This window comes from Bartonella sp. AA56HLJMS (genome assembly GCF_042197145.1).
In the GTDB taxonomy this organism is placed as follows: Bacteria; Pseudomonadota; Alphaproteobacteria; order Rhizobiales; family Rhizobiaceae; genus Bartonella.
This window is the reverse complement of sequence record NZ_JBHIRL010000001.1, coordinates 115343-230685: the sequence shown is the minus strand read 5'-3', so window position 1 is coordinate 230685 and position 115343 is coordinate 115343. Positions and strand designations below refer to the sequence as shown.

Genomic DNA, 115343 nt, shown 5'->3' with positions numbered 1-115343 from the left:
GTCGTCGTGCTGGTTGGCATTTCGGATGCTGATAAAAATGTAACTTGTTGAGATTTCTCGATGTGATAGGGATTTTGAATAAAATGTGCACCCCATCTGGTCTCATAAGAGGAAACAATAAAGGGGGCATATTTTGTACGGACATTTCCCAAAACCCATTCAACATAATTATAAAGGCGTAAACTGCGTGGTTTTTTCCCTTCATTCGTAAGGATAAGACGTGAAAAGCGAATAGGTTTTTCGGGATCAAGTGTATGAGTCAGTTCTAATGCGATTTCTGAATGTGTTGATTTAAAAGTTGAGAATCCAAACCCATGACACGCCTCATAGACAATATTTTCGTCACATTCAACAGTAGAAACGGGTGAGAAACGTTTTAAAGACTGGCGATCAACCAGATAAAGAGCTTCTCCTGGTCGGTTAGACGTTGGATCATTCGCCCAAGGAGTTAGTTGATAATCGCGGCTATTGTTAGCCCAAGTAAAAATTGCACCTTCAGCAGAGACATGAAAACCAAATCTGTGATTAGCAATAACATTAATCCACGGATGCGGTGTGGTGGTACGTCCACGAAGACGTATTACATAATGATTATGCTGATTAAAACCACCATAACCATTCCAATATCTGAGATCTTCTCCATTTGGGAGAAAAGAGGAGGGTTTTTGTTGGCTAATAAGACCAATGGAAGAAAAAAGATTCTGTTCAGTTTGTGTTGTAAATTGCTTTCCTTCGTTATATCTCGGCAAGTCTAATTGATCATAAGATTCTTGATAATTTTTACGAATTGTGAGATTAAAATCATTCTTATCAAGTCGTTTAAGTTGTTCAGATAAAGAACCATTTTGGGCATCAAGAACGATACGCGCTGATGCAAGAAGCGTTTTAAAACTCTGTTCACTCATTTGATCGCGTCGAAGCATGAAAATATGTTGGCGTTCATCTGCTTTTTGCGTATGGTGATAATAAGATTCACAGACCCACTCAAGAGCGCGTTGTGTACTTTGTATATAGGAAAATGTTTGTTCATTAAGAATGACCAGATCAACAATGAGTCCACGCATATACCAATATTCGTGTGCTTTAAGGAGCTCGCGCAGTACAGTTATATTTCCCTCGTTATTTAACCTAAGAAGACAGAGTGGATTGTCTCCTGAGATAGACATGGGCCAAAGATCAGACTGTTTTCCTAGCGTTTTTGCTAATATTTCAGAAGGAAGACGCCACGTTCGTTCTGGATAAATAAGCGGTGTTGCATATTTTTGATAGACAATAGCTTCTTTAAGCTGAGTTCCACTCTGATACAATGCGACTTGTGAGCGCGTCCATGCCATTGAAAGTTCTTTTTGAAACATATCAGGTTGTCGATAATGTTTAATATGATTATTTAACGCTTCTTTTGTATGTGCAGCAAAAGTCCAAAAAATAAGTTCTGCTTTTTCATGAGCTGGAATTTTTATACGGCATCGCAATGACATAACAGGGTCAAGAACACAACCTTGACTGTTACTGAAACGAGCATTTTGATCAAATGCAGCAGGACGATGAATGGATCGCCCCCGACCAATAAACAGAGAGCGATCTGTTTCAGCTTCTGTCTCTTGGAGAATATCTGTTGTACTAGAAACAAAATGAGCAACATAGATTTCAGGGTCACTAGGCGAGCGTTTGCGCCTTTTGGCAAAAATTGTTTTACCTTCTTCAGTAATTTCTGTCTCTATAAACATACGGGAAAAAACAGGATGAACTTGGTCTGTATCCATCGTGGCAAGTGCTAATTCACCATAAGAAGTCACTTCAATGAGTCGGTCTTTATTTGTCATATTCATCAGTTGAATACGTCTCCCTTCACCACATCCTTCAGATGTAATAAGACATTCAAGTGTTGATTTAATACCATCAACCATTTTTGTATATTCAGCCTTTTCATCTGTAAAAATGCTGACAGCGTCTTCTTCAATAACACGTGTTGGCTCACCAGTAACAGACCACCACCGTCCACTATGCGTATCACGTAAGAAGAATAAAGTACCTTGTTGATCTTCTGTTGCATCAGGAATAAAGCGCGTAATCGCATAATCGTGCCAACGACTGTAACCAGAACCGTTCGCTGTTAACATGGTAGAATAAAAGCCATTAGACAAAAGTAAAGTTGCTCGTGGTTTGAGTAACGGGTTTGTAATAATGCGCAAAGGGGCTGCGTCAAATGCTTGAGACTTATTGCGCATACGATTAACAGCTTTGGTATGAATAATAGGAATGAGATGAGGCGCTCTTTCCTGTAAGAGCAATTGTGTTGCTTCAATAACGGGATCACGGTGAAAACGATCACGCATTCGCCCTTGAAAAATAACATTGTTAAGAGCAAGGATAGACATGCCATGATGGTGCGCATAATAATTGCGTACAACGGCGTATTTTTCCCCTGTTTTCACGCGTGAAGGGGTAAAATCAACAGAGTCATAATAACCATATGTTCCCAAAGCTCCAAGATCACGAAGTCGTTTTAAATTAGCGACAGCGCAAGCAGGAGCATATTGTGCCGCTAGAAGGCTGGCATAGGGAGCAATGACAGCATTGCGTGAAAGACCACGTTGGAGTCCGAGGTTTGGAACACCAAAATGAGCGTATTGGTAATTCATTAAATGATCGCGAGCATTAAATGCGGCTTCTGAAATACCCCATGGTAATTCCCGTTTATGGGCATATTGTATTTGACATCGAATAATTAATCGATTTGTTTGATCTAGGAGAGATCCTAACGGTTCATGCATCACAAGAGAGGGCATAAGGTATTCAAACATGGAACCAGACCATGATAGGAGTGCACCTTTCCAACCTATTGGTACAAGAAGTCGACCAAGATGAAACCAATGTTTAAGTTTTATATCTCCCTTTGCGATAGCAAAAAAGCTTGCAAGACGTGCTTCTGAAGCGAGTAGATCATAACAATTTTCATCGAGTTTGTTTTCTTGCACACGATATCCAATGGATAAAAGGTGCCGTTTAGGCTGTTCTAAAAAGTCAAATTTCATATCAAAGGCTATTTGCCATGCCGCTATAGCCAACCGGTTTAGTTTTTTACATAATTTTTCAGTATCATAATTATCAATAGCATCATGATGATGAGCGTTACAGGTGTCGATAAGGCATTTAGCCCAAGAAAGCGCACGAGCAGATTCTATCGTTTGAATTTTGTGGTCAAGTTCACCGACTAAGTGCACAATATCATGGGCTGCAAGTGAAAGATCTATGATGTGAGAAGGAATCGTATTTTCTTGTTCTATAAAAGTGAAGATAGAATCATGAAAACGAGTGATGTTTTCTTCGATTTTTTGGCGTAAAGAGCGTAAACTGGGTTGATGATCTGGAATTTCTCTGACAGTTTCTTCAAGAATAGCAAGAACATCCGATAAGCCTTCTCGATCACTTTGAAAAAAAACATGAGGTTTTTCAGCCCATTCACTTAAGGCAGAAGAGAGTGTTACCAAATGACCGGCAAGATTTCCTGAATCAACGGTTGATACATAAGTAGGCAAAAGAGGCCTGAGTGTATCCGTTTCATACCAATTATAGAGATGACCGCGGAACTTTTCCATTTTTGCAAGAGAGCGTAATGTACATTCAATACGGGTAATGGTCTCTTCAAAACCAATCCAACCAAAATCACGTGCAGCAATAATAGAAAGGAGATAAACCCCAATATTCGTAGGCGATGTACGTTGAGCAACAAGAGGTTCAGGATCTTCTTGAAAATTATCGGGAGGCAAATAGTTGTTTTGTGCATTGACAAAGGTTGCATAATAAAGCCATGTCCGCCGTGCAATAGAACGGAGTTTTTTTTTATCTTTTGAAGAAAGATCAAGGCTATCTTGAAAGGTTGAAGGTTGACTCACAATCCAAGCAATGAAGGGTGAAAAAAACCATGATATCCCAAAAGGTAAAGCAACCAAGCTTGCAAAACTATTAGAAAAAAGAGGGAGTGCTATAGTAAGAATACCAATAAGCGATGCTGGTGCCATTGTAAAAACATAGAAACGCAAACTATTGGGTATTGATTTTGTTGCGGCAGAAGTTTTCCATTCAAGAAGATGCTGTTTTGAAATCGTCATACGATAGAGTGTACGAATAATCGCATCGGTCATAAAATACGCCGAATGAGCAAGAAACGTCGTTTTAAGAAATATATCAGCGCTTGTAAGAGCAATTTTGTTCCAAATTAATTGAAAATGTCCACGCAAAGAATGATCTATATTGGATGAGACAAGCGTTTTTAATACACATAGAATGGGTGAAATGAAGGAGCTAAACAACAAGAATAGTTGCCAGACGATTGCACTCTTTAAAGACAAAAAAGCCCATCCTGCAAATGCTGCGATTAACCACATAAGTGGAGTGAGAGAACGACGTAAATTATCCTGCATTTTCCAACGCGTCACGGAACTTATTTGACGGTGGGGAAAAAGATAAGGCAAAAGCTGCCAATCACCGCGGACCCAACGATGATAACGCATAACATCAATATTGTAAGCGGTTGGATAGTCTTCAATGACTTCTATGCTACTTACCAGAGCAGTACGAGCATAACCTCCTTCTAAGAGATCATGACTAAGAATAGTATTTTCTTTAATTTTTCCATCAAGTGCTTGTTCAAATGCATCAATATTATAAAGACCTTTACCGATAAAGGTGCCTTCTCCTAAAAGATCTTGATAAGTATCAGAAACAGCAAAAACATAAGGATCAATGCCACGGTTGATAGAAAAAACCCGTTGGAGAATTGATGTTTTTTTTCCTGTTGTAAGAGAAGGAATAATGCGTGGTTGTAAAATGCTATAGCCCTTTACAACCTTTCCACTTTGTGGATCAAAAACGGGATAATTGAGTGGATGGTTAAGCTTTCCAACAAGTTTCGCGACGCTCTCTGGAGTAAGACGTGTATCACAATCTAGCGTCATAACAAAACGGCAATCCATAGGAAGATGTGGATTGGGAGGATAAAAGCTTGTATTTTTATCGCCTCTTAAAAGCCGATTGAGTTCATGAAGTTTTCCCCGCTTTCGTTCCCATCCCATCCAACATTTTTCGCTTGTATTATAAAGGCGTCGGCGATGTAAAAGGAAAAAAAGAGGAAGTTCATCACGATGATAACGATTATTGAGTTTATCAATACTCTTTTGCGCATAGTGTAATAAATCAAGATCATCTTGCGTTTCTCTCAATGGAGCATCCACCCAATCTGTAATGAGTGCAAAATGAATGGCTCCTTTAGGATTAGAAAGATAGTGCACTTCAAGATTGCGCACTTGTTCATCAATATCATCGTGTGATGTCATTAAAGTAGGCACAACAACCATTGTCCGTGCATGTTCGGGAATACCTTCTTTATATTCATAACCAATGAGCTGTCTTGATGGGACAAACCACGAAACAACAGTATTAAATAAAGCAAAAGCAGCATCGATAGCAGGAAAAAGCGCCAATACAGTAAAGCAAAAAGATATCCATTGTGTCATGCCAGATATTTGTAAAAGGGCGTAAATTACCAGCAAAAGAGCAAGCGTCAGAAAAGAGACAGGAACGGCGATGACTCTCAATTTTGAGCAACAGGAAGCGCGTGTCCATTTTATGAGAAAGGGCGGAATATACCCACAAGCCTTTTCAAATATGCCACGACCATCATCAACAAGGTACCACCCCACACAAGAATGATGAGGCATATCTTTAGAAGTGGAATTTGCCATTTCTACAACTTTATGTGCAACTTCCAGTTCACTAAGAGGCGAAAAGCGAGAAACTTTTTCAATGACTTGTCGATAAATATTGCGTGAGTGAGCATCAATTTCAGAAAAATCACTATTTTTACGCAAAATAGAATCAACACAACTCACTGTTTCAAACCATGCTGTCCAATCAACATCATCTATAGCTTTAAGAGCACGTATAATATTTCCCATGGTCACACCATCTGCTGCTTGTCGGGTATGTTCATCAGCTGTTGCAATCTCTAAGCTACTACCTTGGCTTTTCAATTGCTTTTCAAGCCAAGTTAATGCTACGGTTGAATCGACAGATGCACTGCGCAGGCGATAGAATAAATGTGCTGAAAAAGTTGGATCAACAGTAAATGGTTTATACTGCGTAAAAAGAGAGTGTGGATTTGTTTTATTTTCTACAAGAGAAATTTTATCAGCTACTTGACTAGCAAGATGGCGCATATGTCGCGCTTTTTCGATACGTACTGAAAGACGACGGACATTTTCAATGAGCAGCATTTGCATAACTGAAGGAAGAGTCCACAATTCACCAATTGTGAGCGCACAAACTTCTTGAAATCCGTTGGTCATAGCAGTGAGTGTTTCTTGTGAAAAGCTGCTATCGGTATGCGCAATATAAAGCCAAGTTAAAGCAAAAATTCGTGGTATGCCGGCTTTGTGTGTAGAAAGAGGAAGTTGCTTTATGAAGGACTTGGGTAGATTACGACGTAGCTTTTGTATGGTTTTATCAATGGTGTAATGATTATCAATGAGCCATTGAGCAGATGGTGCGATGGTTTCATCATTTCGGGCAGCAAAATCACTGGTATGAAAGGCATGAAGAATAAGTTTAGCATTTTCATTCAATCTCTTGCGAAAATCTCCTACTCCTTCATATTCAGGGAGTAAAATTTCTTTACCAGAAGCTATATCATGCCCTAAGTTATAAAGATCTTCCTGTACCTTATAGATTGCACGAAGAGGAAAATCCGTATTAATAAAATGATCTTTTTTCTCTTTTTGAGAAAAAAGTATTTTATGAAGGGTATTATGCACGCCATGTCCCATTGTTATTTAATTACATCGTTTTTTATTTAAATTGTAAGCATTTTATCTGAATAGTGAACCGTTGTTAGACAAAAAACAAACTTTTTGTTTTTATTTGCAAGCATTTATAATTTTTGTTTCAATAATTTAAAAATAAGCAGACAATTTTTTTTAGAAAATAAAAAGGTCACTCCTAATGAGTGACCTTAATAATAACACCAACTTTAATGATTGATGATTAATCTTGTTCTTGTTTTTTCAAAGCTGCACCCAGAATATCACCAAGAGAAGCACCTGAATCTGTAGAACCATATTGTGCAACAGCTTCTTTTTCCTCTGCAATTTCTAAAGCTTTAATCGATACTGAAATTTTACGTGTTTTTTTATCAAATGCTGTGATGCGAGCATCAACCTTTTGCCCAATTGCGAAACGCTCAGGACGTTGCTCATCACGATCACGCGCAAGATCAGCACGCCGAATGGTTGTCTCAAGGTTGTGGTCAATCAATTTCACACCAATGTCATTGTCGTTAACAGCAATCACTTCGCATGTTACAACTGCACCTTTTCGCAATTCGCCAGAAGCAGCTGCTTCTCCAACTTTATCACTGGAAAGCTGCTTAATTCCAAGAGAAATGCGCTCTTTTTCAATGTCAACATCAAGGACCACAGCTTTAACGATATCGCCTTTATTGTAAGTATCAATAACTTGTTCACCAGGACGGTTCCAATCAAGATCAGACAAATGAACCATACCGTCAACATCGCCTTCAAGCCCAATAAACAGACCAAATTCTGTTTTATTTTTAACCTCTCCTTCAATTTGCGAATTGACAGGAAATTTATTAGCAAAAGCTTCCCATGGATTTTCAAATGTTTGTTTTAAGCCAAGAGAAATACGCCGTTTAGAAGGATCAATCTCAAGAACAACCACTTCTACTTCTTGTGATGTAGACAGAATTTTTCCAGGATGAACATTTTTCTTTGTCCAGCTCATTTCAGAAACATGGATCAGCCCTTCGATTCCTGGTTCAATTTCAACAAAACCACCGTAATCAGTAATGTTGGTAACAGCACCCGTAATTTTTTTACCAATCGGATACCGGACACTGATGCTTTCCCAAGGATCACTTTCAAGCTGTTTCATTCCAAGAGAAATACGGTGCGTATCTTGATTAATGCGAATAATCTGAACTTTAATCGTTTGGCCAATTGTGAGCACTTCAGATGGGTGATTAACACGCCGCCATGCCATATCTGTAACGTGCAAGAGACCATCAATCCCACCAAGATCAACAAAGGCACCATAATCTGTAATATTTTTCACCACACCTTCAACGATTTGGTTTTCTTCAAGATTTTGTACGATTTCTGAACGTTGCTCAGCGCGACTTTCTTCTAAAACAGTGCGGCGTGAGACCACAATATTGCCACGACGACGATCCATCTTCAAAATTTCAAAGGACTGTGAATTATGCATGAGGGGTGAAACATCACGAATGGGACGAATATCAACTTGACTGCGAGGCAAGAAAGCAACGGCACCATCAAGATCAACTGTAAAACCACCTTTTACTTGGCTAAAGATCACTCCATCAACGCGTGCACCAGCATTGAATTTTTCCTCCAAACGGACCCAACTTTCTTCGCGCCGTGCTTTTTCACGCGATAAAACAGCTTCACCCATCGCATTTTCAATGCGTTCAATGTAAACCTCAACTTCATCGCCAACTTGCAAAGAACCATCTTTTGCTTTAGCTCCAAATTCTTTGAGAGGAATACGTCCTTCGACTTTAAGACCAGCATCAATAATGGCCATGTCTTTTTCGATTGCAATAACACGACCTTTAACAACAGATCCTTCATTAAGATCATTAGTTTGAAAAGATTCTGTTAAAAGGGTTTCAAAATCCGCTGTTGTGGGATTGTATTGTGACATAAGAACTCCTAATATATACCTTGTATTATAAGGTATGAGCGCTAGGTTAGTGTTAACATAAGCAACTCCCTAGCCTTTTCCCTTGAATAAGGGAAAAAAGTTAGCGCTAGGCTGGAAGTTACCTTAACGAATTTATCCAATTATATGCATTTTTATGATTGGATCAACAAAACTGCATGCAATTTCAAATGTTGCTTCTATACTCAATTCTGACGTATCAAGCAAGTGGGCGTTTTTTGCTGGTTTTAGTGGACTTTGTTTGCGCGTTATATCGCGACTGTCGCGCTGTTCAAGTTGAGCTAGGATTTCATGATAATTTGCTTGAACACCTTTTTTTAAAATCTCTTGGTAGCGGCGTTTGGCGCGTGTTTGAACATTGGCTAGAATATAAAACTTGATATCGGCATCAGGACAAACAATCGTTCCGATATCACGCCCATCAAGCACACAGCCGGGTAAAACTTTAGCAAAGTTGCGTTGTTTTTCGACAAGAATTTTGCGTACAGCAGGGTTAATTGCTATTTTTGAAGCCGCTTCACCAAGTTCATGAGAAGAAAGAAGAGAAGGATTTAAGGTATTAAAATCAAGTTCTTTAGCATAAATAATAGCATTTTTTTCATCATTAAGAGCTAAATTTTGTTGTAAAAGCGTATGAGCAACACTACGATAAGTAAGACCAGTATCGAGATGACGAAGGCGATAATGTGCAGCAATTTTGCGTGCTAAGGTTCCTTTGCCTGAGGCTGCAGGTCCATCAATGGCAATAACAAAAGGCTTCAAGCGATTTTCCCCCCAAGTTTTTTTATAAAAGGAATAAACTCTGGAAAGCTCGTAGCGATCATTCGTTTATCATCAATGGTAACAGGTTTTTCTGACACAAGCCCAAAAATGAGAAAACACATAGCAATTCGATGATCAAGATGTGTGGCAACATACCCCCCCCCCAAACCTTTGGCAGAACCTTTTCCATAAACAATAAGAAAATCTTGACCTTCTTCACAGTCTACACAATTAATTTTTAATCCTTGCGCAACAGCAGACAATCGATCTGATTCTTTTACACGCAATTCTTCAATTCCTAGCATAACTGTTTTGCCTTCTGCAAAGGCTGCTGCTACTGCCAAAGCAGGATATTCATCTATCATCGATGGAGCACGTTCTTTGGGCACCGTAACGCCTCTAAGGACCGATGATTTTATCCGTAGATCAGCAACATTCTCTCCACCTGTTTGACGTCGGTTCAAAAATTCAATTTGAGCACCCATTTCCCACAATGTTTCGATAAGTCCTATTCGAGAGTTATTTATCAAAACATTTTCAATGGTGATATCAGAGTCTTCTACAAGAAGGGCTGCGATAATTGGAAAAGCAGCAGAAGAAGGATCACTCGGAATATGAATCGTTTGTCCAGTAAGATGGGGTTGACCATTAAGATGAATCAAACGCGCACCTTTGTTATCTTTTTCTATTTCAAGTTGCGCACCGAATGCTTTTAACATTTTTTCCGTATGATCTCGTGTCAGAACTGGTTCAATAACAGTTGTAGTGCCGGCGGTATTGAGTCCAGCAAGCAGGATTGCTGATTTAATTTGGGAGGAAGCTATTGGAACACGGTAACGAATCGGATTAGCCATTTTCGGACCATAAAGCGTTAAAGGAAGGTAATCGTCGCGCGTTGCCTCAATTTCAACCCCCATGAGACGCAGTGGATCAAGGATACGCCCCATTGGACGTTTAGAGAGAGAAGCATCACCAATAAAGGTTGTTTTCATATGATACGGACCAACCATTCCCATAACCAAACGAGCACCTGTTCCAGCGTTTCCAAAGTCTAAAGGTTTTTGTGCAGCTAAAAGGCAACCATTCCCTGTTCCTCGTATGATCCAGAAGTCTCCTTTTTTAATAATACAGGCACCCATAGCTTGCATAGCAGCAGCTGTATTGAGTACATCAGCGCTTTCAAGTAATCCATGAATATATGTCTCACCACTTGCTAATCCTCCCAATATAAGAGAGCGATGAGAGATTGATTTATCTCCTGGTATTTGAATTTTTCCAGAGAGACTACTCGATTTATAGGTGGTTATAGGGATTGCTTTTTGCATGGAAATTCTATTTAATTCTATCTAACTTTTATGAAATTGTGCATCCTTTAGCACATGCTTTAAAAGACGTCATGAAAAAATCACTGTGGAACAGTGTATTTATCTTTGACAAAGGTATTATTTTTCGATTAAGCACCATAAAATTTATCTTTTAATGGAATAATAGTTAATCAAAGAGGCACGGTTTATGGCAAAACAAGAACTTGGAACTAAACGTGTTGATCCAGAAACAGGAAAAAAATTTTACGATCTAAATCGCGATCCTATTGTGTCGCCCTATACAGGAATTTCTTATCCGCGTTCTTACTTTGAAGTTGCAGCAGCTGAAGCAAATAATGAAGAAGAAGTTGATACTGAGGAGCTTGATACAGCACTTGAAAAATCTGCTTTTATGCTTCTTGAAGATGATGATGTGGATTCTAAAGATGACGATCTTCCTGATTTAGAAGATAGTGATGTAGATCTTGGTGATGATGATGATACATTTTTGTCTCATGATGGTGACGATGAAGATGATGACGTTACTGATATTCTCGGAGGCGGTGTTTCTAATGATGACGATGCTTAAAAGAAGTAAAAGAGGACATCTTTTCTATTGAATGTAAATTCTTCTTGATCTTCAATTTTGATCGTTCTAGAAAAGTTGGAATTGTATACTGTCTTTTTGGGACAATTTGTTTTTATAGGGGCTATAGCTCAGCTGGGAGAGCGCTTGCATGGCATGCAAGAGGTCAGCGGTTCGATCCCGCTTAGCTCCACCAAAAGGACCAACTGTTCTATCAAGGGAATCAATCATAATAAAAGATGTGTGCATCAATTTAAAAGGTTTATGTGCTATTTAATTATCATTTCAATAGCGCCTGTTCCTTGCATTTTAATGATATTATAATACATTTTTAATCATTTGTTGGATTATAAAATTTACTGTCGCAACCATGAAAGTAGATAATTTTTTTATGCTTTGCACAGAAATAGAAAATGATCTGTTTAACCTGCGCCTTGTCTTAAAGGACAAAATCTGAATTTCCTTTACCACAATATTTCCACAAATATCATAATATGTTGGTTACTGGTATCTTTTTAAAAGATATGAAGTACTTAAACAAAGATTAGAGAATAAAATATTAAAATATACTTCTCAATTATTGCGAATCAGAACTTTTTTCGAGTATTTTTAGCCTGATCAGATGTTCTGCCAATTAAAAAATACCCACCTTGAGTAGCGTATACCTGCTCAATACTAAGGTATATTAACGCTTAAATAATATATTGAATCAATTATTTTTTTTCCTTGCACGTCACAAACAAGGTCGAGGTGTGAGAGCAAAGTGGTGCCATCATTATATGTGCTAATTCCCAATGTTACCGATAATTCTTACATTTGAAAATGTATGTTCATAAAAAAATATTTTTAGTCTTTTCTTTCACAGTTTTTATCCACATACCCATTGTGCTTATTATCTGCAAGCCAATGGTTTTATTGATTCAACCTCAAGAGATCTGAAACGATAAAACCCTACGCCATTCGAGATTCTTACTTTAATATGAATAACGATATATTATCTTTATAAATCAATATGCTTAAACCATTTAAGAAAAAGAATAAAAATGCTTCTCATAAATATTCTCAAATGCAAAAGCTATCACAACATTGGAGACTGACTTGTTACTTCATAGGCGTTACAAATCTTTCTCTGAATATTCCCTACCCTGAATATTCATTGTGTGTAAAGTTGCATATACCTTATCATCCTATAAACGGGAGTGTTTTTACAATACAATAAGATAACTTTTTTCAATTAAGATGGACTGGATGGACGAATATGTTTTATTTCATACAATACTAAATACACCTAGTTCTTTTGAAGACTGTAGCGCCCTCTTTATACAAAATAACGTTTTTTCGTTTAATGCATTTCTCGTTTTTTTATATTGAATATTTTACCCTTTTTATGATGCCCGAATTGCATTTGTTTTAATTGCTATTTTATACGCTTAACAAAGAAAATATTCATATAATAATCAGCCAGTAATACGCATAATGAAAATAAAAAATGATATTATATTTTAAAATTTTTCTTCAATAAGCGCTGGCACTTAGCCTAATGCGAAATGCCAGCGCTAAATAGAAGATAGTTTCTATTATAAATTTTTTTAACAAAGGAGGTAAAAATGTCGAGAGTATCTTCAAATATATTGTGTATTGCAAAAACTTTCTGTTGCTTGAGTTTATTCTAAAAAATAACAATTTATTTCATTGAACGATCGGAAAAACGGCACTATTTTATCATATCATGCGGAATTTTGCTTTCGAATAATTCTATCCCATCAATTCCCTGATTAAGATTTTCAAAAATCTTCCCTAATGCCATCCACATCTTTTTAATTGCTGTTCATAGAGCCTCGATATCCTTGCCATGCGCTGTGCTGTCTGTGAAAGCGCAGCACTGACATGCCCACCACTACGTGCATAAGCACCATGCCCCATATGATAATTTAAATAAAGGCTATATGCATCATCAAACCTCACCCCATTGCGTTGAACACTTTGGCGATGATACCAAGCAACAAAATCAGCAGCATCTGCGAAATTCGTACGCCATGCAAAAGACTTTCCTGTAGAGCGAAGATACATTGCCCATGTACTATCAAGCGCTTGAGCATAACCATAAGCTGTCGACCGACGCTTCCATGGAATAAAACCAAGTAGTTTTTTGCGTGGAGGACGTGCATTGTGACGAAAGCTCGATTCCATCTTAATGGTTGCAAGAATAATAGGCATAGGAATTCCATAGCGCATTTCCGCTCTTTGAGACACCTTACCCCAATTGTCAAAAAAACCATTTTTTTGTGCTAAAATAGCACAAGCATTATTTGTGTGGATGGGAGTGGTTGTTGCGCATCCCTCTAGCAAAAACACCAGTGCCCCTAAAAACAAAAGGTGTCGCATATTCCTATTCCTCTCGTTTAAGAAATAAAACAAGATAGAGATACTAAAAAATGATTACCAATCAATAAAGAACATGATCTAACTTGTAATATTTAAGAAGCTTGCTTTGCTTTATTCCTCATCAGCAAAACGCAATGTTTGCGACTGAGCCAATGTTGTCATTTTTGTTGGTTCAGAGTAATTTTCTTTTAATTCGACAGTTTCAATGCGATTTGCCCGTTTCATGATTTTGGAAGACGATATCAAAATTCCCTCTATATCTTCACTTGCTTTATGAAAGTGCTTCTGTAGTGCGCGAACACGCGTATCCATTCGTCCAAAATCTTCCATCAATTTTGCTACTTCTGATTGAATTAAATGCGCTTGTTCACGCATCCGCGCATCTTTCATAATGGTTTGTACCACTTGGACAGAGAGCATCAACAAAGATGGTGAAACAATAATCACATGGGCTCTATTGGATTTTTGTACCAATGCCTCAAAATCCTCATAAATTGTTGCGAAAATCGATTCAGATGGCACAAAAAGGAAAGCAGTGTCATGGGTTTCTCCAGGAATCAAATATTTTTGTGCAATATCACGAATATGAACTTCCATATCGGTACGAAATTGGCGTTCTGCCTCTTGACGCTCTTGCGCTGATTCTGCCTTACGCATAGCATTCCAAGCTTCCAGAGGAAATTTAGCATCAACAACAAGAGAAGGAGCTTTATTGGGCATATGAATGAGACAATCTGGGCGCTTTCCATTGGAAAGAACAGCCTGAAAAGCATAAGCGTTTGTTGGTAAGGCATCGGCAATAATTGCTTCCATCCGCCCTTGACCGAAAGTACCACGCGTCTGCTTATTACTTAAAATGGACTGCAACTGAACAACTTGTCCCGTAAGCGATTGAATATTATTTTGTGCTGCATCAATCACTGCTAAACGCTCTTGCAAACGATTCAAATTTTCATAAGTGGATTTGGTTTGTACCTGAAGTGTTTGGCCTAAGCTTGTTGTCATCCCATTGAGTTGCTCACTGAGTGATTTATTCAATTCAGCCTGCCGTTGACCAAAAATTTCCGCCATCGTTTGCATTCGTCCTTGCATTTCAGCTTGTGTTTTCAGCAAGGTAGCCATCTGCATTTGTGCCTCACGTGCGCGTTCAGCAATTTCATTTTCCAAAAATGCTTTTTTTCGATAAGAATGTATCAACATAAAAAATGCCAAACAGACAAGTATAAATAAAAGCAAAAGCATTAGTTTAGAAAAAAAATCACCAACAAGTATGGAAAAAAACGAATCAAACATAAATTGTAATATAACGCTCTTATTGTAAAAAAACGCAAGAATCCGTTATTCAATATTGACCAATAACAAACCATTGATTAATCTCTACTTATGCCAATGAGATCTTTAGTTACTTTACCTGATCCGATTTTACGGGAAGTGTCCAAACCTGTTGAGCAGGTCGATTCAGCTCTCCAAAAACTTGCGGATGACATGTTGGAAACCATGTATAATGCTAAAGGCGTTGGTCTTGCTGCTATTCAAATTGGTATACCGCTACGTATGTTGGTTATAGATGTCTCTGGAAATTCTGAAGATGAGCAGAAAAAACCACTTGTTATTATCAACCCTGAAATTTTATGGCTTTCAGATGAGCGTAATATTTACAAAGAAGGCTGTCTTTCTATTCCTGATTATTTTGCAGAGGTTGAACGTCCTAAACGCCTTCGTGTTCGCTATCAGAACCGTGAAGGAAAACAAACAGAAATTGAAGCAGACGATCTCTTAGCAACTTGCTTACAGCATGAAATTGATCATTTAGATGGGCGCCTTTTTATTGATTACATTTCAAAGATCAAACGCGATATGGTGATACGAAAATTTAAAAAACGTGCAAAAGAAAAAAACATGCAGGAAGCAGTTTTGTAATGGCTTTACGATTAAGTTTTATGGGAACACCAGATTTTGCTGTTCCTATTTTACATGCTTTATTGGATGCAGGTCATGATGTTGTTGCTGTTTATAGTCAACCCCCTCGTCCAGCAGGACGTCGAGGGCTGAAATTAATCCCCTCCGCTGTTCACACCGTAGCAAAAGAAAAATCCATTCCTGTCTTCACGCCTCAAACACTCAAAACAATCGAACAACAGGAGCAATTTGCAGCACTTTCTGTTGATGCTGCTATTGTGGTGGCTTATGGACTCCTTTTACCCAAAGCTATTCTCGAAACGCCACGTTTTGGTTGTTTTAATGCCCACGCTTCACTCTTACCACGTTGGCGTGGTGCTGCGCCTATTCAACGAGCAATTATGGCTGGTGATAAAGAAACAGGTATCATGATCATGAAAATGGATGAAGGACTTGATACGGGGCCTATCGCTCTTTCTCGCTCCATCCCCATTACTGATAACACCACCACTGCTGAGCTTTCAAACAGACTTTCACATATTGGCGCAGAACTTATGGTAGAGACTTTATCCACTCTTGAAAAAGGACAACTTAAACTGACCCCACAATCAGAAGAAGGCATCACCTATGCCGCCAAAATTAGAAAAGAAGAGACCCGCATTGATTGGACAAAACCTGCAGAGTTTATTCATAGGCATATTCGCGCGCTCTCTCCCTCTCCTAGTTGCTGGTGCAATATGAATATCGGTGGACGAGAAGAACGTGTAAAAATTCTTGATAGTCGTTTAACAACAGGTCCTTCTCTTGAAATTGGACGGATAGAACCAGATTCTTTGATTATCCATTGTGGGCAAGGACGGATAGAAATAACCTCTCTCCAAAGATCTGGCGGTAAAATTCTTGAGTGCGCAACCTTTTTGCGAGGTGCTCATATTTCTGCTGTTTTTTAAGATGCCACGTTTTAAACTCACTCTTGAATATGATGGTTCAAATTATGCTGGTTGGCAGCGTCAAGCAAAACTTCACACGATACAAGGAGCTCTTGAACAAGCAATTTTTTGCTTTAGTGGACAACAATTGACCATAACAACAGCAGGAAGAACCGATGCGGGCGTACATGCTACGGGACAAGTTGCGCATGTTGATTTTGAAAAAAACTGGCTCTCCCATACTGTGCGTGACGCGCTCAATGCTCTTTTACGTAAACAGGGAGAGGCGATTTCAATCTTAAATGTAGAAAATGTCCCTGATGACTTTGATGCACGATTTTCCGCTGTAAAACGCCATTATCTTTTTAAAATACTTAATCGTCGCTCTCCACCAGCTTTAAATGCCAAACGCGTGTGGTGGATACCAAAACCTCTTCATGCTGAAGCCATGCATGAAGCTGCGCAAAAGCTTGTAGGACAACATGATTTTACAACTTTCCGTTCAGCACATTGCCAAGCCAAAAGCCCTATTCGCACCCTTGAACGTCTCGATATTCAAAGAGAAGGTGAAGAAATTTTCCTTTATGCACAAGCTCGTTCTTTTCTTCATCATCAAATCCGTTCATTCGCAGGAAGCCTCATGGAAGTGGGTATTGGACGTTGGACAGCTCAAGATCTCGAAACAGCTCTTCATGCTAAAGATCGTAAACGTTGTGGTGTTGTTGCCCCCCCCTCAGGACTTTATTTAACCAAAGTAGAGTATTAATGATCCTTCAAGAGTGAGCATCTGAAAAGTCGTTAAGGCAATTTATAAAAAGAACGAATTTCTTCAAAAGCTTCTGCTGCTGTATTAACAAATTTCACAAAATTAATATCAGTAGGAGAAATTGTGCCTTGTGCAGACAGATACTCAAAATTGACAGTATTGCTCCAAAATTCTTTGCCAAACAATAAAATCGGTACCTGTTTCATACGCCCCGTCTGTACTAAAGTTAATGTCTCAAACAGTTCATCCAGAGTCCCAAATCCTCCTGGAAAAATGGCTAGGGCTTTCGCTCGTACTAAAAAATGCATTTTGCGCATCCCCAAATAATGAAAATTGAAACATAAATGCGGCGACACATACGAATTAGGCTCTTGCTCATGTGGTAAAATAATATTCAAGCCAATCGTTGGGGCACCAACATCACAAGCACCACGATTTCCCGCCTCCATGATTCCTGGTCCGCCCCCCGTAACAACCACAAATTCACGATATTGTGTCGTAGCAGAATAGAGTGAGCACAAACGCGCAAACTCTCTTGCTTCATCGTAATAATGTGACATAGCATGCAAATTTTTCTTTTGTATTTCATTTTTTGCAGCCCACGCTGCTTGCCCAGGTTCAGGAATACGCGCACCACCAAACAAAACAACTGTTGATTGAATATCATATTCTTTAAGGGTTATTTCCGGCTTTAAAAATTCAAGACTAATACGTTGTGAACGCAGCTCTGGACGCATCATAAAATCTTGATCGATATAGGCTAAACGATAAGTAGACGAACGCACCTGTGCTGAATTAGAGACTTTATGGATCTGTTGTAGAGCATCCTTCGTATGGAGAAGTGGCGTCCAGTTTTCTTGCTCCCTTTTTCTTTTTTCTTTACAGCTTTTTTTCATGCACCTGTCCTACTTCCTCATCGTTTTATTGACTGAACACATTTCTTCGCGTAGTTCATAGAGAATAAATCTTGAAGCTTTCAACTTGTTTAACGGAACTCTCGTCATGACCCATATCACACAACTTGAAATTATTATCGAACAAGCTTTTGACGATCGCGATTCTATCGATACTACCACAAAAGGCGAAATACGTGAGAGTGTTGAACATGCATTGAACCTTCTTGATAAAGGTGAAATCCGTGTTGCAGAACGACAAAAAAATGGACAATGGCATGTTCATCAATGGTTGAAAAAAGCGGTTTTACTCTCTTTTCGGCTTAATCCTATGCAAATTATTACTGGTGGAATCAATGGGACACATTGGTGGGATAAAGTTCCTTCAAAATTCTCTGGTTGGCAAGAGGCAGATTTTAAAAGTGCTGATTTCCGTTCCGTTCCTGGAGCCATTGTACGTCATTCTGCTTACATTGCACCCAATGTTATATTGATGCCATCCTTTGTCAATCTTGGTGCTTTTATCGATGAGGGCACAATGGTTGATACATGGACCACCGTTGGTTCTTGTGCACAAATTGGTAAACATGTCCATCTTTCTGGCGGTGTTGGTATTGGAGGTGTTTTAGAACCACTGCAAGCAAATCCAACAATCATTGAAGATCATTGCTTTATCGGTGCTCGCTCTGAAATTGTTGAAGGCTGTATTATCCGTGAAGGTGCTGTTTTGGGAATGGGAGTCTTTATTGGAAAATCAACAAAGATTATTGACCGTACAACAGGTGAAATTTTTATTGGTGAAGTACCAGCCTATTCAGTGGTTGTACCAGGTTCTCTCCCCGGAAAACCTTTACCAAATGGTGAAGCAGGCCCAAACCTTTATTGTGCTGTTATTGTAAAACGCGTTGATCAAAAAACACGAGAAAAAACATCTATTAATGATCTTTTACGTTCTTAGACACAAGATTAATTCATAATAATATTTCATCGTTTTTTAACTTGAATAATAACCTCGAATACAAGGATTCTCTCATTTCAAATCCTTTCATAGTGAATCAATCACTATCATTTCCTTGCTCGTTACAAACACAGTTGGTATGTGGGTAAGAAACACTTCAAGAAAAGAGTGAAATACCTTTAATGAATTCTCTCAAGTGATAAGGACTGTCATAATATTTTGAGCTGAAAAAGAGTATGATAGGTGCGCTTTGCACCTTTCTGACGCGTAAAAGCGGTAATGCCAAATGGATTTTATATCATTCACAGTGTATTTTACGTTATATTTTTCATAGCCCCCGTTGTGAAATGGAGTTTGATGTATTGAGTGATGATTTACGAAAACGAGCACGCCAATATGCAACATAAATGTATTTTGTTTAAAGCATTCTGTTTTACGTGAGAAAGTGATACCATTATGCAATACACAAGAACATGAAGCACGACGCAATTCTATTTAAAAGTGTTCTTTAAACACCTGAACCAATCGACAAAAGCAAAAGCGCAATCAATGAGAGAAAATACCCCTTTTTTCATTATTTGTTCATTTTGAGCGCTTGAATAAATGCCGATTGTGGAATTTCTACTTTTCCAAATTGGCGCATCCGCTTTTTGCCTTCTTTTTGCTTTTCCAAAAGTTTGCGCTTACGCGTAACATCACCCCCGTAACATTTCGCTGTTACATCTTTACGCAAAGCACGAATCGTTTCGCGCGCTATAACTTTACCACCAATAGCCGCTTGAACTGGAATCTGAAACATATGCTGAGGAATAAGATCTTTCAGTTTTTCGCACATTGAACGCCCGCGCTTTTCTGCAATCGTGCGGTGAACAAGCATCGATAATGCATCAATAGGCTCTCCATTCACCAAAATAGACATTTTAACTAAATCACCTTCTGCATAATCTGTCATTTGATAATCAAAAGAAGCATAACCCTTTGAAATCGATTTTAGCCGATCATAAAAATCAAAAACAACTTCATTCAGTGGTAAATCATACGTTACCATAGCACGGGTTCCAACATAGGATAACCCAACCTGTACCCCGCGCCGCTCTTGGCATAGCTCTAAAATTGACCCAAGATAATTATCAGGAGTCATGATTGTCGCTCGAATCCATGGTTCTTCTATGGAAGAAATTTTAACCACATCAGGCATATCCGCTGGATTATGTAACTCTTTAACAGAACCATCATTCATATTCATGCGATAAACAACTGAAGGTGCTGTCGCAATTAAATCCAAATTAAACTCACGCTCTAATCGCTCTTGAATAATTTCAAGATGCAGAAGTCCTAAAAAGCCACAGCGAAAACCAAACCCCAAAGCCGCAGATGTTTCCATTTCAAAAGAAAAACTCGCATCATTTAAGCGTAATTTGCCCATGGCTGCACGCAAATCATCAAAATCAGCAGCATCAATTGGAAAAAGCCCACAAAAAACAACCGGTTGCGCAGGCTTAAAACCAGGTAAAGCATTTTCACAAGGACGGCGCTCTTCAGTAATCGTATCCCCAACCCGTGTATCTGCTACCTCTTTGATAGAAGCAGTGATAAAACCAATCTCGCCTGGTCCTAACTCATCAACCTGTACCATTTTAGGTGTAAAAACCCCAACGCGCTCAACTGGATATTTTGCACCTGTACCCATCATACGAATGGTTTGGCCTTTTTTTAAAATACCATCTATCACCCGTACCAAAACAATAACACCAAGATATGCGTCATACCAGCTATCAACCAACATTGCTTTCAAGGGATTTGCAACATCGCCTGTATGTGGAGGTGGTAATTGTGCAACAATTGCCTCCAGAACATCAGGAACACCCAAACCTGTTTTTGCTGATATTTCTACTGCTTGAGATGTATCAATGCCTATAACATCTTCAATTTGTTCTTTAACACGCTCAGGTTCTGCTGCTGGAAGATCAACTTTATTGAGAACAACAACCAACTCATGGGAATTATCAATGGCTTGATAAACATTTGCTAACGTCTGCGCCTCTACGCCTTGGCTTGCATCCACCACCAACAGAGAACCTTCACAAGCTGCCAGTGAACGCGAAACCTCATAAGCAAAATCCACATGACCTGGTGTATCCATAAGATTTAAAATATAGGTTTCACCATTCTTTGCCTTATAGTGTAAACGTACCGTCTGTGCTTTAATAGTAATTCCACGTTCACGCTCAATATCCATGGAATCGAGTACTTGTTCTTTCATCTCACGTGTATCAAGCCCACCTGTTATTTGAATCAAACGATCAGCTAAAGTGGATTTGCCGTGATCAATATGCGCCACTATGGAAAAATTACGAATATAATTACGATCTATTGTCATATAAGGCGATTTAGCAAAGAATAATACAAAACGCAAAGACCAATTATGCTCCAGCTCCTTACAAAAGAATATAAACCTAAAAAGCCTCTCAAAACACAACTTTTTATAGCCTAAAAAATGAGGCTTTTATTTGCTAAATTAAATCCAAGGCTGCTAAAATGATCTTTTCGCATCTTATTTGATAACTCATATGCTGTAGTAAGCTGGCACCATCACACACTTTGCCAATCTTCAATATTGCGACGATCCTTTACATTTGAAAAATTTTATAAGAGATATGCTTTTCTTTTACAGTTTTTACCCACATGTCCCCACCCACTCACTTGTGACGTGTAAGAAAGTGATTTGGATTGATTTAACATGAAAATGATTTGACGTGAAAAAATTTTACGGTATTCAGGGTCATAATTGAATGTGAGTAATGCTGTATTATAATTATAAATCAATGTATTATCATATTTATATGATGGGCGTGTATATCACTTAGGCTTGCAATAAAATTCGCAAGAAATGCTTTTTTATTTGTACGCAATAATCTGCTTTTTTAGCAGTCTTATATACAATAATATGAATATCGAGGGTGTTTCTTCTCAATTTTTAAAACTTTAGAAATGTGCTCTATTGAGTGATGTTTTATATACTTTTTATACAACTCCTTCCTTCTTCTATTAAAGATAAAACACACCAATCCTCTTCGATTCATTGGATAACGCATTGATTTATAATGATCGTTTATTGTTTTGCAATTTAAATGAAAACTCTGAATATCGCGAGCCTCTCTCATTTTAAATCTTCTCATTAAATCTTCTCATAATGAATCAATAAATTTTTTGCTTCCCCATTATAAAACAGAGCTAGTGTATGGATAAAAACGTTTAAGAAATGAGTCAAAATGCCTCTCTCTTTCAAATGACAAAGGCTATCGTAATATTGAGAACAGATAAAGAAAATGCTAGTGCCTTTTATTTTAAGTAAAATGATGATGTTCTGTGGTTTTTCTATACTTCATGCAGACCGTCAATGAATATGATGTATATTGAGAAAACTATCTTTAAAAAAACGCTTTAATGTACAACGTTATGGGCGGTACTGTGGGCGTTCTATTTTGCGTGAGAAGCGTAACTCTATTAAAGGACAAAAGAAACAACGTGCGACAGTGCGTAATTTTCATTATTCAAAAACACTACCGTAGATGTTTTTGAAAGTTGTTAAAGCCGAATTTAAAAATGATCGTAAAGATGAGCGTTAATTTTTAACTTTATATCACCTCATGTTTTGGCTCAATGAAGATTGTCTGCCCAGTTTAGAAATTAGACAAACAGATAGAAGTATACTATTTCTCCAATTTGGTATGCAAAAACTGGAATAATTTATAGAACTTCTTAATCATCTTAATATTAAAAAAGCTCCAAAAAGGAAAACTCTACAAGCAAAAATCTCATGCAATAAAATCATAATAAAAAAATGTATAGCTAATCAATTTTTTTAATTGCTTTATTTTTTTTACGCCATTGTGAAGGTTGTAATTCAGCCACAATGATCCCAATCAGAATAAGCAAACCGCCCAATAAAGCTAAGGGAGATAAATGTTCTCCAGCCAAACGCCCAACAATACCAGCCCATACCGGTTCACCTGCGTAAATGAGTGTCGCACGCGTAGGGGAAATAGACTTTTGTGCCCAATTCATAGCTAATTGAATGATGGCACTCATTAATGCCAATCCTATACCAATATTAAACCAAACCCACGAAAATTCAGGAATGCTTTCTCCCATCAAAGGCATACAAGCAAATGAAAAAAAACCACTAAAAAATAACTGAATAATGGTTACACGCCGACTATCAACCTTGTTCGCAAAAATTCCGATGAGTATGACTTCTCCAGCAATCGCTAAAGCGCCTAACAAAGTTAAAATTTCGCCTTTTGAAAAATCAAAATTTCCCGGCTTTTGTCCTGAAATAAATACAAGCCCAATAAAAGCGAAAATAATGCCAATCCAACAAGCTAAACGGGGAGGTTTTTTAAAAACAATCCATTGCAAGATTGGAACCATCGGTACATAAAGCGCTGTGATAAAAGCTGACTGACTACTAATAATTGTTTGAAGTCCAGCTGCTTGAAAAGCATAACCAAAAAACATGGCTAAACCTATTGCCATCCCAGCGAAAACTTCATAAACAGTTATACCTTTTATAGAGCGCCAAAAAATTACCCCACATATAAGAGATGCAACAATAAAACGAAATCCAACAAAAAACAGAGGACCACTATAGCGTACCGCAATGTGAATGACTAAAAATGTAATGCCCCACAATATTGTCGCAGTAAATATTGCCAATTCTGGCTTACTTAATAAAGGATATTTAAACTGTTTTAGATTCACCATGAAAAACTTTCTCTTCCAATTTTCCCCACAATTTATGAAACAATAAGCGTTCCAACTCCCTGTTCGGTAAACAGCTCTAGTAAAACAGAATGAGGAGTTTTACCATTTAAAATGACAACACCTTCCACACCATTTTGAAGGGCTTTTATGCAAGTCTCTACTTTTGGAATCATGCCTCCTGAAATTGTCCCATTTTTAATAAATTTCTCAGCTTCAGAAACTGTCAATTCTTTTAAAAGTTTACCTTGTTTATCCAAAACACCAGGAACATCAGTGAGAAATAAAAGGCGTTTAGCCTCTAATGCACCAGCAATAGCTCCAGCAAAAATATCAGCATTGATATTATAAGTTTTACCATCGCGTCCTGGAGCTACAGGAGCAAGAACTGGTATCATTTCAGAAGATGCTAAAAGATCTAGCAATGTGCGGTCAACTTCAACAGGCTCACCAACAAACCCCAAATCTAAAACACGTTCAATATGCGAATCAGGATCAATGACAGTTTTATAAGCCTTTTCGGCAAAAACCATATTGCCATCCTTGCCGCATAATCCTATTGCCCATTCACCCTCAGCATTGATGAGAGCAACAATTTCTTTATTTATGGAACCCGCTAAAACCATTTCAACCACTTCAACGATCCGCTCATCGGTTACCCGTAGTCCGTTTTCAAATCGTGATTCAATCCCCATTTTCATTAAAATTTCAGCAATTTGAGGCCCACCACCATGAACAACAACAGGATTGATCCCCGATTGCTTTAATAGAGCAATATCACGCGCAAATGCTCGCCCCAAAGCAGGATCACCCATAGCATGGCCGCCATATTTTACCACGACCGTTTCATTTTCATATTTTTGCATATAAGGTAAAGCAGACGATAAAAATGCTGCTTGTTTTTCCAAAACATCTACATCACCGTTTTTAGCATCATCCATCAATAGAGCCTCCTCATCACTTTTTACCATCTCTTAATGAAATTTAGGAAAAGTGAAAACAATAAAACCAAACTTTACTCTATCCACCCCCTCCCCTGAAAATCGTCAATTTTCCTCTAAATTACGAAAAAGGAATAGCAAAATGAAATACAAAAAACTTCCTTTAAAAATTGACAGCGAAAAATTAAACAAAATAGACGTAAAAAAATGTCATTATTTTATGATCTTATATATAAAATTGAAAAGCAAAATTTTGAAGCTAAGCCGTACATTCAACTCATTAGTTTATCCCTATGGATACTTAACAATGAATAGGAATATATACAACCATTGATTTTGTAAGATAAAAATAAAGTTTCTTATAATAATAAAATTAACATATTCCCAAGATAAGAAATCACTCAACTGCTTTATAGCTTATCCCAATAAACTATAACTTTGGTTTTAAAAATTTGACTTTTTCTCAATCATTAAACATGAGGAAATGTCAATTGAACGCTCCTCATGGAGAATCATAATAAGTTGATTTATAATCATAATTTATCTTTTTATATCGTAAAATCGAAAAAAGGCTTTGCAAAATTATCATATATTGTGACTTTATTTCGATAACTCTTCAGAAGCATCTTCGTAAAAGCATTTAATTGTTTAGATTACTCTCTTCGTAAGGTTTTATAAAACTTCTCGTTTTTCATGATCGGTCATTAAGTTTTTCTTTCTGCATAGCGATACATGCTTGAATTATTCAATGTTTTGTAGAATTTTTAATTCTTTTAATTATGTTATTTTATGAAAAAAGATTCATTTCGTAAATTTCTCTTTCCATATCACCAATCAATTTCAACAATATATCGTGCTGTTTTCTAAGCATATTGTGCTATTTTTTATTGTATTTATTTTTTCTTTTTAAAGGTAACTTCCTCTATCTTCCCACCAACTTTTTATTATGCCAATAAATTCAATTAAGTGAATTCCATCGAATCTGTTTCCCCACAAGAGAGATATATCGAAAAGTGTTTTGTTATGTCTTCTTTAGCATTCAACACACATTATCTCATTCCACAATTTCTTTGGAACAAAATAAACTTGATTATAGCGTTTTTATTATCTGGAAAAACTATTTATGACATCAGAAATACAAAACTAAATCCGCATCTAAAAAGACATGATTACTGCTAAAAGCTAAGATGAGGCATGTAAAAGCTATTCCGAACAAAATAACCCTTATTTTAAAGGAAGCAGTGATTAAAACTATGAAAAATGCCAAAAATAAAATCGGTTATAAGAAGTTGATACTTTATTTGAAAAAGATGGATTGCCTAACAGCTTATTTAGCGTTTCTTGGCAAGCCGCTACCTATTTTATAGTTTTATTATAGAGCCTTTAAAAAGAAATTTTGAGTGAAAAAATAAACACCAAAAATACTGAATGCATAAAGGCAGTTATCATGACACTGGCAATATTTATTATCAATCACTCAATTGCGTTCTTATATGGATAAGCCCTTTTTAAAATGTCATAGACACTCAAAAATAAGACTTATCCATAAAACTCATGAAATATAAAAACTATCAGCAGCAGGAGTTTATCCTAAATTAGCTGTCTCTCTCTTTTCTTTTCAAGAAAAAATGCTTTTCAAAGATAATGAGACAATAGAAAGCTTAATGAAAATAACTTTCCCACAGTTCTCTCTAATTATTCTGAGAACATTCACATAATTTTAACCAGAAATATTTTCAAAAAATTCTTTCATACGTGAAAAAAAACCATGTGATTGCGGTGAATTTTCATGATTTGAGAGTTTCTCAAATTTTTGCAACAATTCACGTTGTTCCTGCGTTAATTTCTGCGGTGTCTCAATCGTGATATGGATGTAAAGATCACCCCTTGCTTGCTGACGGCGCAACATGGGCATACCTTTGCCTCTAAGGCGGAATTGACGTCCATTTTGTGTCCCTTCTGGAATCTTAACGCGTGCTTTAACACCATCAAGGTCGGAAACTTCAAACTCTCCTCCTAAAGCAGCTGTTACCATTGAAATAGGAACGCGACAGTGAAGATCTGCTCCTTCTCGCTGAAAAAACTCATGCGGTTTAATGGAAAGGAAAATATAAAGATCACCATTGGGGCCACCACGAATACCAGCATCACCCTCACCAGAAAGGCGAATACGCGTTCCATCTTCAATACCAGCTGGAACATTTACGCTTAATGAACGTTTTTTCTCTATACGCCGTGTCCCCTGACATTTGGGGCATGGATCCGTAATAGTTTCACCACGTCCATGACATGTAGGACATGTCCGCTCAATAGAAAAGAACCCCTGTGCAGCACGCACACGACCAGATCCATGACATGTTCCACAAACTTGCGGCTTAGAGCCTTTTCTTGCTCCTGATCCTTCACAAACATCACACGGAACGGAACTGGGAATATTAATTTCTGCAGTTTTTCCTGAAAATGCCTCTTCTAAAGTCACTTCCATATTATAACTCAAATCTGCGCCACGTTCGCGACTATCACCACGCTTACGGTGTGTCCCTCCCATAATCTCACCAAAAAAGTCTTCGAAAATATCCGCAAATCCACCACCAGCAGCAAAACCACCAAAGGGATTTGCTCCCCCTTGACCACCGCTATTTTCAAAGGCCGCATGGCCAAATCGATCATAAGCAGCACGCTTCTGGGGATCTTTAAGAACTTCATAGGCTTCCCCAATTTCTTTGAATTTTCGCTCTGCCTCTTTATCCCCCGCGTTGCGATCAGGATGATATTGCATTGCCAACTTACGAAAAGCAGATTTCAACTTTTTATCATCACATTCGCGAGTCACGCCAAGAATTTCATAATAGTCAACCTTCATCATGTATTCCTGATAATTTTTCTGTCATCCATCTTTATGGATAATATTGCTTTTAATTTATATTTTTAGCAACAAAGTTGCAACTTATCTCAAATAATAAAGCCCAGCCTTATATTTCAAAGGCCGGGTTTATCAATTAATCAACACATATGCTGACACTATTTCTTCTTATCATTAACTTCTTCAAAATCAGCATCAACAACATCATCATTCTTTGCCTCTGTTTCAGTGTCAGCGCTCGCTGCTTGTGAGGCTTCGTACATAGCCTGTCCAAGCTTCATACTGACTTCTGCTAATTTTTGCATCTTTGTTGTTACTTCTTCCGTATCACTGCCTTCAAGCGCAGATTTCAAATCAGATATTGCTGTTTCAATCTGTCCCTTTTCTTCAGCTGATACTTTATCGCCATATTCATTGAGCGACTTTTCAGTTGAATGAATAAGAGCCTCCGCTTGATTTCTAGCTTCAACACCTTCACGGCGTTTTTTATCCTCAGCCGCGTGCTCTTCTGCATCCTTTACCATTTTTTCAATATCAGCATCACTTAAACCACCTGATGCCTGAATACGAATTTGATGCTCTTTACCTGTTCCCTTATCTTTGGCCGAAACATTAACAATACCATTCGCATCAATATCAAAAGTAACTTCAATTTGAGGTATACCACGTGGGGCTGGAGGAATACCAACAAGATCAAATTGAGCCAATAACTTATTATCACTTGCCATTTCCCGTTCACCTTGGAAAACACGAATCGTCACAGCACTCTGGTTATCATCAGCTGTCGAAAAAACTTGCGATTTTTTCGTCGGGATAGTGGTATTGCGCTCAATAAGGCGTGTGAAAACCCCACCCAAGGTTTCAATACCCAAAGATAAAGGTGTTACATCTAGCAACAATACATCTTTGACATCGCCTTGCAATACACCTCCTTGGATGGCAGCACCCATTGCGACCACTTCATCAGGATTAACGCCTTTGTGGGGATCCTTGCCAAAAAAGCTCTGCACAACTTGCTGAATCTTGGGCATACGTGTCATACCACCCACTAAAACAACTTCGTCAATTTCACCAGCCTTTAATCCAGCATCTTTCAACGCAGCTTTACAAGGTTCAATGGTACGCTGCACTAAATCATCAACCAGAGATTCAAATTTTGCCCGAGTCAATTTCATTGTTAAGTGCTTGGGACCGGATTGATCTGCCGTGATAAATGGTAAATTGATTTCTGTTTGCTGTGACGAAGAAAGCTCAATTTTTGCTTTTTCTGCCGCTTCTTTTAAGCGCTGTAAAGCGAGTTTATCATTTTTCAGATCAATTCCTTGTTCTTTTTTGAATTCATCGGCAAAATAACCGACCAAGCGCATGTCAAAGTCTTCACCCCCTAAAAACGTATCCCCATTGGTTGACTTAACTTCAAAAACGCCATCTCCAATTTCAAGGACTGAAATATCAAATGTACCACCACCAAGATCGTAAACTGCTATTGTTTTTCCGTCCTTTTTGTCCAAACCATAAGCTAAAGCAGCAGCAGTTGGCTCATTAATAATCCGTAAAACTTCAAGTCCAGCAATTTTACCTGCGTCTTTCGTGGCTTGACGTTGCGCATCATTAAAATAAGCAGGAACCGTAATAACGGCTTGTTCAACTTTTTCACCAAGATAAGATTCTGCTGTTTCCTTCATCTTTTGCAAAATCATAGCTGAAATTTGTGACGGAGAATATTTCTTTCCCGCCTCTTCAACCCATGCATCACCATTGTCACCTTTAACAATTTTATAAGGAACAAGCGCTTTATCTTTTTCAACCATAGGGTCATCAAAACGGCGCCCTATCAAACGTTTAACTGCAAAAACTGTCCCTTCAGGATTTGTCACCGCCTGCCGTTTAGCAGGCTGCCCAACAAGCCGCTCCCCCCCATCAGTAAAGGCAACAACGGAAGGTGTTGTTCGCGCTCCTTCTGAGTTTTCAATAACTTTTGCGTTTTTGCCATCCATAACAGCCACACAAGAGTTCGTTGTCCCCAAATCAATACCAATTACTTTTGCCATATTATAATCTCCATTCAGCAAGCTACCTCAACCTTCATAAAGCATCTTTTTAAGATAGCTCCTCATAACACCTAAAGCCCGTATATTGCTTCAAGCAATATAAATAATGATAAACTGCAAGTCGCAACAAGCCTTGCTGCCTCGTATATAAGAACAGGCTTTTATTGCTACAAGAGAATAATGAGAGAAACATCTCTAAAATAAAAAATTTATTTTAAAATAGGCACTCTAATGACCCATAAATACCATATTTATGAGAGACTTGAGAGGATAATATATTTTTCTTGCAATTCTCAAAAAATATATCTTTCTATAAAAATTAAAAAATAAAAGAATGATTGCACTCTCGCTCTTGATCTTCTCATCATTGATAAAATCATACTCACGTAAAAGCTTTTTAAAAGGCGAATAATTTATATCACAAATATTATAAATTTTCCTTGGACTAAAATAGTCATCATATCTAATGCTCATATCAGTAAAGGTATTATCTATCTATCTCCTTTCAAAAATTCTCCTTCTAACGGTCTCATTGTTTGCGGCTATTTGAAATCTGTGCTTTAAATTCACCTAAAGCGTTTTTTCTTAACTGTATAATTTTGAACTTTGAAAATATATAAAAATACCTCTGTATAAACGCTTTAAAATGCCAAGAGCTGTCATAATATTAAAAATTGGTAAAGTGGTTGATGATTGTTCTGTATTATATCTTCATTAAGTAAAACAGTAGTGCATCATAGATTTTATACCATTTGCAAATACTATTTATGAGATGAACACGGAAGCGTTAAGAGGTGTGTTGTCATTGTAAATCTTACTGTCTTCTTTTAAATTTCAAGAATTCTACGATTTTTATATTAAAATCAATTTCATTTTAGCATTTCTTTCTTTTATTTTAAATAAAAGCTCTGCTAAAATAAAAATATTCAAAGTGTGAATCTTATGAAGGAGGGTAAATCAATGATGACATCTATTATTAAGAAAATAACAAATCTCATCTTTAAGAATATAATACATACACAATATCCATACAAAAAGGTTATCATAAATATCGTGTGTGCTCTTCTCTTTGCTGGTATAACCCTGCCAGCAGGTGCTCAGCAATATAAACTTGGCGACATAGAAATTCTCAATCCTTGGACACGCGAAACACCTAGAGGTATAAGAGTTGGTAGCGGTTATCTCTACATTATCAATCACAGTAATACCCCAGACCGTTTGGTTTCTATTTCCACAAACGGAGTAAAAACAACAGAGATACACTCTATGGCTGTCGTTAATGATATTATGAAAATGGAAAAAATGCACAATGGCATTGAAATTCCGGGAAATGGCGAAATCACGCTTAAGCCTGGCGGTGATCATATTATGTTCATGGGGCTTTCACAACCATTTAAGTTAGGTGATAAAATTAGCGCAAAATTAACATTTGAGAAAGCAGGAACCATTGATGTTGATTTCTCTGTAAACGCTATGAAAGTACCATCACCTTCTAAATCCTCTACTGTTCACTAAGCTCCTTTTATTATAAATACACACTTTATAAAATGAAGAAGCGTGAAATTTTTTACGCTTCTTTATTTTTTGTTTTATGCCATCAGTAAAAAATTATCCCCTTTGATGAATTAACTATGGTCAATTTCAGGAATACGTAAAACTTGTCCAGGATAAATTTTATCGGGAGATTTTAGCATTGGCTTATTGGCTTCAAAAATAAATGTGTTTTTATTACCTTGCCCTTTTCCATAAACCTCTTCAGCAATTTTCCAAAGATTATCACCAGATTTAACCTCATAAAAGCGAGAAGTTTTTCTAGGCGTTGTATCTATAACCTTTAATTGATCAACATCTACAGAAGAGATACCTTGTGAATTGCCAACAACCAGCAGTGCTTTTTCAAGTGTTTCCCTATCTGGAACTTCACCGCTTAAAATAGCTTTACCGTCTTCAACTTGAATATTGACTTTTTCTGTACCGAGTTGAAAATGATCAAATGCTTTCTTAAAATCCTTTTCTTTTGGTTCATGGTCCCCAATACCTAACTTTTCCCCTACAGTTTTAATAAAATTAAAAAATCCCATTACGACCTCCTTTCGTGTAGCAGAAACAAATTTTTGTGCATATATTGCCACATTCTTTTCTTTGCTCTTAAAACACATAGGCAGATTTTCTAAACTTCAACAATCAAAACTACATCTGTTCAATTATGAGACAAATACAATAATAAACTTTGTAATAAACCTTGATAAAAAAAGCCTTTATGAAAATTTTCTCTCAAATGAAGGGATCTTAATAGACGTAGAAACATTATAAATTATGAAAGCAAAACAAGATTTTACAGTAATGACAAAAGGTTTTTTACTTTGCTACAATTTGTATCATATTTGTTTTGCAAAAAAAATATGAACTCCCATATAAATAAGTGTGGGTAATTTGCTACCACAGCAATAGAAAGGTCTAAGAAACCATGAAAGATACACCAACAATCACACAAACGATTGTACTTGTTGATGATGATCGCAATATTTTGACATCTTTATCTTTTGCGCTTGAGACAGAAGGATATCGGGTTGAAAGCTATACAGATGGAGCATCTGCACTCAAGGGTCTCACACTTCACCCTCCACACTTAGCTATTTTTGATATTAAAATGCCCCGAATGGATGGGATGGAACTTTTGCGTCGTTTGCGTCAAAAATCTGATCTTCCAGTTATTTTTCTTACCTCTAAAGATGATGAAATTGATGAATTATTTGGTCTCAAAATGGGAGCTGATGATTTTATTACTAAACCTTTCTCCCAACGTCTTCTTATTGAACGCGTGAAAGCTATTTTACGCCGTTCTAATGCACGTAACCAACCGCTTTCTACAGGAACTTCTTCCACCTCTTCTCTCAAACGTGGAGATCTTGTGATGGATCAAGAACGCCACACCTGTACATGGAAAGATAAACCTGTTATTTTAACCGTTACAGAATTTTTGATTCTGCAAACCTTAGCACAAAGACCAGGAGTTGTAAAAAGTCGTGATGCTTTAATGGATGCTGCTTATAGTGATCAAGTCTACGTAGATGATCGCACCATTGATAGTCACATTAAACGTCTGCGTAAAAAGTTTAAACAAGTGGATGATGATTTTGCAATGATTGAAACACTTTATGGTGTAGGTTATCGTTTCCACGAGGTATAAAACTACTTTGTCGCAAAAATTTGAATGGCAATCAAATCGATGACAGACAATTCTCAACTGGAAACTTTACAAAAAACAACCGTTAATGGTACATCCTCAACGCCATTTCTTATGTTCGCTCGTTTGCATCTTCGAACACAACGTCTCTTTAGACAATTGCTTTTTTCCAGCCTCACACGTCGCATTGTTATATTAAACATTGCTGCTCTTGCCGTTTTAGTTACAGGCATTTTATACCTTAACCAATTTCGCGATGGTTTAATTGAAGCAAAAATCAAAAGTTTATGTACCCAAGGAAAAATTATTGCTGGGGCTATTGCTGCTTCTGCAACAGTAGATACAAATTCTATCCTCATTGACCCTCAAAAACTCTTAGAGTTACAGACTGGTGAAAGCGTTACACCCGCTCCTCAATCAACCGATTCTTGGGATTTTCCTATTAACCCTGAGCAAGTTGCCCCTCTTTTACGGCGTCTTATTACACCTAAAACGACAAGAGCACGTATCTATGATCGTGATGCTACTCTCCTTCTTGATTCGCGCGTTCTTTATTCTAGTGGAGAAGTTTTTAGTTATGATTTACCCCCACTTAAAACAGAACAAAACATGTGGGATCGCCTTACTTCATGGTATTCAAGCGCATTTTATGGCAAAGGTATTGCTCTTGACAGAGAACAAACAAAAACCAGTGGTATTGCTTATCCAGAAGTGTACCGCGCATTAAACGGATCTCTTGCTACGGCTAAAAGACGCAACAGACAAGGGCAATTAATTGTTTCTGTTGCCGTTCCTGTTCAACGCTATCGCGCAGTGGTTGGAGCTCTTCTTCTTTCAACCACTGGTTCCGATATTGATAACATTGTAAAAGGCGAAAGACTGGTTATCTTTAAAGTTTTTGCCGTTGTAGGTAGCGTACTTTTGGTTCTTTCTCTCTTTTTGGCCCATACGATTGCCCATCCATTAAGTAAATTATCTGCCTCGGCTAATCGAGTGCGTAATGGCAATAATCAGCGTGTAGAAATTCCTGATTTTTCAATGCGTGAAGATGAAATTGGTCACCTTTCAACTTCTATTCGTGATATGACCAATGCCCTTTATATGCGTATTGAAGCCATTGAACGTTTTGCTGCTGATGTAAGCCACGAATTAAAAAATCCTCTCACCTCCCTACGCAGTGCTGTTGAAACGCTCCCTCTGGCTAAAAATGAAGAAGCACAAGAAAAATTGCTGGAAATTATTCAACATGATGTGCGCCGCCTTGATCGGTTGATTACAGATATTTCTGATGCATCGCGACTCGATGCAGAGCTTGCACGAGAAACCGCAGAGATTGTTGATATGACACCGCTTTTGGAAAGTCTTGTTCATGCTGTTCAGGAAGTGTATCGTAATACGCAAACTATTGATATAAGCCTTAATATTGTCCCACGTCCTCATGGAAAAGCTTATCTTGTATTGGGACATGAACTTCGTTTAGGACAAGTGATTTCAAATCTTCTTGAAAATGCGCGTTCTTTTATTCCTCGGAATCGTGGCAAAATTTGCATTACTATGAAAAGTCATGCTTCAACCCTTATTTTAACCATTGAAGATAATGGCCCAGGTATTCGTTCAGAAAACATTGAACGCATTTTTGAACGTTTTTACACAGATCGACCAAATGAAGATGCTTTTGGACAAAACTCTGGACTTGGCCTTTCTATTAGTCGGCAAATCATCGAGGCTCATAATGGGACAATTACAGCCGAAAATATTATTGATCCTACACTTGGGAAGTGTAAAACTGGTGCACGTTTTACTATTATGCTTCCGCTTGCTAAATAAATCTTTTATCCAAAGTAAAAGACATGAAAACAAAATGTGAAATACTCCACGCAAATTGCCTTCAACTAGGCGGCAAGGGGCTGTTAATTATAGGTCCATCCGGATCAGGAAAATCAACCATCACCCTTTCTTTGCTTGACCGCGCTGAGTGGTCAAAACGTGAAGCGAAGCTTATCAGTGATGATTATACAATGTTGCGTGCGGAAAATGGAAAGCTTCACGGATACACTCCTGATAATTTAGAGGGCGGCATCGAGATTCGTGGCGTTGGTCTTTATATGATAGAATTTAAAAAGCACACAACTATCGATTGTGTTATTTTTCTCGGTCCGGAATATGAACGTTTTTCCACAAATAAAACTTTTCAATTTGAAAATTTGCACATTCCTCTTTTAAAACTTCCCTCTCTTCGTGAAGCCGATTGTACAGCCATTTGTCAAGCTATTGAAGCATTTTTGTTTAGAAAAATATGGCAAAAATCTGTCTAATTTTTTTCTAAAGATAAAAAAATCACAATTTTTGCCTTTTTTTTGCAAATTTTTCTTGGCAGCAAGATAAAGCCTTGTACAATGTCTTTCCCACCAACTATGGTTGGGTCTTATTAGTTAACAGGAGTTTGCGTAAATGATTGGACTCGTGCTTGTAACGCACGGTGAGCTGGCTGTCGAATTTTTACATGCCGTGGAACATGTTGTTGGAGTACAAGAAAAGTTCGCAACAATATGCGTTTATCCCGATGACGATATAGATCAGCGCCGAGGTGATATTATAGCCGCAGTAACCGATACAGATACGGATCATGGCGTCATCATATTAACAGATGTGTTCGGTGGAACACCATCAAATATAGCTATTCCTGCTATTGAAAAAGGACGCGTTGAAATGATTGCGGGTGTTAATTTGCCCATGCTTATTAAACTGATTTCTATTCGCAAATGTCCTGATATTTCATTATCAGACGCGTTAAGAATAGCACAAGAAGCAGGGCGTAAATATATTAATGTACCAAGTATGATTTTATAGCGGATAATAAAATACCAATGTTTTCCAAAGATACCCTCCCATGTATAAGTCGTCATTTCAATATCTGTAATAAACGTGGGTTACATGCACGTGCTTCTGCAAAATTTGTACAAACTGTTGACAATTTTAATGTTACTGTTGAAGTTGAAAAGGACGGGAAAATTGTTGGCGGATCATCAATTATGGGACTTATGATGCTAGCGGCTTCATCCGGTTGCAACCTCACCATTCGTGTTTCAGGACCAGAAGCAACAGATGCTCTTAATGCTCTTGAAAAGCTCATCAATAACAACTTTGGAGAGGAAAGCTAGTGCTTTTTCATCATAAACAAAGATGATAATTCTTAGAAAATAGGAACTTTCCATCATTATTTTGAATTTTAATTTCTCTTCCCGCTTTTATACCAATATTCATATCCATTATAGATTGGCATAATTATCATAAATGTAAAAGCTTATAGTAATTTTGTTATGCTCGATTTTTTTCTTCCTTTCCTAACATTATTTGACCAATTTGAATAGTTTTGCGTATTATGGCTATTCCCCGACTTAATCATATAATTAAATTTTTACAGAAAAGAGAACTCTTTACCTTGTATTAAAGTATGCTTTATTTTAGGCTAAAGATAAATGTCAAAATAATTTCGCACATCAAAAATCTATCAACTTTTCTTATTTTCTGCTAACTTTGTAGCCTTTATAATACACAAGTAATCTTCCATTGCACATCATTGTGATACAGATCCTGAAAACGCAATTCTTATCAATATCATAACCATTTTCTTAAAACAAATAAGCTGTGTATATTCATAATTATGGTAAGCATTTTTTAAACATTATTTTTCTATACTATTGCCTTATGTTCTTTGGTAGACAGCTCACTCTCGTTATCTATCATTGTGCTTGGAGTGGCATCTTTTCATTGTAAAGAGGTAATATTGTGGGTCGTCTATTTAGTGCCCTTCAAATTCCTCAACAAACAACACAACAACTTGTGTCGTTGCAAAGTGGCTTACCAAATACGCAGTGGATTAATTCGCAAAATTTTCATGTCACCTTATCTTTTTTTGGCAAAGTTGAAAGTTCTACCGCAGATATACTTATGCACGCCTTTGACACAATAAAGCTCTCTCCTTTTATACTACAAATAGATGGTTTTGATATTTTTGGTTCAGAAAATACTGCCCCCTCTCTTGTTATTCGCATTAAACCTTGTAAAGCTCTCAATCTTCTACACGAAAAGATGCAATCTATCCGTAGCCATTTAGGTCTAACACCTGATGAAAGAGAATTTACTCCACATATTACTATTGCGCGACTGCTTGATACTAAACCTGAAGACCTTGTTCCTTATCTGTTCTTTCGAAGGAATTTTTCATTTCCTCCTTTTGAGGTTGATCATTTTGTTTTATTTTCATCGCCATTTCCCTCAAGCGATGCCGTGTATGTTGTAAAAGGAAATTGGCCACTTCAAAAATAAAAGGGTGTTTGTCACACCCTTTAAAAACTCTTTGAGAAAAGACCCTATATATATGAAACTGCAGGAAATACTGCATTTTACGATAGAGGTTTGTTATTGATGTGTTTTAAGCCGAATCATCTTCAACAGAAGTTTCTTTTGCTCCTCCTTTGGCTACACCCACTATAGCTGGACGTAACACCCTTTCCCCGATAATATAACCTGCCTGAACCACTTGTTGAACAGTATTATCTGGAACATCAGCATTGGGAATTTCAAACATCGCTTGATGAAAGTGAGGATCAAATTTTTGCCCCTCTGGATGAATTTTTTGCACCCCATGACGTTCTAATGCTGCCATCATGGCACGTTCAGTCATTTCAACGCCTTCTGCCAATGATTTCAAACCAGCATCACTCTCCCGTGCACCTTCTGGAATAGCTTCCAAAGCACGATTGAGATTGTCAGAAACCGATAACATATCCCGTGCAAAATTAGCAATGGAATAAGCTCTTGCATCCGCCACATCTCGCATAGTACGGCGTCGAAGATTTTCCATATCTGCAACAAGACGTAAAAGCTGATCTTTCAGTTCTTTATTTTCATCCTGCAAAGACGCTAAAAGATCACTAACCTCATTGCTTTCTGTTTCAACGACTTCGTGTTCCTCTGTTTTATGTGTTTTTAAAAATTCATCGGCTGCCTGTTTAAGTGTATTACGATCAGCTGGATTTTTTAAATCACAATTTTCAAATGAAGCGTCAGTAAATTTGTTTTTTTCATCAGACATAAAAATTTTATTCCTTCATAAGATTCGTTATTCTCGATATCGAAATTCTACAGACAAAAATCAAGGGGTATCGATGTATATAATACAATGAGCTTTTATAGTACAAATACTTACTTGCATCGTTTTAACGCAATAACTGTGACACAAGTTGAGCTGTATAATCAACCATGGGCACGATCCTTGCATAATTAAGCCGTGTAGGACCAATAACACCTAAAGCACCAATGACTCTTTGTTGTGAATCACGATAAGGTGCTACAACTAAAGAAGAACCAGAAAGTGAAAATAACTTATTTTCTGAACCAATAAAAATTCTAACCCCAGAACCTTCATCCGTTAAATCGAGAAGTTGTGCCATACTTTCACGCGTTTCAAGATCATCAAACAAATGGCGTAATCGTTCTAAATCTTCTTCTGCTTTCACATCTTCAAGTAAATTGCTACGCCCGCGAACAATGAGGTGTATTTTATGATCAGCACCTTCTCCTCCCCAAAGAGCTAATCCCGTTTCAACAAGATGATGCGATAAATCATCAAGTGCAGCCCGTGTTTCTGCGCATAAGCGGGCAATTTCCCCTTTAGCTTCACTCAATGTAAGCCCTTGGATATGGGCATTGAGAAAATTCGTTGCTTCCGTCAATTGTGCATGAGTAACCCCTTCCGGTAAATGAACAATACGATTTTCAACTTCACCTTGTTGAGTCACCAAAACGGCAAGAGCATGCTCCCTATCAAGGCGCACAAATTCAATATGTTTCAATGTTCCTTCTTGTTTTGTTGCTAAAACAAGCCCTGCCCCACGTGAAAGATCTGAAAGAACTCGGCTTGCTTGAACAAGAAAATGTTCAACCGATTGTGCATGACCAGCCTCTTTGACTTGCATTTCAATATTTTCTCGCTCTTCGTTTGGCAAATCACCCGCTTCCATAAATGCATCAACAAAAAAGCGTAAACCTGATTGTGTTGGCATTCGACCCGCAGAAACATGTGGTGCATAAATCAAACCGAGATGTTCAAGATCACTCATCACATTGCGAATCGTCGCAGGCGATAATGTCTGTTGTAAAAGCCGCGAAAGATTACGTGATCCTACAGGTTCACCATCATTAAGATAAGCTTCAACAATATGGCGAAAAATATCACGCGAACGTTCATCAAGATATTTTAGTTCATTATCAATAGTTTTGTGCTTCATCACAACTGTTTCACTACTTTTAAAATCCTCATCTCTTATATAAGTTTTGCCAAGGTTTGGTCAAATAGTCTAAAGTAGTATAAAAACATATTATCCTATTGAGCTGTAAAATGCTACCTTTCAGAGTGATGCTTGATAAATTACGCAGGAAATATTTTTGTTAGAGTGTGTGAGAAATATTTAAGATTAAGAATTGATCTGTAAAGTGGTCTGCTGTAGGGACTTGTCAAGAGAATCTAGATTGATTAAAAATCGCTGTAAATAGAAAATTTCACCCTTTAGAGCAAGCAGAATGTGTGTATATGAGCATTTAAACCGTTTTTTAGCACAAAAATAATTCCCCTTTCATTTTTGGAGAAATCTATATGAGAAGCATAGCAGATAAAAAACTTGTCATTGCTACACATAACACTGGAAAATTGCATGAAATCACTACTTTAATTACGCCTTTCGGTTTAATAATACAATCGGCAAAAGAACTAGGCTTGCCAGAACCAAAAGAAACGGGAAAAACATTTGAAGAAAATGCTTATATTAAAGCTTTTTCAGCAGCAAAAAAAACAGGACTTCCTGCCCTCTCTGATGATTCAGGCTTAGAGGTAGATGCATTGGAGGGTGCGCCAGGCGTTTATACCGCTGATTGGGCAATTCAAGCCGATGGTACACGTAATTTTCCAAAAGCTATGAAAAAAATAGAAGATGAACTCCAAAAAGTCGGAGCACGAGAAAAAAGCCAACGGAAATGCCGTTTTATATCCGTCATTTGCATTGCATGGCCTGATACTCATGCAGATTACTTCCGCGGATGCGTTGAAGGAACGTTCATTTGGCCTCCACGAGGAGACAAAGGCTTTGGTTTTGATCCTATTTTTTTACCAGATGGATGTGAAAATACCTTTGGAGAAATGTCAACAGAACAAAAACACAACTGGAAACGTAATGATCTTCCCCCTCTTTCACATCGCGCACGTGCTTTCAAACTTTTGGCAGAAAACCTTTTAGCATTCTCATGAATGAACCTTTCGGCATTTACATTCATTGGCCCTTTTGTGCAGCTAAATGTCCTTATTGTGACTTTAATTCGCATGTTCGCATCCATGGTGTTGATCAACCACGTTTTGTCACCGCCTTTAAGCGCGAAATAGAAACGCAATACCACAAAATAGGCCCACGCCATATTACAAGTATTTTTATTGGTGGAGGAACCCCCTCTCTTATGGAGCCACAAACTGTCGATGCCCTATTGCAAGCACTTGCAAAAAAATGGGTAGTCGATGATAAAGTTGAAATTACATTAGAAGCTAATCCATCCAGTGTGGAAGCAGAGCGCTTTCGTGGATACCGTGCGGCAGGTGTTAATCGCTTATCTCTAGGAATACAAGCGCTCAATGATAAAGCATTGCGCAAACTTGGCCGACTCCATAATGTGGAACAAGCTCTTTGTGCCATTGCTTTAGCACGACAAATTTTTCCACGTTTATCCTTTGATCTCATTTATGCCCGCCCCGAACAAACCCTCGAAGAATGGAAATCTGAAATTTCCCAAGCAATTGATTTGGCAGCAGACCATCTTTCTCTTTATCAATTGACGATCGAAGAAGGAACCGCCTTTAAACGCCTTCATGATGCAGGAAAACTTATCCTTCCCCCATCAGAGCTAGCAGCAGATCTGTATCATCTTACTCAAGAAATAACGGCACTACATGGACTTCCTGCCTATGAAATCTCAAACCATGCAATGCCCGGTGCCGAATCAGCACACAATCTTCTTTATTGGCGTTATCACCAATATGCAGGCTTTGGTCCAGGAGCACATGGACGTTTCATTGAGCATACACCGAATCATTCCTCTTTCTGTTCAAAAACATTGTCATCACACCTTGAAAACCGCGAACGTTATGTCACAATAAATGAAAAGCATCCCGAACAGTGGCTTAATTTGGTAGAAACAACAGGACATGGCTGTATTGAAACGGAACATTTAACCACTGAACAACAGGCAAATGAAATGCTCCTTATGGGATTACGCCTTTGCGAAGGCTTAGAACTTATACGCTATGAAACCTTAAGTCCCAAACGCATCCCTATGGAAAAACTGATCGAGTTACAACACCAAGAATTGATAGAAATGGTGGATAACCAACGCTTAAAAGCAACAACCAAAGGACGTATTGTTCTTGATCACATCATCAGCCAACTCGCAAACTAAAGTTTTTATAACAACATACTTATTTTAATCATAATTATCATTTTTCACAGCAAAGGTGAGATTAGAATATCGTGAGATTCTCTCATTTCAAAACTATTTATAGCAAGCTAGTTACCGCCATTTGCTTACACCTTAAAAAGGGAGAAGCATGTGGATAAAAACTATAAAAAAGGAGTAAAAAGGCCTCTGATGAACACTCTTAAATGCTAAAAGCTATTGCAATATTTTGAGCTAGAAAATGTATGGTGCTCTAACTTTATTTTTCATAAACATAAAGATGAGGAGGCATTATAGATTTTATATTACAACATTCATAAGCACCGTAGTAGCACAAATGTGATAAACATTGAGAAAATTTCTTTAAAACAAGTATGTGAATGCATAATACGATAATGTATTGTTCTTTATGAAATCGTGGCACCATTTAAAGAACCAGAGAAATAAGCATGAAACCATGCATCAATTTCTGATTATTTAAAAAGATATTACTCTAGATAATTTTGAAAACCGTAAAGCTGAATAAAAGAGAAAGTAAAAAAGAACGCTGATTTTCACCTTTATACCTTTATATTTCCCCTCAATCAGGTTGTGGTTGTATGTCTGTTTCAGAGATTACAAAAAATAGATATACACAATGCTTTTATCCTATTCTGTCATATAAAAGCTGTTATCGCAAAAAATACTGAACCAATATTTATTTGAGATACGCGGCTGTATGATCGGTATTAATTTATAGGTAACAGCAACATCATGAGCTTTACTAAACAAATAATGCGCTCAAATGGCAAATATACTAAATATGAATCGGTATTGCTTTGTTAGCGAGCGAAACGATGTTAATCTCATATGATCTTACTTGTATGCGTATATGCTTATAAGTGTCTGTACCCGTCCTTTAAGGTTATTTAATTAAAAAATTGAGAATAATACTAGGACAATCTTTGGTTAAAGAAATCAACGTGCTGCTACAAAAAAATTCTGTGTATCTTTATCATAACCAAGATTAAAGCTGATTAAATACGCTCACCTTCTATCTCGTAATGATTTGCAACGGAAGTTCTTGGGGACAAAAAAAGCAAGGTAAAATATATGAAATAAAACAAACTTAAAGCGCTTTTCCTATAGTCTTTATTCTAAGAAAGTCTATAGGAACAAGAAGTACCTTTTATGCGAGTGCAGAAAACATATCAAAACATGAGCTGTGAATGAGCGCATTTATGTTGTACGAACTTTTTACAATAGTAGCATGTTTTTGTGTGTCTTTATGGCATCAACCTGTCATCACACAATGATGATATAATATTCATTGTTTTCCATATATGATTGCGTGTGACTTCCTTTCTACACTTTAAAGAACGAATATTTTCAATCCAATATGGTCTAAACAGTTCTGCTTCTTCAAGCAGATCTCTTTTGGCTTTTCAATTATGTAATTCACTTAACTAAAGACTCTACAGGCAAGAATCCCAACTTAAGAATATTCATTACTTACTCTAAGACTACTTAATATATTAAGTTTTACGAGTCTCGTATCACCACACCATAAATGGCAATATCTTATGGCACAACAAGATAAAGGTATTTTTGAACCAGCAACCTTTTCTTTATGCAAAAAATTCAATAATAAAACGCTCATAAATAGTAGTAAGTGTTTCTATTGCATCAAGGGCTACACACTCATCTACCATATGCATCGTTTGCCCCGGTAAACCAAATTCGACCACTGGGCAATAATCCTTAATAAATCGTGCATCTGAAGTACCACCAGAAGTGGAACATTCTGGTATATTCCCTGTTACACTTTTAATAGCATTGGATAAAGTTTGAATGAGTTTATCATTTTTGGTCAAAAAAACATCTCCTAAACTTGGAATCCATTCAAGCTGATAAGAGGGATATTGGTCACCATTGTTTTTTGATTGCACCAAAGCAAGACGCTTTTCAATTTCCTTCATCAGTGTTTCTTTTGTCCAAAGATCATTGTAGCGTATATTAAAATGAACTGTTGTCTGCGCTGGGATAACATTGACCGCTAAATTACCGGTATCGATGCTTGTTAGCTCTAAATTACTGGGTTGAAAATTTTCTGTCCCTTTATCTAAGACGATTTGTGTCAATGCTTGAATAAGCTTACTTGCCAAAGGCAAGGGATTGGCAGCCCTCTCTGGAAAAGCAACATGACCTTGACGACCCTTCACGGTAATGACACCAGAAATCGATCCGCGGCGTCCAATTTTGATAATATCACCAACAGTCTTTACGCTTGTTGGTTCTCCCACAAGAGCCACAGTCCATTTTTCGCCTTTTTTTTCTGCCCATTTGAGAAGTTTTACCGTACCATTAACAGCAGGCCCCTCTTCGTCACCAGTAATTAAAAGGCTTACCCTTCCTTTAATGGGTCGTTTCTCAAGAACTCGCGCTAGAGCCGCAATAAAACAAGCGATACCACCCTTCATATCAACAGCACCCCGCCCATATAATTTCCCCTGATCTATAACAGCTTCAAAAGGTGGGTAAGTCCAATCTTCCAATGCACCTGGCGGTACGACGTCCGTATGACCCGCAAACATAAGATGGGGTCCTTCACTTCCCATTTTTGCATAAAGATTTTCAACATTATCTGTATTTTTATCCGTAAAAACAGGGCGATCGACGTGAAATCCCATTTTTTTTAAAAATTGTTCCAAAGTTGATAAAGCCCCTGCTTCATGAGGTGTAACAGAAGGACAACGAATAAGTGCCTGTAATAGCTGAAGTGGATCTGTAAGAACAGACATAAAAAACCTTCCCATTTTTTTATAAGTCATCGGAACTTAGGGTTATTACGCTGAATTACAAAAAAGATAAAGCAAAACATTGAAGACACTCAGCAAACCAAGCAGGGGAGAACAATCGTGCTGAGAGCTTCAATGGCTTCCTCATTATGCATGAGCAAGCACACACTCAACAAAACACTCAACAAAAAGTTCCGTTAAATATTGCCTTCATTTGAAAGTTTTTTACGCCTCTAAATTATATGAATCAAAATTAATTGCATGCAGTCTAGGAGCATTTTCTTTCAACCAAGCACGATATGTTTTACTATCAGGACATAGCTCTTCACAAAGAGCCCAAAATCTTGGCCCATGATTCATTTCAACAAGATGAGCAACTTCATGGGCAACAACATACTCAACAACTTCTTTTGGTGCCATAATAAGGCGCCAAGAAAAAGAAAGACGCTTATCGATTGAACAAGAGCCCCAACGACTTCTCGTATCTTTATAACAAATGGATTTGACTTTACGCTCTACCTGATGAGCATAATGTGCCACCAAAGGCGTTATAATAAGCGCCGCTTGTTTTTTCAAAACGTCAGCAATGCGTCTTGGGAGATATTCTAATTGACCATAAACAATAATTTCAGGCCCTTGCTCCGCATCTGCTGTAATGATTTCTGTTACCCCACGTCCCTCTCTATGCTTTATGGTATGAGAAACACCCAATAAGGGAATTGTCGCCCCTTCTTTGAGATAAGCATTTTTATGAGAGATTTGTACATGAGCAAGACGTGCCTCAATCCAAGATCGATGCTTTTCAATAAAATTTTCAACCGCATAGAGATTTATTGCTGGTGGTGTTGTTACACAAATCTCCTGACTTCTGGCATCAATACGTAAGGTAAGACGGCGCGCATACTTATTTTCCCGCACCCGTACAGGTACAAAACGCTCAGAAAAAATAAAATGCTGTTTAGAAATGCTCATATATTTTTATCTTCATCAATAAATGTACCCCTTACTTTGCATTAATCTGATTAATAAAAGATCTCAATACTGTTTCAAGGCAATCTAAATCTTGTGGACGAGAAAAGCGATGATCTGCATCACGAACAAGTGTCAATGTTACATCATGGAGAGGTAAATGATCAAGTAAAGTCAATGTATGCTGATAGGGAATATCTTCATCTTCCATCCCTTGTAGAATATGGACTGGACACCCAACATCAATGCATCCTTTCATAACACAATTTTCGCGCCCATCTTCAATCAATGTTTTTGTAAAGGGCATTGGCTCTGTATCATCAACTGCAGGTCGTTCAATATAGCCTTTTTCTTCCAAAACCTTCCATTCTTCTGGGCCTAATTTTGGTTCCACCAATGTTTGTGTAAAATCAGGTGCTGGAGCAATCAATATCATGCCAGCAAGCTTCTTATTTTTCTGTGCTAGCATCATTGCAAGCCTTAGCGCAATCCACCCCCCCATAGAGGAACCAATCAAAATTTGTGGCCCCTCACAATAGGTTTCAAAAGTCGCTAAACTTTCCTTAACCCAACGCGAAATTGTTCCTTGAAAAAAATCACCTTCAGATTCTCCATGTCCAGAATAATCAAAACGTAAACAAGACAAATCATTCTTCTGAGCAAACTGATCAACTAACGCTGCCTTACTTCCTAACATATCGGATTGATAGCCAGGAAGCCAAACCAAACCTGGAGATTGGCGCCCCTTGCGATAGCGTACTGCAAGTGCGGTGTTCTCAAATGAAAAAAACTGACAAGGAATATTTTGATCCATGATTTTTTATCCTCTATAAAACAATTTCTTTAAATTAAGAGAAAAACTTTTATAATCTAAATCATTCAAAAAAGTAATAAATCAAATAATGAAAATAACACGAATTATAGTTGTTTTTAGGTACATAATTGTATATTAAATTAACTGTAGTTGAATCAAAATTTAAGGAGCATAAACCATTCGTAAACCGTTTAAAATGACACCTACCCAAAAAGACGGACCACGTTCAAATCAGGATATTCGGGTACCTCATGTTCAGCTTATCAATGATGAGGGACAACATCAGGGAGTTGTTGCGATACAAGAAGCTCTTGCTATGGCTGCAGATGCGGGACTTGATTTGGTTGAAATTGTACCAAATGCGGAGCCACCTGTATGTAAAATCATCGATTTGGGAAAATTAAAATATCAAACCCAAAAAAAAGCTGCTGAAACACGTAAGAAGCAAAAAGTCATCGAAATCAAAGAGATTAAGATGCGCCCAAATGTTGATGTCCATGATTATGGAGTCAAACTCAAGGCTGTTCATCGCTTTATTGATCATGGTGATAAAGTAAAGATTACTTTGCGTTTTCGTGGTCGTGAGATGGCTCACCAAGATCTTGGATTAAAGCTTCTTCAGCGTGTGAAAGAAGATACAAGTGAAATTGCCAAAATCGAATTGGAGCCAAAGCTTGAAGGCCGGCAAATGATGATGGTGATAGCACCTAAATAGTTTTGCATTGGAATAATATTCGCATGCAACGCATCAAAATGATGTGTATAGTATTATTTAGAAGCACCACATAGAATTTTTGTGGTGCTTTTAAGGTTTTATAAATGTGTATAAATCCTTTTAAAAGTTTAATAATGCTTGACCGATTTATAAGAAGAATTCGTTATTTTGCATATTAATGAGAAAGCTCAAACATCGTAAGGTCTTCTTATTTCAAGCTCTTTTATCATGCAATGCGGCAAAATTGTTTGCTTACACATCACAAATGGAGATGATACATAAAAATTATTAAAAAAGCAGAAATGTTTTTTGTGAGCCATTTCAAGTGCCAAAGGCTATCACAATATGGAAATTGGTAAATACAATAGTGAAACTCACCGGTATCTTTTATTGAAAACTAAAAATAATGATGAACAACGAATTTTCGTTATACCTTTTACAGAAACTTTGAACTACATTCTTCACTCTCACCGTCGTGAAATTGATGTGATGAACCTTGAAAGAAAAAGCTATTTTTGTAAAAAAGATTAAGGGGCTTTTTAATTAAGAGTGTTTCAATCTTGCATAAAATAATGAGAGAATATAGAAGCTCTTCATGGCTAAAAAACAAATTTCCTCTTTTGACAAACATCTTATTATCCGCCTTTTGCGAGAAAATTTTCGTAAACATATGCGTTGGTACAGTGCGGCTATCTTCTCAATGATCATCATTTCTTGTACCACAGCAACCAGTGCATGGATTATGCGGGATGTTGTTAATCAGATTATTGATGCACAAAATTTTCCTATGATTGTTTTGATTTCTAGCTTCATTGCTTTTATCTTTATTCTCAAAGGAGTTGCAACTTTTTTCCAAACTTACTTTCTAAACAAAGCAGGCAATAGTATCATTGCTGAACAACAGCGTAAAATTTTTGCACGACTTATGGAACAAGGTGTCTCTTTTTATCATAATAACACTTCATCTGATCTTCTTGTTCGTGTAACTCATAACGCGACAGCCGTACGTAATATAATTGATACTATTATCACAACTTTTGTACGTGATTTGCTTTCCGTTAGTGGTCTGTTGCTTGTCATGTTCATTCAAAACTTTGTGTTAATCTCCATTACTTTAATCGTAGGACCACTAGCTTTTTTAGGCGTTCGAATGGCTTTAAAACGCGTTCGCAGCTTGATGGAAAAAGAGCTCCTTTCACTTGGTGAAATTATCAAAATCGTACAGGAAACGGCTGTTGGTATTCGAATCATCAAGGCCTTTTCACTAGAAGAAGTCATGAAAAAACGGATGGACAAAGCCATTTGTGATGTTGAAAAACAAACAAACAGTATTGCAACACTCGAAGCTATTACCAATCCAATTATGGAAACACTCACGGGTGTTGCCATTGCAGGTATTATTTGTTTTTCCGGTTATCTTGCAACCCAACGCGCAGGTGTTCAAGGTGAATTTATGTCCTTTATTGTTGCTTTACTTTTAGCTTATGAACCCGCAAAAAGACTAGCAAATGTACGTGTTAAAATTGAATCTGGCTTGGTCAATATCCGTACGATGTTTGAAATACTCGATTGTCCCCTTACAGTTGTAGAACATAAAGAAGCTAAAGATCTGAATAAAACGCAAGGAACTATTCGTTTCGAACATGTTTCTTTTGCATACACTAATAACAAAATGATATTGAAAGACATCAACCTAGAAATAGAAGCCGGAAAAATGACAGCATTGGTGGGACCATCCGGTTCGGGAAAATCAACCCTTATCAACCTTATTATGCGCCTCTATGACCCCACAAAAGGACGCATATTGATTAATGATCAAGACATTCGCTACACAACATTTCGCTCTCTGAGAAACCTGATGGCCTATGTAGGACAGGATACTTTTCTCTTTCAAGGAACTGTTAAATATAATATCGGGCTTGGAAAAGAAGGGGCTAGTGATGACGAAATTATCGAAGCAGCAAAAGCAGCAAATGCTCATGACTTTATTATGAGTTTGCCAAATGGTTATGATACACAGATAGGTGATAATGGCTGTAATCTTTCAGGGGGGCAAAAACAACGACTCGCTATCGCTAGAGCAATGATTCACGATAGTGAAATTCTGATTCTTGATGAAGCAACAAGTGCGCTCGATTCACACACCGAAGCACAAATTAATGAAGCTATTCATCACCTTACTAAAGGACGCACAACGATCATTATTGCTCATCGCCTTTCAACGATTGCTCGTGCTCATAAAATTGTGGTCATACAAAATGGACAACTGATTGAACAAGGTACTCAAAAAGAATTGCTAGCAAAAGAACATGGGTTTTATAAAAAACTTCATAATATCCAGTTCAAAAAACATACCTCCTAATTTCTAGATCCTTAAATAAAATTTGAAATAAAAAATGGATAGAAGGTAATGCTCCATTTATAAAAAAGACTTGTTACCACGAAAAAGCATTACTTTAATCAAAGTTGGCAAAGAATTTATGGTTTATTGAAAATAAACTTCTTGGATTTAGATGAAAACTTTACTCGCTATTTTGTTGAATGCAAAAGATAAGATGTAATTTTCTTATTGCAAATTTTCTTTATATTTATGATGAATCAATTAAAAGCGCTTGTTGTACGTCATAAGAGATATTGGTATATGCATAAAAACTCTTAAGATAAGCAATAAAAATACCTCTACACTTTCAAGTGAAAAGATTGTCAGCAACATGAAAAGCTGGAAAATAGAATGATAATGCCGGCTTATAGCTTTAGTAAATACTTATACCTTTATTAATAACGGTAGTGTAGATTTTATACCATTCATAAGAGATACTTTATACCATTTCACAAGCAATCTTATGAAATAGACTCAAGCGCACACTGAGAAATGTTCCTTTAAAACAAGTACATAAACTTGCAACACAATAATGTTATATTTTGGAGTATTCTGTTTGGGGAGCTATTCGTTATAAGAAAAGTGATCTTATTCCAGACACAATAAACAAAATCTAAAATAATAGGTAATTTTTATTATTAAAAAATATTGCTTTAAATGCGTTTGACAATAAAATCGATATCTTATGAATTCTCTGCTTGCCTCACGTTTTTGACGGTCTTTAATGGAATCATGTCCTTCACGTAAAAACAGAATGCCATTGTGTTGCAAATTCACGTACTTGTTTTAAAGAGACCTCTCTCAAAGTCTTCCCTAAGCCCATTCGCAATAACATTCGTGAATTGTATAACGATAAATCCATTAACCCCCTCTATCTTTACGCTTATGGAGTAACAAGCCGGCACCACTCACACTATTCTGCCAGTCCCTAATGTTGCGACAGCTCTTAGCTCTCGAGATGATTCATAAGAGGCATTTTTAGTTATTTCTTAATAGTTTTATCCACACAGGATTCTCCGCTTGTAGCATACAAGCCGAATGATTTTGATTGATTCAATACGAAAGAGATTCGTACGATATTCAAAGTTCTAATTCAAGTTGAATAACAATAAATTATCTTTATAAATCAATATATTGCACACACTACATTCTTTAGGCAACAGCACGATATGGGCTTGAAAACAAGGTAAGGTATTTCTCTAAAATAAATATATAGCAGCAAAATAACATACTATCTTTCGTGAAGATTTTGTCCCTTTAGAGAATAGCATAACAAAAATCAAATATTTCAGATACATCTCTTCACGCCTCAACAAAAAGCTTCTTCTTTTATAGGATTTCTAGTCTATGCCTCCTTCCTCAGATTTAGAAATGAGAGACAAAAAACGAAGAAATTGTTTTTTTAAAATTCAATCTTTAATAATCTCTTTCATAAAAGAGACCTATACTAGAATTTTGTTCATTTCCTATGGCACCTTTAGCTTTGAGATGACGCGAAATATCTAAATTAATTGTCCCTTTCGTCGTTCCATCAGACCCTGCTTCAAAGCCCAAATAAATATTATTGTGTATGTAGCGTCCAATACGTAAGCCTGTATTCCCCTTCTCATTAACGATAACATCAAGATCATCAAGTCCAATTTTAGTTCGTAAAGTATTCAACAAAGATGTATTAGAACTACCTGCAAGATCAGCCGCTGCTGCTGCAAGTTGAGCAATCTGAAATGGTGATAATTCATTAAGAGAGCGTTTAAAAATCAAACGCGCCAAAATCTCATCCTGAGGCAAATTTGGTTGTGATGAAAAATTAATATCAAGATTATCAACCGACCCACTTACAGTTACAGTGACACGAATATCACCACTGTTATTGTTGGTTACAAAATAAACCGTAGGATTAAGATTACCACTAAAACTCGCTTGTCCTTGATCAAAATTAAGACGTTGCGACAAGATATCAAAACGTCCACGAATCATTCTAAATTCACCAACTGGATGCACATCATTCAATGGACCTGCTAGATTAATGCGTCCTCCCAGTTCAGCATCTAAGCCTTTTCCGCGTACAAAAAATTGATTGCGTGCTGTAATACGCATATTTGATAGCACGACAGATGAAGATTCTTGTGTAACTATACGGCTTTTGCTTTTGTTCGTGTTCTTAACATCAGCACGTTCAAGTGTTGTTTGAATCGATTTAGTTAAATTCTTATTTCTAACATCAAGAAACTTGGCACTTTTAAAATGATCAGGAACAAAAACTTCAGCTTTTTCAACGATGATATCACCACCAAGAACAAGACTATTAAAAAAATGACCTGTCATTGTCATCTCACCTGATAATGTTGCCAGAATCATAGAACCATCATTATAATTGGCATTATCAAGATGAAATATCAAATCTGTCTCTAGATCATTAGAGATACGACCTGAAGCAGAAATTCCTCCCCCCTCAAACGAAGAAGCTGAAGCTTTTTCTATAAGGATATGATCACCTTTCAATTTGCCTTCAATTGTTATATTATTTAATCCTACATTTGTTTGTGAATCAAAAAAGCTACCGTCGCCTATAGAAATATTTCCTATCAATTGTGGCTTTGATAATGACCCATTAAGAGCTGTATCAATTCTTGCTGTACCCGTTATATGTGCACCACGCTTAGCTAATAAGAGATTAACAAAATCAAGAGGCATTATCCCTTTAACGTTTAATTTTGCCTCTGAACCATTAAGAGATACAGGCCCATGGATGGAAAGATCTAATCCTTTATCTCCAGTAGCTATCATATTTTCAATATGAAATGTCGATTTTTTATAAGAACCACGAGCATTTATATTGATTGACATCGGTCCTTTATGCGTCATAGCGGTTAAATTTTGACTAGAAAGCTCAAAATGAGCAGATGGATCCTTCATTGTTCCACCAATATCAACTTTACCTATCACTGTCCCATCAAGCGCTTGTCCTGCAATAAAACCATTCGCCAAACGTGCAGATAAATTTTGCAAATTAATACGAAGATCAAGCGCATTTTTCTCTAGAGATACACGCCCCTGAGCTTGTGCTTGTACTCCTTCTCCTGTTAAATTTGCATTCAAAGTAAGATTTTGATCTACAGTGTTTCCCGTAGCAGAAAGAGAAAAAGGCATAATTTTTTTATCTTGAAAAGCAACGGTTGTCAGTCCCTCACCTTTTATATCGTAAGTTATATCAGGTTTTTTTAAATGACCACGAATCATAACCTGCCCTGTTACACTCCCTGCTGCACCAAGATCGGATTTCCACAAATTGACTAAAGTAGCAGGAAGGGCATTCATTGTAAGTTGTAAATTCAGGGTATCTTGAATATTTCCTGCTAAGATGATGTTGCCCCCATTTATTGCAATTCCTAATTCATTGATTGTCATTCCATCTTTATCAAAAGAGATTATAGATGGCTTCGGCAATGTTGCATGAAAAGTATGTTGTTTTAAGTCCACAGCTTCAATTTGCACTTCTCGTTTTATACTTTCTGGAAGTTCCTCAACCATTAAACGACCAGAAAGCCGTGCATTGAGAGTATCATGCAACGTCGCCTGGACAGTAAAAACCGTTTGTCCATTATTCCTATCAGCGTGAGCATTTAAACGATTGACCATTACCAAAGGTGTTTGAATATGTTCTGCATTGATAACTCCTTCAAACTGAGTCATGCCAAAAGGATCGAATATGTCAGCATCTATTGCCAATTTTTTTATTTTATTCTTGGAAAAATTCAAATGGTTAACATGCGCCTTCACATTGGTTTTTTGTCTGCCATTTTGTTCATCAAAAATAAAATCTCCTTTTACTTTTCCACTACCATCCTGCAAAAATAACGCTGAAAGTACGGAAATATCATCGGCATCAATATGCAGCGCTCCTTTCAAAAAACCGCCAAGTTGTTGAGAAAGATCACCCGTTATTTTTGCACTTCCCCCTCTAATATCGATATTTTCAAGTTTTCGAATTTTATGAGAATCTTCAAAAGAGGCCGATAAATGCAAAGGTTTCTTAGCAAAAATTCCTTCACCCTTTACCACCCCTGTTAAAGAAGTAACTGGTGCTGTATTATCTACAAATGCATCTATGTTAAATGTTGTGTTTTGAAGTTTCTTCCCTACAATTAATGCTTCAGAAATATGGGCACGCGTATTTAGTTTTATATGGCTATTGCGCCCTCTCGCCGTACTTTGAATTGTAAGTGCACCGCTTATCTTTGAGTCTAATTTGGACAAATCAGATATTTGAGCAGATAGATCCATTTTAGCGCTTTCATCTGAAAAATAACCATTAGCCTCTATATTTGTATATTGATTTTTCAAATTAAAATGACGTAAAGTGAAGCCCTTTGTATTTCGAGCAGTGCCACCTGAAAGAGTAGTATTTCCTTTGAATAAACGATCAAAAGACTGCACGCCTATTTTCATATCGTCAGCCATTCCTGATAATTGGAGATCAAAAATGCCACTCAATAAACTGATCGTTCCTTTGGCTTTAATATCTGCATTACCAGAAAGTGATTGTTTACTGAACACTTCCAAAGGAGTTAATGTTTGAGCTTTTAAACCGAGATCGCCTTTAAAAACAAAATTCTCCATTGTCCCTTTTAACCAAGAAGAAAAACCCTGAGCCGTAACACTCAGATCATGAATCAAAATTGGTTTGTTCGAAACAATATCCGTATCTAAATGCACATGAACCGCTTGGCTTAAATTTTCTACTAACGCTCCCTTAATCTTTTTAACCCCTTGAAGCGTCCCTTTAACCTGAACACCAACATGACGAGAAGCTGCATTATCAAGATTTTCGCTTACTCCTCCCATATCAAAAATTGCATCGCGAATATAAATATTTTTATTGCTTAAATGATTTACAACCAACCGCCCATTCCAAGATTGTTGACCTTCGCGACCATAGTCAATGTTCAAAGCAAGAGTATTCGCAGGTTTTGGCACTTCTGATATAGGTAAATGAATAGACTCCTTTTCGTTATCAAGAGCCATTTTGCCATCAACAAAAAGCCGTCGCAAGAATCCATCAGCGGTTATTTCAGCATTGGCTATAACATTCATTGCTTTGTTCTGAATAACTATCTGATCAAGGTGTGTCACACCTTCTTTTGTTCTTCTTGCCTTTGCTTTTAATGTTATATCAGATTCGAAGAGACTACGATATTGAACAGGTATTAAAGGGCTCAGTGTTCCCTCTAATTTCGTAGAAAAACTCTGTCCTTCTGGAACACTTGCAAGAATAACATTACCATCTAAAATAGAATGATGATCGGACTCTAAAGAAAGTTTGATAACCAAATCATCAAAAGTACCATCACCTTTCACGACGAGACTTAATGCTGGACGTTGTTCAATGTTAAAAATATTCGCCAAAATACCATTTTGTGGTTCGTTAGCAGAAATATCAATTTGAGCTGTACGATTACTATCAGATATCTTGGTGAGAACAGAAAAAGAACCCGGTGCATCTAAACGATGCGCCGCTATATCGACATCAAAATTACCACCAGCCAAGGTGAAATTGCCTTTTAAGGACATATCAGCAGAAAAACCAAAAAGATTCTGTTCAAATGTCACATGTTGAGCTGTAAGCGTATTGATAGAAAGAGCAAGCGGTAATTTTGGTAAAGAGAATTTACCAGTCTCAAGGGAAGAAACAAAAGAAGAATTGCCTTGCGGTTTGCGTAAAAATGTAACCTGTTCTGCCGAAAGCTGGTTAATATCCATCCGCCCTCTCAGCAACGCTAGACGATTCCAATCCATTTTAGCATTGGTAATTTTAAGCCAAACCCCTTTTTTATCACTGACAGTAATAGTATCAATTGATGTTTGAGAAGACAGTGTCCCTTGCATATTGTGTAAACGAACTTGACGATTAGGCGCTGAAAGCTTTCGTTCAATTAAAGAAACAAACCATGAGCGATCATCTGTTTTCATTTCGCTAGAGGGAAGAATGTCTCCTCTTTGCGCAAAAACAAAACCACCCACCCCAAAAAACAAAAATACAAAGAAGAAAGCTGATAAACGTACACCTTTTTTCATTAAAATGCTTGCCCTATACCCACATAAAAACCAATGCGAGGGTCACCCTTCTCTCTCTTTAAAGGAAAGGCTAAATCAACGCGTAAAGGACCAAGACCCGTCATATAACGACCTCCTATACCGGCTCCCCATTTAATTTTTTGAGAAAAATCAAAATTCGCCTTTTTCCCTACTAAACCTCCATCAAGAAAACTGACAAACCCTATTTTATCATTTAAAGAAACACGCAATTCTGCTGACCCCTCAATAAGCGCCCGTCCACCAACAACCCCATCATTTTCTGTTTTGATACCAATATTACGGTAAGCATAACCACGAACAGAACCCCCACCACCAGCAAAAAAAAGCGTATTTGCGGGTACTTGTGCTGTATCATTCCCAAGAATTGTACCAAGCTTTGCCCGCGCAGCAACAACAAAACGATCCCCTTCATCCAACGCCCAATAAGAACGACCTTCTGCTGTTACTTTTGCAACAAAGTTGCTAAAACGCATCTCATAAAAAGGCTCAATGAAAACTTCACCATATAAACCTTTTGTTGCATTAAACTTATTATTACGACTATCGTAAATCAAGCCGCTAGGGAAACCGATTGTTGTAAAATTACGGCTCCCAAAATAGATATCACGTGAATAACCATTTGAAACTTCTACAGCAGCCTGTCCCGATAGATTACCATTAAAAATATGCGTAATACCTAATTTTCCTTTGATGGCTTTTGTCGTATAATTTTCTAAAACATCTTGTTGTATTTTTAATTCTGATCTGAAATCTGTATCTGGCGTGAGTACACCGGGCTTTACAAATGTACCACCGAAAAGATAATCAAAATTTTTAAAATTATATGATTGCTTTTTATTGCTACCAACACCACTTATTTTTGTTTCAATTTTAAGAGTCTCTGCATGACCCAAAAGATTATTATGCATCCAATAAGTCTCAAAACCAGCACCGTCTAAAGTTGAATAGCTACCGCCTACACCAAAACGACGCGGTTTACGTTCTTGTACAACAAGTGCAAGCGGTAAACTACCATCTAGATTAATAGTATCAGCCTCACGTATATTGATAGCACGAAAAACACCAAGGCGCGCAAGACGTTCATTTGCCTTAGCTAACGCATCAGAATCGTATATCTGCCCTGGTTTCAATCCGGTCATCCACGCGATATAAGCTGAATCTACACGTGGTTTCTTACTTATATTACGCACACTTAAAGGACCATAATAAGCCTTTTGTCCAGGACCAACAACAATCCGTCCTTCAACACGCAATGTAGCATGATCAGCCACGACTTCACTCTTCATAATTTTAGCTTTAGCATAACCTTGTTGCCGCCATCCTTCTATCGCCCATTTTTCTGCTTTCAAAATGGTTTCAGATTTAGCAATAGCCCCAAATTTATAGCCCAATTCTTCAATTGTGGGCATTTTATGCGCTTTACGTTTTTCAAACGGAGCTACTTTATCAATATTGGCAATACTAAAAACATATTGTGGACCAGCATTAATTGTAATAACGATATTCGATTGTGCTGGAAGTTGAGTTACCGGACTTAAATCAGCGACTTCTAAGCCATTAATTTTAATACTAATAACACCACCATAGCGTCCATCAGCATAAAGAGCAGAAAGAATTGCTCGATAATCTGAACGCGCCTTGGCGAGCAAACCAGAAGAACTGGCGGATGCTTTCTCTTTATCAGCAACAAGAGAAGAAACAGATTTAACTATTTTTATACCTTCTAATGGTGCACCTGGCGGTGCAACAACATCAACTTTATAAAATTTCTCTGTACTTTTGGCATAATGTGAAGAAGAATTTGTTTTCTTTTGACCAAAAAGAGGGATGCCGAAAAAATCAAATGCAGCAAGTGGCTGTGAAAAAGAAAAAGTAAAACACAAGCCTATAAATACACAGCGCACAGTCCCTGATTTTAACAAAATTCTTGTCTGGTATACCATAAAATCAGATACCTTATAATACACTTTGCATCTACTACGCTTTAAATAATATAAAAATAAGAAAGGTAAATATAATTACTTTGCACATTTTACACGTTTTATCACATCAAATAACACTCTGCGATACATAACGTTATCCTCCCCTTATATTTTCATAAAATTTTGCACTGTTGTATAACACGAACAGCCTCATTCTTTTTTTCTTAACATATTTATTTAGCTTATTATAAATGTTTTATTGCGTCCCATATCATCATGGTTAAATTTGTACAAATGACTTTCCATGGGAATGCTAAAAACTGCCCACGTATATAGTTCTCTCTATAAAAAAAGCTATAGAGATGCTTCTTGATTTTTATAAATAGATATGATTGTCTCTACCAAGTCTAAAGGGGGAAAATAAATAAATGATCGCACGTATTACAACTGTTGCTTTTCGCGGTCTAGAGGCAGTCCCTGTCGATGTACAGGTTATGATTTCGTCTGGTAAAATAGGAATGGCTATTGTTGGATTAGCTGATAAAGCAGTTGCAGAAAGCCGTGAACGTGTACAAGCAGCCCTCCACGCTTGTGGACTTTCTATGCCTACTAAACGAATTACGATTAATCTTGCACCAGCTGATTTGCCTAAAGAGGGATCGCATTATGATTTGCCAATCGCCGTAGGCTTAATGCTTGCTATGGGAATCCTCCCTCCCGAAGTAGCTCAAGACTATGTCATTTTAGGAGAATTATCACTGGATGGTTCACTTACCGCCGTTAATGGTGTTTTACCAGCTGCCATGACAGCTTTATCACTCGATAAAGGACTAATTTGTCCCTTCCAATGTGGACCTGAAGCAGCATGGGCAAATGCAGAAATAAATATTCTTGCCCCAGAGACTCTGCTCACTATAGTCAACCATTTCAAAGGGACCCAAATTCAAAAACGTCCACAACCGCGCCAATATACTATCGAAACTGAACTTCCAGATCTTTGCGAAATCAAAGGACAAAAAACAGCCAAACGTGCCTTAGAAGTTTGTGCTGCTGGACGCCATAACCTTTTGTTTGTAGGTCCCCCTGGTGCTGGAAAATCTATGCTAGCGCAACGCTTACCTTCCATTTTGCCACCTCTTGATAGCCGTGAGCTTTTAGATGTCTCTCTGATTGCTTCTATTACAGGAGAAACGGTTCATAATACCATTTCACTTCATTGTCCCTTTCGTTCCCCACATCATTCTGCTTCCATGGCCGCAATGATTGGTGGAGGGCTTAAAGGACGACCGGGAGAGGTCTCCCTTGCTCATAATGGTGTGTTATTCCTTGATGAATTGCCTGAATTTTCTCCACAGGTTCTTGATTCTCTTCGTCAACCTTTAGAAAGTGGGGAGTCAGTTATCGCCCGCGCTAATCACCATATTAGCTATCCTGCTCGCTTCCAACTTATTGCCGCAATGAATCCTTGCCGTTGTGGTATGGCAGGCGAAAAAGACCATGTTTGCCCTAAAGGGATACGCTGTCAAATCGATTATCAGTCCCGTATTTCTGGTCCTCTGCTTGACCGAATTGATTTACGGATTGATGTCCCTGCTTTGACGGCTATGGACCTTATGCAACCAGAACAATCAGAAAAAAGCTGCGACGTTGCCAAACGCGTCGCACGGTGCCGTACCATTCAAGCTAAACGTTTTTCAACAATGGGGTTTGATCATATTCGTACCAATGGCGATTGCCCTGCCAAAATTATAGAACAGATTGCCATTCCTGATAAAAGTGCGACCATACTCTTACGAGATGTGAGTGAAAAAATGCACCTCTCCGCACGCGCTTATCATCGCATTCTCAAAGTTGCACGCACAATTGCTGATCTTGACGGATCAGATACTCTTTCACGCTATCATCTCGCAGAAGCTATTTCCTATCGACTAGGCGCAGAAAGATTAACAGCCCTTAATTAAAAAACTACTCATCAAAAAAAACTTATTGGAAAATAACGCAAATAAAGTTCTGTAAGTTTACCATCCTCTTCTAGAGATTTCAGCGCATAATTGAGTATATCAACCAATTTTTCATTCTTTTTTGCAACAGCAAGCTGCATTCCTTGCCCCAATAACTGTGGCGCCATATATGCCCCCCCAACAAAATGGCAGCAATCAACAGATTTTTGTTTTTTGAACCATAATGATAAAGCAAATCCATCATCAAAAATAAGGTCAATTTTACGCTCTTGTAATGCTTTATAGAGCTCTTCTCTCTTTTTAAACCCTTGCCATTTGGCTTTAGGAAAATAATATTGAAAGAGTTTTTCGTGAACACTTTTAGACAAAACACCACTGGTTAAATGTATCAATTGATCGCTTATTGGCTCATCGAGATTTAAACGTCGAGAAGCAACAAATCGCGCTGGAAAGCGCAAATATGACTTTGTAAAAACAAGATCTTGCTGGGTTTTACTTGTTTCTTTTAAACCCGCAATAATGACTTCTGCACCACCATTTTTAACATGTTCTACAAGCTCTTTCCAAGGAATCACTTCTATTTCACAAAGCTTCTCTAATTTTAATTTTGAGCAAATAGCACGCAATAAATCGATATTATAACCTGCAAGATACCCCGATTGATCAATAAAATTAAAAGGAGGAAAATCAAAAGTTGTTACAAAACGCAAACGAAAGATATCCGTTGTATCAGGTTGTACCAAATGTTCATGCGAATCAAAAAAAGAAGGCAACCTTTCAGCTTCTGCGTAAGAGGAAAATAGAACCCCCCCCGCTACAAATAAAATACGAATAAAAATATTGTATGGATTATTGAATAAAAAGTACTGTAAACGCAATTGAAGATGTTTCACATATATAGATTTTTTTATTTTCAAAATCTCTCCCCCATTTTTCAAAACTAAGATGCAACACTTCTTAACTATTATCTAACGCACTTCACCAAAATATCTGGCGTTTAATAAATAAAATTCTTGCTATTTTTGAAACCATTGAAAATGCTTAGATTTCTGATGTTAATTTTCCAAAATGAATATATAAAAAGTAATTTTAGAGAAAAGCGATTTAATTTTTTAATATAAGAAATAAGCTGTATATACTTTATTGCGTATCTTAAAATATTAAGACCATTTCCTTGCGTATCACAACCTGGGAAGTATATAGATACTATTGAAGAAAAGAGTAAAAATACCCCTCAAATGCCGAGGGTTTTCTCAACATTAAGGTTGCATCAACATTTAAGAGCTGAAAAATAAAATGATGATTCTGATTTGCACTTTATTGTCACGATGGGAAAGATGGGGGACATAAATCTTGTAGTATTCACAGGGTATTTTGCGTTATACTATTCAAACATCGTTGTAAAATGAGTTTGGGAACATTGAGAGATGCTCCTTAAAAAAGCGCGTGAATAAACAGTACAATGGCGTTTTGTTTTGAATGAGCGATGCAACCTCACGAGAATGCAAGAAACAAAAGCGTAAGATAATTCGTCATTACCCTCATTATTCAAAAATATCACCGTAGACGTTTTTTTAAATTGTAAAGTTGAATATAAAAGATGATCGTGGAAACGTGTTTTTACATTTACGCATTTATATTTTCCTCAAATGAAGCTTTTTTCACATTTTAAAGATGACACAAACCAATATACACAATATTTTCGCCTCAATCTAACATACAAAAGTTTGAACTGCTTAGAGAGCTCGCAACCTTTGTTTTAAATATATGGTAGAATTAGGATTGAAAAATTGATTTATGGATAAAACAAGTGAGACCTTTATTAGTGTAACACAAAAATGCATAACTAATTCTGAAACATTACGCATATGCAAAAATAAACAAAGTAAATAGCATCGTTTATGAAACAGCTTTTTGTATAAGTCATAAGTGTTTATTCGCCTTATATCACGCCCTAGTGTTTTACAGCATAACAGTACACTATCATTTTATCATTCTCTCCATTATATATCGACAGATATTGAATCTAGATCTGATATACGGTAAATATTTAATGTGGTTATTCCATAGATAACTGATCAGAACATTGAGCTTTAAAGAAAGCGGATAAAATATTGTAAATTGAACACAGGAATGGACTAACTTATGAGTGATGAAATAACCTCACCAGCACAAAGCAATAACTATGATGCCGCTTCTATCAAAGTTCTCAAAGGTCTTGATGCTGTACGCAAACGTCCTGGTATGTATATCGGTGACACTGATGATGGATCGGGGTTACACCATATGGTCTATGAAGTTGTAGACAATGCTATCGATGAAGCTTTAGCCGGTCATGCAACTCTTGTAAACGTCACACTCCATGCTGATGGTTCTTGTTCTGTTCGTGATAATGGACGTGGAATTCCGACAGATATCCATCCAACAGAAGGTATTTCTGCCGCTGAAGTTATTATGACACAGCTTCATGCCGGTGGAAAGTTTGATCAAAACTCTTATAAAGTTTCAGGCGGATTACACGGTGTTGGTGTTTCTGTTGTGAATGCATTATCCGTTTGGCTTAAATTGCAAATCAAACGCAATGGTAAAATTCATGAAATATCATTTACCCACGGGGTAGCTGATGCTCCATTAAAAGTTGTTGGCGATTGCGATCAAGAAAGTGGAACAGAAATTAGATTTTTACCAAGCTCTGAAACCTTTACTATGGTTGAGTTTGATTTTGAAACTTTAGAGCGTCGTTTACGGGAATTAGCTTTTCTAAATTCTGGGGTTTATATTCTTCTTGTTGACGAGCGTCATGCTGATATTAAATCCGTTGAATTGCATTATGAAGGTGGATTAATAGAGTTTGTGAAATATATTGACCAATCAAAAAAAGCTCTGCTTGATACTCCTATTTATATTGCAAGTGAAAAGGATGGTATGAGCGTTGATGTTGCCCTGTGGTGGAATGATTCCTATCATGAGAAGGTCTTGTGTTTTACCAATAATATCCCTCAGCGTGACGGTGGAACGCATTTGATAGGTTTCAGAAGTGCCCTTACACGCCAAATTAATGGCTATGCTGAATCTTCAGGTATTGCTAAAAAAGAAAAAGTGAACTTAACCGGTGATGACTGCCGTGAAGGATTAACAGCTATTCTTTCTGTCAAAGTTCCTGATCCAAAATTTTCTTCACAAACAAAGGATAAGTTAGTCTCTTCTGAAGTGCGCCCTATTGTTGAAAGTTTGGTCAATGAAGGTCTTTCAATATGGCTGGAAGAACATCCTCATGAAGCAAAACTTCTCATTAGTAAAGTGGTAGAAGCTGCAACAGCACGTGAAGCAGCACGCAAAGCACGTGAACTTACAAGACGAAAAGGGGCACTTGATATCACTTCTCTACCAGGAAAGCTTGCCGATTGCCAAGAACGAGATCCCGCAAAATCAGAAATCTTTATTGTCGAGGGGGATTCGGCTGGCGGTTCAGCAAAAAGTGGGCGCTCACGTCAAAATCAAGCAATTTTACCCCTTCGTGGTAAAATCCTCAATGTTGAACGAGCACGTTTCGACCGCATGCTCTCATCTGATATGATTGGAACACTTATTACAGCTCTTGGAACGTCTATCGGTAAGGATGAATTTTCGCCGGATAAATTACGTTATCATAAGATTATTATCATGACGGATGCGGACGTTGATGGAGCCCATATTCGTACTCTGCTGCTCACTTTCTTTTTTAGACAAATGCCCGAGTTGATTGAACGTGGACATCTTTATATTGCTCAGCCTCCTCTTTATAAAGTATCGCGTGGAAAATCTTCCCAATATATTAAAAATGAAGCAGCGTTTGAAGAATTCTTGATCGATACTGGATTAGAAGAAACAACGCTTGAGCTTTCAACGGGAGAAGTTCGTGCAGGGGCTGATTTGTATCAACTCGCTAAAGATGCTCGTATATTACGTCAACTTTTAAATGGTCTTCATACCCGTTATGACCGTAATATTGTTGAACAAGCAGCAATTGCTGGCGCTTTTAATCTTGAAGTCTTTGCAACACAAGAAAAAGCGCAAAAAATAGCAGATACTACAGCACACCGCCTTAATCTGATTGCTGATGATATGGAACAAGGTTGGAGTGGACAATATACAGCAGATGGAAGTTTATGTTTTGAGCGTATTTTGCGTGGTGTTAAAGATGTTGTTACGCTTGATGTGGGACTTATAAATTCAACTGACGCACGCCAAATTGATCGCATTTCTCAAAATTTTATCGACATATATCATCCTCCTGTTCTTTTACGTCGCAAAGATAAAACAGAGCGTATTTTTGGTCCTATGAGCCTTTTAGAGAGCATTTTTACAAACGGTAAAAAAGGTGTTACTCTTCAACGTTATAAAGGTCTTGGGGAAATGAATGCTGAACAACTTTGGGAAACAACGCTTGATCCCAATGCACGTTCTCTTTTACAAGTAAAGATTAATGATGCAACCGATGCAGATTCACTCTTTTCTCGTCTCATGGGTGATGAAGTTGAACCTAGACGTATTTTTATTCAAGACAATGCCTTAAGCGTTGCCAATCTTGATATCTAAAGGTACTCTTCTGTTTTTGGCTGTGTAAACGTCGTAGTTTTATACGTTGTTTTTTCGTAGTTGAACATTCCCTCTCTATTTCATTTACGATAAAAGAAAAATAAGGAAGATCATATACATGGCAATTGAAACAGAACGTGTAGGAACCAAGGGTGGCATGGAGCACTCTTTTGGTTTTACAATAGTAGATGAAACACAAAAACAATCCATGGTGGATGGTGTGTTTCATTCTGTTGCTGAAAATTATGACAAGATGAATGATATCTTATCCTTAGGGCTACACCGTGTGTGGAAAAATTCCATGATTGCTTGGCTTTCCCCACCAGCACTTTCTCATTGGAAAGTTCTTGATGTCGCTGGCGGTACAGGTGATATTGCTTTTCGTATTCTTAATGCTTCACGCCAAAAAGCCCATGCTACAGTGCTTGATATTAATGGCTCAATGCTCAGCGTTGGCAAAAAACGCGCACAAAAAAATGGTCTTGCCCCTCTGATTGATTTTGTTGAAGCCAATGCAGAAAATCTACCTTTTGAAGATCAAAGCTTTGACGCTTACACGATTGCTTTTGGAATTCGCAATGTTCCTCATATTGATCAAGCTCTTAGAGAAGCTTTTCGTGTTTTAAAGCTCGGTGGACGTTTCTTATGTTTAGAATTTTCAAATGTCGAGATGCCTTGGCTCGATAAAATTTATGATCTTTGGTCTTTCCATGCTATCCCTAAGCTAGGTCAATTTATCGCAAATGATGGCGATGCTTATCGTTATTTGGTTGAATCTATCCGCAAATTTCCTAAGCAAGATGATTTTTCCCATATGATCAAGCATGCGGGGTTTTCGCGGGTATCGTACCGCAATCTCACCGGTGCGATTGCAGCGCTGCATTCAGGTTGGAAAATTTAAAAATGGTGCAAATTTCCCCTTACTTTCAATTGATGCGTGCAGGATGGGTTTTAACACGTGAAGGTGTTTTAAGTGCTCTTCCTCATGATGATCTTCAAGGATTTCCAGCGCTATGTCATCGTATAGCGAATGCATTAGCACGACGCAAAACAAAAAAGAAACAGCGATCTGAAAATATTTCATATGCCATTAATAAGCTTGGACCCTCTTACATAAAACTTGGTCAATTTCTTGCCACAAGACCTGATATTGTTGGGCGTGATATTGCGGAAGATTTGTCACAGCTACAAGATCGTGTCCAAACATTTTCTTGCACTGCCGCTATTGCTCAAATTGAAAGTTCTCTTGGTCGCTCTATTGATGATTTATTCGTAAATTTTTATCCCCCCATTGCCGCCGCTTCTATTGCTCAAGTTCATCCAGCTGAATACAGTGATGAAACTGGCCATAAGAAAAAATGTGCTGTAAAAGTTATTCGTCCCAATATCAGAGCACGTTTTTCTAAAGATCTTAGAGGATTCTATCTCATTGCTCATTTACAAGAGCGCTATATCCCTGCCTCTCGAAGGCTTCGTCCTGTTTGTGTGGTAGATACTTTAGCACAAACAACACGACTTGAAATGGATTTACGCTTAGAAGCAGCAGCTATATCTGAAATGGCTGAAAATATTCAACATGATACAGGCTTTCGGGTTCCACGTATTGACTGGGAACGGACAGGACGTAATGTTCTTACAATGGAATGGATTGATGGTATAAGAATATCCGAAACTTCCAAACTCAAAGAGGCAGGATTTGATTTGAAGGCGCTTGCTATTACGCTTATTCAATCTTTTCTTCGTCATACACTGCGTGATGGTTTTTTTCACGCCGATATGCATCCTGGTAATTTATTCGTAGATGAAAAAGGATGTATTGTCGCTGTTGATCTAGGCATTACAGGAAGGCTTGGCAAAAAAGAAAAGCATTTCCTTGCTGAAATTCTTTACGGCTTTATTACCCGCGATTACCATCGAGTTGCACGTGCCCATTTTGAGGCAGGCTATGTTCCTTCACACCATAATATCGAAAGCTTTGCACAAGCCAATCGCGCTATTGGCGAACCAATTCACGGACAATCAGCACAAAGCATTTCCATGGCTAAATTGCTCACTTTATTGTTTGAAGTCACTGAATTATTTGACATGCAAACGCGACCTGAACTTTTATTGCTGCAAAAAACGATGGTTGTCGTGGAAGGTGTTGCCCGCACATTAGACCCCACTTTTAATATGTGGAAAGCTTCTGAACCCATTGTCAAAGAATGGATTAGTAAAAATTTAGGACCCGTAGGCGTTGCAAAAGACTTTAGTGAAGGAGCACAAGCTCTCCTTTCGCTGGCACGCAAAACACCACAATTGGTTCAAAATTTCCAACGAATAGAAGAAGATTTCAATCAAATGAGAAAAACAGGTTTTAATCTTTCTCCTGCTACCCTCAAACAACTTGCTGTGGAACAAAGCCACAGAAACCGTTATGGTCGTTATAGTCTTTTCATCATTGCACTTTGTTGCGCTTGTCTTACTTTTTACTTTTTTCATCTTTTCTAATCTCCTTAATATGCTAAAAATATCAACAATGAAATCATTGAAATCATTTTTATTTCTTGGAGGTATTTTATGGCCAGTATTACTATTCGTAACCTGTCTCTTGAAACCAAAGAAGCTTTGCGCATACGCGCCGCGCAAAACGGTATTTCTATGGAAGAAGAAGCCCGCCGTCTTTTAAGCAATCCCCCTACTGACACCACACTCCCCTCTCATGCCAGTGCTGTTGAAGTGCAATCATTGAAATCAAAATCTCTCCTTCTTATTATTGGTGGAAGTATTGCATCTTATAAAGCCCTTGATTTGATTCGCCGTTTACAAGAACGTGGAGCACATTTAAAAGTTGTGATGACAAAAGCGGCGCAAAAATTTATTACGCCTTTAGCCGCTGAAGCTTTAAGCGGTGGTACTGTATATACTGATTTATTTTCACGCGAAGAAGAACATGATATCGGACATATCCGATTAGCACGTGATGCTGATCTGATTATTTTAGCTCCTGCTACAGCCAACCGCATTGCAAAAATAGCCAATGGCATAGGAGATGATCTGGCTGATTGTGTCCTTTTAGCAGCACGCTGTCCACTCTTGATTGCACCCGCCATGAATCCAGCCATGTGGGTGCATCCAGCAACTATTCGTAATGTTGCACAATTGCACGCAGATGGCGTTCATATCATCGGACCAGAAATCGGAAATATGGCTGAACGTGATGAGATTGGATATGGACGTATGAGCGAACCTTTAACTATTGTCGCTGCTATAGAGAATCTTTTGAATGTGCATGAAAAACCTCTTTTTGGCCGCCATTTCATCGTTACCTCTGGTCCTACCCATGAACCAATTGATCCAGTACGTTATCTTGCTAATCGATCCTCAGGTAAACAAGGTCATGCCATCGCAACCGCTCTTGCACATTTGGGTGCAAAAGTAACACTTATTTGTGGACCTGTTCATCTTGCAAACCCACAAGAAGTAAAAACAATTCATGTTGAAACAGCACAACAGATGTTAAAAGCCGTTCAAACCGCATTGCCTGCTGATGGTGCCATCTTTGTTGCCGCTGTTTGTGACTGGCGCAGTCAAACGCAGTCTTTACACAAAATTAAAAAGAATGCTCATAAAATACCACCATCCCTTGATATAGTCGAAAATCCTGACATTTTAGCAACGATTGGACACGCTCCAAACCGCCCCTCATTGGTCATTGGTTTTGCTGCTGAAACATGTGATATCATTGCCAATGCGCAAAAAAAATGTGTTGAAAAAGGAGCTGATTTCATTCTTGCTAATGATATTTCTCTTCAAGTAGATGGTACAAGTGTCATGGGTGCTGATACAAATCAAGTTTATCTCGTAAGTAGAAAAAAAGTTGAACAATGGCCTCATATGAGTAAACAACACGTAGCGCAAAAATTAGCAAACGTGATTGTATCATTTTTTGCCCCCCAAACATCTACTCCTCATGAGAAAAATATACCCCTTTGCAAATAAGAACTCTTCAAACGCGTTGATATTAAAACACCTTATAAAATAGAACTGACAATAGGTGTCTATCCATCTCAATTAGTATATAATATTTTTGATTTATAATGATAACCTAGCATTGTTCATATTAAATTAGAATCCCAGACATCGTAAGATTCTCTTATTTCCAATCTCTCTCATATTGAATCAATAAAAATCATTTTCTTGCACGTTTTAAACAAGGATAACTGTATGAATACAAAACGTTTAAGAAAGAACTAAAAGCGCTTATAATGGACCGTCTCAAGCACCAAGGGCTTGTCTCGGACAACACTGAGGATGATGGTGCCAGCGTGCTCTTTTTATTAAGCGTAAAGTTAGTGATGCCCTATAAGTTTTATATTATTCACGAGAGCTTTACCCATATACCATTCACAAACGCTGTTGCGAAATGGGTATGATGAGCGTTGGGAAATGTTTTTTTAAAATCCTATCTCACCCTAGCCTTCATAAAAGTAGAATCTATTGCACCACTGTCTCGCCAGCTTATAAAAAACAAGCTATCATTCACTTTGGCTACCATCAATTTTGACAAAGCTCTTGTAATGGATAAAATTTATAAAAAGCATTTTCTTTCTTCAATGTTTTTATCCCCATATTGGTCATATTTATGATATGCAAATAAATGATTTTGATTGTTTCATAATGAGAGCAGCTAATGAGAAAATATGACAACTTTATTTTGAGCTCTTATTCGCTATGAAAAATAATGTATAAATCAATGATATTATAACATCTCAATGCAATTTGAAGCATATCTCACACTGACGCTTATAAAGAGTGTAGACAAAATTCACTGCACCACTGTCTATAAGTTTATGAAACTGAAGCCTTTATTATTTTCCTCAGTGATCGGTCTTTAAGATTAAATGTGTATGTCCTCTCTCCAGAATACCAAGACCACAAAAACTAGAATTTGATCCATGATATCCTCACATTGTGATGTTTCATGAGAAGCATTTTTATTCCTTTATCGAAAGCTTTGTATCCATACATTGGTCTCGCCTATAATGTGTACGTAAATAATTTTTTGATGTTGAATAGAGTCTTTGAAATTAAAGAATATTTCTATATTTGGGATTCTTATTCAAGTTGAAAATGATCAATTCTCTTCGATAAATTAGTGGTGTTATTATCTAAAAATTATTTGATACAGTGCACCACTTGTATGAAAAGTGCTTCAATGAATGCTTACTTCATTGCACTTATGGCTTTTAAAATTAAAAATTTCATCATTTTTAAGCATCCGTGGTTTCTCCCTTTCTTTGCTTCTTCTCAAAAAACTGCTCTTTTCTATGGGATCTGACGGTCAATCGCCTAAGCTTATTTTTTCCACTTCTATCATATTAATCATTCTGTTGCCCAAAATTAGAATATCTACGGAGCTACTACGTTACCCCTATTCCATTGAACTCAATATTTTTTTGAAAGCGAGAGGCAAAAGCATGCCGCCAAATAGTAGAAAAGTACAGAATTTTAGGAATTGTGCAAAACAATTAAACATTTAGATAAACGAAGTTAGATAACTCTACTGAATAAATAAAAATAAACAACTTTTCTACCAAATAGTTCTTATTCCTTAATTTTTTACATATATCATATAAACGCAATAATCTACACTATGTACAAAAATACTAAAAATTTCTTCTACAACAGCTACTTTGTTAAATTCTTCTTTGTTTTTAAAAATCAAAATTTCTATTTATTCAAACTTTATTTTTAACAAAGAAACCTTAACCGTTTTTTATAATGTTCTTGAAAAAAATCTTGTAATTCAAAGAAAGAAAAAATCATACAATAAATATATTTCTTGTTTTTTTTGCTTCTTTCCTTAATTTACTAATCTATGATTTTTACTGCTGCTTATCGTGCTTTACAACGTCTTCTAACCTCGCAATATCGTATTATGATACTGAAAGCATTGGGGGTTACTTTTTTCATTCTCACCATTTTATGGTTATGTGTGCACCAACTTTTTGTGTCTTACTTTTGGCCCTGGATTGCTCAATTTCTTCCTGGACTCCCTAGTTGGGCGGGATGGATTGGTTTTAGCATGCTTATCATTTTTAATCTTGGTTTGGCTCTTTTGTTGGCTTTTTTGATTGCACCGATCTCAGCTATGATTGGTGGTTTTTTCATTGACTCTGCTGCTGAAATCATTGAAAAAGAGGATTACCCAAACGAGCCTATTGGACAAGCTTTGCCGTTTCAGCGTTCTCTTATCATTTCCTTTAAATTTGTTATTTTAAGCCTTCTTGGTAATGGAATTGCTTTTATTTTATTCTTCATACCAGGTATTAATTTAATTGCTTTTTATCTTATTAATGGTTATTTGCTCGGTCATGAATATTTCTTGTTTGCGGCTTACCGTTTTCGAACAGAACAAGATGCCCGTGCTTTTTTACATACTCATTACACAACGGTTTTTGGCGCAGGATTATTGATAGCGCTTTTTGTTTCGATTCCTATTATTAATCTAGCAACACCGCTTTTTGCCGCCGCCTTTATGACACATTTACACAAAACGCTTTCCCAAAAGACATAGCACGCATCACACAAAAATAATGCTCCTTAACTTTAAATCAAACAAAACTTGTAAGCCCCCAAAAGCATAATATAAAATTTTATGCTTTTCTTTTTATTAAGGCAATATATTGATTTATAATGATAATTTATCGTTTTATGACATGAGTGAAAAACCTAAATATTATGAGGGTTTCTCATTTTAATCCTATTCATATTGGATCAATTGAAATCGTTTGTTAATATGTCATAAACGGAGGTGGTGTGCGGATAAAAGTACTTTCAAAAAAGCGTGAAATATCTTTATATGAATCCTCTTAATGCAAACATTATCGTCGTATTGAAAACTGAAAAAGAATATGATGGTGCCGCTTTGTACCCTCTATTTCAGTAAAAACGGATAGCATAATGTCTTTTATACCATTCATGGAGAGTGTATACTCTTCATAAGAGAGTTTTGGAAATTATTGAAAGATATCTGTGTAAAACAAGCACGTAAATGAGTAATATAATGATATTTTGAGCGTATTCTATTTTAATTGTAAAAAGCGTGCGCTTTAAAGAAACCTTTTGAAAAAAATCTTGCTCTGATGTTAGCGTTTCGCTAATATAGCGTTATTGTATTCATTATCTTTAATGGATTATTTTAGCCTTGTTAGCGCCTTATACTATAAGGTTTCTTTTCTTCAAAACTGTTGATACGAATGATTAATTGGATATTCATTTTTTATTAAAAATAAGGCGTTTGTTAACCATCGCAAGGAGTAAATTTTAACACCAAAGTAAAAAATACAAACATGTAAGTTCTTAGAACTTATGAGAAATTTATTATAGGGAATACTCTTCATGATGCATATGATTGTTATGATATGGGAAAAATTAAAAATTAAAAAACAAGCTATACGTACGCTGATAAAAGTATTAAATAGACTCCTTTGTTCAACCGGTAAAGTAAATGTGACTGCTTAAGTTCTATATTCTTTCAAATCATGCAAAAGATGCACAATATTTAAAGGAAGGTTATAAAGATGAACTGGATTACAAATTATGTTCGTCCTAAAATTAACTCTATATTGGGGCGCCGTGAAATTCCAGAAAATCTATGGATTAAAGATCCTACCAGTGGTGAAATGGTCTTCCATAAAGATCTGGAAGCTAATCAATTTGTAGCTCCCAATTCTGGTCATCATATGCGTATCAGTGCTAAAAATCGTCTCATGCATTTTTTTGATGATGGTGTTTATACAGCTCTTGAAAATCCAAAAGTTGTAACAGATCCTTTAAAATTTCGTGACGAAAAACGCTATATTGACCGGTTAAAAGATTATCGTTCTAAACTTGGGGTTGATGACAATATTTTAAGTGCACGTGGTACGATTGAAGGCTTACCAATTATTGCAACTGTTCAAGATTTCGCCTTTATGGGTGGATCACTTGGTATGGCTTCAGGAGAAGCTATTATCAAAGCTTTTGATACTGCCATTGCTGAAAGGCGTCCGCTGGTTCTTTTTGCTGCTTCTGGTGGTGCACGAATGCAAGAAGGAACACTCTCGTTGATGCAAATGCCCCGTACAACTGTAGCGATTGAAATGTTGAAAGAAGCAAAGCTTCCCTATATTGTTGTGCTGACTAATCCAACCACCGGTGGTGTTACTGCTTCTTACGCCATGCTTGGTGATATTCACATTGCCGAGCCTGGCGCTATGATTGGTTTTGCTGGTCCACGTGTGATTCAACAAACTATACGCGAAACCCTACCAGAAGGTTTTCAAAGTAGTGAATATCTGCTTGAACATGGTATGATTGATATGGTTGTATCGCGTTTAGCAATGAAAACAACAATTGCGCGTATTTTACGCTTGATGATGAAACGCCCTGCTGTTTTTAACCCTTCCGATCCATCCCCAACAGACTCTCAAACATCGCTTTCTAGGACAAAAGCAGCTTAAGTTTATGCAACAAAGTCAAATACAAAGGGTGGTGGATGATTTACTAAGAAATTATCCGAAAAAATTTGATCTTTCTTTAGAGCGTATTGTTCACCTTTTAGAGCGTCTTGGTAACCCACATTTAAAACTTGCCCCTGTTATTCACATCGCTGGAACAAATGGCAAAGGATCTGCTTCAGCAATTTGCCGTGCTCTTTTGGAAAGTGCAGGATACCGCGTTCATGTTTATAGCTCACCTCATCTCGTCAACTGGAATGAACGCTGCCGGTTAGGTCAAAAAGGAGGTGGTCAACTTGTTACAGAAAACCAATTGGCTGAGACAATCCGTGAAATTATAAAAGTAAATCGTCAAGAGCCGATTACTATTTTTGAAATTTTTACAGCCGCTGCCTTTATGTTGTTTAGTATACATCCAGCTGATGTTGTCATTTTAGAAGTTGGATTGGGAGGACGTTTTGATGCTACCAATGTCGTTAACAAACCAGCTGTATCGCTTATTATGCCCATTGATTATGATCATGAGAGCTTTCTTGGAAATACAATTGCTCAAATCGCTTTTCAAAAAGGGGGAATTATAAAACCAAACGTTCCAGTGGTCATCGGAAAGCAGAATTATGAAGAAACTCTTGCTACTTTAATACCCCTTGCCGATAAAAATAAAGCATCTTATGCTCTCTTTGATCAAGATTATCAAAGCTATAAAGAACATGGACGTATGGTTTTTCAAAACAATCAAGGTCTCATGGATCTTCCTCTTCCTAACCTTATTGGAGACCACCAAATTGCTAATGCTAGTGCATCTCTTGAAGCAGTTTATCAAGCGGGTTTTCAACTTTCAGAACAAACCATAAATGACGCTTTGAAAAATATTTATTGGCCCGCACGAATGCAGCATCTTACCCAAGGACTTTTGGTTGATCAACTATCTCCTGATATTGATTTATGGTTAGATGGTGGTCACAATCCTGCTGCAGGAAAAGTTATTGCGGCAGAACTTACACAATGGAGAAAAAAAACAGATCGCCCCATTATTATGATTGCTGGCATGCTTAATACCAAAGATGCTGTCGGTTATTTTCGTCCTTTAGCTAACCTTGTCGATAAAGTATATACGATACCGCTGCTTAACAATAATGCCAGTATCTCTCCAACAGACTTAGCTAAATCAGCCCAAAAAGTAGGAATCCCTGCTGCCCCAAAAGCGCACCTACAAGATGCTTTACATAAAATTAAAATGGAATATAAAGAGGCTATTGTTCTTATTAGTGGTTCTCTTTATCTTGCGGGTGATATTTTGCGTGACAATAAAACACCACCGTGCTAGATAATTAGCTATTTTTAAAGCTTTGAAAGATAGACTTTTTAATCATGCAACTTGATTGTGCACTTTATCAACATCCTAAACTCATTACTGTTTTTGGCGGATCCGGTTTTGTAGGACGACATGTCGTTGAAACTTTGACTAAGCGGGGATATCGCGTTCGTATCGCTGTTCGTTGTCCACAAAAAGCTTATTATATGCTCCAAATAGGAGAAGTAGGACAAACCCAAATGCTTAAAACAGATATCAAGCATCGTGCCTCTGTTGCACGCGCGTTGCTTGGAGCTGATGCGGCAGTGTTTTTGCCTGGTAGCTTAAAACAAGCAAGTCAATCGAATTTTAAAAACACACAAATTGATGGTGTTTACAATGTTGCTGAATTAACAGCAGAAACTGGTATTCCGCTCATCTATATGTCAACACTTGTGGCTAACGAGAATGCTTCATGTCTTTATGCACGTGTTAAGTTTATGGGTGAACAAATCATTCACAACAAGCATCTTCAAGCAATTATTATCCGTCCATCCGTTATCTTTGGACCAGAGGATTGTTTCTTTAACACCTTAGCAGATTTGTCACGTTTTTTACCAATTATGCCTCTTTTTGGAGGTGGACAAAGCAAATTGCAACCCGTGTATGTTGGTGACGTTGCTGAGTTTATCGTGCGCGCTTTAGATGGACAGGTTGCTTGGGGAAAAAATTATGATCTTGGTGGTCCCCAGATTATCACCCTCCAAAATACTCTTGAAAATATACTCAAAATTATTCACCGTAAAAAAACAATCCTATCTATGCCTCTTTCTGTCGGTCTATTGATTGGAGGAATTTTGGGAACAATCGGTAAATTGCCTTTTGTACCAACACTCGTAACAGCCAATCAGATACGTTTTTTGCAAATGGATAACATTGTTTCTAAAGAAGCTATAGAGAATGGATATACTCTAGAAGGTGTGGGTATTACCCCCAGAGCAATGGCAGCATTCTTGCCAAGTTATCTCTGGCGATTTCGTCCACATGGTCAATTTTCCCAAAACCTACTCGTCTAGAATAAATTCTTCCAAAACTGAGTTAATTATTTGATTTATAATTCATAGCGCGTTGTTAGCGGTTTTAAAATCAGAGTGTTCAATAGAGTGATGTTTTTACATTTTTAATGCTCCATTTAGTATCACAAAAAATGTTTAATCGTATATCTATAGTCTTTTGATAAAAATCGTTGAAAACAGGAGAAAAGCACTTCTTATAAACTATCTTTATCCAAGAGCAGGTGCAACATTGGAATCCTAAAGAACCGATTCTGAACTGCCTATCCATAAACATGATAATCTATGGCTTTGCATTTATATTATTTTGCTAAAAAGCTTAATAATGAGATTAAAGTAATTCTTCCTTTTTCAACAACCGCATAAGTGAGTAGAATACGAGTATGCTACTTTCGATATTATCCCATAAAAATCGATATAAAAACTGTAAAGCAATGCACCATTTTTATTATTTAAAAGGTATTCCCTCTGGGGACTTTTAAAAGCTTTAAAGTTACGTGAAAAGGATAGAATTTTGTTTATATAATAAAACTTATCATGAAGATCTCCTACTCCGTCAGTAACATCACTACTCAGATCCATAAATGCATATTTGTTGCACAAATTTATGGAGATTTTAAAAGAGCTTTTTCACATAAAGAAGTCCTCTTCTTGTCTTGCATTTTTTTTTAATTTCTCCTACCGTCTTGGAAAAACTTATTTTAAAGGAATGAAGAATGGCAGCTCAAGATTTTGTTGTCAAAGATATTGCACTTGCCGCTTATGGTCGTAAAGAACTTGATATTGCTGAAACTGAAATGCCTGGTTTGATGGCTTGTCGTAAGGAGTTTTCTTCCAGCCAACCTTTGCGCGGAGCGCGTATTTCTGGCTCATTGCACATGACAATTCAAACAGCTGTTTTAATTGAAACATTAAAAGCGATTGGCGCCGATATACGGTGGAGCTCTAGCAATATTTTTTCTACGCAAGACCATGCAGCAGCAGCTATCGCCGCAACTGGCATTCCTGTATTTGCCGTTAAGGGTGAAACATTGGAAGAATATTGGACTTATATAGATGCAATCTTCCAATGGCCAGATGGTAATCCTTCCAATCTTATTTTAGATGATGGAGCTGACGCCACAAACTATATTTTAATGGGAAGTCGTGCAGAACAAAATAAAGATATTTTATCGCATCCCAAAACAGAAGAAGAAGAAATTTTTTTCAAACAAATACAAAAGCGTATGGATGCAACGCCAGGTTTTTTTACACGACAGCGCGCGGCAATTAAAGGTGTAAGCGAAGAAACCACAACAGGTGTAAACCGTCTTTATCAGTTACAAAAAGAAGGACTTCTACCTTTTCCTGCTATTAATGTTAATGATAGCGTCACTAAATCAAAGTTTGATAATAAATATGGATGTAAAGAATCATTGGTCGATGGTATTCGACGTGGCACAGATGTGATGATCGCTGGTAAAACTGCCATTGTCTGTGGTTATGGTGATGTAGGAAAAGGTTCAGCAGCATCTCTTTCTGGTGCTGGGGCTCGTGTTAAAGTAACAGAAATTGATCCTATCTGCGCTCTTCAAGCCGCTATGGATGGCTATGAAGTTGTTAATTTGGATGATGCTGCTTCCAGTGCTGATATTATCATCACGACAACAGGCAATAAAGATGTTGTTCGTTTAGATCATATGCGACAAGTAAAGGATATGTGTATTCTTGGAAATATTGGTCATTTTGATAACGAAATCCAAGTCGCTGCCCTTAGAAATTTGCCATGGACAAATATTAAACCACAAGTTGATATGATCACCTTTCCCGATGGAAAACGCATCATTTTGCTCTCTGAAGGGCGTTTGTTAAACCTCGGGAATGCGACTGGGCATCCTTCTTTTGTCATGTCGGCCTCGTTTACTAATCAAGTTTTAGCGCAAATTGAACTTTTTACCCGTTCAGAACACTATACAAATGAAGTCACTGTTTTGCCTAAACATCTTGATGAAAAGGTTGCACGTCTACATCTGGATCGGTTAGGAATAAAATTAAGTGTTTTATCAGAAGAACAAGCCGCTTATATTGGAGTCTCACCACAAGGACCTTATAAACCAAACCATTACCGTTACTAATACGTTTCCTTGGGTTAAAAAAGGGAAAGATGCCGTGCTCAGCTTTGGTGACTATAACCCCAAAGAAAAAACTCAAAAAGAGATCCGAATCTATACGTATATATTTTGCCTTTTTTTCTTTTTTTCTCCAACATGCGCTTTTGCTCAGTCATTGGAAGGTTATTTACCATTTTTCTTCACTTTGCCGAATGGTCCATGGCTGCTTTTAGCGCTGTGTGGAGGAATTTCTTGTGCTTCACTTCTCTCGTGTATAGCTGTTACCGTGCGTGCAAAAAAAACTGCACAGAAGCCTTTGAAGATAATTCAGGCAAATTTTTCTGAAAAACTTAAATATTATGAATGGCTTCTGGAAGAAACCGAGCAACTCCTTCTTATTTGGGAAAATCCAACAACCTTACCCCGTGTTGTTGGTGCTCTTTCTGCATTGCAAAAAATAGGAATCGATCAGAAAGATTTTCAGCGTTTTGAGCTCTGGGTTGAAGAAAATTCTCTGCGAGAACTTGATTATGCATTGACTCAACTACGTTGTAAATGTCACCCTTTTGATCTTTCTATCACCACCACAAACAATGTACCGCTACAAGTTACAGGAGTCATCGCAGGAACAGTCGCCATTGCTCGTTTTCAAGATATCTCAAAACAACAGAAAGAAAATTCTCGTTTACAGAAAGATATCGCCCGCCTTCTTACTGAATTGAGAATGCAGCGTAATCTTCTTGATCTTATTCAAGAGCCCGTATGGATAAAAGATTGTGAAGGAAAAGTTTGTTTTATCAATCGCGCCTTTAGAGAAATGACAGACTTTCGTGAAGACAGTGATGACGTGGGGGATCTTTTCAATGAAAATACACAACGCAAAACAGATGAAACAGAAACAATTTTTCAAGAACATGTTTATACGGTTATTGGTGGAGAACGACACCGTTTTCATCTTACACGTATTACAACAGCTGAAGGGATGGCAGCTTTTGCACGTGATGACAGCGCATATGAAAATCTTGCTCATGAATTAAGATATGTTCTTCAAAGCCATTGTGAAACACTTGACCAAATTTCAACAGCTGTAGCCATTTTTGATACAAACCAAAAATTAAAATTCTGTAATCATGCTTTCAAAATTTTATGGCCGTTGGAGAGTTCTTTTTTAGAAAGTGAACCAAGCCATACATTGTTTCTTGAACGTTTACGTGAAAAGGGGCTCATTGCTGAACACCCTGATTGGCGCGCATGGAAAGAAGAACTTTTAAAAGCCTATTGGCAAACAGAATCGAACCAACAAATTTGGAATCTTCCAGATGGACGTACGGTGCGTGTTGTCTCGAACCCTCATCCACAAGGAGGTGTCACTTGGCTTTACGAAAACCTTACAGAAAAAATTGATCTTGAGCGCCGTTATAATACACTTATTAAAATACAAGGTGAAACACTTGATAAACTTTCTGAAGGTGTGGTCGTTTTTGGTACTGATGGACGCCTTTGCTTATCGAATCCTGCCTTGTCGAAATTGTGGTCTCTTCCTTATAATTTACTGGTAGAAGGAACCCATATTACACAGTTACAAAGCCATTGTTCAGCCTTAACCTTGGGGCAAGAATGGGATCAATTTACCAAGTTCATTACCGGTTTTGCTGAAAAACGTGAAACATTTTCAGGTCGTATAGATCTTAAAAATGATATGATTATTGACTATACTCTGGTCCCTCTTCCTAATGGACAAACGATGCTTACTTTTGTGAATGTTACGGACACTGTCCATGTTGCGCGTGCTCTTCAAGAAAAAAATGAAGCATTAGAAAGTGCTGATCGTTTGCGTAATGAATTTGTCCAACATGTTTCTTATGAATTACGCACACCTCTCACCAATATTATTGGATTTTCGGATATTTTACGTGATCAAATTTTCGGCTCTATCAATGAACGTCAACAAGAATATCTTGAACACATTCATTCAGAATCAGGAACTCTTTTAAATATTGTTAACGATATTCTTGATCTTGCTACCCTTGATGCAGGCATTATGGAGTTGGACATAAAATCGGTTAACATTGCCGATGCTATGATACAAGCAGTAGCACGTGTAGAAGATCGCCTTAATGGACGGCATATTACGCTTTTACAACAAATTTCTCCTTCCTTAAATTCTATTTCTGCTGATGAAAAGCGCTTGCATCAAATTTTTGTGAATGTACTGAGTAATGCTATTAATTTTGCAACGGAGGCGAGTACTATTGAATTTTGCGTCGATGAACAAGATGATAACATTGTCTTTAGCGTTCATAATCAGGGCTCTGACATCCCAGAAGACGTTCTTGATCGTATTTTTAAACGTTTTTCTTCCCATTCACACCATGGTGGGCGTGCGGGAGCGGGTCTTGGCCTTTCCCTTGTAAAAAGTTTCGTTGAACTACACGGTGGACATGTTGAAATTCTTACCGGTTCTGGAAAAGGAACAACAGTTAAATGTTTTTTCCCACTCTCCAAAGGAGATACGATTTTTTAATTTTAACCTTTATGATAACAAAAATTTTTCATCCATTTCATGGAACTTTTAATGAATTTTAGTTTTTTTCTTGAAAATGAAGAGGCAACAAAGCTTTTTGCACAAAATTTAGCTCTTTCTTTAAAGCCAGGAGATCTTGTAACGCTGCAAGGAGATCTTGGAACTGGAAAATCAACCATTGCACGTACAATCATTCAAACACTTGCGAACGATAACACTATGGATGTTCCAAGCCCTACTTTTACTCTTGTGCAAAGCTATCAACTTCCAAAGTTTGAAATTATTCATGCTGATCTTTATCGCCTTTCTATGGCAGAAGAAATTGATGAATTAGGGCTTCATGAAGCTCGTGAGAAAAATATTTTACTTGTTGAATGGCCAGAAAGAAATACAGCTCTTTTAGAACTCGCCACTTTTGCACTCACCTTACACTATAAAGAACATGGGCGTCATGTAACAGTTAGATCAGCGCAACATTCCATTGAATGTTTGCAACAGTCTTTTACAATTCGTACATTTTAAAAAAACATGAACATCATCATTTTTTAATTTGATAATACCTCAGTACTACCTATGAAATCTGAGATGATGGACAACATAAAGAAGGCTTCATGGAGGCACCAACCATGGAAGATGAAACGAAATGCTGACTCTTTTATATAACAATGACATAAATTGCAAAGGACAGCCGTTAATTTATAGAAATTCATCAATTTATTTTAGAGAATCTGATACCTACAATTTTGATTTTAGAGAATAGTATAAGAGAATTTTAAATTGAAGTGATAACCCTTTATAAGAGCATTATATAACCTGTAGTGAATTGCTTGTCTCTTTCTGCTTAAAAATTGTGAGCTTCAGAAAAGTAATTTGCAAAGTTTTTGCTTAAAATCTCCCTTTATGTGTTGAAAACACTATCTATCTCAATAGTCTTATCTAAGAAGATAATACCTTTAATGAAATTATCATTCACCCAATATTTTTAACGCGCCTATAAGGAAAGAATTGCATATATTCTTCATACAAAGCAATTTTTTATAAAAAATGGTCAATTGAATCATGCATAAAAGCACGAATTCTTAAATTCATTTAAAATTTTGATTTTTATTGTCTTTTCATTATAATATAATGCAAAAAAGAATATTTTAAAAAAATCAAAAGGAGAGACAAAATTTCTCTCCTTTATAGTGATTATATGTGGAATTAACTAAGCCCATCTTTTATCCATTCAGAAAGACGTCCTTTAGAGGTAGCGCCAACCATATTCGATGAAATATTTCCATTTTTAAACATTAGTAATGTAGGGATAGAACGTACTCCGTATTGGGTAGCCAATTCCGGATTTTCATCAATATTTACCTTAGCAATTTTAACTTGATTTTGCATTTCTATTGAAATTTCATCCAAAATTGGAGCAATCACTTTGCAAGGGCCACACCATTCTGCCCAAAAATCAACCACAACAGGGGTGGAAGAGGTTAGAACTTCACTTTCGAAATTGTCCTTATCAACTTTTATACACGTCATTGATTTATCCTTTATATTCACCTTTTATAGATTGGTATAATAACAATTCATATCAAGTTATTGCAAAGATAAATTATTAAAGGACTTTTTTACACCAGGGATTGTGCGTTGTGTTTGTTTGAGCGATTTTATGAAAGTAAATAAAATGTAAAAATGCTTTGCAAGGAAAAGAGTAACTTATAAGGCAACTTCACTAAGAAATGCCTCAAGTTTTTCTGGAGGAAGTTTAAAAATTTTGGCTTCTTTACTGTAGATAAGCAGAGCCTGTATATCTTTATCGGGATGAATAGCTTGCAATAACTTTCGATAAAGAGCCATTTGCAACCAATGATGGGAAGCAATAGCAGCTTCATTTTCTGGCGGGGTTCCTGTTTTAAAATCTGCAAAGATAACGCTGTTTTGCGTGATGTAGAGACGGTCAATTTGACCAGAGATTGCTTGTTCTTTTCCACGAATTTTCACAATACCCATTAAGGAGACCTCAGCACGTGAATGCTCAGAGAAAAGGGATTTGAGATAAACATGATCTAATATTTTCCAAATATGGCAAAGAGCATCTTCTCTTTGGCTCTCATGCCAATGAGAGGCTTTGATATTGAGATAGTTTCGAGCATAATCTCGACGTTTTTGTGGGGGACAATCGGGCAAATACTGTAACAATCGGTGAACGAGATTACCATATTCAATGGAAAAAGCTCTGTTTGTGTTCATGGCTCCTAAAACAGGTGAAGTGGTAAGCTGTTTTGGACTTGAGGACAGCTCTGTATCAGCTTCAATGGAAAGGCTCGCCACTGACGGTTTTAACGGTTTTGGTAACACTGGTTCTGCTGGTACTTTATGGGAGAAAAAGTCTGGTAGAGGTGGAAGTGTTTGGCACTCAACGGAAGAAATTTTTTGGTTTATAGAAGTAGAAGAAGCAGGTGTAATGCAATAACGCCAAGCTGCAATATCTTCCGAAGAATCTTTTATAGCAAGGGCATGCGGTTCGAGGGCTTTTTTTACGAGTTGTAACCATGTATGAGATGGCGTTTTCGGACCTTTATACCCACAAATAAACAAGCGATCTTCAGCGCGTGTCATTCCTACATAAAGTAGACGCCTATATTCTTCTTCTGCACGCTCTTTTAAATATGAAATTGCTTGTTTAGAGAGTTTTGTATCAAACTTTTCATTGGGGCGCCAAATAAAGGCTTGTTTTCCGTTCCATTGTGCATTGTTTAAAGGAACTTTAAGCAAGTGAGGCGCATGCTGAGGATGCCAAATCGCACTACCAGGATCGACTAAAAACACAACAGCAGCCTCTAGTCCTTTTGCAGCATGAACAGTCATAATGCAAATTTCTTCATTACTTTGTTCAAATTCACGTTTAATTTCTGGTTCGCTTGCACTTAATGTTTCTAAAAAAGCTTGTAATCCTGGTAATCCTGTTTTTTGAATAGTGAGCGTATAATCCATAAAAGCATCGAGCACATCATTTGCTTCAGATCCTAAACGAGACAGAATTTTTTGTCGTCCCTTATCATTGTTCAAAATATGGCTATAAAACTCGAAAACCGGTATTTTATCCACTAAAGCGCGATAATGGTTTAGCTTCTCAAAAGCATCTTTAACAGATACCTGCGATGATGTATGCGCACACAGACTTTGCCAAAGAGAGCCGGTGCGGTGTACGGCAAGCTGATAGAGTTCCTCTTCACTAAGAGCAAAAAGTGGGCTTTTTAAAACACAAGCAAGAGAAAGATCATCTTGTGGCTGCAAAACAAAACGCGCAAGCGCCATTAAATCACGGATACTAATATGTTTGGTAAGCTGTAAACGATCAGCCCCTGCTACGGGAATATTACGGTGTTTAAGAGCACGGGAAAGAGCTGAGACAAATTGATCACGTTTACGGACCAAGATCATAATATCACTTGCACGTATTAGGCGTCCTTTTGCTGGAAGCATTTCGCCTTTTTGTAACCAGTCGGCAATCGTTTCAGCAATTTTTTCTGCTAAACGGACTTCAGGTGTATCTAAATGATTAACAGTTGCATGCCAATCTTGAGGAAACTCACTCGTTTCTTTTGAAATGGCATCCCATATAATAACTTCACCCGGACTATGAACACGGATAGCTTCATGCACCGTTTTTGTATTTTCTGCCGAAAGGCCTTTATAGTTTTCTGGTGTTTCAAAAACAAGATCAACGCTTTTAAGAACATCTGCTGTAGAGCGAAAAGAATAATGCAGTTGTATTTTTTCAAATTGCTGATTTGTTTGTTGCACTTTTTTTTGAATAATTCGTCCATTTGCAGCAAAATTTTCTGGAGCAGCGCCTTGAAAAGAATAAATAGATTGCTTTTCATCTCCAACAGCAAAAAGAGTGCGTATGTTTGTTCGTTGGCTATACCCTGAAAAAAATTCCTGTGCCAACAGTTGAATAATTTGCCATTGCTCAGGGTTGGTGTCTTGTGCTTCATCAAGTAGAATATGATCAAGTCCCTGATCAAGTTTATAGTGCACCCATTGGCTTGCACCTTTTCGCTGTAACAAATGAAGTGTACGCTCAATAAGGTCATCAAAGTCTAAGAAGCCATTGGACTTTTTTAGATTCTTATAAATTTTGAGATAAATAGTACAGAGCTGAAAAGCAGCCATATTGAGGGTGGCAACCTTTGCGCATTGATATTTTTCTAAAAGAACAGAAAGCTTGTTTTGTTTATCTTCAAGCATTTGTTGAATAAAAGGCCAAATTTCGTCTGATTTTTTATGAGATAAATGTGAAAAATTACGCGGCTCACCTTTTGTTGTAAAATAAACATCAGAAATAATATTGAGAATATTTGTCTCATCATGCACCTTTTCTAATTGGGAAAGTTTTGCCACCATATCCTTAAAGCTTTGATTACCATTGGTTTCACAATGCTTAAGAGCATAAAGAGGAAGGCGCGCTGTTTGTTTAATTTGTTCCAGCAGATATTGATTTGTTTCATTGGGCGCTAAGTTAAAAAGCTCGCGCAATTTTTCTTCTCCATTTTCAGATAAAAGAGAAGATAAAAAATCAGACAATTTATGTTGCTTTTCAACTGCTTCATAGAGCAATTGGTTAAAAGTATGTTCGCTAATAACTTGAAGTAACTGTTGCAAAGCAGGTTGTACATCACGACGGGCTAAAAGTTCGCGACGGGATTCTTGTTGTAATTTTTTTCGACCGATATCATCGGGAAGTTCAAAATGCCCTGCAATATTGGCTTCTAACATAAATTGATGTAAGAGAGCTTCACAAAAAGCATGAATCGTTTGAATTTTTAAGCCACCAGGCGTTTCGAGGGCACGCGCAAAGAGTTGCCGTGCATAAGTTAGTTTTTGCGCATTAACAGGTTTTTTTTCAAACCGTGTTAAGGTTTCTTGCAGCTGTACATCATCGAGCTCATTCCAACTAGAAAGCGTGCGAAAAATTCGTGATTGCATAACAGCAGCAGCAGCTCTTGTATAAGTAAGGCATAAAATACGTGCTGGAGGCGTACCGTTTAAAAGCAAACGGATAACACGTTCACTTAAAACGTGGGTTTTTCCAGATCCAGCATTTGCAGAAACCCACACGTTTTTTTGGGGATGTGTTGCTGTTGCTTGTGCATCAAGAGCGGCTTCAGGAATAGAAAAAAACGTCATGATTACTCTTCTTTATGAAAACCACTTGACCATTCCCACAACCGAGCCAAATGGTCGTAGTCACCTTCATATCGTTTTGACATGGGGACAGCATGTGAGAGATAGCCTTGTTGTGGATTTTGATAATAAGTTATGAGTGCGATAAGATTTTCCCATGCATTTTCAGCAAGATCAACAGCACTTAGATAAGTTTTTCCGTCTTTTTTCTTTAAAAGAATTGATTGGGATTTAATTTCACCTTTTTTGTTAAGGGGAATGTAAAATAAATTTGAGGGTGTAAAATCTTGAAAATCTGGGAAGCCCCCTTGTATGAGTAAAGCTGTTTCTAAAGCCAATTGCGGAAATAATAATTCACGAACTTGTTTTGATAAAGGAGGCGTTCCGGTTTTGAAATCTAGAATTTCAACCGTTTTATCTGGCAAAACATCAAGACGATCAGCACGTCCTGAAAGGGTTACCCCTGTTGTTCCTATAGGGATTTTTTGTGATACCACTTCCGAATATCGCTCTCGCAGTCCTAAACTTTGTTCCCATTGAATAAAGCGTGGAGCAAGATTTTCAAAACTATTCCACCAAATTACTTCAATATCGGGTGGAAAGTTGAATTTATCAAACTCTTTACGCCCAATAGCAAGCAGTACATTGAGTGCATTTGCAGCATTTGGATTTTTCATTTGTGTGCAAAAAGCTGCAAGAATAGCGTGATAAAGTGTTCCACGTTCTGAAGCGCTAGGATCATGAATAAGTTCTTTAAGTGGTTTGAGCCTTAAGATTTTTTTGGCATAAATAGCATAGGGATCATATCGCAATGTTTCTATTTCAGTGACTGAAAAATGGCGCGGGCGTATATCAAGAGGTGGAGAAGGGCAAGGACGTTCCACCTCAGAAGTTATGCTTGTATGATCAAGCATCTTTGCCCAATGGCGTAGTATTTCACCTCGTTCACGGATTTGTTCCCAAACCTGTTTTCCTACAACTGTTTCCATGCGTTGTAGCCAGCGTGATGGAATGGAAGGCGTATGATTAACGCGCAATGCGCGACTCATCACCACTTTATCCATTCCCATTGCCCATTGAAAATCATGCGCAGAAAGACCAATACGCTGTTCTGGTGGTTCCAGAGTTAACATCATTTTCATCGGTCGCGATAAAAAAGCATCATTTCGGGTTGATATCGGCCATGATCCTTCATTAAGACCACCAATGACCACTGTATCAACCGTTTGCAAGCGCGATTCCAAAGTACCCCAGATGAATAAACGTGGATGTCCTCCAGGCGAAGGTGCGACGGAACGGGTTGCTATTATGGCAGAAAACATAGCGGGCCATTCACAAAGATGAAATGTTAATCCCGATTGATCACTGACCAATTCACACAAAAAATTTGATAGGACTTGTCCTGCTTCGTGTTGATAAAGATGTGCAAGAGAATTATCCTCATTGCGACCAAAATTTTCAAAAACCTCAACAGTTGCTATTGCAGCCTCATTGATGGTGCATTCTTTCTCTTGTTTCATAAGAGATGTTAAAGGTTCAACAGCTTTTTTCAAAAGATGACAAAGGAGACGTGCTTCTTCACATTTCTGCTGATCAAGGGTGTTGATTTCAGAACTATTATGAAAGGATGTATCAATCCATTTTTCAAGAAATTGATCACACTCGCAAAGATTGATGCGCCCTGTATTCCCTCGAAGAACAAAAAGTTCAAAATTTTCTGCCATTTCCCGTAAACGATGACGGTTTTGTTGGAGTGTTGTAAGGGGATGTTTAAGAAGAGAAAGAAAAGCTATGGGATCATCATCTTGCAATACATTTTCTAAAATAAGTCGTAAGAGAGTTACAGGCAATGTTTGTGCAAGTGGTATTCCGCCTGAATCATTTGCTTCAATTCCAAATCGCTGTAATTCCACAGCAACACGGCGTGCTAAATTACGGTCATTTGTAATAAGGGCTGCAGTTTTTTGAGGTTCTTCAATAGCTTTGCGTAAGGTAACAGCTATCGCAAGAGCTTCTTCACGTTCATTTATAGCTTCAATAAATGACCAATCTGCACAAAGATTTTCATAATCATCACGGACAATTTGTACCCATTTGTCTGTTGTAGAAGCTGGTCGGAGTGCTTCTGATAAAAGAGCCATTCGTTTTTTCTTTGTGCTACTCTGTTGGCCAATTTCGCAAACATGATGACGTTGACACTCCATGAGAGTTAGAAGTTTTTTTAAATGATATTGAGGATGGCTAAAAACATTTTCTGCAGGATCAAAAAAATCACAAGCTGTTTTTTCTTTATTGCTTGTACTTAGTGCATTCCATTGTTCTTCATCCATATGAAGATCAAGACCAGGAAGAACAACAGCTCCTTTGGGCAGAGAAGATATAACCTTTAAAAGATGAGAAACTGCGGGCATAGAACCTGATACACCAGCAGCAATGATCGGTTTATCAGGCTGCATGCATCGCAAAGTCTCTGCATGCATTGTGAGTACTTGATTACGCCATTCAGCGGGATTACTTCGTTGTCTTTCTTTCAAGATTTTTGGCCAATTTTGCGTAACAATAGTCAAGAAATCGAGCGTTATTTGCCACCATTCAGCGACCATATCAGGTGCAATATTTTTAAGTTCTGACCAATCTGCTCCTTCTGCTTCAATTTCATCCATCAAATGTGCTAAATCTTGCGCAAGCCAAATCGCATCAGCACTATGAGCCGGAATAAGTACATCTTCTGTACCAAACATGGCACGCAGATGCGCAGGCAAATTTTCACGCCATGGACGGATAAGGCGCGCTAAAAGTAAAAGACGTTCGCTTTCTCCAATAGGTGGATCGAGAGCGCTGGTATGATTTTCAACAAAAAGAAAACTGTCTTCATCGACATCTCCTAGAGCACGAATGGTTGGCAAAAATGTTGACTGTGTATCACTTCTTTCAACAAAGGCTAAACGCAAAGCGCGAGCAGCACGACGTGTCGGAACATAAATAAGGCTATCGGCAAGGGCTGTTTGAATATCTCCATTGGGAGCGAAATTATCAATAAGGCTACCAGAAAGTAGTGCATCAACAAAGTGAGGCAAAAAAGCAGTTCCCGGAGAAATAGAAAAGACATGCGGTTTATAGGTCATATGATCTCATATTTGGGATAACAAATTTCAGCTTATTGATTATTTGTATTATTTTGACTGTATACAATATTTATACAAGGAAAAACTGAAAAGCTATGTTTATAAAGCAGATTTTTTAGTTTAGATTTAAAAAATATCAAAATAAATCATATGTCTTAAGTCATCGCGAAAAAATATATAAAATTTTTCTGATATTTTTCAACGTAGAATTGGCTACAGTTTATTCTCTAACTCAAATAGGTAATATAAAAATAAATATTAAAGTTTTAAAAGGTTCTAGAGGTACCAGTGCGCTGTAACTCTTTTAATAATAAATAAATTTACCGTATTTTTTATACAGTTCAATCTAAAAATATCCTTTACATACTCCATCACTTTCAGAAAAAAATAGATATCATGATATTGCAAAACTTAAAAAATCAGTTTCATAAATAATATTTTAGAATCCCATAAAAAGCTTGGAAAAAAAATATTTCCACATTTCACAGCGCAAACAGATTACTTTGAGGGAGAGAGTTTTGCGAAAGTTTATCGTGCAAGCCTCTATCTTGCTAGAATTACATCCCTTATGCAAAATAGAATGCCCAAAAATATCATTATGTTGCAATTTTATATGTTTGTTTTTAAAGGGACATTTTTCATTGTACTTGATCTTACCTCGTCATGTCATCCCGTAAATAATATAAATGAATAGTATAACGTAAACTTCCGTGAATGGGATGAGATACATCACACACCACCATCATTACATCATAACGCTATAACCACCATCATCATTTTTACCCTCACCCAATATTTTGAAAGCTCTTGGCTATAGAGAAGATCTATAAGAGGTATTGTATTTCTTGCTTCAAGTGTTTTACGCAAACACCAATCCTACTTATGATTTTTAAACAAATGATTTTGATTGTTCCCATATAAAAAACGATAAATTATCATTATAAATCAAATTATTGTAGAAAAGATTTTTCTTTATTTTAAGAGCGTACTTGATAATCTTTAAAAGCAGAAAATTTTATTTTAGGAGCTCTTTCTGCCTCATAATTCAATGAAAAATGGTTCTCCGCTAAAAAAACTGGATCACCTTCTAAATCATACGCAATAGCAGAGCGGTGATTGCTGAGAAACTTTTGCAACTCATCTTTGCTCTGCGCTGAAATCCAACGGCATAAATTAAAGCGCGCAGACTCAAAATTCACTGGCAAAGAATATTCTATTTTTAATCGTTCTTTTAAGACATCAATTTGCAAAGCACCAATAACACCAATGAGAGAAGGCGACCCATCATCAGGAATAAACAATTGTACAACCCCTTCTTCAGCCATTTGTTGCAAAGCTTCTTTGAGCTTTTTTGCTTTCATTGGATCGCCTAAACAAACACGACGCAAAATCTCTGGTGCAAAATTTGGTACTCCCTTAAAGAGGATATCTTCTCCTTCAGTCAAAGTATCGCCGATACGCAATGTTCCATGATTAGGGATCCCTACGATATCACCAGCATAGGCTTGATCAGCAATTTGGCGCGAACGCGCAAAGAAAAATTGTGGAGCCGAAAGTGTCATCGGTTTTCCTGTTCGGACCAACTTTGTTTTCATACCACGTTCAAGTGTTCCCGAGCATACCCGAAAAAATGCAATACGATCACGATGATTAGGATCCATATTCGCTTGAATTTTAAAAACAAATCCTGTCATTTTAGGTTCAGTTGCTATGACATTGCGCTGATCTGCACTTTGATCACGAGGACTTTGACCAAAATCTATAAGCGCATTGATCAAATCACGAACACCAAAATTTCGCAAAGCTGAACCAAAATAAACCGGTGTCATATGACCTTCACGGAAAGCTTGAAGATCAAAATTCTTGCAAACACTTTGAGCGAGTTCTACTCCTTCAAGAAAAGTGGAACGTTGATATTGGGGAAGTAAATGGACAACCTCACTGGGATTTGAAACGATCCGCTGTGTTATCTCATCATCTTTTTGGCGAAAACGGTTATGATGAAGGTCATAGGTCCCAACAAAATCTTTACCCGACCCAATGGGCCATGTTATGGGGGCGGTATCAAGAGCAAGCTTTTCTTCAATTTCATCTAAAAGCTCTATAGGATCACGTGCCTCACGATCCATTTTATTGATAAAAGTAACAATAGGAATATCCCGCATCCGACACACTTCAAACAATTTTAATGTTCTAGGCTCAATCCCGCGGGCCCCATCCAACACCATAACAGCACTATCAACAGCTGTGAGTGTGCGATAGGTATCGTCTGAAAAATCTTCATGGCCTGGGGTATCTAGGAGATTAAAAATATGATTTTCATATTCAAACGTCATCACCGAAGTCACAACGGAAATACCACGATCACGCTCAATATTCATCCAATCAGAACGGGTTTGAATACGATCTTTTTTGGCTTTTACTTCTCCTGCAAGTTGAATAGCACCACCAAACAATAAAAGCTTTTCTGTTAATGTTGTTTTCCCCGCATCTGGGTGAGCAATAATTGCAAATGTACGGCGTCGCTTTACTTCCTGCACTCTTCGTTCCATTATTCCTCCACAGGACGTGCAAGTGTTTCAGCAATCAGTGCACGCATTTCATTAATCCCATAAAGCGCTATAAATGATCCCCATCGTGGACCTCGCTCTTGTCCAAGAAGGACTTCATACAACATTTGAAAAAAAACATTAGAAACACCAGGCCCACCTTCAGGGCTTTTTTTGCTATGATCTTGATAGCGTTCCGTTAACCTTGCAACATCAAGAAGCATATTTTGTAATATGTTGCCATCAACAGTTTCAGGTAAATGAGCTAATTTTTCATCAATTTGTGCTAATGTTGCTCGTTCGCTATCATCTGGTATACGAAATTTCTTGTTTGGTTTAACAAAAACATCAAAATATTTAATGGCAAACTTCACCAATTGATCAAGTTCTGGATAAGTTTGTGCATTTGCTTCTTTAGCGTAACGAGAAATAAAACCCCAAAGAACTTCTGCATTCTCTGCATTTGAAGCACTTACCAAATTTAAAAGCATCGCAAAGGATACAGGCAAATCAACCTGCGGTGGACAACCATTATGAATATGCCATACAGGATTACTGAGCCGTTCTTGCCATTTTTGACGACCATAAGCAGAAAGATGAGCATAATATTCATCTACAGCTTTAGGAATAACATCAAAATAAAGCCTTTTTGCTGTTTTAGGTTTTGAAAACATATAAAGCCCTAAACTCTCTGTTGGGGCATAAGTAAGCCATTCATCAATGGTTAAGCCATTTCCCTTGGATTTGGAAATTTTCTGCCCTTTCTCATCTAAAAAGAGCTCATAGTTGAATCCTTCTGGGGGGGTTCCACCTAATACTTTACAAATTTTAGAAGAAAGATTTGTGGAATCGATAAGGTCTTTTCCGGCCATTTCATAATCAATGCTAAGTGCTGTCCAACGCATTGCCCAATCTACCTTCCACTGACACTTAACTTTGCCCCCCGTAACCTCTGTTTCTATGGTTTCTCCTGTTTCAGGTTCAATATAAGTGACAGTCCCTTTTTCAACATTACGCGCAATCATCGGTACCTGTAATACTTTTCCAGAAAAGGGAGAAATCGGTAGAAAGAGTGAATAGGTCGCTTGCCGTTCTTCACCTAATGTTGGTAAAATAATTGCCATAACCTTGTCATAACAGGCAAGGATTTTGAAAAGTGTTTCATCAAAACGACCGGAATTGTAATAATCCGTAGCACTTGCAAATTCATAATCAAAACCAAAACGATCAAGGAAAGCCCGTAACCGCGCATTATTTGCCGCTCCAAAAGAAGGATAATCATCTCCAAAAGGGTCGGGTACACGGCTCAACGGTTGACCAAGATAATGTTCCATCCTCTCGCGATCAGGCACATTCTCAGGAACCTTGCGCAAACCATCCATATCATCAGAAAAACAAAGTAATTTTGTTTTTACTTTATTCTCCGTGAGAATATGAAATGCATGACGCACCATGTTTGTACGTGCAACTTCCCCAAAAGTTCCAATATGCGGTAAACCAGAAGGGCCATAACCTGTTTCAAATATCACACTGTCTGGATAACCCGTTTTTTCATACCGTTTGATAATCTTACGTGCTTCTTCAAATGGCCAAGTTCTCGATTGAGAAGCTGCATCTTTTAATTCAGGCGTAAGGTTGAGGGTATCACACTGATCACGCATCATTATTTATCCTAAAAATTACACTCTTTCAAAATAGGGTGTATGGTTCTTGAATTTATTCGTCAATAATAGCAAGCAAAAAGATGAAAATTTCTTTATACTCTTAAGTCACTATACAAAAACCGCCCTCGTTATAAATATATTTTGTTCTGATAAAAATCAAAAACATTCAATATTATAAAGCAAAATTGACCTGTTTTGATTATCGAAGCCTTCATTGCTATTATTATCATGGGTTTTGCTTATTATATTTATTAGCGCAGAAGATAAGCTTCTAGTATTGAACGAAAGAACGGTAAAAACCAACAGAAAAATGCTTAAACTAGACATTTCATACAAAAGCACTAATCCATATTACACTTGTCACCGTAATTTTCTATTTCTTTTCTTTATCACCTTGATGACGCATTGCTAATGTACGCAAACGTAGAGCATTTAATTTAATAAAACCAGTTGCATCTCTTTGATCATAAACACCTTGATCATCCTCGAAAGTTACTAACTCACTGGAATAAAGTGATTTTTTACTTTGGCGCCCTTCAATAATTACATTCCCCTTATAAAGCTTTAACGTGACTTCACCTTCAACATGTTCTTGAGATAAATCAATAGCTGCCTGCAACATCTTACGTTCCGGCGAAAACCAAAATCCATAATAAATGAGTTCTGCATAACGTGGCATCAATTCATCTTTTAAATGAGCTGCGCCACGATCTAACGTTAAAGATTCTATAGCTCTGTGAGCCGTCAAAAGAATGGTTCCACCTGGTGTTTCATAAATACCCCGTGATTTCATACCCACAAAGCGATTTTCTACCAAATCTAACCGACCAATACCATTATCGCGCCCATAATGATTTAACTCTGCAAGTAAAGTTGCAGGTGATAAATTTTTTCCATTGATTGAAACAGCATCGCCTTTTTTAAAGCCAAGAGTAATTCTGGTTGCTTGATCTGGAGCATCTTCCGGCGAAAGAGTACGCATATGGACATATTCAGGAGCAGGAAGTGCTGGATCTTCTAAAATCTTTCCTTCTGATGAAGAATGCAATAAATTTGCATCCACTGAAAAAGGCGCTTCACCTTGCTTATCCTTTTCTACAGGAATTTGATGAATACGAGCAAATTCAAAGAGATCTGTCCGACTCTTAAAATCCCAATCACGCCATGGAGCAATAATCTTTATATCAGGATTAAGCGCATAAGCGGAAAGCTCAAAGCGTACCTGATCATTGCCTTTTCCTGTTGCTCCATGAGCAATGGCATCTGCCCCTGTTTCCTCAGCAATTTCAATAAGGCGTTTTGAAATAAGTGGACGTGCAATTGATGTTCCTAAAAGATAAGTCCCCTCATAAACGGTATTGGCTCGAAACATCGGAAACACAAAATCACGCACAAATTCTTCACGCAAATCTTCAATGTAGATTTCTTTAACACCTAGCATTTCAGCTTTACGACGAGCAAGTTCTAGCTCTTCTCCCTGCCCCAAATCTGCTGTAAAAGTTACAACTTCAACACCTAGCGCACTTTGCAACCATTTAAGAATAATTGACGTATCCAATCCACCTGAATAAGCCAAAACAACTTTTCTAATATTTTGCCACTTTTTCATTTTAACGTTCTATATGAGCTACTTTTTTATTTCTACCCAAAAATCAAAACGATGCAAGAAATATAAAAATAAATTCTTTTTAAGCAACATTAAAAAGACGCAAAAAGCGTAAATAAAGGTGCCTCAAAGTATAAATAGTGAACACTGCTTAAAAATAAAAGGAGATTTACGTGTCATTTCTACCGGAGTGGTCTATTGTTGTACAATTTGCTTTAGCATCGTTGATTTTAGCACTTATTCCAGGACCAGATATGATGCTTTCTGTAGGGCGAACCATTACACAAAGCAAAAAAGCTGGAATTATGTGCGCCTTGGGTAGTGCAACAGGGTTTGCCATTCAGGTTACGGCTGTAGCACTTGGCTTATCAGCGCTTATTTTTGCTGCCCCACATACTTTTGTTCTTCTGAAAATTGTTGGCGCCTTTTATCTTTTATGGTTTTCCTTTCAAGCTTTACGGAGAAACCCCACTTTTTCCTTTGAACAGACATCTTCTAAATCTCAAAGCGCTAAACGTAACTATCTTGCTGGTATTGGGATTAATCTTCTCAATCCTAAAGTTATACTCTTTAACGCGACATTCTTACCACAATTTATCAATGCGAATGATCCTATGGCAACACAAAAATTGCTCTTTTTAGGACTCTCTTATATCCCTATTTCTTTCCCCATTACAATTGCAATCGTTTTTACAGCGCATAAACTTACCAAAACTCTCAAAAAGAACCCTCTTTATATTCGCTTTCTCGACTGGCTTATTGCTGGTACTTTTACCAGCTTTGCCCTCCATCTCCTTATCATTACAAAACATTGATTTATAAGTGTAATGTATCGCTTTTAATTTAAATAACAAAACAAATATTATAAGATTTTTTCATTTCAAACCTGTTTATTTTGAATAAAACAATACCTTTACTTTGTACATCACAAGAGAAGCTGGAGTTTTCGTATGGATAAAAACTATCTAAGAAAAGAATAAAAACACCTCTTATAAACCATCTCAAGTACTAAAAGCTGTTACAACATTGGGAGCTGAAAAATAGAATGGTGGTACCAATTTACACCTTTATTAAACATAAAGGTGTAGGAGTACAATACATTTCACAGAAGCTTTTTGTTATACTCCTCAAGCATTATCGTGATATGAAGAGTGCACTAAGGGATACTTAAAAAACATATCAATGGATAACTCAATGGTATTTATATTTTAGATCCTCTGTTTTGCTTGTGAAGCGTGATCTTATTTAAGAAAATAATAAACAAAAGCATGAGGCACTGCACAATCTCCACTTTTTAAAAGATATTACCGTAGATGCTTTTAAAAGACATAAAACCGAATTAACGAGTATGATAATAAGGTAGAAATTAGTTATAATCCTTAAGACCTCATATTCCCTCTAAATTAGGTTTCCTTCTTATTTCAGAGATTATGTAAACAGACTATAGACAATCTCTTACCCCATTTAGCATATAAACGCTGAAACTGTTCGTCTAGCACTTATCCATCTTAATCTCTGTCTCACATATGCCATCGCATGAAGTTTGGATATTAAATTACAAACAAAAAAGTATAGGCCTCGATATCGCTGAAAATTGCGTTACCTAATGACCAATGGCATTTTCAAGTCGTAAACGTTCAGATTTACGTAAGCGCTCTGAAGCTGATTTAAGCTGTCCACATGCAGCTAAAATATCGCGTCCACGCGGTATCCGAATAGGAGAAGCATAGCCCGCTTGATTAACGACATCAGCAAAACGCTCGATTTGCTCCCAATCAGAACATTGATAATTACTCCCTGGCCACGGATTAAAAGGGATTAAATTAATCTTAGCAGGAATCCCTTTCAATAACTGAATCAATCGCTTAGCATCATCTAAACTATCATTGATATCTTTCAGCATAACATATTCAAATGTGATTCGTTTTGCATTGGAAAGACCAGGATAATTACGGCAAGCCTCTATTAGTAAAGCAAGCGGATATTTTTTATTAATGGGAACAAGCATATCCCTTAGTGTATCGTGTACTGCGTGGAGTGAAATTGCTAACATAACACCAATTTCTTCTCCAGTTCGGATAATTCCAGGAACAACTCCACTAGTTGAAAGCGTAATTCGACGTTTTGATAAAGAAAGTCCATCGCCATCAGAGGCAATCAATAAAGCTTTTTTAACAGCTTCAAAATTATAAAGAGGTTCTCCCATTCCCATCATAACAATATTGGTAATTTTTCGTCCTTCAATGGGAACAATTGCTCCATCAGGGGTATTCTTATCAGGAAAATCACCCAAACAATCACGTGCAACCAATAATTGTGCCAAAATTTCTTCTGCGGTCAGATTACGAACAAGTATCTGCGTTCCCGTATGACAAAAAGAGCAGGTTAACGTACACCCTACTTGCGATGAAAGACATAAAGTACCACGTCCTTCTTCAGGGATATAAACCGTTTCAATTTCAACAGGCCTTCCAGCTCCACGTGCAGGAAAACGTAAGAGCCATTTACGCGTACCATCTTTTGATATTTGTTCTCCAACAATTTCTGGGCGCGCAATGGAGAAATGACACTTAAGTGTTTCTTGCATTGCTTTAGAAATATTCAGCATATCATCAAAATTTGAAACACCACGCACATAAAGCCAATGCCAAAGCTGACGCACACGCATACGCGTTTGATGCTCTGGTACACCAACTGTCTTTAAAGCTTGCATCATTTCATCTTGCGACAAACCAATTAAAGAGAGCTTAGAACTCTCCTTCACGACCACATTATCTGTTTTTCGTGCAAAACATGAACCAACTGGTCTAAGGTCATAGGAAATGGCCATTGCTTTCCAATTCACATCACTATTTTAGAGTTATCGAAACCTTAATGGCACTTTTGAGCTGCATTTAATGCAGCAGTAACCCCTTTTAAGGAATAAGTATAAGTGGTATGCGTTCCTCGTTTTGATATCGCTTGCACTGTCATATTGCTTCCAGCACGCATAGCAGAAACAAGCTGCTTTTCTAGCTCTGATGACGCCAGCCAAGCTGAGGAATCTTTCGTGAAAAAATCAAAGTCCTTACCTCCAATGGTCACTGTCACTCTCGACCCTTCTTGAAGGGTATAACCAGCCATAAACTGCGGTTCAAACGAAATAGGTGAATGAGAACGCTTGGTAACCAAAAAAAAGTTATCACCATGATTAACTGTCGTTGGAAGAGCCTTCAAAGGTACCGATAACACATAGCAAATCGTATTTTTGGGCGATTTATAAGAATAGGCTCCCCACGCTTCAAATTGATTTAAACGGCTTGGCGTTTGTGCATATGCCACTCCCGCTGTAACAAGAACCATTACAGATGCAGCAATAACAGTCTTTTCAAACATCTTCATTTAGCTCACTTCTTTAGTCTCTAACAAGATTTTCTTCATTGGAAAAATTCAACAAAAACTCCTCGATATTCACGTGTTATTGTCCTAATTCCTTCAATAAGCGAAATATTTTCACACTAATCAAAATAGATTTCTACGTTTCATTGTGACCTTTTAATCGTTACCAAAACATAAACTTCTTATTCAATAACCACATTAAAAAATAATATCTTCATTTTACGCTACTTATTTCGTTTTTGTATAAAAAACGATTTCTTTAAGCTATAGAACTTCAAAACGAGATGAAAATATACCATCACTCTGTTAAGAAATAAACCATACTCTTTATATCACAAGCAATCTGATGCAAAATTTTGAAAATACACCCCAGACTCCCCGCAAAAAAGCTTAATCGCCTTACGAATATCACTTCTCGACTTTATGCATTCAATACATTTATGTTCGCAGAATACTCCATCTTTTACTCATTATAGTGCATTCATATTTCGTATTCAATATCGTCCCGATAACACTTTTTCTCAATCTTCAAAAGACCTTGTAAAAATAATAAAATATTATCAAGATATTAATAATAAAACATAAAGAATTTAGATTCTATCTCAATAATCACATACAATTTTGTTTCTTTTGATCTTATTTCCCTATATATTTCATCTCCAATTATTAATTTCTAAAATGATTTTAGTAGCTTATAATAGCTTAATCGTATTATTTTAATGTATTAGACGATATTTTTCTTTCTGTTATAAAAAACTTCTTAAGAATTCTTTGGGAAAGTCTCCTTATCTTATTTCTTCTTGAGCATTAAAATATTATCCCTAAACACTCAAACTCAACTTACAAAAAAATTCAATGCACAAATAAACTTTTCTGTTGATTTCTTTCCCGCTTTCAAAGGACGAAGGTTCTTAATCCAATCTGGACTGAAAAAGTTTGGATTCTTGTCGAACGATCTCCTCTTTTCTTCCCACTCATGTGATTCACTTAACTAAAGGCTCTACAGACAAGTCCTGTTTAAAAATATTTACCACGCACTCTAAAAGCACTTAATATATTAAGAAGACTTACAGAATTTATCTCACCATATCTCAAATGATAGTGTTTTTACAGTATAACAGGATAAAAGAATCCACGAACATAATAATTAGATGCTTTAATATACGAGAACAAGAAAGGAAAAGCCCTTCGTTTTTGTTGGTTGCTCTTTAAAAAGAAGGTTCAATTAGAAGTAATTTTCTTAAATCTCATGACATAACCTTTTGTTATTAGTCTTAAGATGCAAATTATATTATTCCTACGCTCTGTAGTGCATACCTCGCAATTTATACGCTCATAATAACTTTTAAGCTGCATTTGATTCTGAAGTTTGAATCAATAAAGCATAAAGCGCATTGGCATTATGCGTACTGCGCAACTTTTGTACAACATCAGTGTGACGCAAAACACGTGCGATCTGTGATAAAGCTTTTAAGTGATCTGCACCAGCATTTTCAGGTGCTAAAAGGAGAAAAACGAGATCTATAGGTTCGTCGTCAAGAGCTTCAAAATCAACAGGACTTTCAAGACGTGCAAATATACCAATGATCCGATTAATATCAGGTAATTTTCCATGAGGAATCGCAATACCTCCACCCAAACCCGTTGAACCAAGCTTCTCGCGTTGTAAAACAACATCAAAAATCACATGCTCACTAAGACCTGTTAGCTTGGAAGCTTTTTCGGCTAAAATTTGCAGAACCTGTTTTTTCGAATTAGCCTTAAGAGCCGGAATGATCGCTTCCGGTGCTATTAACTCACTCAAATTCATACTTTAATTTTCCTCTTACACGCTAAAATGCTCATCAATAAACCTATAAACGCTATAGATACTTAATGTTCTTTCACTTTTAGCAACATCGCATGTGTTTTTACTTTTCAATTTATAATAGGTGATGGCTCAATACATCTCATATCACTTCTAAAACAATAATAAATAGTATTCGGATCATCATTAACGGCATGAGAAACCAAGGAAATGAAGTTGTTCATAAAGTTAATTTCCTTACGACTCTAGAAAAGGCCATTATTCATAAATTTATTAAACTTGTCATAAGAGTTTGATGTATAATCCGCCATCAAAGTTTTTCTTTCTTTAAAAATGAGCCCTTAAATTAAGATGAAAAGCATACTGAGCAAAATGGACCTTTACTTTGAAAATTACTGTATAGCTTGAACATCGACTTATAACAAGAATATAAAGATTTTTAGAAATTTAATGATTATTTTAAAAGATTTATAGATTTAGCCTGATATCTGTAGCCAAGCTCCTATTTTCAAATAGGCGATATAAACCAATAAAATACGACAACTCCTATTGAATAACCGCAATATATAAACCGGTGCTCCCATTAAAATACCTAAAACAGCATCATCGATATATTTTTTGATTCGACAGAGAAAAATATGATAAATATCTCTTACCTTTCAATAACACACGCATTTATTGAGAGCTTCGTTTATCACTCATTATCACGTTAATCTAGTGATATCTTTATCTATGATACAATTATGAGTAAGCTAAACTTATAAAACAACAAACTAACCTCTAATGATGAAGCCTTTTTCACCACTCAATAACAACATTAAGGTTATAGTCATAAAAGAAGTTTTGGCATAAATAAGGAAATTTTCAGTAATAATGTTTGGTTAAACTTAAATGGAAACTCGTGAAAGCTGTAAAATCAAAGAGAAAACTGATTTCCCAAATAAATTCTGCGTACATCAACGTTGTTGATAATATCGTTAGGACAACCGTGAACTAACACCCGCCCTGTATGAATAATATAAGCGCGATCGACAAGCCCTAATGTCTCACGCACATTATGATCCGTTATTAAAACACCAATGCCACGCCTCGTTAAATGACGAATAAGTTGTTGAATATCGAAAATAGCGATAGGATCAATTCCTGCAAATGGTTCATCAAGTAACATAAAATGGGGACGAGAAGCTAAAGCGCGCGCAATTTCAAGTCGCCGACGCTCACCTCCAGATAACGAAAGTGCAGACATTTTACGTAAATGATCAATTTTAAATTCATGTAAAAGGCTATCTAACTCTTCACGTTGTTTAAGGCGATCTTTTTCAACGACCTCTAAAACAGCTTTAATGTTATTTTCTACTGAAAGACCACGAAAAATAGACGCTTCCTGTGGAAGATATCCAATACCTAAACGCGCACGTCGATACATCGGAAGATGCGTAATATCAAATCCATCAATTTTAATGGATCCTCCATCAGATTTTATAAGCCCTGTCACCATATAAAAACAAGTTGTTTTACCTGCCCCATTGGGCCCTAAAATGCCAACGGCTTCTCCCGTACGAATGCCAAAAGAAACACCATTAACAGTTCGTCTTCCTCGATAAACTTTAATCAAATTACTGGCAATCAAGGTCCCTTTTAAGGGATTTTTTGAAGCTTCACTTTCAAGATTATACCTATCCGTCTGTTTTTTTCTTTTGATTCCAAACATGAAATCTTAATGGCCATTCTTTTGATTTTGTTTTAAAATAATAGAAACACGACCTTTTTTCTTAGGCGTCTCACAACCTTCTAAAAAAGCCTTTCCGCTTTCCATATTTGCCGTTAGTTTGCACCCCGTTACCACATTGTCACCATCAGTTAACACAACATGATTCCCTGTCAAACTCATCATTTTTGACTTTCCATCAAAAACGCCTTTATCACCCGTAGCAACTTGAGTAGCAATTTTTATATAAACTTTTCCCAAAGCTTCCATTTTTTGTATACTCGACGAACCAAATAAAGAAACAGATGATGCCTTTGTATCTTCCTTGTTTTTATCAATTTCTTTATATGCTTTATCGTAGTAAACAACTAATTCTGCCGTTTTTAAAAGACGTTCACCTTGTACCACTGAAACATCACCCTTAAAAAGCGCTATCCCTTCTTTATCACGTATTTCCAAAGAATCTGCATGAAGTTCTACCGGTTCTTTATCGCTTGATAGACTTATTCCAAAATGGGCCACTTCAGCATATCCTAAAACTGCTCCTTCTCCTAACATTCCCATGCTAAAAGCCAACATCACACCTATCCATCTTTTGTACGATTTCATTATTTCAATTCTTTTGTTTGTATATACACATACTTCTCTTTATAAATATCCTTTAAAGATTTGTATTGATATTGCGTTATTGCTTTTGAAGCACTAAATGCACACCACCATGGAAATACATGTTTTTTCCTTTTTCTCGAATTTGTAAGGCGTTTGCGGCAAGATGAAAACCGGCTTGCTGAATATTAACACGTTGATCTGTTTTTAACTGTCCCTCGGATAAGTTAATACTAGCTGACATAAATTGTACCATCATCCCATCATTCGTCATAATGGTGAATGGCTTGTCCAACTGTAAAAAACCATTAATGTTATCGTAAACCCCCCCTTGTGCTGCGAGAAAAATCTGTCTTTGTTGGCCCATAAATGCTCTAGCTGTAATGTTTTGCAACCCAATCATTCCAGCGTGGGTATGATCTTGAAATGCCTTTTCTGCTTTAAGCCAATAAGGTTCATGAGCACGCGTATACCCTTCTAATTTTGGATTGAGCATCGTCAAATTCATCACGCCACTTTCTCCATTATTCAAAGGCATAGAATCAGAAGTAACGGGAACCAAGAAAAACGTAAACCAGCAAAAAACCAGCGCTGAAATCAACGCTAAGAGAGGTAAAAAAATTTTTAATATGCTAATGCGACGCGAATGACGGGATGCTTTTTTTAAAACATCTCCAAAAGATGATTGCGTTGAAAAGGCTTTATAATGATTGTGTACGGACATACTCTCCTGATCTCTTAAATCCTCCGCATTTTTAATCTGTATACCCTTTATAGAAGGTATTTTCAAATTTTGTTTCTTGCAATTTGTTTTTTCTTGATTTTATTTTGCTTTTATCCGTTTATATATTGTAATATGCATGGAGTGCACAATTACAAAATTTTTTTGTGTGAAAGTGAGGCTATTGTGGTAAAATCAGAGCTTGTGCAAATTATCGCTCGTCATAACCCGCATCTTTTTCAACGGGATGTGGAGAATATTGTAAACGCTATTTTTGAGGAAATTGCAACAGCACTTGCAAATGGCAATCGCGTTGAACTTCGTGGATTTGGAGCTTTTTCTGTAAAAAGCCGTTCAGCCCGTAATGGACGTAATCCACGAACAGGTGAAGCCGTTTCTGTTGAAGAAAAGTGGATTCCTTTTTTTAAAACTGGCAAGGATTTACGCGACCGTCTTAATCAGTGAGAAACTTATGATAATTAAACGTATTCTTCTAACAAGTATCGGTGTGATTCTCGCAGCGGTTTTGATTGTTTTTATCGTGGCTAATCGTCAAATGGTTCCGTTAACCCTTGATCCTTTTCGAGCAAATCCTGAAAGTTTTACTTATCATGCTCCCCTCTTTATATGGCTCTTTATCTTCTTTGGTTTTGGTATTTTATTAGGAAATCTGATCAGTTGGTTTTCCTATCACAAATACAAAAAAGCTCTCAAAAAAAGTAAAGCCGAGATTGAAAAATTGAAAACATCTATCACAAATTTGGTGTAATGGTATTTAAATGAAATCTTTTCTCTCTGTATTCTATATTCAGTACAGAGTTAAAAGTGCTCTTTTTCTTTTTTTTTTATACATTGTTTTAATTGACTTTAGCTTTTTTGCACTTTTACGAAACATTTAAGAGCTTTATAATATATTTTTATACCTCATATACCGTGATACAAAACATGCCTGCACAATGCTTTCAATTCTCCCATAACAATAGATATCCGCAGGAAAAGCTGCCCCTTATTTTAGAAACGGGTATAAGCGAAAACTATGCTCTCATTGATTCTGGTCATGGACAAAAATTAGAACGTTATGGAGCTTACCGCATTATTCGACCAGAAGGTCAAGCACTATGGAAACCCGCTTTACCACAAAAACAATGGGCTGATGTTGATGCTATTTTCACAGGAAACCTTGATGAAGAAGGGGTTGGGCGTTGGCATTTTCCTAAAAAGCCACTTGATGAAACATGGGTTCTTGCTTGGAATGGATTGTCTTTTCTAGGCCGTTTTACTTCCTTTCGTCATGTGGGGGTTTTTCCTGAACAAGATGCCCATTGGCGCTCTATGGAAGAACAAATTGTTAAAGCCGAACGCCCTATAAAATTGTTGAATCTTTTTGGCTATACAGGTATTGCCTCTTTGATTGGAGCACGAGCGGGTGCGAATGTTACCCATGTTGATGCTTCTAAAAAAGCCATTGCGTGGGCAAAAGCTAATCAAGAAAGAGCAGGATTACCAGATCATTCTATTCGCTGGATTTGCGATGATGCTATGAAATTTGTCGAGCGTGAACTGCGTCGTAAAAAAAGCTATGATATGATTCTTCTTGATCCCCCTGCTTATGGGCGTGGACCCCATGGTGAAATTTGGCAACTGTTTGATCATTTACCCGCCATGATCACAAATTGTCGTAAACTTCTCTCTGATAAACCGCTCTCTGTTGTCCTTACAGCTTATTCTATTCGTGCTTCCTTCTTTGCACTTCATGCTTTAATGCGTGATGCATTTGTAAATCTTGGTGGTACGGTCGAATCAGGAGAACTCATTTTGCGTGAAGAAGTTGCAGGACGTGCTCTTTCTACTTCTCTTTTTAGCCGTTGGATTGCTTGAATATGTGTAGACCCAAAACTGGTAGAGTGAAAGAAATTACCTCTCTTAGCAACCCCATCATAAAAAATCTTAAAGCACTTAGCCAAAAGAAAAACCGTAATAGAGAAGGTCTTTTCATGGCAGAAGGATTGAAATTGGTCATTGATGCTCTCAATCTTGGCTGGACAATACAGACGCTTATTTTTTCTAAAAGTGAAATCGGTAATGCTACTATCGAAAATACTGCCGCACGTGCTGTAGCCAACGGTGGTTTTGTTATTAAAGCCTCACAAAAGGTTATGGAATCACTTACCCGACGCGATAATCCACAAACAGTTATTGGTATTTTCAAGCAAAAATGGCACTCTTTTGAAATGATAAAAGGGCAGATTAAAGATGTTTACATCGCGCTTGATCGTGTACGTGATCCTGGAAACCTTGGTACCATTATTCGAACCGCTGATGCTGTAGGTGCTAAAGGTGTTATTTTAATTGGCGAGACAACAGACCCTTTCTCGCCTGAAACAGTCCGCGCAACCATGGGATCTATTTTCTCTGTACCACTTTATCGTTTTGATGAAAACGGCTTTTTAAACTGGTCTTCTCACTTTAAAGGTATGATTGTTGGAACACACCTCAAAGGTTCTCTGGATTATCGCACACTTGACTTCAAAAATGGCCCTATTATCCTTTTAATGGGGAATGAAAAACAGGGATTATCAGATCTTCTTACGAATCGGTGTGATAAACTTACGCGTATTCCACAAAGCGGACGAGCAGACTCGCTTAATCTAGCTGTAGCAACAGCTGTTATGCTTTATGAAATCCGTCGCCCCTATTTAATACTGGAACCATGTGAGGAAAAACATGATTCGTAAATCACTCCCTTTTCTTCTCTTGGACTTGGCTTTTACAGTAGTACTTGATCAAGCTGTCAAATACTGGGTTATGCACAATATGCCTTTAGGAACAGAAATTTCGCTTATTCCTTTTCTTTCCCTTTATCATGTGCGCAATTCTGGCATTGCATTTTCGTTTTTTTCTTCCTTTTCTCAGTGGGGAATCATCGCCATCACGATCATTGTGATTATCTTTCTTCTATGGTTATGGAAAAATACTGAATATAATAAGTCTTTAATGCGCTTTGGCCTTATTCTTATTATTGGGGGAGCCATCGGCAATCTCATTGATCGTATTCGCTTTCATCATGTCACTGATTATATACTTTTTCATATTGATGATATTTTTTATTTTGCTATTTTCAACCTTGCAGATAGTTTTATCACTCTCGGTGTTATTGCCATCCTTATTGAAGAATTGCGTACTTGGATGAAAGCAAGGCGTCATTCCAATAGTACATCTTCTCACTGATATGTTCAGTGCCTTAGAAAACAGAGATTATTGACCATCACAAGTCTGATTACGCATTGATTTCTCTTAATCAATTCTTGTTGCTCGTCATTTCACGTGTTTCTCTTCATGGGACTATAAGATCTTACTTTCTTTTCAACTTTACATTTCTACACTTAGTTAGTGCAAAAGAAATGAACTCAAATAGAATCAATATTTTTTATCCATGTGTCCTACATCACAATTTTTGAGGAGACATTTCACAGCATTCGAAGTTCTGTTTATTTGATTAGAACAATTGCTTTTCGTATGTTTTTTAGTTTTTACAGATATCGATTTTACAGAGCCTTTCTTAAGTGCTTCGTTTAAAAACTCTCCTTTTTTATTTTATATATTGTTTAATAAAAAACATTTTTTCAACTATTTTCAATGGTGTCTTGTTAAAGCAACATATTGATTATAAATATAAATTACCGTTTTTCATATTGAATAAAAGCCCTTACTATTCTAAATCTCTTTTATTTGGAATCTGTTCATGTTGAATCCATTAAAACCATGTCTCTTGCAAGACACAAGCAAGTCAATAATCTTGATTGATTTAATATGAACAGATTTTCAACCAGAGAATCTTGCGATATTCGGAGTATCATTTAGCATTCAAAAAGACAATTTATCATTATACATCAATATATTATAAAAAATCCAATTCAATAGCTCTTATAACCGTGCAAAACAGATGCAATATTGGAGGTTGAAATAGTGTGATGATACTTGCCGCTCTTCTCATAAACGCAAAAATAGTGAATATTTTATAAGGGATTGTATTACATAGTTTCTGTGAAAATAGAAAAGTTTTTAAGTATAGTCTTTTTATCTTGCAAAAATATGGCAAAAAATGGAAATATTTTTTATTAAAATGAACTATTTCCTTACCAATTTGTAAGGTTCCTTCTTCATATAAATCTCTTGTAATTTTTAAATAAATCTCCATAATAAGAGCATATATGCTGGAATTCTGTCAGTGATTCTTAAGGGTTTTTGTATTTGCCCAATTAAGGCTTATACCAAGCTTATCTGTGTAATGACAGAGACACCTTTAAAGCCCTATACCTGACAGAACATATGCTAAAGGATTTTATATTATGGCTAATTTTAAAGATTTACGTTCGGCACCTGCTTCTCATGCCGATGCATCAATTGATCAGGGATTACGCGACTATATGTTGGGTGTCTACAATGCAATGGCCATTGGTTTGCTTATTACAGCTGCTGCCGCTTATGCAATTGTATCATTAGCAACGACAACAGATATGAGCCAAGCAGCAGCTCAAATCAATAGCAGTGTTTATCTAACACCATTTGGAGTAACATTTTATACATCGCCATTCTCTTATATTGTTATGTTTGCACCACTCATAGCAGTCTTATTTCTCAGTTTTAAAATTAATACATTGAGCACAAATGCTGCTCGTAGTCTCTTTTTTGGTTATGCTGCTCTGGTTGGTCTTTCACTGTCTTCAATCGTTTTGCGCTATACGACAGAAAGTGTTGTGCAAACCTTTGTCATTTCCGCCGCAACTTTTGGAGCTCTTTCACTTTATGGATACACAACAAAGCGTGATCTCACAGCAATCGGTTCATTCTTATTCATTGGATTGATCGGCTTGTTGCTTTCCATGATTGTGAACATTTTTCTTGGATCAAGCGCTTTGCAGTTTGCTATCTCTGTGATTGGTGTTTTTATCTTTGCTGGTTTAACAGCCTACGATACCCAGAGCATTAAGTTGATGTATTATGAAGGAGATGAAAGCGATACCAGAGGACGTAAAGTTATTATGGGCGCGCTGAATCTTTATCTTGATTTCATCAATATGTTTGTCTTCTTGCTACAGTTTCTTGGCTCAAACCGTGATTGATTGCAAAAATCATTACTTAATTAAAGAACCTTGTTTCTAAAAGAAACAAGGTTCTTTTGTTTTTAGTGTAAATCTTTACCCTCTGCTTCTTAGAAACTATTCTTTTCGCAAAATGACAAAAATCCCTTATAAGCAAAAATTCCCTTGGTTTACCGGTTTTATCCAACAAAAACTCCATAGCTCCTTTTTAAATACAATTCATAGCCGCTCTCATCATCAATCAAACATTGTCAATCAAAATAGTAATTATGATCTGACCGTTGCTTCCTATAATGTGCATAAATGTGTAGGTGTTGATAAAGTTTTTAATCCTACAAGAATTGTCCGTGTTATTACTGAATTACAAGTTGATATCCTTGCTCTTCAAGAAGCAGATAAACGTTTTGGGGAACGCATCGGTTTGATTAATCTTCAGCTATTAAAAGCTGAAACCGGTTTGATTCCTGTACCTCTTAATACTATGTCACCTCATGGCCATGGTTGGCATGGGAATGCTCTTTTTTTGCGAAAGGGATATGTACGTGATACTTTACAAGTCACTCTTCCTAGTATTGAACCACGTGGGGCTGTAATTGTAGAGTTGGAAATGGCAGCAGGACCTATTCGTATTATTGCGGCTCATTTTGGATTATTACGTTACTCTCGTAAACAACAAACAAAAATGCTCCTTGAAATTTTCCAAAAACGCCCCCTTATGCCTACACTCCTCATAGGAGATTTTAATGAATGGCGAATGGGAAAAGGCTCATCTTTAAATCATTTTTTTCCCTATTTTGATAGCACTTTTGAAGTTGTACCAAGCTTTCCCTCTCGTTTTCCTTTGTTAGCCCTTGATAGAGTTTTTTCTTTTCCCCACCAATTGGTAACAAGTATTGAAAATCATTATTCACCACTTGCACGCATTGCTTCAGATCATTTGCCTATCAAAGCCTATCTTAATCTTTCCAACGCAATCAATATTCTTAAAAATAAATAAAAAAATTAATGTGCCTCATCCCAATTTTGAGCCGTCATAACTTTTACTTCAAGCGGGACAGATAAAGATAAAACCGGTATTGTAGCATTTTCCATAACATTTTTAACAACAGTCATGGTTTTTTTACTTTCTTCTTCTGGTACTTCAAAAATCAGTTCATCATGAACTTGCAGCAACATTTTTGCTGATAGTTTTTCTGCTTTTAAAGCATCTTCCATATGTATCATAGCGCGGCGAATAATATCGGCTGCAGAACCTTGAATTGGAGCATTGATAGCTGCCCGCTCATTAAGAGAACGAATTTTTACATTCTTTGCTTTTATTTCTGGATAATGGATACGACGTCCAAAAATTGTTTCTACATAACCATTTTCACGTGCAAAGATTTTGGTCTTCTCCATATAATCTTTAATTCCTGGAAATCTTTCAAAATACAGTTGAATATAACGACCCGCTTCTTGGCGTGAAATTCCCAACTGATTGGCTAATCCAAAAGCTGAAATACCATAAATAATACCAAAATTAATCGCTTTTGCACGCCGTCGTATATCTGAATGCATTCCTTCTATCGCAACACCAAACATTTGTGATGCCGTTATAGCGTGAATATCATGCCCTTTAGCAAAAGCTTCTTTTAATGCTTTTATATCCGCAATATGTGCAAGAATGCGCAACTCAATCTGACTATAATCAGCAGAAAGTAACACATGTCCTTTGGGAGCAATAAAAGCTGTTCGAATTTTACGTCCTTCAGCAGTTCGCACTGGAATATTTTGCAAATTTGGCTCTGATGATGATAACCGACCTGTTGATGTTATTGCCAAAGAATAATTCGTGTGAACTCGCCCTGTTTCTGAAAAAATATAAGAAGGCAAGGCATCTGTATAGGTAGATTTTAGCTTTGAAAGTTGACGCCACTCAATAATTTTACGCGGTAAAATATGACCTTCAGCAGCCAACTCTTCTAAGGTCTGTGCAGAAGTTGACCATTGTCCACCCTTTGTTTTAGCGCCTCCAGGCAATCCCATTTTGCCAAAAAGGATATCCCCTAATTGCTTTGGCGAAGCAAGATTAAATTTTTCATCAGCTTGTTTGTAAATTTCCTCTTCTAGAATCAAAGCAGCTTGTGCCAACTCTCCTGAAAGACGCAATAAAATCTGCCTATCAATAAGAATCCCCCGTTCTTCCATTCTTGCAAGAACTTCTACAAGAGGTCGATCAAGACGCTCATAAATTTTTGTCATTCCACGAGCAACAAGTTGCGGTTTCAATACTTGCCAAAGACGTAGCTTTATATCAGCATCTTCCGCCGCATAAAGGGTTGCTTGTTTTAAATCTACTTGTGCAAAAGAAGTAATTTTTTTCCCGTTATGCGTTAAATCTTTATAGGCAATTGGTTTATGCTCAAGCCAACGTTCAGACAAATCATCCATATTATGGGTTAACATTCCAGCATCAAAAGCATATGATAAAAGCATGGTGTCGTCAAAAGAGCTTATCATAATGTCGTATTGCTTCATCACCAACCAATCATATTTTATATTATGACCAATTTTTAACACCGCTGAATCTTCTAATATCGGTTTTAAAAGTGCTAAAGCTTTTCGAGCCCCAATCTGTGAAGCAATGCGCCCGCCCCTCAAAAGGTCCTCTTCTCCTTCATCAAAATGTTCAAGAGGTATATAAGCTGCTTTTTCCGGCTGTAATGCGAGTGAAAAACCAACAAGCTTTGCTTGCATCGGATCAAGAGATGTTGTTTTAGTATCAAAAGCGAAAAAACCCTGCTCTTGTGCTTGTGATAACCAGTCTTTTAAAATTTCCTCATCAAGAATTGTTGTATAAGCATCTCTTGTAATTTTTTGAGTCAGCGCTTGATCTTTACGTTCTTGTGCAAAAACTTGTGGAGAATTTTCAGAAAAATTATGAAGGGATGCGCGCTCAGTATTCTTGATATCAGAATCATGCCTGATATCAGAATCATTTCTAGGGCTTAGTTTTTCCCATTCAACATCTATATCAAGTGCGTCAATAACAGCTGCATCGCATGTTGTTGCCCCTGCCACGCGACGCGTTAATGTTGAAAACTCCATCGCTTTCAAAAAAGCAATTAAACGTGGACCATCTTGTGGCTCCAAAATAAAATCATCTAAATCATTATCTATAGGAACATCTGTTTTAAGCCTGACAAGTTCACGAGATATTTTAACTTGTTCTCTATAAGCTTGAATGTTTTCACGTCGTTTTGTTTGTTTAATTTCTGTTACGTTTTGCAATAAAAGATCAAGAGAACCAAATTCATTTAACAACTGAGCTGCAGTTTTTGGACCAATGCTTGGAATACCCGGTATATTATCCGTTGAATCTCCAATTAATGCTTGTAAATCAATCATTTTTTCAGGCGCAACACCCCATTTTTCTATAACTTCTGAGATACCTATATGCTTATCTTTCATTCCATCATACAAAGATACATGCGTATTTACGAGTTGCATAAGATCCTTATCAGAAGAAATAATGGTTGTTTTTGCCCCAACCTTTGTTGCCAACTTTGCATAGGTAGCAATTAAATCATCCGCTTCAAAGCCTTCCTTTTCAATACAAGGCAAATTAAAAGCCTTCGTTGCTTGGCGTATTAACGCGAATTGAGGAATTAGATCTTCAGGAGGTTCAACGCGATTCGCTTTATATTCAGGATAAATTTGTTTCCGAAAAGTATCAGATGAATAATCAAAAATAACAGCAAAATGTGTTGGAACAACACCCGTAGCTGTATTACGAGCATCACAAAGTAATTTCCATAACATATTGCAAAAACCAGCTACTGCTCCTACAGGAAGTCCATCCTTTTTACGTTTTAAAGGCGGCAAAGCATAATAAGCACGAAAAATATAGCCTGATCCGTCAACCAAAAAAAGATGATCTGTTGCTTTCATGACAATTTTTTCTCCATTACAGCTAAAAAAACAAATTACCCTTATATATTTTTTCACTTTGCCTCTAAAAAGCCATTTTTTTTCTTCATAAGACCTGAAGTCGTTGCACTTATATTAAGTACCTAGAGCTTTTCTTTGCTGTTACAGGATTAATAGCTTTCATTTTGCTCCTCCTATGATAGCTGAGGTACGATGTAGCGACAGGGTCGTTGTGGTGTTCCCCTCCCCACAACGACCGTTTTTTTTTGACATCGATATTCTTTAATTTCAATCGTGACTCTTTTAGATAAAAGATGATGTTATTCATGAATTTTGAAGTTATTCCACAGAGCTTTTTCACCCATTTTGTAGATAAAATCAGCGTGTAACTTTTTTTCTTGCATACTCAATCTTGAAGGTAAAGCCTGCGGGCGAATTTTAACGGCATAAGATGTATCTTTATCGTTCTGGATATGTTCATCAATACCCCTTCTGTTATCAAAACCCAATACACCTTGCTTTCCACCGATGAGCTCAATATAAACATCGGCTAGAATCTCTGCATCAAGCAAAGCACCATGAAGAACACGATGGCTGTTATCAATTCCAAAACGTTTGCATAAAATATCAAGAGAATTAGGACCCATAGGAAATTTACGCCGCGCCATAGCCAATGTATCAAGAATATTATCAACACTGATAAGCGGTTTGTTGACGCGTTTTAATTCTGCATTAATAAAACCAATATCAAAACTCGCATTATGCGCAATCATTGTCGCGTCTTTGATAAATTCCAAAAATTCATCAACAATATCACTAAAACTTTTCTCGTTTTTCAAGCGTTCATTGGTTAATCCGTGAATTGCTACAACTTCATCAGGAATAATAACGCCTTCAGGGTTTAAATAAACATGAAATTGGCGTCCTGTGAGATAACGATCAACCATTTCTACACAACCAATTTCGATTATGCGATCTTTCTCTTTATCTAAACCTGTTGTTTCTGTATCAAAAATAATTTCACGCATAATTTTAATTCTTTAGCAATTTTTTTATCACATCAAAAACCTGTTGACGTGTATTCTCTAAATCTTTCCCTGTATCAATAATAAAATCAGCGCGTTCTCGTTTTTTTTCATCTGGCATTTGTTGAGCGTTGATAAAGGCAAATTTTTTCTCATTCATACCTTGGCGAATCATTACACGTTCTTTTTGTATTTCTGGTGGAGCAGAAACAACAATAACGCTATCCACACGACTTTCACCATTTTTTTCAAACAGAAGTGGAATATCAAGAATAACTAATTTTTTCCCTTGTTCACGCGCTATATCAATAAATTCCCTTTCTTTTTCTTGCACCAAAGGATGAATTATTTTTTCTAATGTTTGTAATTTTTCCTTATCATCAATCAAAATTTCAGAAAGTTTCAAACGGTTAACTTCTCCGTTTTCAACCACACCAGGAAAAATACGCTCTATGAATGACAAAGCTGGCTCACTTTTATAAAGCTGTTGTACTGCTTCATCAGCACTAAAAACAGAAATACCCGCTTGCTTGAAAAAATCAGCAACTGTTGATTTTCCCATAGCAATTGATCCCGTTAATCCTATGATCTTCATTCTCTTTTTTCACTTATATCCTCTAAAATAGCTGTCCGTAACGCTTTTGTTACCTGTGGTCTTATTCCGAACCACTGTTCAAACCCTATAACAGCCTGATGTAGAAGCATCCCAAGTCCATCAACCGTCTTGAGATCACAAGCCTTTGCCTGTTGTAAAAAAGGAGTTATCAATGGTGTATAAATAATATCTGTTACTAATGCCGTTTTTTTTGCTTTATGAAAATCGCAAAAAAAAGAATCACTTTTTTCTTCTGGACTTTTTATGCCAATAGAGGTTGTATTAACAATCAAATCAGCTTGATGAAGTATTTCATGGATTTTATGCCAATCGTAAACTTTAATGATTTTTCCAAAATGCTGAGCTAAATTATCAGCACGTTGTTTTGTACGGTTAATTAAATAAATCTGTTCAAATCCACGTTTTTTTAAGGCATATATGATAGCGCGTGCGGCACCACCTGCTCCAAAAATAAGAGCTGTTTCCCCTCCCCAATCAGATGCAAAATCATCAAGATTAGCGCTAAAACCATAGGCATCACTATTCGTGGCACAAAGCTTATCTCCTTCATACCAAAGTGTATTAACAGCACCAATCATTGTTGCTCTCTCATCTTTATAATCTGCTAAACGAAAAGCTTCCTGTTTATAAGGCAAAGTAACATTTCCTCCACAAAAGCCTATTTTTTGTAAAGACGCAATAAAATGACTGAATTCTTCAGATGTTACTTCTTGTGCAATATATTCTCCTTGTAAACCATATTGTTTAAGCCAAAAATTGTGAATTTTTGGCGATTTTGAATGATGAATTGGAGAACCAACAACAAAAGCACGCGGATAATTTGTTTTTTTTATTGTTAAGTCAACCATCAATAATTCCTAAGTGGCGCAGTTTTATGAGTAGAGGCAGCAAAGGTAAACCAACAATGGTAAAAAAATCTCCTTCAATTTTTTCAAAGAGATGAATTCCTTCTCCTTCAATTTGATATACTCCCACGCTGTTTAAAACATCTTTTCCTACGCGTGCTAAATAACGTTCAATAAATTCTGATGAGAGTAAACGGACGGACATATGTGCACTAAAAGCTTCAACCCAAATTTTTTGACCATTTTTAAATAAAGCTACCGCACTATGAAGAGAATGGGTTTTTCCTGATAATTCACATAAACGTTGATGTGCTTCTTTAATATTTGTTGCTTTGTGAAAAACTTGACCTTCCAAATCAAGAACTTGATCACAACCAATAACGAAAGCATCAGGAAAACGATCTGAAACATTTTTTGCTTTTGCGCTCGCAAGAAAACAGCTGAGTTCTTTAGGTGTTTTTTCTTTTGCTTTTTTTTCTACTTCTCTTTCATCAAAAGAAGCTCCTTCAATGAAAAAATTTAAACCTGCTTTTTTTAATAATTTTGCACGATAAAAACTAAGAGATGCTAATATTAAAGTATCTGCATTCATGAGAATTTTCTCTCATTTCCTTCACGAAATCGTGATAACAGTTCAAATATTGCAGCAGCAGTTTCTTCAATAGAACGTCTTGTGACATCAATAATAGGCCAACCAAAACGTTCGCAAATGCGTTTTGCATAGATTAATTCTTCAACTATGTTTATACGATTTGTATAATTATCAAGAGCAAAACTTTCTCCCAAATCTCGATTTTGGCGGATATGTGAGATTCTTTCAGCTGAAGCAATTAAACCAATAATTAAAGAATTTTTTGCCTCTAAAAGGGATTCTGGCAAATCAATATTAGGAATAAGAGGAATATTAGCCGTCTTTATTCCGCGATTTGCTAAATAGATACTTGTTGGCGTTTTAGAGGTTCTTGAAATTCCCACAAGGATCACATCTGCTTCGGATAAGCTACTGGAAGACTGTCCATCATCATGCTCTATTGTAAAATCCAGTGCCTCAATACGGCGAAAATAATCTGCATTAAGATCATGTTGTGCGCTCGCACGTAAATGTGTTGGCATTCCAAGGTAAGACTGAAAAGCATTTAAAACGGGATGCAATATATCAATACAGGGAACTTTTATTTTTTTACACCTTTTTTGAAGGAGAAGTTTAAATTTTTCATCAATCATTGTGTAAAGAACAATACCTGGCTCTTGTTGTATTTCATCAAGAGCTTTCTGTAACTGTATTCTATTACGAATCATAGGATAGATATGCTCTGTTGCCTGAATCATTGCATATTGCGATGCTACAGCTCTTCCCACAGAAATTAATGTTTCTCCTGTTGCATCAGAAAGCATGTGTAAATGAAAGAATTTTTTTTCTTTTGTCACAAAAATTTTAACTCCTTGTTAAGACATGTGTATATATCCTCGTCGTTTTTTATAAAACTAAAATTTATGAAAAATTCTCCTTTTTTATGCACAAATTAAATGCTTGTGATAATTTAATCCCTCTTATAAAAAAAGAGGGGATAATATCTTTAAGATAGTGATATTTTTATTCTTTTTTCAGTTCCTTTTGTGGATAAAATTGAGGATAAATAATAATCCACACTAAACACAGTTATAAATAAGAATAATCCTTTCTTTAATATAAATTTATTAATATAAATTTCTGTAAAAAATACTTTTGAATAGCATTTCATTAATGTTATAATCCTAACTCACATTTTTGTTATTAAAATAATTAAATACTATTTGAATTTTATATTTTTTCAAGTTTTTCATATAATTACTTAATATTACAGGAACAAATTTCATATAAATGGTACTTGCAGATTAAAAAAATTGAGTGTAGGATATTTTTTCTTAGTAATATTTCACTCATAAATTTCCATAAATTATTTAGAACAATCTTCTCCTTAATCACAAAGAGCATATTTCATGCAAAAAATGAAACTACAAGAACTTAAAAGCAAAAATCCCGTTGAGCTTGTTTCTTTTGCTGAAACATTAGAAGTTGAAAATGCCTCCCTTATGCGCAAACAAGAATTAATGTTTGCTATCTTGAAAAAACTTGCTCTACAAGACGTTGAAATTATAGGAGAAGGTGTTGTTGAAGTTTTACAAGACGGATTTGGATTTTTGAGATCTGCTGATGCTAATTATCTTCCTGGTCCTGATGATATTTATCTTTCACCTGCACAAATACAGTCGTTTTCTTTAAAAACAGGCGATACAATTG

At 37.0% G+C, this 115343-nt stretch carries 79 protein-coding genes and 1 tRNA gene (2 of these 80 running past the window's edge); 41 read left to right on the top strand and 39 right to left on the bottom strand.

Features of this window, described 5'->3' with window-relative positions; all coding sequences use genetic code 11:
• From ACFINI_RS00875 to aroA, 4 genes are all read right to left on the bottom strand, one after another.
• On the bottom strand, positions 1 to 6812 hold the 5' portion of the coding sequence (locus tag ACFINI_RS00875; protein ID WP_375645403.1) for a GH36-type glycosyl hydrolase domain-containing protein. Its footprint begins 1753 nt before the window's first position; the window shows 6812 of its 8565 coding nt (coding positions 1-6812); the start codon lies at positions 6810 to 6812; its stop codon lies beyond the left edge, outside the window.
• 229 nt (positions 6813 to 7041) lie between these two features.
• Entirely contained in the window at positions 7042 to 8742 is a 1701-nt protein-coding gene (gene rpsA, locus ACFINI_RS00870; protein WP_375645402.1) for a 30S ribosomal protein S1, read from the bottom strand.
• Between the two features lie 132 nt (positions 8743 to 8874).
• Positions 8875 to 9522 (bottom strand): (d)CMP kinase, encoded by a 648-nt coding sequence (gene cmk / locus ACFINI_RS00865; RefSeq protein WP_375611402.1) that lies wholly within the window; start codon positions 9520 to 9522, stop codon positions 8875 to 8877.
• Positions 9519 to 10847 (bottom strand): 3-phosphoshikimate 1-carboxyvinyltransferase, encoded by a 1329-nt coding sequence (gene aroA / locus ACFINI_RS00860; protein ID WP_375645401.1) that lies wholly within the window; start codon positions 10845 to 10847, stop codon positions 9519 to 9521. The genes cmk and aroA overlap by 4 nt, the downstream gene beginning before the upstream one ends.
• Before the next feature lie 187 nt (positions 10848 to 11034).
• Here aroA and ACFINI_RS00855 point away from each other — a divergent pair, with 187 nt between their 5' ends.
• A complete protein-coding gene (locus tag ACFINI_RS00855) occupies positions 11035 to 11415 on the top strand; it encodes a TIGR02300 family protein (RefSeq protein WP_375611400.1) in 381 nt (126 codons plus the stop codon).
• Positions 11416 to 11532: 117 nt separating this feature from the next.
• Positions 11533 to 11608: transfer RNA gene (locus tag ACFINI_RS00850), tRNA-Ala, on the top strand.
• Between the two features lie 1601 nt (positions 11609 to 13209).
• Here ACFINI_RS00850 and ACFINI_RS00845 read toward each other — a convergent pair.
• Together ACFINI_RS00845 and ACFINI_RS00840 are read right to left on the bottom strand one after the other, a co-directional pair.
• Positions 13210 to 13797, bottom strand: coding sequence for a hypothetical protein (locus ACFINI_RS00845; protein ID WP_375611399.1), 588 nt, complete (start codon positions 13795 to 13797; stop codon positions 13210 to 13212).
• A gap of 111 nt (positions 13798 to 13908) precedes the next feature.
• Positions 13909 to 15090 carry a DNA recombination protein RmuC gene (locus tag ACFINI_RS00840; RefSeq protein WP_375645400.1) on the bottom strand — a complete coding sequence of 394 codons (1182 nt, stop codon included), beginning with the start codon at positions 15088 to 15090 and terminating at the stop codon, positions 13909 to 13911.
• A gap of 90 nt (positions 15091 to 15180) precedes the next feature.
• Here ACFINI_RS00840 and def point away from each other — a divergent pair, with 90 nt between their 5' ends.
• Genes def through truA form a run of 3 tightly spaced genes read left to right on the top strand, consistent with a single transcriptional unit; the run spans position 15181 to position 17391 of the window.
• The gene (gene def, locus ACFINI_RS00835) at positions 15181 to 15717 is read left to right on the top strand and encodes a peptide deformylase (RefSeq protein ID WP_375620854.1); all 537 of its coding nucleotides are present in this window, start codon (positions 15181 to 15183) and stop codon (positions 15715 to 15717) included.
• On the top strand, positions 15717 to 16646 hold the full coding sequence (gene fmt, locus ACFINI_RS00830) for a methionyl-tRNA formyltransferase (RefSeq protein WP_375645399.1): 930 nt from the start codon (positions 15717 to 15719) through the stop codon (positions 16644 to 16646). The genes def and fmt overlap by 1 nt, the downstream gene beginning before the upstream one ends.
• Before the next feature lies 1 nt (position 16647).
• Complete coding sequence (gene truA / locus ACFINI_RS00825; RefSeq protein ID WP_375612809.1) at positions 16648 to 17391, top strand: tRNA pseudouridine(38-40) synthase TruA; 744 nt, start codon at positions 16648 to 16650, stop codon at positions 17389 to 17391.
• 32 nt (positions 17392 to 17423) lie between these two features.
• On the opposite strand, the gene ACFINI_RS00820 is transcribed toward truA, so the two are convergent.
• Entirely contained in the window at positions 17424 to 18287 is an 864-nt protein-coding gene (locus ACFINI_RS00820; RefSeq protein ID WP_375611394.1) for an LOG family protein, read from the bottom strand.
• 106 nt (positions 18288 to 18393) lie between these two features.
• Between ACFINI_RS00820 and dapD the strand changes: the two genes are divergently transcribed.
• Positions 18394 to 19242, top strand: coding sequence for a 2,3,4,5-tetrahydropyridine-2,6-dicarboxylate N-succinyltransferase (dapD, locus tag ACFINI_RS00815; protein WP_375611393.1), 849 nt, complete (start codon positions 18394 to 18396; stop codon positions 19240 to 19242).
• A 574-nt stretch (positions 19243 to 19816) separates the two neighbouring features.
• Here the strand turns inward: dapD and lepA are convergent.
• Positions 19817 to 21622: a translation elongation factor 4 gene (lepA, locus tag ACFINI_RS00810; RefSeq protein WP_375611467.1), complete on the bottom strand. Its 1806-nt coding sequence runs from the start codon at positions 21620 to 21622 to the stop codon at positions 19817 to 19819.
• Positions 21623 to 22658: 1036 nt separating this feature from the next.
• Between lepA and ACFINI_RS00805 the strand changes: the two genes are divergently transcribed.
• Positions 22659 to 22814 (top strand): hypothetical protein, encoded by a 156-nt coding sequence (locus tag ACFINI_RS00805; protein ID WP_375638156.1) that lies wholly within the window; start codon positions 22659 to 22661, stop codon positions 22812 to 22814.
• Between the two features lie 280 nt (positions 22815 to 23094).
• Here ACFINI_RS00805 and ACFINI_RS00800 read toward each other — a convergent pair whose 3' ends face one another.
• The 4 genes from ACFINI_RS00800 to dnaK form a co-directional block, all read right to left on the bottom strand.
• Positions 23095 to 24009, bottom strand: a complete 915-nt coding sequence (locus ACFINI_RS00800; RefSeq protein WP_375611392.1) for a DMT family transporter — start codon at positions 24007 to 24009, stop codon at positions 23095 to 23097.
• A gap of 32 nt (positions 24010 to 24041) precedes the next feature.
• A complete protein-coding gene (gene argB, locus ACFINI_RS00795) occupies positions 24042 to 24947 on the bottom strand; it encodes an acetylglutamate kinase (protein ID WP_375611391.1) in 906 nt (301 codons plus the stop codon).
• A gap of 1720 nt (positions 24948 to 26667) precedes the next feature.
• On the bottom strand, positions 26668 to 27810 hold the full coding sequence (dnaJ, locus tag ACFINI_RS00790; RefSeq protein WP_375645452.1) for a molecular chaperone DnaJ: 1143 nt from the start codon (positions 27808 to 27810) through the stop codon (positions 26668 to 26670).
• Positions 27811 to 27968: 158 nt separating this feature from the next.
• On the bottom strand, positions 27969 to 29861 hold the full coding sequence (gene dnaK / locus ACFINI_RS00785) for a molecular chaperone DnaK (protein WP_273790233.1): 1893 nt from the start codon (positions 29859 to 29861) through the stop codon (positions 27969 to 27971).
• A 960-nt stretch (positions 29862 to 30821) separates the two neighbouring features.
• On the opposite strand from dnaK, the gene ACFINI_RS00780 reads away from it, so the two are divergent.
• Positions 30822 to 31376, top strand: coding sequence for a copper chaperone PCu(A)C (locus ACFINI_RS00780; protein WP_375645398.1), 555 nt, complete (start codon positions 30822 to 30824; stop codon positions 31374 to 31376).
• A gap of 110 nt (positions 31377 to 31486) precedes the next feature.
• Here the strand turns inward: ACFINI_RS00780 and lysM are convergent, their stop codons facing one another.
• Positions 31487 to 31942 carry a peptidoglycan-binding protein LysM gene (gene lysM, locus ACFINI_RS00775; protein WP_375645397.1) on the bottom strand — a complete coding sequence of 152 codons (456 nt, stop codon included), beginning with the start codon at positions 31940 to 31942 and terminating at the stop codon, positions 31487 to 31489.
• A 386-nt stretch (positions 31943 to 32328) separates the two neighbouring features.
• Between lysM and ACFINI_RS00770 the strand changes: the two genes are divergently transcribed.
• The 6 genes from ACFINI_RS00770 (at position 32329) to thpR (ending at position 37377) form a co-directional block, all read left to right on the top strand.
• Positions 32329 to 33051 carry a response regulator transcription factor gene (locus tag ACFINI_RS00770; protein ID WP_005774392.1) on the top strand — a complete coding sequence of 241 codons (723 nt, stop codon included), beginning with the start codon at positions 32329 to 32331 and terminating at the stop codon, positions 33049 to 33051.
• A gap of 39 nt (positions 33052 to 33090) precedes the next feature.
• On the top strand, positions 33091 to 34875 hold the full coding sequence (locus tag ACFINI_RS00765; protein WP_375611388.1) for a stimulus-sensing domain-containing protein: 1785 nt from the start codon (positions 33091 to 33093) through the stop codon (positions 34873 to 34875).
• Between the two features lie 23 nt (positions 34876 to 34898).
• Positions 34899 to 35363: an HPr kinase/phosphatase C-terminal domain-containing protein gene (locus ACFINI_RS00760; protein WP_375612806.1), complete on the top strand. Its 465-nt coding sequence runs from the start codon at positions 34899 to 34901 to the stop codon at positions 35361 to 35363.
• Positions 35364 to 35499: 136 nt separating this feature from the next.
• Positions 35500 to 35898, top strand: coding sequence for a PTS sugar transporter subunit IIA (locus ACFINI_RS00755; RefSeq protein WP_375611386.1), 399 nt, complete (start codon positions 35500 to 35502; stop codon positions 35896 to 35898).
• A gap of 17 nt (positions 35899 to 35915) precedes the next feature.
• The gene (locus ACFINI_RS00750; protein ID WP_273722488.1) at positions 35916 to 36209 is read left to right on the top strand and encodes an HPr family phosphocarrier protein; all 294 of its coding nucleotides are present in this window, start codon (positions 35916 to 35918) and stop codon (positions 36207 to 36209) included.
• A 628-nt stretch (positions 36210 to 36837) separates the two neighbouring features.
• Positions 36838 to 37377 (top strand): RNA 2',3'-cyclic phosphodiesterase, encoded by a 540-nt coding sequence (gene thpR / locus ACFINI_RS00745; RefSeq protein ID WP_375645396.1) that lies wholly within the window; start codon positions 36838 to 36840, stop codon positions 37375 to 37377.
• Between the two features lie 106 nt (positions 37378 to 37483).
• On the opposite strand, the gene grpE is transcribed toward thpR, so the two are convergent.
• Together grpE and hrcA are read right to left on the bottom strand one after the other, a co-directional pair.
• Positions 37484 to 38146, bottom strand: coding sequence for a nucleotide exchange factor GrpE (gene grpE / locus ACFINI_RS00740; protein WP_375620861.1), 663 nt, complete (start codon positions 38144 to 38146; stop codon positions 37484 to 37486).
• Positions 38147 to 38270: 124 nt separating this feature from the next.
• A complete protein-coding gene (hrcA, locus tag ACFINI_RS00735) occupies positions 38271 to 39341 on the bottom strand; it encodes a heat-inducible transcriptional repressor HrcA (RefSeq protein ID WP_375620862.1) in 1071 nt (356 codons plus the stop codon).
• Positions 39342 to 39706: 365 nt separating this feature from the next.
• On the opposite strand from hrcA, the gene rdgB reads away from it, so the two are divergent.
• Both rdgB and hemW read left to right on the top strand, forming a co-directional pair.
• Positions 39707 to 40354 (top strand): RdgB/HAM1 family non-canonical purine NTP pyrophosphatase, encoded by a 648-nt coding sequence (gene rdgB / locus ACFINI_RS00730; protein WP_375645395.1) that lies wholly within the window; start codon positions 39707 to 39709, stop codon positions 40352 to 40354.
• Positions 40351 to 41550, top strand: a complete 1200-nt coding sequence (gene hemW, locus ACFINI_RS00725) for a radical SAM family heme chaperone HemW (RefSeq protein WP_375645394.1) — start codon at positions 40351 to 40353, stop codon at positions 41548 to 41550. The genes rdgB and hemW overlap by 4 nt, the downstream gene beginning before the upstream one ends.
• Before the next feature lie 1604 nt (positions 41551 to 43154).
• Here hemW and dapE read toward each other — a convergent pair.
• The 3 genes from dapE to ACFINI_RS00710 all read right to left on the bottom strand — a co-directional run bounded on the left by dapE (position 43155) and on the right by ACFINI_RS00710 (position 46107).
• Positions 43155 to 44327, bottom strand: coding sequence for a succinyl-diaminopimelate desuccinylase (dapE, locus tag ACFINI_RS00720; protein ID WP_375645393.1), 1173 nt, complete (start codon positions 44325 to 44327; stop codon positions 43155 to 43157).
• A gap of 222 nt (positions 44328 to 44549) precedes the next feature.
• A complete protein-coding gene (locus tag ACFINI_RS00715; protein ID WP_375620865.1) occupies positions 44550 to 45296 on the bottom strand; it encodes a M48 family metallopeptidase in 747 nt (248 codons plus the stop codon).
• A 31-nt stretch (positions 45297 to 45327) separates the two neighbouring features.
• Positions 45328 to 46107 (bottom strand): alpha/beta hydrolase, encoded by a 780-nt coding sequence (locus tag ACFINI_RS00710; protein WP_375620866.1) that lies wholly within the window; start codon positions 46105 to 46107, stop codon positions 45328 to 45330.
• A gap of 196 nt (positions 46108 to 46303) precedes the next feature.
• On the opposite strand from ACFINI_RS00710, the gene infC reads away from it, so the two are divergent.
• The 3 genes from infC to ACFINI_RS00695 all read left to right on the top strand — a co-directional run bounded on the left by infC (position 46304) and on the right by ACFINI_RS00695 (position 49184).
• A complete protein-coding gene (gene infC, locus ACFINI_RS00705) occupies positions 46304 to 46822 on the top strand; it encodes a translation initiation factor IF-3 (RefSeq protein WP_026500140.1) in 519 nt (172 codons plus the stop codon).
• Positions 46823 to 47167: 345 nt separating this feature from the next.
• Complete coding sequence (locus ACFINI_RS00700) at positions 47168 to 47353, top strand: hypothetical protein (protein WP_375620867.1); 186 nt, start codon at positions 47168 to 47170, stop codon at positions 47351 to 47353.
• 64 nt (positions 47354 to 47417) lie between these two features.
• A complete protein-coding gene (locus tag ACFINI_RS00695) occupies positions 47418 to 49184 on the top strand; it encodes an ABC transporter ATP-binding protein (RefSeq protein WP_375620868.1) in 1767 nt (588 codons plus the stop codon).
• Between the two features lie 1434 nt (positions 49185 to 50618).
• On the opposite strand, the gene ACFINI_RS00690 is transcribed toward ACFINI_RS00695, so the two are convergent.
• Together ACFINI_RS00690 and ACFINI_RS00685 are read right to left on the bottom strand one after the other, a co-directional pair.
• Entirely contained in the window at positions 50619 to 55277 is a 4659-nt protein-coding gene (locus ACFINI_RS00690) for a translocation/assembly module TamB domain-containing protein (RefSeq protein WP_375645392.1), read from the bottom strand.
• Positions 55277 to 57241: an autotransporter assembly complex family protein gene (locus ACFINI_RS00685; protein WP_375645391.1), complete on the bottom strand. Its 1965-nt coding sequence runs from the start codon at positions 57239 to 57241 to the stop codon at positions 55277 to 55279. The genes ACFINI_RS00690 and ACFINI_RS00685 overlap by 1 nt, the downstream gene beginning before the upstream one ends.
• A 407-nt stretch (positions 57242 to 57648) precedes the next feature.
• Between ACFINI_RS00685 and ACFINI_RS00680 the strand changes: the two genes are divergently transcribed.
• Entirely contained in the window at positions 57649 to 59181 is a 1533-nt protein-coding gene (locus ACFINI_RS00680) for a YifB family Mg chelatase-like AAA ATPase (protein WP_375611373.1), read from the top strand.
• Between the two features lie 11 nt (positions 59182 to 59192).
• Here ACFINI_RS00680 and ACFINI_RS00675 read toward each other — a convergent pair whose 3' ends face one another.
• Positions 59193 to 60098, bottom strand: a complete 906-nt coding sequence (locus ACFINI_RS00675) for a transporter substrate-binding domain-containing protein (RefSeq protein ID WP_375638154.1) — start codon at positions 60096 to 60098, stop codon at positions 59193 to 59195.
• Positions 60099 to 61326: 1228 nt separating this feature from the next.
• Here ACFINI_RS00675 and gyrB point away from each other — a divergent pair.
• The 11 genes from gyrB to tsaE all read left to right on the top strand — a co-directional run bounded on the left by gyrB (position 61327) and on the right by tsaE (position 79745).
• Complete coding sequence (gene gyrB, locus ACFINI_RS00670) at positions 61327 to 63759, top strand: DNA topoisomerase (ATP-hydrolyzing) subunit B (RefSeq protein WP_375611371.1); 2433 nt, start codon at positions 61327 to 61329, stop codon at positions 63757 to 63759.
• Positions 63760 to 63877: 118 nt separating this feature from the next.
• The gene (ubiE, locus tag ACFINI_RS00665) at positions 63878 to 64660 is read left to right on the top strand and encodes a bifunctional demethylmenaquinone methyltransferase/2-methoxy-6-polyprenyl-1,4-benzoquinol methylase UbiE (protein ID WP_375612796.1); all 783 of its coding nucleotides are present in this window, start codon (positions 63878 to 63880) and stop codon (positions 64658 to 64660) included.
• A gap of 2 nt (positions 64661 to 64662) precedes the next feature.
• Positions 64663 to 66249 carry a 2-polyprenylphenol 6-hydroxylase gene (ubiB, locus tag ACFINI_RS00660; protein ID WP_375620872.1) on the top strand — a complete coding sequence of 529 codons (1587 nt, stop codon included), beginning with the start codon at positions 64663 to 64665 and terminating at the stop codon, positions 66247 to 66249.
• A 69-nt stretch (positions 66250 to 66318) separates the two neighbouring features.
• Positions 66319 to 67740, top strand: a complete 1422-nt coding sequence (gene coaBC / locus ACFINI_RS00655; RefSeq protein ID WP_375645390.1) for a bifunctional phosphopantothenoylcysteine decarboxylase/phosphopantothenate--cysteine ligase CoaBC — start codon at positions 66319 to 66321, stop codon at positions 67738 to 67740.
• Positions 67741 to 69619: 1879 nt separating this feature from the next.
• Positions 69620 to 70318, top strand: a complete 699-nt coding sequence (locus tag ACFINI_RS00650) for a sulfate transporter family protein (RefSeq protein WP_375620874.1) — start codon at positions 69620 to 69622, stop codon at positions 70316 to 70318.
• A 1006-nt stretch (positions 70319 to 71324) separates the two neighbouring features.
• Entirely contained in the window at positions 71325 to 72245 is a 921-nt protein-coding gene (accD, locus tag ACFINI_RS00645) for an acetyl-CoA carboxylase, carboxyltransferase subunit beta (RefSeq protein WP_375645389.1), read from the top strand.
• A gap of 4 nt (positions 72246 to 72249) precedes the next feature.
• Entirely contained in the window at positions 72250 to 73569 is a 1320-nt protein-coding gene (locus ACFINI_RS00640; RefSeq protein ID WP_375645388.1) for a bifunctional folylpolyglutamate synthase/dihydrofolate synthase, read from the top strand.
• Between the two features lie 44 nt (positions 73570 to 73613).
• A complete protein-coding gene (locus tag ACFINI_RS00635; protein WP_375629158.1) occupies positions 73614 to 74612 on the top strand; it encodes a complex I NDUFA9 subunit family protein in 999 nt (332 codons plus the stop codon).
• Positions 74613 to 75325: 713 nt separating this feature from the next.
• On the top strand, positions 75326 to 76723 hold the full coding sequence (gene ahcY, locus ACFINI_RS00630; RefSeq protein ID WP_375645387.1) for an adenosylhomocysteinase: 1398 nt from the start codon (positions 75326 to 75328) through the stop codon (positions 76721 to 76723).
• Between the two features lie 34 nt (positions 76724 to 76757).
• Positions 76758 to 79223 (top strand): ATP-binding protein, encoded by a 2466-nt coding sequence (locus ACFINI_RS00625; RefSeq protein ID WP_375645386.1) that lies wholly within the window; start codon positions 76758 to 76760, stop codon positions 79221 to 79223.
• 51 nt (positions 79224 to 79274) lie between these two features.
• A complete protein-coding gene (gene tsaE, locus ACFINI_RS00620; protein WP_375612787.1) occupies positions 79275 to 79745 on the top strand; it encodes a tRNA (adenosine(37)-N6)-threonylcarbamoyltransferase complex ATPase subunit type 1 TsaE in 471 nt (156 codons plus the stop codon).
• A gap of 681 nt (positions 79746 to 80426) precedes the next feature.
• On the opposite strand, the gene trxA is transcribed toward tsaE, so the two are convergent.
• The 3 genes from trxA to addB all read right to left on the bottom strand — a co-directional run bounded on the left by trxA (position 80427) and on the right by addB (position 87526).
• Positions 80427 to 80750 (bottom strand): thioredoxin, encoded by a 324-nt coding sequence (gene trxA, locus ACFINI_RS00615; protein WP_375611361.1) that lies wholly within the window; start codon positions 80748 to 80750, stop codon positions 80427 to 80429.
• 177 nt (positions 80751 to 80927) lie between these two features.
• The gene (gene addA / locus ACFINI_RS00610) at positions 80928 to 84404 is read right to left on the bottom strand and encodes a double-strand break repair helicase AddA (RefSeq protein ID WP_375645385.1); all 3477 of its coding nucleotides are present in this window, start codon (positions 84402 to 84404) and stop codon (positions 80928 to 80930) included.
• Positions 84405 to 84406: 2 nt separating this feature from the next.
• Positions 84407 to 87526 (bottom strand): double-strand break repair protein AddB, encoded by a 3120-nt coding sequence (gene addB, locus ACFINI_RS00605; protein ID WP_375645384.1) that lies wholly within the window; start codon positions 87524 to 87526, stop codon positions 84407 to 84409.
• A 318-nt stretch (positions 87527 to 87844) separates the two neighbouring features.
• Here addB and ACFINI_RS00600 point away from each other — a divergent pair, with 318 nt between their 5' ends.
• The gene (locus ACFINI_RS00600) at positions 87845 to 87961 is read left to right on the top strand and encodes a type II toxin-antitoxin system RelE/ParE family toxin (RefSeq protein WP_375645451.1); all 117 of its coding nucleotides are present in this window, start codon (positions 87845 to 87847) and stop codon (positions 87959 to 87961) included.
• Between the two features lie 542 nt (positions 87962 to 88503).
• Here ACFINI_RS00600 and ACFINI_RS00595 read toward each other — a convergent pair.
• The 3 genes from ACFINI_RS00595 to ACFINI_RS00585 all read right to left on the bottom strand — a co-directional run bounded on the left by ACFINI_RS00595 (position 88504) and on the right by ACFINI_RS00585 (position 93348).
• The gene (locus ACFINI_RS00595; RefSeq protein WP_375645383.1) at positions 88504 to 90078 is read right to left on the bottom strand and encodes a peptide chain release factor 3; all 1575 of its coding nucleotides are present in this window, start codon (positions 90076 to 90078) and stop codon (positions 88504 to 88506) included.
• Positions 90078 to 91739: a lysine--tRNA ligase gene (locus ACFINI_RS00590; RefSeq protein WP_375645382.1), complete on the bottom strand. Its 1662-nt coding sequence runs from the start codon at positions 91737 to 91739 to the stop codon at positions 90078 to 90080. Before ACFINI_RS00590 ends, ACFINI_RS00595 begins: the two co-directional genes overlap by 1 nt.
• Before the next feature lie 373 nt (positions 91740 to 92112).
• The gene (locus ACFINI_RS00585) at positions 92113 to 93348 is read right to left on the bottom strand and encodes an argininosuccinate synthase (protein WP_375612782.1); all 1236 of its coding nucleotides are present in this window, start codon (positions 93346 to 93348) and stop codon (positions 92113 to 92115) included.
• A gap of 170 nt (positions 93349 to 93518) precedes the next feature.
• Here ACFINI_RS00585 and ACFINI_RS00580 point away from each other — a divergent pair, with 170 nt between their 5' ends.
• Positions 93519 to 94160 (top strand): LysE family translocator, encoded by a 642-nt coding sequence (locus tag ACFINI_RS00580; RefSeq protein WP_375645381.1) that lies wholly within the window; start codon positions 93519 to 93521, stop codon positions 94158 to 94160.
• Positions 94161 to 94948: 788 nt separating this feature from the next.
• On the opposite strand, the gene rlmN is transcribed toward ACFINI_RS00580, so the two are convergent.
• The 6 genes from rlmN to lptC all read right to left on the bottom strand — a co-directional run bounded on the left by rlmN (position 94949) and on the right by lptC (position 101568).
• Complete coding sequence (rlmN, locus tag ACFINI_RS00575; RefSeq protein WP_375645380.1) at positions 94949 to 96175, bottom strand: 23S rRNA (adenine(2503)-C(2))-methyltransferase RlmN; 1227 nt, start codon at positions 96173 to 96175, stop codon at positions 94949 to 94951.
• Positions 96176 to 96216: 41 nt separating this feature from the next.
• On the bottom strand, positions 96217 to 96720 hold the full coding sequence (locus tag ACFINI_RS00570; protein WP_375611465.1) for an invasion associated locus B family protein: 504 nt from the start codon (positions 96718 to 96720) through the stop codon (positions 96217 to 96219).
• A 1348-nt stretch (positions 96721 to 98068) separates the two neighbouring features.
• A complete protein-coding gene (ptsN, locus tag ACFINI_RS00565; RefSeq protein WP_375611353.1) occupies positions 98069 to 98533 on the bottom strand; it encodes a PTS IIA-like nitrogen regulatory protein PtsN in 465 nt (154 codons plus the stop codon).
• A 913-nt stretch (positions 98534 to 99446) separates the two neighbouring features.
• The gene (gene lptB, locus ACFINI_RS00560) at positions 99447 to 100241 is read right to left on the bottom strand and encodes an LPS export ABC transporter ATP-binding protein (RefSeq protein ID WP_012754448.1); all 795 of its coding nucleotides are present in this window, start codon (positions 100239 to 100241) and stop codon (positions 99447 to 99449) included.
• A 6-nt stretch (positions 100242 to 100247) separates the two neighbouring features.
• Positions 100248 to 100847: an LptA/OstA family protein gene (locus tag ACFINI_RS00555; protein WP_375645379.1), complete on the bottom strand. Its 600-nt coding sequence runs from the start codon at positions 100845 to 100847 to the stop codon at positions 100248 to 100250.
• A 76-nt stretch (positions 100848 to 100923) separates the two neighbouring features.
• Positions 100924 to 101568 carry an LPS export ABC transporter periplasmic protein LptC gene (lptC, locus tag ACFINI_RS00550; RefSeq protein ID WP_375645378.1) on the bottom strand — a complete coding sequence of 215 codons (645 nt, stop codon included), beginning with the start codon at positions 101566 to 101568 and terminating at the stop codon, positions 100924 to 100926.
• Between the two features lie 183 nt (positions 101569 to 101751).
• Here lptC and ihfB point away from each other — a divergent pair, with 183 nt between their 5' ends.
• From ihfB to ACFINI_RS00515, 7 genes are all read left to right on the top strand, one after another.
• A complete protein-coding gene (gene ihfB / locus ACFINI_RS00545) occupies positions 101752 to 102030 on the top strand; it encodes an integration host factor subunit beta (RefSeq protein WP_273790186.1) in 279 nt (92 codons plus the stop codon).
• Positions 102031 to 102037: 7 nt separating this feature from the next.
• Positions 102038 to 102334, top strand: coding sequence for a lipopolysaccharide assembly protein LapA domain-containing protein (locus ACFINI_RS00540; protein WP_273790185.1), 297 nt, complete (start codon positions 102038 to 102040; stop codon positions 102332 to 102334).
• 176 nt (positions 102335 to 102510) lie between these two features.
• Positions 102511 to 103443: a class I SAM-dependent methyltransferase gene (locus ACFINI_RS00535; protein WP_375611350.1), complete on the top strand. Its 933-nt coding sequence runs from the start codon at positions 102511 to 102513 to the stop codon at positions 103441 to 103443.
• 2 nt (positions 103444 to 103445) lie between these two features.
• Entirely contained in the window at positions 103446 to 104300 is an 855-nt protein-coding gene (locus ACFINI_RS00530) for a TrmH family RNA methyltransferase (protein WP_375611349.1), read from the top strand.
• Positions 104290 to 104793, top strand: coding sequence for a signal peptidase II (lspA, locus tag ACFINI_RS00525; RefSeq protein ID WP_375645377.1), 504 nt, complete (start codon positions 104290 to 104292; stop codon positions 104791 to 104793). The genes ACFINI_RS00530 and lspA overlap by 11 nt, the downstream gene beginning before the upstream one ends.
• A gap of 1121 nt (positions 104794 to 105914) precedes the next feature.
• Entirely contained in the window at positions 105915 to 106688 is a 774-nt protein-coding gene (locus ACFINI_RS00520; RefSeq protein ID WP_375611347.1) for a Bax inhibitor-1/YccA family protein, read from the top strand.
• Between the two features lie 112 nt (positions 106689 to 106800).
• A complete protein-coding gene (locus ACFINI_RS00515; protein WP_375620887.1) occupies positions 106801 to 107664 on the top strand; it encodes an endonuclease/exonuclease/phosphatase family protein in 864 nt (287 codons plus the stop codon).
• Positions 107665 to 107669: 5 nt separating this feature from the next.
• On the opposite strand, the gene polA is transcribed toward ACFINI_RS00515, so the two are convergent.
• The 6 genes from polA to ACFINI_RS00485 form a co-directional block, all read right to left on the bottom strand.
• A complete protein-coding gene (gene polA / locus ACFINI_RS00510) occupies positions 107670 to 110597 on the bottom strand; it encodes a DNA polymerase I (RefSeq protein ID WP_375645376.1) in 2928 nt (975 codons plus the stop codon).
• A 299-nt stretch (positions 110598 to 110896) separates the two neighbouring features.
• Positions 110897 to 111604, bottom strand: a complete 708-nt coding sequence (gene dnaQ / locus ACFINI_RS00505; RefSeq protein WP_375629128.1) for a DNA polymerase III subunit epsilon — start codon at positions 111602 to 111604, stop codon at positions 110897 to 110899.
• A 4-nt stretch (positions 111605 to 111608) separates the two neighbouring features.
• Positions 111609 to 112196 (bottom strand): dephospho-CoA kinase, encoded by a 588-nt coding sequence (gene coaE, locus ACFINI_RS00500; RefSeq protein WP_375612770.1) that lies wholly within the window; start codon positions 112194 to 112196, stop codon positions 111609 to 111611.
• Entirely contained in the window at positions 112193 to 113065 is an 873-nt protein-coding gene (locus ACFINI_RS00495) for a shikimate dehydrogenase (protein ID WP_375645375.1), read from the bottom strand. Before ACFINI_RS00495 ends, coaE begins: the two co-directional genes overlap by 4 nt.
• A complete protein-coding gene (locus tag ACFINI_RS00490; protein WP_375639837.1) occupies positions 113058 to 113654 on the bottom strand; it encodes a Maf family nucleotide pyrophosphatase in 597 nt (198 codons plus the stop codon). The genes ACFINI_RS00495 and ACFINI_RS00490 overlap by 8 nt, the downstream gene beginning before the upstream one ends.
• Positions 113651 to 114490 (bottom strand): pyruvate, water dikinase regulatory protein, encoded by an 840-nt coding sequence (locus ACFINI_RS00485; protein WP_375645374.1) that lies wholly within the window; start codon positions 114488 to 114490, stop codon positions 113651 to 113653. The genes ACFINI_RS00490 and ACFINI_RS00485 overlap by 4 nt, the downstream gene beginning before the upstream one ends.
• Positions 114491 to 115042: 552 nt before the next feature.
• Between ACFINI_RS00485 and rho the strand changes: the two genes are divergently transcribed.
• Positions 115043 to 115343, top strand: partial view of a transcription termination factor Rho gene (gene rho / locus ACFINI_RS00480; protein ID WP_015857121.1) — the start only. 965 nt of this gene lie beyond the right edge of the window; the window shows 301 of its 1266 coding nt (coding positions 1-301); it begins with the start codon at positions 115043 to 115045; its stop codon lies off the right edge, out of view.

Excerpts from the sequence above, each read along its gene's own strand:
- lspA (WP_375645377.1), top strand. The coding sequence starts at position 104,290 with ATGATTCGTAAATCACTCCCTTTTCTTCTCTTGGACTTGGCTTTTACA.
- ACFINI_RS00590 (WP_375645382.1), bottom strand. The coding sequence starts at position 91,739 with ATGATGCGTGATCAGTGTGATACCCTCAACCTTACGCCTGAATTAAAA.
- lptB (WP_012754448.1), bottom strand. The coding sequence starts at position 100,241 with ATGTTTGGAATCAAAAGAAAAAAACAGACGGATAGGTATAATCTTGAA.
- tsaE (WP_375612787.1), top strand. The coding sequence starts at position 79,275 with ATGAATTTTAGTTTTTTTCTTGAAAATGAAGAGGCAACAAAGCTTTTT.
- ACFINI_RS00495 (WP_375645375.1), bottom strand. The coding sequence starts at position 113,065 with ATGGTTGACTTAACAATAAAAAAAACAAATTATCCGCGTGCTTTTGTT.
- ACFINI_RS00845 (WP_375611399.1), bottom strand. The coding sequence starts at position 13,797 with ATGCGACACCTTTTGTTTTTAGGGGCACTGGTGTTTTTGCTAGAGGGA.
- dnaJ (WP_375645452.1), bottom strand. The coding sequence starts at position 27,810 with ATGAAGGTTGACTATTATGAAATTCTTGGCGTGACTCGCGAATGTGAT.
- addA (WP_375645385.1), bottom strand. The coding sequence starts at position 84,404 with ATGACGTTTTTTTCTATTCCTGAAGCCGCTCTTGATGCACAAGCAACA.
- ACFINI_RS00840 (WP_375645400.1), bottom strand. The coding sequence starts at position 15,090 with ATGTTTGATTCGTTTTTTTCCATACTTGTTGGTGATTTTTTTTCTAAA.
- ACFINI_RS00855 (WP_375611400.1), top strand. The coding sequence starts at position 11,035 with ATGGCAAAACAAGAACTTGGAACTAAACGTGTTGATCCAGAAACAGGA.
- coaE (WP_375612770.1), bottom strand. The coding sequence starts at position 112,196 with ATGAAGATCATAGGATTAACGGGATCAATTGCTATGGGAAAATCAACA.
- ACFINI_RS00540 (WP_273790185.1), top strand. The coding sequence starts at position 102,038 with ATGATAATTAAACGTATTCTTCTAACAAGTATCGGTGTGATTCTCGCA.
- lepA (WP_375611467.1), bottom strand. The coding sequence starts at position 21,622 with ATGACAATAGATCGTAATTATATTCGTAATTTTTCCATAGTGGCGCAT.
- ACFINI_RS00695 (WP_375620868.1), top strand. The coding sequence starts at position 47,418 with ATGGCTAAAAAACAAATTTCCTCTTTTGACAAACATCTTATTATCCGC.
- hemW (WP_375645394.1), top strand. The coding sequence starts at position 40,351 with ATGAATGAACCTTTCGGCATTTACATTCATTGGCCCTTTTGTGCAGCT.
- trxA (WP_375611361.1), bottom strand. The coding sequence starts at position 80,750 with ATGACGTGTATAAAAGTTGATAAGGACAATTTCGAAAGTGAAGTTCTA.
- ubiE (WP_375612796.1), top strand. The coding sequence starts at position 63,878 with ATGGCAATTGAAACAGAACGTGTAGGAACCAAGGGTGGCATGGAGCAC.
- ACFINI_RS00680 (WP_375611373.1), top strand. The coding sequence starts at position 57,649 with ATGATCGCACGTATTACAACTGTTGCTTTTCGCGGTCTAGAGGCAGTC.
- aroA (WP_375645401.1), bottom strand. The coding sequence starts at position 10,847 with ATGCAAAAAGCAATCCCTATAACCACCTATAAATCGAGTAGTCTCTCT.
- ACFINI_RS00585 (WP_375612782.1), bottom strand. The coding sequence starts at position 93,348 with ATGAAAAAGTGGCAAAATATTAGAAAAGTTGTTTTGGCTTATTCAGGT.
- ACFINI_RS00780 (WP_375645398.1), top strand. The coding sequence starts at position 30,822 with ATGATGACATCTATTATTAAGAAAATAACAAATCTCATCTTTAAGAAT.
- ubiB (WP_375620872.1), top strand. The coding sequence starts at position 64,663 with ATGGTGCAAATTTCCCCTTACTTTCAATTGATGCGTGCAGGATGGGTT.
- ACFINI_RS00800 (WP_375611392.1), bottom strand. The coding sequence starts at position 24,009 with ATGGTGAATCTAAAACAGTTTAAATATCCTTTATTAAGTAAGCCAGAA.
- grpE (WP_375620861.1), bottom strand. The coding sequence starts at position 38,146 with ATGTCTGATGAAAAAAACAAATTTACTGACGCTTCATTTGAAAATTGT.
- gyrB (WP_375611371.1), top strand. The coding sequence starts at position 61,327 with ATGAGTGATGAAATAACCTCACCAGCACAAAGCAATAACTATGATGCC.
- ACFINI_RS00755 (WP_375611386.1), top strand. The coding sequence starts at position 35,500 with ATGATTGGACTCGTGCTTGTAACGCACGGTGAGCTGGCTGTCGAATTT.
- ACFINI_RS00750 (WP_273722488.1), top strand. The coding sequence starts at position 35,916 with ATGTTTTCCAAAGATACCCTCCCATGTATAAGTCGTCATTTCAATATC.
- def (WP_375620854.1), top strand. The coding sequence starts at position 15,181 with ATGCCAATGAGATCTTTAGTTACTTTACCTGATCCGATTTTACGGGAA.
- dapE (WP_375645393.1), bottom strand. The coding sequence starts at position 44,327 with ATGTCTGTTCTTACAGATCCACTTCAGCTATTACAGGCACTTATTCGT.
- hrcA (WP_375620862.1), bottom strand. The coding sequence starts at position 39,341 with ATGAAGCACAAAACTATTGATAATGAACTAAAATATCTTGATGAACGT.
- ACFINI_RS00710 (WP_375620866.1), bottom strand. The coding sequence starts at position 46,107 with ATGGATCAAAATATTCCTTGTCAGTTTTTTTCATTTGAGAACACCGCA.
- infC (WP_026500140.1), top strand. The coding sequence starts at position 46,304 with ATGACACCTACCCAAAAAGACGGACCACGTTCAAATCAGGATATTCGG.
- ACFINI_RS00760 (WP_375612806.1), top strand. The coding sequence starts at position 34,899 with ATGAAAACAAAATGTGAAATACTCCACGCAAATTGCCTTCAACTAGGC.
- coaBC (WP_375645390.1), top strand. The coding sequence starts at position 66,319 with ATGGCCAGTATTACTATTCGTAACCTGTCTCTTGAAACCAAAGAAGCT.
- fmt (WP_375645399.1), top strand. The coding sequence starts at position 15,717 with ATGGCTTTACGATTAAGTTTTATGGGAACACCAGATTTTGCTGTTCCT.
- dnaQ (WP_375629128.1), bottom strand. The coding sequence starts at position 111,604 with ATGCGTGAAATTATTTTTGATACAGAAACAACAGGTTTAGATAAAGAG.
- dnaK (WP_273790233.1), bottom strand. The coding sequence starts at position 29,861 with ATGGCAAAAGTAATTGGTATTGATTTGGGGACAACGAACTCTTGTGTG.
- ACFINI_RS00640 (WP_375645388.1), top strand. The coding sequence starts at position 72,250 with ATGCAACAAAGTCAAATACAAAGGGTGGTGGATGATTTACTAAGAAAT.
- ACFINI_RS00530 (WP_375611349.1), top strand. The coding sequence starts at position 103,446 with ATGTGTAGACCCAAAACTGGTAGAGTGAAAGAAATTACCTCTCTTAGC.
- accD (WP_375645389.1), top strand. The coding sequence starts at position 71,325 with ATGAACTGGATTACAAATTATGTTCGTCCTAAAATTAACTCTATATTG.
- ACFINI_RS00490 (WP_375639837.1), bottom strand. The coding sequence starts at position 113,654 with ATGAATGCAGATACTTTAATATTAGCATCTCTTAGTTTTTATCGTGCA.
- addB (WP_375645384.1), bottom strand. The coding sequence starts at position 87,526 with ATGACCTATAAACCGCATGTCTTTTCTATTTCTCCGGGAACTGCTTTT.
- ACFINI_RS00820 (WP_375611394.1), bottom strand. The coding sequence starts at position 18,287 with ATGAAAAAAAGCTGTAAAGAAAAAAGAAAAAGGGAGCAAGAAAACTGG.
- ACFINI_RS00765 (WP_375611388.1), top strand. The coding sequence starts at position 33,091 with ATGACAGACAATTCTCAACTGGAAACTTTACAAAAAACAACCGTTAAT.
- argB (WP_375611391.1), bottom strand. The coding sequence starts at position 24,947 with ATGGATGATGCTAAAAACGGTGATGTAGATGTTTTGGAAAAACAAGCA.
- ACFINI_RS00555 (WP_375645379.1), bottom strand. The coding sequence starts at position 100,847 with ATGAAATCGTACAAAAGATGGATAGGTGTGATGTTGGCTTTTAGCATG.
- polA (WP_375645376.1), bottom strand. The coding sequence starts at position 110,597 with ATGAAAGCAACAGATCATCTTTTTTTGGTTGACGGATCAGGCTATATT.
- dapD (WP_375611393.1), top strand. The coding sequence starts at position 18,394 with ATGACCCATATCACACAACTTGAAATTATTATCGAACAAGCTTTTGAC.
- rpsA (WP_375645402.1), bottom strand. The coding sequence starts at position 8,742 with ATGTCACAATACAATCCCACAACAGCGGATTTTGAAACCCTTTTAACA.
- ACFINI_RS00715 (WP_375620865.1), bottom strand. The coding sequence starts at position 45,296 with ATGAGCATTTCTAAACAGCATTTTATTTTTTCTGAGCGTTTTGTACCT.
- ACFINI_RS00700 (WP_375620867.1), top strand. The coding sequence starts at position 47,168 with ATGGAAATTGGTAAATACAATAGTGAAACTCACCGGTATCTTTTATTG.
- ACFINI_RS00535 (WP_375611350.1), top strand. The coding sequence starts at position 102,511 with ATGCCTGCACAATGCTTTCAATTCTCCCATAACAATAGATATCCGCAG.
- ACFINI_RS00690 (WP_375645392.1), bottom strand. The coding sequence starts at position 55,277 with ATGAAAAAAGGTGTACGTTTATCAGCTTTCTTCTTTGTATTTTTGTTT.
- ahcY (WP_375645387.1), top strand. The coding sequence starts at position 75,326 with ATGGCAGCTCAAGATTTTGTTGTCAAAGATATTGCACTTGCCGCTTAT.
- ACFINI_RS00520 (WP_375611347.1), top strand. The coding sequence starts at position 105,915 with ATGGCTAATTTTAAAGATTTACGTTCGGCACCTGCTTCTCATGCCGAT.
- rlmN (WP_375645380.1), bottom strand. The coding sequence starts at position 96,175 with ATGGCCATTTCCTATGACCTTAGACCAGTTGGTTCATGTTTTGCACGA.
- ACFINI_RS00595 (WP_375645383.1), bottom strand. The coding sequence starts at position 90,078 with ATGGAACGAAGAGTGCAGGAAGTAAAGCGACGCCGTACATTTGCAATT.
- ACFINI_RS00770 (WP_005774392.1), top strand. The coding sequence starts at position 32,329 with ATGAAAGATACACCAACAATCACACAAACGATTGTACTTGTTGATGAT.
- rdgB (WP_375645395.1), top strand. The coding sequence starts at position 39,707 with ATGAGAAGCATAGCAGATAAAAAACTTGTCATTGCTACACATAACACT.
- ACFINI_RS00635 (WP_375629158.1), top strand. The coding sequence starts at position 73,614 with ATGCAACTTGATTGTGCACTTTATCAACATCCTAAACTCATTACTGTT.
- ACFINI_RS00685 (WP_375645391.1), bottom strand. The coding sequence starts at position 57,241 with ATGGTATACCAGACAAGAATTTTGTTAAAATCAGGGACTGTGCGCTGT.
- truA (WP_375612809.1), top strand. The coding sequence starts at position 16,648 with ATGCCACGTTTTAAACTCACTCTTGAATATGATGGTTCAAATTATGCT.
- lysM (WP_375645397.1), bottom strand. The coding sequence starts at position 31,942 with ATGGGATTTTTTAATTTTATTAAAACTGTAGGGGAAAAGTTAGGTATT.
- lptC (WP_375645378.1), bottom strand. The coding sequence starts at position 101,568 with ATGTCCGTACACAATCATTATAAAGCCTTTTCAACGCAATCATCTTTT.
- ACFINI_RS00650 (WP_375620874.1), top strand. The coding sequence starts at position 69,620 with ATGATTTTTACTGCTGCTTATCGTGCTTTACAACGTCTTCTAACCTCG.
- ACFINI_RS00570 (WP_375611465.1), bottom strand. The coding sequence starts at position 96,720 with ATGTTTGAAAAGACTGTTATTGCTGCATCTGTAATGGTTCTTGTTACA.
- ACFINI_RS00515 (WP_375620887.1), top strand. The coding sequence starts at position 106,801 with ATGACAAAAATCCCTTATAAGCAAAAATTCCCTTGGTTTACCGGTTTT.
- ptsN (WP_375611353.1), bottom strand. The coding sequence starts at position 98,533 with ATGAATTTGAGTGAGTTAATAGCACCGGAAGCGATCATTCCGGCTCTT.